Genomic DNA, 112,442 nt, shown 5'->3' on the forward strand with positions numbered 1-112,442 from the left:
ATACCTGCACCCAAGAAACTGATCGCGGTGCGGAAAACAGGCAAATATACGTATGACGACAACTGACTTCACCATCCGACCCTGGTGCGACGACGACTCGGTGGAACGGCTGACCGATCTGCTCCACTCAGCCTACGCGGAATGGGGCCAGGCTGACATCTACTTCACCGCCGTGGGCCAAGACGCTTCCGTGACGCGGGAGCGCCTTGAGGGCGGGACAACCTGGCTTGCCGTGGACGGCGAGGCTTGGATCGGTACGGTGACGGTCTACCCCGGAGCAGGGAACAGCATTGCCTACTACAACGACCGCCCCGGACTCTGGTACTTTGGGCAGTTCGGTGTGGACCCGGCCTGGAAAGGGCGCGGCGTCGGCCGGGCCCTCTTCGAGACCGCCATGGCCCATGCCGTCTCCCAAGGGGCCCGGGAGTTCGCCTGCGACACGAACCGGGAAGCCGCCCGGCTCATCGCCCTGTACGAGCGGTGGGGCTTGACCCAGGTTGGTCAGCACACCTGGCCCGGCGGAGGGCTCAGTGTCGTCTTGGCGATGCCCCTGCCATGCGGAAAATCGGGCGGGCGACAAACAGAAAGAGGACCCGGCTGACGCCGGGCCTCTTCGCTCCCTCACTCCCCTTCTTGAGGGAAAACGTCACGCCATTCTTGCCCGACCATCGTCTCAGGTTCGGCGGCGACGTGTGACCGGATGAGCTTGGCCTGGCCCATCACGCTCAGGCCGGTCAGTTGCGTCACGACCTCCAGTCCCGCGGCGTCGAACGTCCTGAGGACACCGCCGTCCTGCACCATGGCCTTGCCGTCACCGGTCAGTTCGATCGACTCGATACCGTGGGCCGCGTAGGGCGACATGCGCGGGCCGTGGGTGGCGCTTCGCGACACCGCGAAGAACTGGTGGGCCCCGCGCCGGGCATAGACGATCTCGTTCCGGGCCGGGTCGATGCGGAACACCACTTCACCGTCACCCGGAGGCGGGGTCACCGCTGTCGAACCTTGGGGGACAAGGCCTTCGTTGTACATCCACACCTTGTCCAGGCCCTTGGACATGAGGGCGACACCGCGGGAAGACGTGTCGACGTCCATCGCGGCGGCGTCGCCGGGCAGGCTGACGGACTGACGCCGGATCACGTTCCTCGTCAGCCGGCCCTCTTCCAGGGTCATGTCGTCCCGCTCCAACCGGACCAGTCGGTCGCCGTTGTTCGTCGTGGTCAGTACGAAGACGTCCAGCGAGGGTCCGGCGACGACGACTTTGCGCCCTCCGGGCACGTAGGTGACCAGATAGTGTTCGCCGGTCACCAGGTTGCAATAGAACAGTTTGCCGGTGTCGGTCAAATAGAACACGCCCAGCGAGCCGATGTCGTAGCACCAGTCGACAACCGGTTCGGCGGGGTCGAAGGTCAGCGTCCGGGGCGTCGGGTCACCAAAGTTCCACGGCGAGACACTGGTGAACGAAGGCAATCGGGACTGCCCCTTACCGGGTACCGGCTTGGGGCTGATGGAGTCGTTGTACGCCGTCGTGTTGAACCAGCCCGCGAAGACGGGCAGGATGCAGTGCATGTTGTCGTAGACGTGCCGCTTGTCGTTGTTCTCACCGGTGAACAGTGTGCACAGGGCCAGCGTCCTCTTCCCGTGGCCGGCCGTCGTCAGGGTGATGTTCCGTGTCTCGTAGGTCTCGACGTGAAAATCTGACTGGTCATAGAGATCACCGTCGTCTGTCGCCGGGTCGCGGAGGAAAAAGGCGTCGACACTTCCTCTAAAGTCATATCCCGCAAGAGCCAAGCTGTGCCCACCGTCACGATGCCATGATCCACCATAAAGTTTGTAGCGTCCGTATCCGATCCGGCACAATGACCCATCAAGCAGGCGGTTGCGGATCGTGTTCTTGCCCCAATTGAAACTCGGCCCATAGAGGGTGTGGATAACAAGCAGCGAGGTGTGGTTGCTTGTCCACGTGAAGAACGCATTGTACGCCGGGTGCGAGTAGGTGCCGTCTGTCGCGCTGGTAGCCATCAGGTACCCGAAGAGAAAGATCAGGCCGTCGTTGCCGACATAATCGTCCCAATACCCTCCGGACATGGAGGACATGCCGTTGTCGCTCATGTACCGCGCCAGATCGACATATGACGTCGGCACGCAATACATGTTGCCGTCGTTGGGCAGAACACCCCTCCTTTGGTCGTAGTCGGGGATTCCCTGCCGGTAGAAGTACCCGGGAGCCGCCAAGCAACTCAATGCCATAGCGGACAGACCGACCACCAACATTCCCCTCTTGCCCTGGCGAACACACCGCATGCCTGGATACTATCGCGACTTCGTCTTCTTCGCGGTGCCCCGTACAGGCTTTGGTCAATCAAGTGTTTGAATTGATCACTCTTGAGCCAGATTACAGTATGGTAGAGTAGCTAGATCGGCCAATCACCGACGTATCATTCCTAGAAGTGATCAAAAATATGATCCACAGCTTGTCATGCCGGCACGATTCTCCCTGACGTCCCTGGCCGAACCCCTGGATATCCCGACCTGTGGGGCGTTCGCCGACGATGCAGACACCCAGGCGTGGGCCCAGCCCCGCGGCCTGTTCCAAGCCTTACTCCTGGAGGACAAGGGGACTTTCACGATGAACGCCGATGTCTTCCCTGTCGAAGGCAATGACCTGGTGATCGTCCCGCCGGGGAGCCACAACGAAGTCTCGTGGTCGGCCGGCAGCACCACCCGCACCATCGTGTACTTCACCTTTCGGGCATCGGACAGCCCCCAAGACGAAGTCGCCCTGCCGTTGCACACGAGACTGGGGGAGGAGGGCCGGGTGTGGAACGTCAACTTGAGGCGTGCCCTGAGCCGGATCCAGACCAGCCGGACCAGCGCACAGGTTGTCGCCAAGGCGCTGTTGTGGGCGGTGGCGGTGCCGCCGCCGGTCGGGGAGCGCAACGTCTACGTCACCGCGGCCGAGCGCCTCGTCGCCGAGAACCTGGCCGAGCCGATCCGAATCGGTGACCTCGCGAAGAGCGTCGGCATCTGCCAGGGCCAGCTGAACCGGTTGTTCGTCACCGTCCATGGCAAGACGCCGCTCCAATATGTCCGTGACGTCCGCGCCGAGCATGCCCACCACCTGCTGACCACGACGACCCTGTCGCTCAAGCAGGTCGGCGCGGCGTGCGGGTATCCCAACCCCCACCATTTCAACCGGTTCGTCCGCGACCGGCTGGGCGCCTCGCCCCGGGCGATCCGCAACCACCAGGTCCAGGTCGACATGTTCCGGGTCAAGACCTACTCGTCAACCCTGGACAAACGCTGACCGTCCGGCCCGGGGGCGGCCGACCCAGTGCCATACTGAAACGCAACCCCTATGCCGGAATTCAAAGAAGGCCTCAGCTTCGACGACGTCTTGCTCGTTCCTAAGCGCACAGACATCCTGCCGAACGAGGTCGACACCGGCACCGACCTGCTGCCCGGGGTGCGTCTGACCGTGCCGATCGTCAGCGCCCCGATGGACACGGTCACCGAGTCACGGCTCGCCATCGCCATCGCCCGCGAAGGCGGCGTCGGCGTCATCCACCGCAACATGGACATCGCCACCCAGGCCGACCATGTTGACCGCGTGAAACGGAGCGAGCACGGGGTCATCACCAACCCGATCAAGCTGACCGCCGACAAAAAGCTGAGCGAAGCCACCGCGCTCATGGAGCGGTTCCACATCAGCGGCGTCCCCATCACCGACGAGGCGGGGCACCTGGTCGGCATCCTCACCAACCGGGACATCCGGTTTGAGACCAACTTTGAACTGCCTATTGCCGACCGGATGACGTCCAAAGACCTCGTCACCGCGTCGCCGGGGACCGACCTCGACAAAGCCCAAGCCCTCCTCGCCGAGCACCGGATTGAAAAGCTCCCGATCGTGGACGCCGACGGCAAGCTCCAGGGCCTGATCACGATCAAAGACATCGAAAAGGTGAAGCGGCATCCCAACGCCACGAAGGACTCCAAAGGGCGGCTGGTCGTCGGGGCGGCGATCGGACCGCTCCGCGAACCGTACGAGCGTGCCAAGGCCCTGTTCGAGGCGGGCGTCGACTTCGTCGTCATCGACGCCGCCCACGGGCAGAGCGTCGGTGTACGCGAGTGCGTGAAGATGCTGAAGAAGAAGTTGCCCGACCTCAAGGTCATCGCGGGCAACGTCGCCACGAAGGAAGGGGTGCGTGACTTGGTCGCCCTCGGCGCCGACGGCCTGCGCCTCGGTATCGGCGCGGGCTCTATCTGCACGACCCGGATCGTCGCCGGCGTCGGCGTGCCTCAGTTCACCGCCGTCCTCGACTGCTGCGAGGAAGCGGCCAAACACGGCATACCCACCATCGCCGACGGCGGCGTCCGGTCGTCGGGCGACGTGGTGAAGTCCCTTGCGGCCGGAGCCAGCGCGGTGATGATGGGCAACATGTTCGCGGGGTGCGAAGAGAGCCCGGGCGAAATCGAGATCTATCGCAACCGCGCTTACAAGGTGTACCGAGGCATGGGTTCGATCGGGGCGATGCGGCAGGGGTCAAGCGACCGCTACTTCGCCGTCAAGGAGAAAGGGGCCACCCTGGTCCCCGAAGGCGTCGAGGGCCGGGTGCCGTTCAAGGGGCCGCTGGCCGACACGATGGCCCAAATGATCGGCGGCCTGCGGTCCGGCATGGGCTATGTCGGGGCGTCGAGCCTGAAGGCCCTGCAGGAAGGGGCTGAGTTCCTGAAAATCACCAACGCCGGGCTCAGGGAGTCGCACCCGCACGACGTGTGGATCACCAAGGAGCCACCGAACTACTCGTCGCCCTATGGCGGCGGTGAGGGCGACTAGCCCCCATCCGCCCTCGTCCACGGGGTCGCTCCGGTACCATCCCAGGGCAACCACCCCATGGAACCCATCCAGAAAACCGTCCTCGCCAACGGTGTCCGCGTCCTCACTGAGCGGATCGACCACGTCGGCTCGGCCAGCATCGGCGTCTGGTGCCGCACGGGAAGCACCCACGAGAACGCCGACGAAGCAGGGATCACCCACCTGATCGAGCACATGCTGTTCAAGGGCACGCCCCAGCGGACAGCCAAAGAGATCGCCGAGTCGATCGAGGGCCGTGGCGGCATGCTCAACGCCTTCACGGACAAGGAGCAGACCTGCTACTACTGCCGCACCTTGGCCGAGGACGCGGGCAACGGACTGGACGTGCTGACCGACATGGTCCGGCATTCCCTCATCGACCCTAAGGAACTGGCGACCGAGAAAGGGGTCGTCATCGAGGAGATCAAGCGGAGCGAAGACGAACCCGGTGACCATGTCCACGACCTCCATCTGGAAGGGCTTTGGCCCGACCACGAACTCGGGCTGCCCGTCATCGGCACACGCGAGTCGGTCGGCGGATTTGAGCAGAAGAACCTCAAGGACTACATCGCGCGCCGCTACGTGGGGGCCAACCTGGTCGTCGCCGCGGCCGGCAAGGTGGACCACGACGAGTTTGTCCGCCTGACCGGACAGGCTCTGGGCGACCTACCGGCCGGTGAGGCCGACGCGCCGCTCGCCCGACCGACCCCGTCGGCGGGCGACAACCTCGTGGCCAAGGACGTGGAGCAAGTCCACTTCTGCATCGGCACCCGGGGCACGTCCCAATATGACGACGACCTCTACGCCGGCGTGATCCTCGACGGAGTCCTCGGCAGCGGGATGAGCAGCCGGCTCTTCCAGGAGGTCCGCGAGAAGCGCGGGCTGGTGTACAGCATCGGCAGCTACCACATGGCCTACTCGTCGGGAGGCGCGTTCACCGTCTACGGCGGCACCGGCCTGGAGACCTGGCAGCAGGTGCGCGAGGTCGTGCGGGCCGAGTTTGACAAGATGATGGCTGACGGCCCGACGGAAGGCGAGCTCACCCGAGCCAAGAAACTCATTGGCGGCAACATGGTCCTCGGCTTGGAAAGCACGAGCAACCGGATGATGCGGCTGGCCAGAAACGAACTGGTGCACAGGCGCCATATCCCCATGGAGGAGACCAAGGCCAAGATCGACGCGGTCACGGCCGCCGAGGTGGTCGGGCTGGCCCGGCGGATCCTTGGTGAGGAGCAAGTCCGGACCACGGCGATCGGCCCGTTTTGACCCATGGACCGTCCTGACCCCCGCGCGTCGTTGTGTTCGGCGTCCTCCGAGGACGGCCTGCTGGCCGAGTGCGCCGGGCTGATGGCGGAGACCCTCACCGCCGACTCGTGCGACCTCCTTCTGGTCGGGCCAAGCGGGAGCCTTGTGTTGCGGGCGAGCACGACCATGCGCGACCTGATCCACCGCGTCCGCATCGGGCGAGGCGTCGGGCTCGTCGGTCAGGTCGTCAAATCGGGGGGCCCGGTCGTGGTGGCCGAGAGCCTCCAAAGCGACAAGCATTACCGCCCGATGCCGGGCACCCGCGACGAAGAGTTCCAGTCGGCCCTCGGTGTCCTCGTCGGGTCGGTGGAGAGCCCCCTCGGAGTGGCGTTGTGGCGACGGTTGGAGGCCTGGGCCCCTACCCCGGAAGAGCTCCAAGCCGCGACCGACCTGGCCCACGACATCGCCCTGGCCGTGAGTGTGTTTCGCAGCGCCTATGAGGCAGGCCTGCAAAGTAACCGGCTCGGTGCCCTCAGCGAGGTCACGCGCACCCTCAGCGACTCGCCTTACCTGGAAGAGATCCTCCAACTCCTCGTCAACGTCGTCGCCCGTCGGTTCAACTACCGGGTCGTGACGGTCCGGCTGCTCGACGAGAAGCGTAACGAACTCATCCTGCGCGCCACCCAGGCGACGAACAAGGCCTACCAGCGCAAACCTGCGATCCGGCTCGGCGAAAGCATCGCCGGGCGCGTCATCGAGAAAGCCCAGACGATGATTGTCGAGGACGTGCAGGCCGACCCTGACTACATTGGCCACGACCTCGCCGAGGAGCAGGGGCTCCGCTCCATGGTGTGCGTCCCGCTGACGATCCAGGGCCGCGCCGTCGGTGTGCTCACCTGCTACACCGGCGAAGTCCGCGAGTTTGCCGAAGACGAGGTCGAAATGTTGGAGACCCTCGCCAAGCAGGCCGCCGTCAGCATCGAACATGCCAAGTTGCAGGTCCGCAACACCCTTATGCAGGAAATGCACCACCGGGTGAAGAACAACCTCCAGCAGGTCGCCTCTCTGCTCCGCCTGCAAATCCGGCAGTCGCACTACAAGTCCCTCGAAGAGGCCCTGGGCGACAGCTTGTCCCGTATCCTCGCCATCGCCGCCGTCCACGAACTGCTCAGCCGGGACGACCTGGACCACGTCAGCATCAAGAGCATCGCGAGCAGTCTGGGCCAACACATGCAGCAGTCGTTCTTGCTGCCCGGCAAGTCCATTGCCTTCAGCGTCCGCGGCGACGAGGTCTATTTGAACACGACCCAGGCGACCCAGATCGCCCTGATCCTGAACGAGATGATCTCCAACGCGGTCGAGCACGGCTTTGGCGTCACCGACAAGGGCGAGGTACACATCAACATCGAGGAAACCGACGGCAAGATCGGGGTCTGGGTGAGCAACGACGGCGACCCGCTCCCTGCTGACTTCGACCCCAAAGGGGGCCAGCTGGGCCTGCAGATCATCCGGTCGCTGGTCGGCGCCTTGGGCGGGCAGTTCGAAATGGAAGACCGGTTGGGGTGGACGGTGTGCCAGGTCACCTTTGAACGCCAGGCGGCCGAATAGGCCGTTTCCGGCGACTCAAATCTCGACGACCATGCGGTACAGCTTGGTCCAGAGGCCCAGGTTTGTCTTCCGCGAAATGGTCGCGAGGATGCGCTCGGTCTGCTTGACATAGCGCTTCTTCTTTCCGCCCTTGCGGGTGCGCAAGGTATGGGTGAGGTTGCTGATCCGGTCGGCCAGCTTGATCGTCTGGGCCGGTTTGGACATCCTTCCGATGTCTTCCAGCAAGAGCCTGGAGCGCAGGTCGTAGACTTCCCTGTCCGACAGGCCCTCGATCTGCTCGGGGGTCGGCTCGGTCCGCGTCAGTTCGGCGACAAGGCCACCCACTTCGGTGCCGAACCGCTTGGCCACCTGCGCTGCCGTCACCCCGCCTTGTTCGACGATGTCGTGCAGGGCCGCGGCCACGAGCATGTTCTCGTCAGTCACCCCGCCCACATAGCGCAACTCGCTGACGACCTCGAGCACGTGGGTGACGTACGGCAACGAGTCCTCTCCGCTCCGGTCAAACCCCAGATGCACCTCGGACGCCCACTTGACGGCCTCATGGAGCTTGGACGTGGACTTGTCCATGGTCATGTCAAAGTTAACCCCGTCCGGCACGCTTTCATGAAGTCGTCGCCCAATCCTGGTGCATTTGTCACGGCCGGCCGGCGTAACCGTGCGGATGGGCCTGCATCCAGTCCCATGCGTGGCGCACCGCGTCCCGGACGTCGGGATACCGCGGCGACCACCCCCAGGCCTGACGCACCGCGGAACTGTCGGCCACGAGCCGGGCCGGGTCGCCGGGCCGTCGGTCCCCGTAGGCGACCGGCACCGGACGTCCCGTCACCTCCTCTGCCGCCGCCAGCACCTCCCTCACACTGGCCCCTGTCCCGTTACCCAGGTTGAAGGTCTTTGACTCGCCCCCGGCGCCCAGGTGGTCGACGGCCCGCACGTGCGCCGAAGCCAGGTCGGTGACATGGACGAAGTCGCGGACGCACGTGCCGTCCGGCGTCGGATAGTCGGTGCCAAACACGGTGATCTGCGGCGCCCGCCCAGCCACGGCAAGCAGGACACGCGGGATCAGGTGGGTCTCGGGCGAGTGGTCTTCGCCGAGTTCGCCTTCCGGGTCGGCCCCACAGGCGTTGAAGTAGCGGAAGACGACGCTCCGCAGGCCGTAAGCCCGGCCGTAGGCCGCCACCATCCGCTCGACGGCGAGTTTGGTGTCACCGTACGGGTTTGTCGGGTCTTTGGGATGGTCTTCGGGGATCGGCACGTGCTGGGGCTCGCCGTAGACGGCGGCCGTCGAACTGAAGACGAACTGGCCGACCCCGGCGGCACGCATCGCTCCCAATAAGTTGTGGACGGCCACGACGTTGTTGCGCCAATACGGGCCGGGGTCCTGGACGCTTTCGCCGACTTCGATGCTGGCGGCAAAGTGAAGGACCGTGCCGACGTCGTGCTTTGCGAAGACATCGGCGAGGGCGGCGGGGTCGTTCAGGTCGGCCTCGACGACCGGGCTCCCCGCCACCGCCTCGCGGTGCCCCTTGCTGAAGTTGTCGAGCACCAGGTGCTCTCGTCCCTCCTCGCGCAGGGCCTTCACCAGGTGCGAACCGATGTAGCCGGCCCCGCCGCACACCAAAACCGTCTGTCCCATACCGTGCCCTCCTTGTACCTGGCGACGGTATCCTTCCGCTGGCCGGGGCGAGTGGCGGAATTGGTAGACGCGCTGGATTTAGGTTCCAGTACCGCAAGGTGTGAGGGTTCGAGTCCCTCCTTGCCCACCACTTTCTTGATGGTCGGGGGCCGGTCCGCTTCCGGTAACGTCATCAACGAGAGCGATGCACGACAAATCTGACGCCCTGGTCCTCTTCGGTGCGACAGGGGACTTGGCGCACAAGCTGGTCTTCCCCTCCCTCTTCTCCCTCGTCAAGCGGGGGATCCTCGACGTCCCCGTCATCGGGGTGGCACGGCCGACATGGAAGCAGGAGGAACTCTGCGCCCGAATCGACGACAGCATCGCGCACTACGGCGACCCGACCGACACGGTGACTCTCGGAAAACTCAAGTCGCTGGTCCGGTATGTCAGCGGCGACTACAACGACGCTTCCACGTTCACGAGGATCAAGGACGCCTTGGGCGGGGCGTCCCGGCCCGCCCACTATCTGGCCATCCCGCCGTCGCTTTTCCCCCAGGTCATCGAATGCCTGGGCAGCTCGGGACTGGCCGAAAACGCCAAGGTCATCGTGGAGAAACCGTTTGGACGAGACCTCGCCTCGGCCGAAGAACTCAATAAAGTCGCCACGACCGTCTTCCCCGAGGAGGCGATCTACCGGATCGACCACTATCTGGGCAAGGAGGCGATCATGAACATCCTCTACTTCCGGTTCGCCAACACCTTCCTGGAACCGATCTGGAACCGTAATTTCATCTCCAGTGTGCAGATCACCATGGCCGAGGACTTCGGGGTGAAGGGCCGGGGGGCGTTCTACGAGAGCGCCGGGTGCCTCCGGGACGTCGTCCAAAACCACCTGTTCCAGATTGTCGCCCTGCTGGCCATGGAGCCCCCCTCGGGCCGCCACTACTGGGCCGTCCACCGGGAGAAGGCCAAGGTCTTCGAGGCGATGGTGCCCCTCGCGCCCGACGACGTGGTGCGCGGCCAGTACGTCGGCTACCGGGACGAACCGGGCGTCGACCCCCAGTCCGACGTCGAGACCTATTGCGCGGCCCGGCTCCACATCGACTCATGGCGGTGGCAGGGCGTGCCTTGGTACCTGCGCTCCGGCAAGAACCTGCCCGTCAAAGCGACGGAGGTGCTTGTGCAGCTCAAGCCGCCGCCCCAGCCGCTCTTCGCCGACTCGAACCCGTCGGCGGGACGCCCGAACTACATCCGCTTCCAACTCGCCCCCCAGAGCGCCATCGCCGTCGCGGCCCGGGTCAAGAGCGCCGGCAAAGAGTTTGTCGGCCATCAGGACGAGTTGTTCCTCTTGGAGGAGGAACCGGGCGAGGCCTCGGCCTACGAGCGCCTGATCGGCGACGCGCTCATCGGCGACGACGCCTTGTTCACCCGCTGGGAGACCGTCCGGGCGGCGTGGGAGGTTGTCGAGCCCGTCCTAAGCGACCACCGCACCGTCCACCCGTACTGGGTCGGCAGTTGGGGCCCGGCGGAGGCCGACGCCCTCACCGCGGGCGACGGGGGCTGGCACAACCCGGGCTGAGCCTAAGGCACAAAGGACGTCAGCAGGAAGACGGCGAACAGCATCAGGTGGGCCGCGCCGAGCAGGATGTTGCTCCGGCCCAGGCCAAGCGTCAACCCGTTGACGATGAACGTGAGGGTGAGCAGGATCGTCGCCTTGGCGTCCAAACCGAGGACAAGGGGGACGCCCATGATCAGGCTGGCGACGGCGACCACGGGGATGGTCAGTCCGATGCTGGCCAAGGCCGAACCCATCGCCAGGTTCATGCTGGTCTGAAACCGGTTTGAGACGGCGGCACGCAGTGACGCCGCCGTCTCGGGCATCAGGACAAGGAACGAGATGAGGACGCCGACCACGGCCTGGGGCGCCCCGATCTGGGTGACAAACCGTTCCAGCGGGGCCGACAGGCTTTTGGCCAGCATCACGACGGCGACCAGGCTGACCAGCATGGCGACAAGACTCGACCAAGCCGCCTTCTTCGACGGTATCTCGGCATGCTCGTCGCCGTCGGCCTCCGGCTGGGTCGGGAGGAAGTAGTCGCGGTGCCGCCCGGTCTGGATCATCACGAACACGCCCCACAAGACGAAAGACATGAGGGCGACCGCGGCGAGTTGGGGCGGCGAATAGGTCGCCACCGGGCTACTGGTCGTGTGGTTGGGCAAGACCAGGGTGAGACCGACCAGGGTCACCAGCGCGGCCAGGGCCGACGTCGCCCCGTCCACGCGGAAGGTCTGCTCTTTGTGCCTGACGCCTCCCACGAAGAGGCAGACACCCAAGACACCGGAGCAGATCGTCATGACCGCCGCGTACACCGTGTCGCGAGGCAACGTTGTCCCACCCTCGCCCTTCGCCAACATGAGCGAGAGCACAAGGGCGGCCTCGATCGTCGTCATGGCGACGGCCAGGACCAGCGTGCCGTACGGTTCGCCGACCCGGTGGGCGATCACCTCGGCGTGGTGGACGGACGCGACCACAGCAAGGACCAAGCCCAACCCAGCGACGACCATGCTCAGTGGGCCAGGCACGGCGGCGACCAAGGCCCATGCCGCGAGGGCGATGGCGGGTGCCGCGGTCGTCAGCAGTCGCATCCCTTATCGTAGCCCGTCCACGGCCGGACGCTTTGGGAAGGCTCCAATGGCGTAAGATGCCGTCTATGCGCCATCGGGGAGTCGCCACCCTCTGCACTGGCTTGGTCGCCACCGCCGCCCTCGCCCAAGTCGCCAGCAAGTCCGGGGGGCCCCTGCCCTTCGAAGAAGCCGTCTACGACGTCAAATCCTACGACGTCGGCCTCAAAGTCGACCCTGCGGACAAGTCAATCCAAGGCACGACCAAGATGGTGGCGAAGGCGGTCATCCCTTCCAACGCCATCCTTCTCGACCTTGACAGCCGGTTCTCCGTACAGATGGTCACCGACGGCCGGTACCCGCTCAAGTTCGACCGTCAGGACAACACCGTCCGGATCTTCTTCCCCCAATCCAAGCAGCCCGGCGAGACGATCACCACCGTGGTCACCTACAGCGGCAAACCCAAAGTGGCGAAAAACGCACCCTGGGACGGCGCGTTCGTGTGGGCCAAGACGAAGGGCGGACAACCGTGGGTCAGCGTCGCGTTGGAAGACGACGGGGCCGACATGCTTTTCCCCTGCAAGGACCACCCGTCGGACCGGCCGGACGAGGTGTGGATGCGCATCACCGTGCCGGACCCCCTCGTGGCGGTCGGCCCGGGGGTGGAATCGGCCCCTCCGGCCAAGCATGCCGACAAGACGACGACCTACTCGTGGCACATGCCGCTTCCCATCGCCAACTACAGCGTCGTCTTCAACGCGGCTCCGTACGACCTCGTCGAGGACAGTGTCAAGTCGGTCGGCGGGCAGACCGTCAAGATCCCGTTCTACGTATTGCCCGAGGACAAGGACAAGGCCCCCAAGCTGATCGCCGAGCTCAAGAAGTACTTCGCCTTCATGGAGAAGTACTGCGGCCCATACCCGTTCCGCACGGTGAAACTGGGGGTTGTCGAGACACCCCACTTGGGCATGGAGCATTCGACCGCCATCGCCTACGGGAACAAGTTCCGCTTCCGGGACGACGGGTTCGACTGGCTGATGCTCCACGAGTTCGGCCATGAGTGGTGGGCCAACCTCGTCACCGCGTCTGACTGGCGCGACATGTGGGTCCACGAGGGGTTCCAGTCCTACATGGACAGCCTTTACCAGGAGGAGACCCATGGACGCGCCGCCTATCTCGCCTCCATGAAGGGTCGCAAACAGGCCGTCCAAAACAAGATCGCCGTCGCTCCTCGGCAGTCGATGTCGTCCAGCGACATCTACACCGGGGACATCTACGACAAGGGCGCTCTCGTCCTCCACTCCCTCCGGTTCCTCGTCGGCGACAAGCGGTTCTTCGACTGCTTGCGGCGCATGGCCTACCCGACGGCCGAGATGGAGACGTGGACCGACGGTCGGGCCCAGAGGCTGGTGACCACCGACGACTTTCTCTCCATCGCCGAACGAGAGAGCGGTATGAGGCTCGATTGGTTCTTCGAGGTCTACCTGAGACAGCCCGCGCTACCGAAGCTGCAGTCCGAGGTCAAGGACGGCGTCCTCCACCTGGCCTGGCAGACCCCGGACGGTCTCCGCTTCCCCATGCCTGTCGAAGTCGAGGTCGACGGCAAGCGGACCCGTGTCCCGATGAAGGACGGCAAGGGCAGCCTGAAGGTCGACGGGTCGAGCTTCAAAATCGACCCGGACGGATGGGTCCTGATGGCCCGCTAGGCAGGCACGCCCGGGGGCGTCCCGCTTTGCACGGTGTGGGTGACAACCCCGTGGCGTCGAAGCCCAAGAAACAGTATCCCAGCCTTGGCCCTAGGCGTCAAGAAACGTAGGATGCTCGCTGCAATGGCCTTTGTGCTCGCCAACCAGGAGATGGACTTGGCCGACGCCTTCTCCCGCTTTGGCGACGAGACCGTCGGCATGATCGACGTGCTCTACCGCATGGGTCGCGAACCGACCTTTGCGGCCGCGGTGAAGGACCACCACGCGGTGAAAGAGCAAGCGACGATGTGGGACATGGCGGTGATGCTCTCCGCCGCCGCCGCCGCGATGCGTTTCAACCCACCCGGCTACCGGCCCATGTGGGAACAACTGACCGACGAAGTCGACACCTACTGGGACACGCGGGGCCCGTTCGCCGGCTACTGCGTCCTTCCCGGGCTCACCGAGCCCGACCGCTACTATGACGACAACGCCTGGGTCGCCTTGGCCCAGATCGAGGGGTTCGAGAACGGCCACCGGGCCAGTGACATGGCCCGAGCCCGCAAGACCCTCGCGTTCGTCTTGAGCGGGAAGGACGACAAGGCGGGCGGCGGCGTCTATTGGCACGAGCAAGACCGCAAGACCAAGAACACGTGCGGCACCGCCAACACCGGGTTGGTCGCCGCCAAGCTGTTCAACGCGGCGGGAAAGGAGGACGACCTGAAGGTCGCCAAGGAACTTGACGCCTGGTGCGACGGGATGCGCGACACCGACGACCTCTACTTTGACAACCGGGCCCTCGACGGCAAGGTCGACAAGACCAAGTGGTCGTACAACACCGCCCTTCCCGTCCGCCTCAAACTCGAACTCTTCAAAGCCACGAAGGACGAGAAGTACAAGGCCGACGCCCTGCGGATCGCGACCGCGGCCCAACGGCGCTGGTACCGGGCCGGTGGAGGACTGGGCGACGAGACCGCCTTCGCCCACCACTTGGTCGACGCTTTCCTCGACTGTGACCGGGTCGACCCCAAGGGGCCGTGGCGCGACGTCGCCGTCCGGTCGACCCTGATCCTGCGGGACAAGGGCCGCAGTGACTACGGCATGTACGGGCTCAAGTGGGGCGAGACCGGCGTCCGTGAGGAAGAAGGCCACCGCCTGCTCTTCCAGGCCAGCGCGGCAAGGGCCTTCTACAGTGTCGCCGCGGCGTTGCGCGAGCGCCCTTAGACGCCCGGGGCGACTTCTCCACCGGGGAGCGGTGCAGACCCCGCAGGATCACGGGTAAACATGAACCATGCTGGCTGCGTTGACCTTGGCGGCGGTGTTGACAACCGGCGCCGCCGACCACGACCCGTTCGGTGTGCCGTACCGCCCCCGAGACATCTGGGTGTTCCGGTCAGTCCTCGACCAACACCCGCGCATGATCACGGTCGCCCTCCACAAGGACGTCTGGGTCGCCTACGACACCACCAAGTGCAACCTCTACCAGGCGTGGACGGGAGGGGTGAAGTTCGACGGTTCGGTCTACACCACCGTCCACGGGCCGCAACCCACCAGCGAGGGCGCCCCCTATGTGCGCAACGACGTGGAGGGCGAGACATGGCAGCTCACCCAGGGGGGCAAGGCCGTCGCGACCAAGCCGGTCTACCGGGGATACAAGTTTGTCGAGGGTCAGGTCAACATCCAGTTCGACTTGCAGTCTTCGGCCGGGGTCGTGCACGTCACCGAGATCCCCGAGTTCTTCTCCGCCGGGGCCGGCAAGGTCGGATTGGAGCGCAAGTTCGTCACGTCCGGCGTCCCTGCCGGGGCGACCCTCGCCGTCACCGGCACCCACCTTGTCGACACCGAGGTCAACGTGCTGGGCGGAAGCCGCACGACGGTGCTCAAAGGGTCGGCGTCAAACATCGACGTCAAGGCCAACGGCCGCACCACCGTCCGCTACTCCTTTGTGCTTCCCAAGGCCGCGCCCCTGCCTACCCCCAAGCCTCTCCAAGACAAGAGCGACCAGCGGGAGCCTGGGCTCGGCCTGCGCGTCTACTTTGTCGACGACGACATGAGCCACGTGCCCACCCTGGTCGCGGGGCAGACCGGCAACGTCAACAAGATCATCCCCAACGTCGACCTCACGACCAAGGAAGCGTTCGGTGGCCTGGAGACCCGGTTCCTGACCCACGTCACCGGTTACCTGAATGTCAGCCAGGCCGGCCGTTACACGTTCCGCCTCGACAGCAACGACGGCTCTCGGCTCTCCCTAGACGGCAAGATCGTCCTGGAGCACGACGGGTTCATGGAAATGGGCAAGCCGGGCGACGCCGCCGTTGACCTCGGGGCCGGTGAACACAGCCTCTTCATCGAGCACTTCCAGGAGTTCGGCCCGTTCGGCCTGCGGCTCCTATGGAAGAAGCCGGGCGACAAGGATTTCACCGTCGTCCCCCCGAGCGTGTTCACGACCGGCAAGGGCGAGGTCCGGGTCGTCGCCCCCGGCAAGAAAAGGGTCATGATGGCGGGCTCCCGCCGCGTGCCCGGCGACATGCGGCCCCTCGACAAAGTCCACCCGTCCTTCGACTTGTCGCAGGCCCGGCCCGAAAGTTTCAAGCCCAAGGTCGGCGGCATCGACTTCATGCCGAACGGCGACATGGTGGTCTGCTGTTGGGAGCCGGACGGCGGCGTGTACCGGGTGTCCAATTACACGAGCAAAGACCCGTCGCAGATCAAGGTCAAGCGGATCGGCGGCGGCATGGCCGAGCCGCTCGGCATCAAGGTCGTGGACGGCAAGGTCTATGTCCTCCAGAAGCAGGAACTGACCGAACTTGTCGACAACGACGGCGACGGGGTGACCGACGAGTACCGGTGCGTCGCCAACGGTTGGCAGGTGTCGAACAACTTCCATGAGTTCTCCTTCGGCCTCCCCTACGACGACAAGGAGAAGGTGTTTTACGCCTCGTTGGCCATCGCCATCGACCCGGGCGGAAAGTCGGCGATGCAACAGCTCCCGAACCGTGGGTCGGTGATGAAAATCCACCTCGACGGCACATACGAGTACATCGCCAACGGGCTCCGGACGCCGAACGGCCTGTGGCTGACCCCTGACGGCAAGCTCTTCATCGCCGACAACCAGGGTGACTGGGTGCCCGCCAACAAGATCGTCCAGATCGAACCCGGCGCCTGGTACGGCAACCGGTCCGTCGACCCCCAAGGCACCGAGGGGCGCGTCGCCCACCCGCCTGTCGCGTGGTTGCCCGAGAACGAGATCGCCAACTCGCCAAGCAACGTCGTGCCGCTCGACTACGGCCCTTACAAGGGCCAGTGGGCGTTCGGCGACGTCACCTACGGCGGGCTGACCCGCCTCTTCATGGAGTCGGTGGGCGGCCAACTCCAAGGCGGCGTGGTCAGGTTTGTCGCCGGGCTTGAGGCCGGGGTCAACCGGACGGCGGTCGGGCCCGACGGCGCCCTTTACGTCGGCGGCGTCGGGAGCAGCGGCAACTGGGGTGAGGAGAACAAGCTGTGGTATGGGCTCCAACGCCTTGTCTACAACGGCAAGCCCACCTACGAGATCCTGCGTGCCTCGGCCATGACAAACGGCTTTGAGCTGGAGTTCACCGAGCCGGTGGCCCGCGGCGTCGGCGACACCCCCGGCTACTTCCCCACCCGGCAATGGACGTACGTCGCCACCAGCGAGTACGGCGGGCCGAACATCGACGAGACCTCGTTCCTGCCCCGGTCGGTGACATGGAGCGGCGACCGAAAGAGCGTGTTCCTGGAATACGACGGGCTCAAGGAGGGGTACGTGGTCGACATCCGCGTCCACCCGTCCGTCCTCTCGGCCTCGGGACAAAGCCTGTGGTCGACTGAGATGTTCTACACCCTCAACAAGATCCCGGCGGGCAAGGTCGGCAAGGTCGTCTACGGGCGGCCCCAACCGGCCAACGTGCTCTCTCGCGACGAACAGCGCGAAGGGTTCCAGCTCCTCTTTGACGGGCGGTCTCTGGAACAGTGGCGCGGGTACCGCCGGGCCGACGTGCCTCGGGCCTGGTTCATCGAGGACGGCGGCATCACCGTCGACTCGAGCAAGGGCGACGGCGGCGACCTCGTCACCAAGGAGACCTATGGTGACTTTGAGCTCCGCTTCGAATGGAAGGTCCCCGCACCTGGCACCAACAGCGGGGTCATCTACCGGTGCACGGAAGACCAAGACTACTCGTTCAAGACCGGCCTGGAATACCAGGTGCTCGACAACGAGAAGCACCTTGACGGCCGGAACCCGCTGACCTCGGCCGGGGCCTGCTACGGCCTCTATGCCCCCAGCGGCGACTACACCCGCCCGGTCGGCGAGTGGAACGAGGCGAAGATCGTCTGTAAGGGCGGCAAGGTCGAGCACTGGTTGAACGGCCGTATGGTGCTCAGCTACGACCTTGACTCGCCCGACTTTGCCGAGAAGCTGGCGGCGAGTAAGTTCAAGGGCCTGCCGGGGTTCGCCCGGGCCGGATTCGGCCACATCGCCCTGCAAGACCACGGCGACAAGGCGATGTTCCGCAACCTGAGGATCAAGAAGCTGGCCGACAAGTGAGCCGTCCTTGGTCCGCTGGGCGGGTCACCCCGCCTGGCGGACGTCGAGGGTCTGGCCGACGGCGAGTCGTCCCGAACCTTCAGGGACGAAGTAGTTGCCGAAGTAGACGGCCCGCCCCTCGTGGCGATACCCCGCGAGAGTCCGGAGCGGCTCGACCCCGACCTCGGCGGTGTCTTGGTCGGTCGTGGTGACCGCGCACCGTCCGCACCGCTTGGCCGCCCTGAACCGGACGCCGCCCAGTTCAAAGCCGGGCCAGGTGTCCTCTTCGAACGGCGCGACCCCGGCGACGACGATGTTCGGGCGGAAGCGGTTCATCGGCAGGGGCTGGTCGAGACGGGAGTTCAAGTCGTCCAGTGAACTCGTCGACGCGACGAGCACGGGGAACGCGTCGGCAAAGCCGACATGGTCGCCTGGCTGTGTGTATTGCCGCGAGCAGGGCCTGACCGTCTCGTCGGGCATGTAGACAAGGCGGACCGGCAGGCCCAGGTGCCCCGTCAGCCAGGCGTCGACCTCTCTTGAGACATGGGTGGCCCGGCACGTGTCCTCCCAGACGGTGACGTCAAGCGGTCCCCCCTCCGGCGTGGGCACCTCCATGCCGGCTCCGTCCGGGGCCCGTAGGGAGAGCCTGCCGTCGCGCAGCTCCGTACGGAAAAGGCACAACCGCGGGTGGGAGCGCTGGCTGATGAACCGCCCGTCCTCACCGACAAGCATCCACCGGCGGTCCCCCTCCAACCCTCGTGGCCCGACGACCGACTCGGCGAGGTCGATGCCCCGCATACCCTTGACCGGATAGAGGTGGACCGAGGCGACTGTCGGCATCACCGGAGTCTACCGGCTCACCAAATGAAGGACCGCCCCGGCCGAACACGGCCGGGGCGGTCTGTGGATCAGGGTCTGACCCGGGTCAGCGGGCGTAGAACTCGACGACCTGCTGCTCTTTGAAGAAGCTGGGGAAGTCCTCGCGCTCGGGCAAGGCGATGACCTTGCCGCTCATGTCCGCCACGTTCGGCTCCAGATAGACGGGGACCGGAGCACCTTCGTATTGGTTGCGCTTGGCCAGATCCTTGCTCTGTTGCCGGTCGCGGACGCTGACGACGTCGCCGACCTTCAGGGTGTAGGACGGGATGTCGACCAGCTTGCCGTTGACGCAGATGTGCTGGTGGCTCACCATTTGGCGGGCCTGGAAGATGGTGCGGGCGTAGCCCAGCCGATAGACGACGGTCTGCAGACGCAGGTCCAGGAGCCGCAAAAAGTTGAGGCCCGTGTTGCCATGCATCCGGCTCGCCTTCTCAAAGGTGTTGCGGAACTGCTTTTCCAGCATCCCGTAGTAGCGGCGGATGACCTGCTTGGCCAACAACTGCTCGCCATACTCGGACATGCGGTTGTCGCGGACGTTCGGGCCGTGCTGACCCGGCTTGTAGGGGCGTTTTGTGCTGGGGCACTTGGTCTTGCCCCAGATGTTGAAGCCGACTTTACGGCAGATGTCTGATCTTCTTCCTCGGTATGTCGCCATGCTTATTGGTCCAAAGCCTTTTCCAGTTGGTTTCACACCCGGGCAAAGCCGGGGTGGGCGTAACCCAGGATTATGGCACCAACCGGCTTCCGAGGCAGGCCGCGGCCGCCGAGAGTCCCGACTTCTAGCCTGATGAGCGGGGCTTCGGCGGCTGACAATCCAGGTAACTATGTCGAACACGGTCAAGTCTCAGCCCTTCGACCTCCGCTTGGGGGACGATGTCAAGATCATCACCCCGGGGGACGAGAGCACCGTCCCCGGCCGTGTCGCCATGGCAGCAGCCCCGGTCTACGAGATCAAGATGGACGACGACGTCGAGTTGACGGTCGGCACACCGGTGCGTTGCGAACCCGTCAACTGCCCGCGCCACTCGCGCATCATGGCCAGTGTCGTCGGCCACAAGAAGGGCGAGACCAAGCTCTGGATCACCGCGATGGAGATCAAGGTCGGCACCGAACGGGCCAAGCGGTTCCCCGTCAAGGGCGTCAAGGCCCTTGTCAGCCCCGAAGTCGGCACCGTCGACCTGCACGACGTGTCCACGTCTGGGTTGTCGTTCACTTGTGGGGTGCGCGTCTTCCCCGGCGACCAGCTGACCCTGGACATCGACAGCGGCGTCAGCCCGCTCAAGGTCGCCGTCGAGGTCGCCCACACCACCCAGGCGGTCGGCTCGGCCGAGGTCGTGGTCGGCTGCCGCCTGACCTCCAAGACCGACGACTGGGCCGACTTCGTCCGGCGCATCCAAACAACCCAGTTCGCCAAGGCGGGCTGACCCTTGGCCTTGGCCACGGCGTGGTCCCCGCTTACACCAACCGGCCGGTGGCGAAGGCGTCTTGGCTCGACCGGTCGAACTCGAACCGGGGCACGGGGCCAGGGCCGAAGTTAAGCTCGACCAGCGGGCGGACCACCTGCTCGGTCATGACACGGTCGGCCAGTTCCTTGCGCAACGCCTCGGTCTGGAGCAGCAGCACCTGCAGGTGGACCTTGCCCAAGGCGAGCGACCCGACCCGTCGGCCCTCGTCTGTCGTGAGGGTCTGGCCGAGGATCGCCCGGGCGATCTCCCGGTTGTGGAACTCCACCGCCTCCTGGAACCCCGTCGACGCCGACGGGTCGCCTCCCAGGGTGCTGATGTCGATCTCGCTGGGGAACACGACACTGACGTTGTCCTGTAGGTTCCGCAGGGCTTCGGCGACGGCCTCCTGCTCTTCCCGCGGCAGGCCACGCTGGTACTTGCCGAGCACGGTCGGCATGGCGAACCGGCTCAAGTGCAGCTTCCACGCTGACAGCAGGTCTTGCTTGGCCCGCCAGTGCCGGTACGCCGCCCCCAAGTCGCTGGTGCCCCGAGGGTCGGCGTAAGTCGGCCGGTTGGTGAAGACGACGAACTTTTCTGTGTCCAGGTGGCGCACCGGCTCGCCGGGAGTCCGGAGGACCAGGCCGGTCACCGCACCGAAGGCGTCGACCTCCAGCCCGAAGTTCTCGGGGTCCTTGCTCCGTACCGCCTTCAGGACGATGTGCCGCCCGTCCAGGGCGTAGACAAGTTCCTGGACCGACCAACCGTTGACAAAAGCCTGCATGGCGTTGTCCAGGATGGAAAGGGGCGACCCGTCCATCTGCTCAAACATCGTCCTGACGAAGTCCGCGCGGCGACGCCCTTCCGCCGTCCCGTCGTCCGTGACCCGGTGTTCGGCGGCCAAGACGGCCTTGCGCTTGATCGTCATCGCCGTCTGCACCATCGCGTCGCCCAGCATCGCCTGATAAGTCGACAACGGCAGCCCGCCTGGCGGCGGGCCGGGGTACTCCATTTGTCTGCGTTGGGCTATCGTCAGGCCGGGGGCCGTCTCAGCCAGTGTTCGAGTCTTCTTTCGTGAAAAGATGTTCCGCATGGTTTTGTGAGTCTTGGGAGAATCGTCGAGGTGGCCCGAGGGTGATCGCGGGCCGATACTCTTTGGGGAGCAGGCGGCAGGCGAGGGCCAAGGCGACGACCAAGTCGTCGTGGTCGTTTCCCGCCGCTTCGAGCCGGAGGTTCCCTGCCGGCGTGGACTTGGCCTCGAAGCGGTCCAGTTGGCGCAGGAGGGCCGGGTCGGGCTCCATCTGCAGGGCGGCGCGGTCCACCAACATGGCCAAGCCGTCGACCAGTTCCCGCTTGACCGCAGGGCTGAAGACCAGTCCGGTGACGCCGGCCGACGGTGCGGCGCCCCGGAGCATTTCCAGCACGGGGTCGCCGACACCGGTGGCGTCGCACAGGACCCGGCATCCCGGAAAGGAGTCGATGATGCGGGCCACCTCGGCGACCGAACCGACCCAGTCCATGCCCCGCCACTGCCTCAGACCGACGAGCTTCGCCGCGTCCCGGTGCCCCGCAAGGACGGCGACGGCGGTGTAGTCGCGGTAACGCGCCCAGTCGACCCCGACGACGAAGGGGCCGGAAACCGGCCCCAACCGGGGTGTCAGGCAGGCCTGCACTTTGTCGCTGGGAAAGACCTTCCCCGCCGCCTCGTCAAACTGGGCCTCGTATTCGACCGCATAAGCACGCTCACTCACCAACTCCTTTTGCACCGCCAAGAACGCTGGCTGCACCAAGGGGTTTTCGCTGGAAGGGGCTTGGCGCGACCAGAACCCGTTCTCGCCGCGCTGTCCCATCTGGAACGCACGCCAAAAGTGGTTTCGACCAAACGGGGTGCTGATCAGGGTCAGTCGCCCTTCGCAAGTCGCCATCATCGGCAAGGCGACCTCGGTCACCAGACTTTCGGGCAGAAAGGCGGCCTCGTCCACGACAATGTCCGTCGCCCCGTGCCCGCGCAGCGCACGCGGGACGAAGCCCGATCGGGCCAACACCTTGTGCGCACCGTAGGCGAGCTCGGGATGCCGGCCCCGCCGCACGTGCGGTCGAGCGTCACCGCCGTCCCGCGCGACCAACTGGTCCAGCAGGTCGACGACGCGGTCGAAGAGCAGGTTCGACTGCTCAAGGGTCGGGGCCAAGAGAAGGTGGCGGGTCGGCGACGGGCGATGAAGGGCGGCCAAGACGGCCGCGGCGCAGGCGTCGGTCTTCCCCCACCGCCGGCCACAGGCCAAGACTTTGTTCGGGGCCTCGGCGAGCAGGAACTCGCGCTGGCCCGGATGGGGTGACCACACCGGCGCCAACCGGTTCAGAAATCTGGTCAAAGGAGCGTGGTATCAAACGAAGACAGGGCACGGGCCGGTGTCGGCTCCATGCCCTGTCAGCAAAGGAGTGGCAGGGGCGACAAGATTCGAACTCGCGACCTGCGGTTTTGGAGACCGCTGCTCTACCAGCTGAGCTACACCCCTGCGAGGACGGCCAGAATACCTCAGCGGCTCGCGACCAGGGCCTTGGCCACGGACTGTCCGTAGGCCTCCCGGGGGATGACGCCACGGACCGTGTAGGTGACGCCGTCCCGGACGGCGGCCTGGCCCGTGGTGGTCGTGTCGTCCGACGGGACCGTCACGAGAAACCAGGGCGGCGCGCCCGAGACGGCGGCGGCGTTGTCCAAAAGGACGGCGGCGTAGTTGGCGCTGATCGCCGCCCAGACACCGGTGTGGCCCGTGCCGCCCACCGTGAACGTAGTGCCGTGCCTCCGCACTGCCCCCGCCGCTCTGGCCTGGGCCCGGGTCAAGGACAGACCTCCGGCTTGGCGCCCGCGACCACCCCAGGCAGTCCGGTCACCTCCGACACCACGTCCGTCCTCAGGAACGGCGCGAGCCGGGCCGACGCCGAGGCCTTGAGGCCCGACGGGTCGGCGACGTCGCCAGACCACCGCGCCTTGAGGGTGATGTCACCGACGGTCAGGTCGTCGAGGGCCCCCGGTTCGCGCCCGATCTGGGCGAGTAGGTCGCCTGCGACATATTCGGTCGCGGCCAGGTCCAGCAAGGTGGCGAGCCGGGTGTCGGAGGTCGCCAACGCGGCGGGTTCGATCCAAAACTCCAGCACCGGGACGAGCACGTCGATCAGGTCGTCGGCGGCGGTGTCATAGGTCGTGTCCGCCAGGGCCGCCTTTGCCTTCACTCCGGCCAAGGTGACGGTCAGAGACAACCGCCACCCTCGCGGAAGGAGACACCGAGCCTCTCCGAGATCCTCCGCACCACCTGGGTGTTCTCCCGGACGCCGTCGTCCAGGTGGGTGACGGCGTCTCGGAACCCAGCCATAGACATCTCGTGGCGGGCCAGGCTTGTCTCGACAAACGTGACAAAGCGGTCGGTCATGACCCGGTGTTGCCGCAAGGCCAACTGGGCGACGGCGAAGGCGGACGCCGCCACCCCCGCCACCAGGCTGACAAGGCTCGACCACAAAGCGTCGGTCACTTGCCGACCACCTTGCGCGCGACGCCGACGAGCGTCCGGCCCTCCTGCTCCAGCGCCTTGGCCTCGGCGACCAGGGCCGTCCAGTCCGCCGACAAGGGTTGCCGGGCCGCCTCCTCCATCTTCTTGATGAACGCGGCGAGATGGTCGCTGAACCGGCTGAAGCCAAAAAACAGGCCCAGCAGCAAGCCCAGGGACCCTCCGAACAGGCTAGGAAAGAGATCCGCCATATGCCGCCTGCCACAGTCCGTAGCCCACGTTGTATCGGGCGCGTACCCCGTAGAAGTACCTGTCCCGCATCCATGCCGCTTCCCCGCCACCAGACGCTTCAAGGGCGGTGAACTCGACCGGCACGTCCGACCGTTGCTGGAGGATGACCCCCTTGATCGGCCGCTTGGTGTCGAGCAGGAACCAGTTCGCCGCCGAGGCCCCCGTGATGTAGGGCGAGACGATGAGCCGCAACCGGCCCTTGAACGCGTTCACGTAGTCGGTCGGCGAAGTCCCCGTGGACGTCGTCGCCTTGGCGACCACCACCGGGCTCTCGACCAGTTCGATCGCGTCCCACATGTTGGCGGGGCCGACGACGAGGGTGTCGGGCACGACGCCCAGGGGCACCCCCGAGTCGTCGGGGTACTGCATCATCGCGCTGATACCCGCCGCCAGGGTCGTCGCCGACAGGGCCGACGACGTGCGGTTGCTCGCCGTGCCCCCCGGGACGGGGTGGGCCGTGTTGAAGAAGGAGAGGCCGTCGTAGGACAGCCCGGTGGCACCTCCGGTGAGGGCACCGACGACGATTTGGTGGCGGTGCTGGCTGACCCTGGCTGCCAGGTCACGGACGCGAAGGCGGACCAAGCCGAGTTGGTCGTCCTCGATGGCCCGGCGCTCCACCGCGATGCTCGACTCGAAGACCTTGTCCTCGATCGTCACGCTGTAGGGCGACATGCCGGCGGGGCGGCGCTCGTCCACCATCTCGCGCATCGGGGGCGTCGCCCCCAGCCACGCGTACTTCTGGATCGGCAAGGTCGTGCTGACGACCGTGGCGATCTGCTCGGCTATCGAATCTTCGACCTCCGAGCGGTAAGCGGCCTCAAACTCAGTCTTCAGGCCAGGGGCGATAAGGTCGGGGATGTCAGAACGTTGTAAGGGCAAGGGTCAGTCTCCTGGTCGGGTGTGGGGCGGTGACACGAGGTGTCGCGTGGGGGGACGGCGCGGAGTCCGGCCGGTGACTACACGGTGTGGTTGTCAACTCTCACCCGGACCCCGGTTTCACCGGTCGAAGTCGTCTCCAGCGCCACGATGGTGCCGGCCTTGTACGAGTTGGTCAGGCCCACCGTCGAGACCTGGACTTCCCAGTCGGTGTTGGCATAAACCTCCGCACCAAGGTTTGTCACGCCAGGCGTGAAACCGCTCGCCGCCTTCAGGACGAAGCTTCCGGACTTGGTGACGTTCAGGGACTTGTCGCCCGCCGCACCGGCGCTGTTGTCGACGGTGTCGTTGGCGACGCCGACAAACTTCAGGTTCGCCGTGGCGTGTGCCATCGGGACGACATAGCCCGAGGCGTTCACCCCGACGAGGGCCCCTTTGTAGATCTTCACGTTGCTCGTCTTGTAGGAGACGACCAGGCCGGGCCGCTCATAGGATTCGAATGGTTTGGTCAGTGCTGCCATTTAGTTCAGGTCGGCCCGCCGGTTCCGCGCGATCGCGCCAAGGTCAAGGCCAGGGAAATGGCGTTCGTAGAACGCCTGTTCGTCGGGGGGTAGCGCGGCGGTCTCACCGGCCGGCACCCTCGGGGTCTCGGAGAAAAGCTGATGCGGCCGCGCGGACTCGATCAGCCGCTCGACCAACCGGGCCACCGGCACCGTGACACCGTCAAACTGGATGTCGGACTCCACGGCCAGCAATGCCTCGGCAAACGCTGATTGGGCGGGCACAAGCCGGCCGGCCCGTAGGTGGCCGGTGACCGCCAACCGGGCCCGCTCGCGCGACCTCTCGCGGGCAAGTTCGGCAAACCGGGCCTTCCAATCGTCCTCTTCGTGCCAGGGCGCGGTGAACGCCACGTCGTGCCCGAAAAGCCGGGCCGATGCCACCCGTGGGTTCCGCACCAGGCTGACCTCTCGGATCTCCATGAGGTCGGGGGACAGGCCGAGGGAGAGGGACTGGGCTCCGCTTTGCCGGATCAGGGCGTCGGCCTCGGCCGTCAGGGCGACCGTGCCGACCAGGTCGTCACCGTCAGCCGCCACCTTGGTCAGATAACCGAGTTCCAGCGGCGACTTGGCATGTTCGATGAGGATCGGGACGGGCAGGTCGAAACGCTCGGCCAGTCCGGCAAGATGCTCCCGGGTGACCGTGACGCCCTTGTCGGGATAGTCGCCCGCCTCGAAGAGTTTGGCGCGGCGGTCGGTCCATGCCTTCTCATGGCCCAAGTAAGGCGGTGGGCCGAGCCCCTCCGCTGAAAGGGCCTCGGCGACGGCACGGGCCTCGTCTGGCCCCAGGCGTTCGCGTCTGCCCAAGTGGCCCGGGCCTGCTGCCGCCGCCGCGCGCAGCAGGCTCCGTTGGTGGGGTGACAGTTCTTTCGGTTTCTTCTTCAACCATGTCTCCAGAGCCCTTGCGGCTCCGGGAGACTAGGAGTCGGCGGAAGTTTCGGTCAACCTGAGGACGGTCTATCGCCTGCGGCGGCGGGCCACGACCAGGCCACCGAGCCCCAGGACGAGCAGGCTCGCCGGTTCGGGGACGGCGTCCGGCGTCCCCGTCTGGAACCGGGCGACGTTGAATCCCGACTGCGGCAGGAACGACACGTCCAGCCCCGTGACGTCTTCGTCGGAAACAAAGCCGAAGAAAGCCTGGGCCCCGAAACCGAGGCTATTGAAGTCCGTCCCTGCCCCGTTGGCCAGGCTGATATGACCGCCGAAGCCGTCGAAGTTGTTGTAGACCATGCCGAAGGCGTGAACCGGCGCGTCAAAGGCCACCGTCAGCTTTGTCGCCAGACCTTGCGCGGACGCACAGGCGCTCATATTGTTGAAATAGCCCGTCCCGGACCCCCCAAAGTCTTTTCCGATCCAAAACAGGGTGGAGAAGTTGGTGGAGAATGTGGCCGGTCCGACTGTCAGTGGCCCCTCCCCAAACGAGATCGCCTCGTCGGGCGCCCCGATCCCCTCAAAGTCAAAGGAGGCGACGTTTGTCACGTGGCTGCTCCACACCGCCTCGTCCGTGAAGAACGTCGTCGCGGCCAGACCGGCCGATGTCAACGCAGCCATCGAGAGCACAAGCAAGTACCTCATGGGATCCATTCTTATCCGGCCCTGAGCCCAGAACAAGCGGTTTGGGACTAAAAACTACAAAAAGTAGTTTATATCCCGTCTGTTGGCCTATGGCGAGAGACGGGCAGGCTCAGAACATCCCCATGGCTTCGCGGACTTCGGCCATGGTGGCGGCGGCGCGTTCCGTCGCCCGGGCTGCGCCGTCGCGCAGGATGTCCTCGATGGTCGCGTCGTCCAGTTGGGCGCGGCGCTCGCGGATGGGGCGGAGATATTCGTTCAGGGCTTCGGTGAGCTCCTTCTTGTTCTGCATGCAACCGCGCAGTCCCTGACGGTCTTCTTCCCACTGGGTCTCCCAATCGGGCGAGTAGAGCTTCAAGTACTGGCACACCGCGCAACCCTCGGGGACACCCGGGTCGTCCTTCTTGATCTTGGTGGGGGTCGTGAAGGCGCTCTTGATCCGTGCCGCCGTCTGGTCTTCGGTGTCCGACAAGTAGATGCAGTTGTCGTAGGACTTGCTCATCTTGCGCATGTCAAGGCCCGGCACCTTGGCCCGACTCTCGTCCTGGGGGATCATGTACTTGTACGGCGTGAACACCTCCTTGCCGTACAGCCGGTTGAACCGCAAGGCGATGTCATTGCCGATTTCCAGGTGCGGCGCTTGGTCACGGCCGACGGGCACGCCATACGGCTTGTAGAGAAGGATGTCGACAGTCTGGAGGACGGGATAGCCCAAGAGTCCGTACGGTTCACGCTCGGCCGAACCCAAGTCCTCCTGCTTCTCCTTGTACGTCGGCACCCGCTCCAACCAGCCGAGCGGCGTCATCATGCTGAACAACAGGTGAAGCTCGCTGTGCTCCCGCACATGGGACTGGACGAACACCACCGACTTGGCGGGGTCGATGCCCGCGGCGATGTAGTCCTTCGCCACTTCCCTCGCGTTCCGACTGACCTGGCCCGGGTCCTCATAGTCCGTGGTCAGGGCATGCAGGTCGGCGACCATGCAGTACATGTCGTACCCCTGCCCTTGCAACTCCACCCAGTTGCGCAGCGCCCCCTCGTAGTTGCCGATGTGCAGGCGCGGGTTGGTACTGCGCATGCCGCTCAAGATGCGTTTGTTCGCGGGGAGTGCCATAGTCGTGGGTTTATGCGTGGGAGCCCGACCCCAACAGAAGGCGTTGGAGGAAGTCGGAGAACGGGGACATGATGACGAAGAGGAGCGAGTCCCCCGTCGTGTTGACGGGGATCAGCACGAGAACCAGGAACAGCAGGGAGCCGATCGACAGGTTGAACCGCGTCCAGCTGATGCGCGCCTTGTCGCTCAGGAAGGTTCCCAGCAACCACATGCCGTCAAGCGGCCCGATCGGCAGAAGGTTAAAGACAAACAGGGTGACGTTGAGGATGACGCCGTAGAGGAGGAACGCGGTGAGAAACCCGCCCTGGAGCATGCCGGTCGGCATCAGTAGGCGGAGGAGCACCGCGTAAACCGCCGCCTGGACCAGGTTGCTCATCGGCCCGGCCAACACGGCGATGAAGTGGTCCCACTTGGGGTTTTTCATGTGCCGGGGGTCCATGATGACCGGCTTGCCCCACCCGATGCCGAACCCGGAGAACGTCGTCACCAGGATCATGATCGTGCCGAGCAGGTCGAAGTGTTTGAAGAGGTTCAGGGTCACGCGCCCCATCGCCCGGGGCGTCGGGTCGCCGGCCAGGTCGGCGAACTTGGCGTGGCAATACTCGTGCAGCCCGATGGCCAGAAAGATGACGAGCAGGATGGCGGCGATCACCGGCGGTGGCGGCACGTGGGCGCCAAGCTGGGCGACGAGGGGCAGGCTCACAGGTCCTCCGGCACCGACTCGCGGGCAAACATCTCGTCCCACGTCTCGGGCCGCTGCACCATCACCGCCGACCCGTCTTCCCGCAGCAGGGCGGTGCCGGGCCGCTGGTAGCGGTTGTAGTTGCTCGCCATCGCACTGTTATACGCTCCCGTGACCAGGACCTGGATGTGGTCCCCCGCCCGGATGTCCGACGGCAACATCACGTCTTCGAACAGCATGTCGGTCTCGCAGTGCTTACCGCTCACCGTGGCCGGCCGGCCGGCGGCAAAGCCCCTGCCGTCCCCGCTCACCGCGACCACGTCGTACTTCGATCCGTACATCACCGGACGCGGGTTGTCGCTGAGGCCGCCGTCGACCGCCACGTAGACCCGCCGCCCCTTGCTCGCACTCGGCACCTCTTTGACCGCACCGACGGTGTAGAGGGTGACGCCGCTTTCGCCGATGATCGAGCGGCCCGGCTCCTGCACGAGCTTGGGCCGGAGCCCGCTCGGGGCAAGGGCTCGGCTGATCTGGGCCACGATCTGGGCGCAATACTCCTCGACCGGCAAGGGCCGGGCGTCACCGACGTAGTGCACCCCCAGGCCGCCCCCCACGTTGATGACCTGCGCCTCGTAGCCATGCTTCGCTCTCATGTCGGCGGCGAACTGGGCCAAGAGCTCTCCGCCGCTGATCTGGGCTTCGGGGTCCAAGAGTTGCGACCCCACATGGCAGTGGAAGCCCTTGACGTCCAGGCCCGCCTCAAGGGCCGCCACCAGGGCCCGTTCTCCCGAACCGTCGGCGATGTTAAAGCCGAACTTGGTGTCGGCCTGGCCCGTGCTGATCTTCGCGTGGGTCTTGGGGTCGACGCCCGGGGCCAATCTGACGATGATGTCTGGCTTCGCCCCCGACAACCCGCCGATGAACGCGATCTCTTCGAAGTTGTCGACGACGATCTGGTTGATCCCCGCCTCAATGGCAAAGCGAATCTCGCCGGGCTTCTTGTTGTTGCCATGCATGTGGCAACGGTCGGCCGGCACCCCGGCCCGGAGCGCGGCCCTCAACTCACCTTCGCTGGCCACGTCGATGAGGAGACCTTCTTGCCAGGCGATCCTGAGCACCGCAAGGGTCGAATTGGCCTTGCTGGCAAAGGTGAGTTCGCTGTCTTCCCAAGCCGCCCGGAACGCCGCGAGGTACCGACGGACGCGCCGCCTCAGGTGCCCCTCGTCGATGACATAGAGCGGCGTCCCCAGACCGGCGAGGCTCCGCACTTGGTCGTCGGAGAGGACAAGTCGTCCTTCGGTGGTCGTCTGGGTCGGCATTGGCCCAGATTTTAGCCCCCGCTTCACTTGAACCGAGGGCCCGGCCCGCACTCAGCTCCGCTGGTCAAGTTCGTCGCGGGCGCGGTCGGTCTCCTGCAGGTCCAGCCGGGTCGACCGCAGGTGCGCCAGCGGATCGTTGTCGGCCAGCTCCCGGTCGATCTTCTGGTTGCGGTCATGAAACGCGAGGGCATGGTCTGCGGCGACCATCTCGTCCAGCAAAGGTAACGCCCATCCGCGCCCCAGTTCGATCAACTGTTCCGCCGGTGCGGCGGGTTGCCCCAGTTCCAGCAGCTTGGCCATGGCCGCCTCCAAGGCTTCGCAGGTCTTGCGCGACAGTTCGTCGCCCGCGGGCCGTCCAGAGTGCTTCAGGTAGATCCGGGCCCCCGCGTCCAGGATGGCGGCGACTTCCGGGGCCAAGGCCGGCTGCACGCCGACAAGGTTCATGAACTCCTCTTGGCGGCTGTGCAACTTCCCTGCCAACTCCCTGATCCGCACCCGGTGGACCGGCACCGACTTGTGGAGCCGCATGAACAAACCGTACGTCCAGAGCGCCAGACCGCCCGCCGCCAAAACACTGGCCACCGCGGTGAGGGCACCGGGCAACGCGAAGACCGCCTTGTTGGCCACCGCCCCCGCCAGACTCAGGAGACCGAAAAACGCGATGGCCGACGGCACCGCGTAGGCCAGGACGCGGTAGTTCGTCCCCCCGTGGGCGACCTCTCGTTCTAACAGAAGCTCAAGGTTCTCATAAGCCTCGGTGCCGCCCATGTTGAAGGCCTTTCGCACCGCACGGAAAAACTTCTGCGTGCTCATCGCGCTCTGACAAGCCTACGCCAATCCGTGACGCGGGGTTTTGGCAGGCCCACTCCGGCTACACCGGAAGAGCCGTCGACACCGAAGCCGCCAGCACCTCGTCCACCGTGACCTCGCGGCCCAGCTTCTGCGACAAGTAGATGCCGTCCGAGACCAGCATCGTCTGGAGCGCCACTTCCGCCGTCTCCATCAAGGGGCACCGCCCCAGCAGGGCGGCGATCCAGTGGGCCTGCGGCTCGCCGTACATCGCCCCGTCGCCCACCACGTTGTCCCAGATATAGCGCGCCGTGCCCAGTTCGGCGGTGCAGTTGACGGGGACGTCGCCGATGTTCGTGAAGTAGCCGAACGGCGACACCCGCACGCCGCCCTTGTCACCCAAGACGTACGACCCTTCGAAGGAGTCCAGGTGCGCCGCCCACGCCTCGACGAGGTCCATGGACATGTCGCCGGCGAACCGTACCAGGCCGACGGCGAACTCCTCCACGTCCATCCCCGACGTCTCCTTCCGCTTCGGGTCCATGGCGATGCGTTGGTACGTCTTCCCACTGATCCGCTCCACCGGCGGGTTACCCATCAGCCACAGGACCTGAGAGATGTGATAGACCCCCATGTCATAGAGGGCGCCGCCGCTCGCCTTCGCCTTCTGGACAAAGCTTGGCGTGCCGTAGCCGTCCACATACGGCCGGCCCCGGCGTCGAAAGCCGGTCGACCGGGCGTGGTAGACCTTGCCCAAATGGCCGTCCGTGACGAGTTGCTTGGCCGCGCGCGCCTCGTTGCTGTGCAGAGTCACGAACTGGATGTGGAGTTTCTTGCCCGTGGACTTGCTCGCTTCCATCATCGCCACGGCGTCGACATAAGAGCCCGCCATCGGCTTCTCGCAATAGACGTGCTTGCCAGCGTTCAGCGCCGCCACCGTGACCGGGGAGTGAAGGTTGTTGTGGAGGCACACGTCCACCGCGTCGATGTCTTCCCGCGCCAGCAACTCGCGGAAGTCTGTGGTCACAAAACCGGGGCCGAACTCCTCGTTGGCTTTCTTGACCGCCTCCGTGTCGACGTCGCAGAAGGCGACCATCTCCGCCTCCGGGATACCCTTGTAGGTGCGCATGTGGTGCTGCGCGATCTGCCCGCAGCCGATGATGCCGATCTTGATCCTGTCGCTCATGGTCGATGAAATCCTCGGCGACGATACCCCTCCCCGACCGGCCTCGACACGTTGGTCGCCGCGGTTGTCGGGGAGGATTTTGTCTCGGTCGGTCTAGAGCTTTCTCGTCTTGCCGTCCGGGCCGGTGACTTCGAGCGACAAGGAATGCGCCCCGCCGGCCTCAAAGTAGCGCACCTGGAGCGGGTAGACGCCACGCTGGAGGCGCACCCGGCCCCGCTGGACCGCCGCTCCGTGGGGGCCGTCGTTGTCGACGACCTGGGCGCCCGCCAGCCATAACATCGAGCCGTCGTCACTGGTCAGGGAGAACGTGTAGTCTCCGTCCCGGTCGGCGAGGAACCACCCTTTGAAGTCAAGGGCGTACGGTTTGTCTTCGGGCGCCCCCTGCAGACCGATGGAGTTGGCGACCGACGTGGCCGCGTTGGCAAACGCCGACTCCTTCGGGCAGGCGTCAAACTTGCCCGAGATCATCCGGCGCTGGAACGTCGTCTGGGTCAGGCTGGTCGCCCTCGGCCCCTCCAGCTTCACCGCGTCCAACACCGTCTCGTCGCTCTTCGTGCCGTCGGGCAAGAAGTACGCCAACCGCAACCGCTGCGTCTTGTCGATCACCAGTGACTCCGGCGCCACCGCCGAGTCCGTCGTCGGAGCCGTGCCGTCGCTGGTGTAGCGGAGCAGTGCCCCCTCGATCGGGGGCTTGCCGAAGGGCAGGGTCTGCTTGTCGTAGAAGACCGCGGCGGTGTAGGCGAGGCCCGGCCTCGGCACCATGTACTTCACCTTGAGCTTGCTCAGCACGGCATATTGCGCCTCCAACCGCTTCTCAAACTCGGGCCATGAACGACCCTCCAGCGGACTCCACAATGCCTCTGCCATCGCCAGACCCCGCGGGTAGACCATCGACATCAGACGGTCGTAGTTGGTGATCCATTCCGTCCACAGGTTGGCCTGACCGCCCAAGACCAGCTTGCCTTGTTCGGGCGTCAGGGCCTTGGGGACCGGGTCGAACTCATACGCCTTCTCGGTGGAGATCGACGAGTAAGGGTAGTCAAAGTAGCAATGCGACGTCGGCGACATGACGACCTTATGGTTCGACTTGGCCGCCGCGACACCGCCGTCGATGCCGCGCCAACTCATCACCGCCGCCCCCGGTGCCAGCCCACCCTCCAAGATCTCGTCCCAACCGATCAGGTGCTTGCCGTGGTCGTCCAACCACTTGTCAAAGTGGCGGATGATGTAGCTCTGGAGCTCGTGGCTGTCCTTGAGCCCTTCCTTCTTCTTGAGGGCGTCGCAGTCCTTGCAGTTGTCCCACCAGGTCTTCTCCACTTCGTCGCCGCCGATGTGGACGTACTGCGACGGGAACAGGGCGATGACCTCGGTCAGGACGTCTTCGAGGAACTTGTACGTGGCCGCCTTGCCCGGACACAACGTGTTCTGCTTCCCGCGCTTGTCGAACACCGCTTGGGCCGCCGCGTCCCGCGGCGTGCAACGGACCTGGGGGTTGGTGTCCAGGACGGCTTGCTCATGTCCGGGTAGTTCGATCTCCGGCACGACGGTGATGTGCCGCTCCTTGGCATAGGCGATGACGTCCTTGATCTGCTCCTGGGTGTAGAAGCCGCCGTACACCTGTTGCTTGCCGTCCGGCTTGACAAAGTCAAGCGGACCGCCCCACTTGCCGTCGCCCTTCCGCCAAGCCCCGACTTCGGTCAGCTCCGGATGGCTCTTGATCTGGATGCGCCAGCCGCCGTCGTCGACAAGGTGCCAGTGGAACACGTTGAACTTGTAAAACGCCATCGTGTCCAGCATGTGCTTGACCTCGTCCACGGTGAAAAAGTGCCGCGACACGTCGAGCATCTGACCCCGCCAAGCGAACCGTGGTTTGTCTTCCAACGTCCCGCACGGGACCGGCTTGCCGAGCAACGCCAGTTGCTTGATCGTCTGGGCCGCGTAGAACAGGCCCGTCTCCGTCTTCGCCGCCGCCACCAGGCTGTCGGGGGTCACGACCATCGCATACCCCTCCTCGCCCAGGTCTTCGTTGCCGGGGTCTAGCGCCAGGGTGATCCCTGCCCCGTCGCTCGCCCCGAGGTCGGCCAGCTTGACCTGGTGCCCCAAGATGGTGGTCAGTTGCGATCCGAGCTTGATTCCCGAGACACCAGCGGGCCCCGGCGCGGTGATCGAAGCGACACTCTTGATGTCGAACGTGCCGGCGATCGCATTGAACTCCGGGGGTCGGGGGATGACGGGCCAGACGGCCGCCTGGGCCGTCGCGACACTGGCAAGAAGGCTAGTCAGCACCCGCCAAGCTTACACCTTGGCCGGCTCTCCCGACGCCATGTCGACCGCCACCCGTCCGGCCAAGCACCGGGCCTTGAGGTTCTCGGGCTCCACTCCAGGGTCCAGCCGGACCACCGGGTCGACGCCGGTCACCGGGTTCCATCCTGGGCTCGGGGCCCCCTCGGTCTGGTACGGGCACCACGGTTCGTCCCACACGACGAGGTCGGCGACAAAGCCTTTGACCCGCACCTCGACCACGTCGCCGGTCACCACCTCGACCTTTGGCGTCGCGAGCTGCATGTCTTTGGGTTCGGCGAGCAGGCACCACCTCTCCCTCGGCGCACCCGGCTCAAGAGTCGCCGAGACCGCCGTGCGCGACGCGGACAGGGACGAGACGTCCAGGGTCGCCACCACGCGCCGTTCGCCCGCCGCCAGGGTCACCGACTCGACAAGCTCCGTCTTGGTCTCGCCGGTCAGGGTGTCGACCGCGCGCACCGTCAAGGTCCCTGCCGCCGCCGACTGACCGTCGTTTACGGCCCAGACGCGCACCGCCTGGCCCGTGTTCTCAAGGCACAGCACAACGTCAGCGTAGAGCCTCTCAAGCTCGAACCCAGCCGGTTTGAGGTTCCGGAGGTAGTCCTGCACCGCCCAGCTTTCCACTGGCCAGCAGTCGTTGAACTGCCAAATCAGGCTGCCTTTGCAAAAGTCGGACCGACGGTAGTACTCGATGCCGAACCGCAGGGCGTCCCGCTGGTTGAGTTGGCTGGTGTACACCCAGTCCTCCAGGTCCTTGGCACGCGGGTAGTGGATTTCAACGTAGCTCTGGAACTTCACCCGCGTCTTGCCGGTCTTGTCGTGCCAGTCGGCTTGAGGGAACGGGAACGGCAGGCTGCCGACGTCGTCGGTCAGAAGGGTCGAGTCCCAAAGGTCAAGCGAGCACGAGGACGCAAACCCGAACTCCGAACTGAATCGGGTGGTCGAGTCTTGGTAATGGACCCAGTCCCCCCGGCCGTGCCACACGTCCCAGTAGTGCTGGTCCCCGTACCGCCCCATGTTCACCCCGGTGGCGTGCTCGTTCGTCACCTTGCCGTCGGGGGCGGAGCCGATGGGGCTGCTCGGGATGTAACTGTGACCGGGGTCAAGTTGGGCCAGCACCTCGGGCAATGTCCCTTCGTAAATCGGCAGGCCGTAGTAGCGTGGCGGACTTTTCTCCAGCCCACCCCACTTCCCTTCCCACATCGTGTGGTTCTCGTTGTTGCCGCACCACAGGGCCAGGCAAGCACGGTCGCGCAGCCGCTTGATGTGGTAGGCCGCCTCGGCGGCCACGACCGCCCGGGCCGCCTCGTCGTCGGGGTAATAGCTGCACCCGAACGGAAAGTCTTGCCACACCATGATCCCAAGGGCGTCGCAGGCGTCGTAGAAGTCCTCGGACTCATACATACCGCCGCCCCACACGCGCAGCATGTTCATGTTCAGGTCGCGGCAGACCGCCACCTGGTCCCAGTAGTCGTCACGGGTGACCCGCGACGGGAAGGAGTCGTTCGGTATCCAGTTGGCCCCACGGGCGAAGACCGGGACACCGTTCACCTCGAAGGTGAACGACTCGCCGACTTCGTCGGCCTCGCGGCGCAAGACGATCGAACGCAACCCGACGTTCTTCGTCAGGGTATGGTCCCCGAGCGTCGCTTCGAGCGGGTAAAGCGTCTGTTCGCCCATCCCGTTGGGCCACCAGAGGTCTCCGGCGACCTCGAAACTGGCGTCCTTCCCTGCTTTGGTCTGCCCCATGAAGGTGACGCTCAACTCGCCCTCGCCTTCAACTTCGGCTTCGACCCATACCCGGTGACGCCCGTCACCCAATCCCTCTTGGTGGACCGACAACTGGGTGATCCGGCTGGAAAACTCCAGAAGCCGGACCGGCCGCCAGACACCCGCCGACACGAGCCTGGGGCCCCAGTCCCAGCCCGACATGCACTGGACCTTGCGGACAAACGCCCTCTCGTCAAACTGCGCCGTGTCCCACGCCAACCCTTCCTTCTCGAAATAGGCCCGGCGTCGCTCAGCCCCGACCTTGATCGGCGACTCGAACACCACCGAGACCTCGTTGGCCCCTTCGGTCAGCAAGTCGGTCACGTCGACCTCCAGGGGGACGAACATGTTGTCGTGGGTGGCGACCACCGCACCGTTCAGCGACACGGAGCAGACCGTGTCCAGACCTTCGAACCGCAAGACCCGGCGCGGCAGGTCGGTGTCTGCCTTCCAGTCAAAGCTCGTCCGGTACTCCCAGCGCTCAAAGTCCACCCACCGCGCCCCAAACTCGAGCATGCGGCAAAACGGGTCGGCGATGACCCCGGCCCGCTCCAGGTCTAGGTGGACGTGGCCGGGGACGACCGCGTCCAGCCACCCGGGGGTGCCGTTGTGGTTTTGCGGATAACCTGGACCTTCAAGCAAAAGACGAAACTGCCAACCAGAGTCAAGCGTGCGTGTTCGCATCAGAGTTCTTCGGGATCGTACTCGGGCTTGGGTCGAGGCACAGAGTCACGGTAGGCGTCGCGCCAAGCCCGGCCGCGACGTGGTCTGGGTTGTCGGGGGCGCCCAGGCTGGGCACCCCCGGTTTGGCGGTCAACCGCCGTTCTTGATGTTGTCAGGCACGTTGATCGGGCCTGACCCGGCGGGCGGTCCCGACGGGGCCCCGTTCGCCGGCCCCCCTGGCTGGCCAGGCCCGCGCCAGTTGGCCGGCGGGGCAGAGCGTTGGAAGTCTTCCTTCTTCGGCTCGGGCTGCGAACCTTCCGAACCGCACCCGGTCAGGGCCAATGCCCCGACAGCGAGCGCGGCGATGAGCAGTGTCGTCCTCATGCTCACTCGTACCGCGTGGCGTCCCACATCTTCCAGTAGCCGCTCTCCTTGCAGCCACCGGCTTGACCAGCCGCCGTGCCCTTGGCGATGTCGACGGTGGCCGTCGGCTTCATGGACTTGGAGTGGCCGTCAGTGAACGCGACGGGAGACTGTCCGCCATAGCCGTCATAAATGACGCCGTTGTAGCTTCCGTCCGGAGGCGACCACGGGCCGTTCTTCTGGCCGGGGAGCGACACGCCGTTGTCGATGCCGTCCGACATGAGCAATGTCGCGGCCCACGGGCTGTAGACGCCCTGGATACCGCCCTGCATCCACGAGGTCGGGTGCATCTTGAACCGGGTGGCGAAGATGATCGTCTCCGAAGGCAGCGGGATGGCGGTGGCGCTACGCGGCGAGTTGTAATCGTTCGTCCAGCTCCGGTTGGACTGGATGACGCCGATCATGTCCCAGCCGCCCCAGCTCGGGGAGCACCGGCCGGCAAAGATGCCGTTGCCCGGATAGCTGAAGTTCGGGCCGCTGTCAAACCCGTCGGTCGGCGGGTTCTTATGGCTGTCGCTCGGGTCAAGGAAGATACCGAAGTTCTTCATGTACGGCTGCGTCGCCATCTGCCACGTCATCTGCCAGCCCCAGCCGTTACCCGGCCCAGGCTCGCCCTCCGCGCAGAAGTTGTCGTCGTAGTCGTTGGTGTACATCAACGACGCGAGGATCAACTGCTTTGTGTTGCTGAGTGACGCGGCCTTCTTCGCGGCGGCCTTCGCCTGCGCGAAGACCGGGAAGAGGATCGCCGCCAAGATGGCGATGATCGCGATGACAACGAGTAGCTCGATGAGTGTGAATGCTGAGTTACGTTTCAAGATACGGGACCTCTTCGTCGAATGGTCTGGGGACGCAGCGTCGCCGCCGCACCCGAAGTCGTGGGACGCCCCCGGTGGGAGAACACGACCATCGTGTCGTGCTCCCCGTCCAGGGTCGCGGCCGAATTGACAGATGTCCCCCGCACGACGATCTCGTGTCGGGCGACTCGGCGCAGGGGAGGCCCCTGCCGGTCCCGCATCCTGGCCATCATCCGGTCGATGGCCAAGCGGGCAAAATCGTCCCAGTCGCAATGGGCGGCGGTCAGGTCGCGACCGCCGATCCGCACCCCGATGTCGTCGCCGATCGTGGCGATCGCCATGTCCTCGGGGACGCGAAGGCCGGCGCGCAGGACCGACTCGGCGACTTCGGGCGCAAACTGGTCTTGCAGGACCAGCAGCGCGTCAGGCCGGTCGGCCTCGCCCAGGCGCGCGTCCAGCGCCCTGAGGTCGACATTGGGCATACCGCTGGTCAGGGTGAACAGGAAATCCTTGGTGTAGGGTTGCAGTCCGTTGGCGAAGCAACCGTGCATGTAGCCGTTGAAGCGTTCTTGGGTGACGTCCAGCATGTCGAACATCCCCGTGACGCCGATGCGCTTCCTCCCCGTCTTGGCCAAGTGGGTCACCAGTTCGAACGCCATCTGGTGGTTGTCCAGGGTGATGAGGTCGGTCGGGCACCGCCAGATCGTGTGGTCCAGGGCGACGACGGGGATCCGCTGGGCGACGTCCACCGTCTTGACCGGGTCGGGAAAACCCTCGTACGACCACACGAACGCCGCGCACGCGCCCTTGTCAATGGCGTACTCCATGCCTTCCGCGACACCGAACGTCGTGCTGTCAATGTGGAGCAGGCTGTAGCCCATCTCAAGCAACTGGGCGCTCATCTGGGAAAACAGCCGTCCGAGGACCACGGTCGAGCTATCAATGAACGCGATCGTGCGCGACTGGCTCTGCCGACCACGACGGGCGACGACACCGCGGTTGGGCACGGACTCCGCGTGCCCTCCCTCGACCAACAACCCTAACGCGCGGCGAACCGTCGTCCGGCTGACCCCAAACGCCTCCGTCAGTTCACGCTCGGTCGGGAAGAACGAACCACTGGGCACGACCCCGGTGTCGATCCAACCGACAAGGTCGTCGGCAATGGACCGCGAGGAGCGCCCTTCGCTCTTGGGCTTGGCACCGTCGCCTTGCACGACAAAAAGTATACAACATGACCTTCATAACAAGACAATCTGAAGACATGGTTTTTCCCAAAGCATCCCAGTGGTACATTAGTTTTCAAGGCCGACGATGATGACCGCCCCGCTTTTCCTCCTCTTGGCGACCACCTCCGCGGGAGCCCAAGTCTGGTACGGGCCAGGTGAAGCGACTCTGGACGTCGTCACGTCGGGAAACCCCTACGACACCCAGGTCAACGACGTGAGGGTCAAGTTCACCGGCCCGGCCGGTGAGTCAGAGCGGTTCGCGTACTTCGACGGCAAAGCTTGGAAAGTCCGCCTCGCCGCCCCACTGGCCGGGAGTTACACCGGCACCGTGACCGTCAACGGCCACGAGTCGGGCCGCCCGGTCTCGCTCACCTTGACCAAGGCCGAACCCGGCGGGTACGTCCGTGTCAACGCGGCCAAGGACGGGTTTGTCACTTCGTCCGGCCAGGCGTTCTGGCCCGTCGGGATCAACATCGGCTGGGATTCGGGCCCCCAGATGACCGTCTTGGAACGGCTTGCCAAGCTAGGTGAGGCGGGAGGCAACTGGTCGCGGATTTGGCAGTGCCCGTGGGACGCCAAGAACCCGTTCTGGGCCGAGGGCATCGCCAAGCCCAAGCTGGGCGAGATCGTCCCCCAAGTCTACGCCAAGTGGGACAAGATCGTCCGTGCCGCCGAAGCCCGGGGCATCAAGTTCCAATGGGTGCTCCACCACCACGGCCTCTTCAGCAGCACGGTCAACCCCAACTGGCCCGACCACCCGTGGAACGTCAAGAACGGCGGTTTCTTGGCAAAGGCCGACGCCTTTTTCACCGACCCGAGAGCCCGGAAGTACACGAAGGACATGCTCCGGTACGTCGTGGCCCGCTACGGCGACTCGCCGTCCGTCATGGCTTGGGAGTTGTTCAACGAAGTCCAGTTCACCGACGCGGCCCGCAACGGCCACTGGGACACCGTCGCCGCCTGGCACGACGAGATGGCCCAGTATCTGAAGTCCATCGACCCCTACCACCACCTCGTCACGACCAGTAGCGAACTCGACAAGCCGATTTGGCGGAGCGTCGACTACTACCAACCGCACGGTTACCCGGCGGACGTGACCGGCATGGTCGTCAACGCGGCGGTCCCCAAAGACAAGCCGTTCTTCTACGGCGAAGTCGGGTTCGGCGGCAATGCTCCGGACACCAAGGAGTACCGGGCCGTCACGGGCGGCGTCATGGCCGCGGCCCTTCGCGGCCATGCCGGCGCGGCACAGTATTGGTATTGGGACAGGCTCGGCTCCTCCGTCCCCTGGGAGACCTTCAAGACCGTCGCGGCGGTGGCCAAGCGGTTACCGCACCCCCTCGGCCTGACCATGGCCCATGTCGTGGCCGACCGGGGTGGGGACCTCGTCATCGCCCCGGGGCGGGGTTGGGAGAAGAGTGAGGCGTCCGCGTTCGACCTCCCGGCAGACGCGGAAGGCGCCCTACCCGGCAAGCTCTCCAGCTTCCTCCAGGGCAAGGCCCACCCCGAGATGGGCTCACCCACCCTTGAGTTCCGGCTCGACGAAAACAAGCCATACCGGCTCAGCGTCCACTTTGCCGGGTCTGCCCAGGGCGGGACGACGGTCGACGCCTACCTCGACGGCAAGTCGGTCGGCTCACTGACCTGGCCTGCCGACGGACGGGGCGCGAAGACTCTGGACGTCACCGTCCCCAGCGGACGGCACGTCGTGAAGATCGTGAACGCGGGGGCTGACTGGGCGCAGATCGCCCAGGTCCGCGTGGAAGGACTTGGACGCAAGGCCTCTGGCTATGTCGCCTCGTCCAAGGGCGAGACCATCGTCGCCTATGTCGTGCGCAACGCCCCCGGGCCGGTGTCGTACTCCATCGCCGGGAAGTTGCCCTCCGGACTGTACGACGTGGAGCTCGTCGACCTGAGGACCGGGGCGTCGCGCCACACCAAAGCCGCCGTCAAACCGGCCGACAACAGACTCGGGCCCCTTCCGGCCCTGACCACCGACGACCTGGTGCTGATCGCGCACCGGACCAGCAAGTGAACCGACTCAAGCCATGACCACTTCAAGTCTCAACGCCCAAGCCGAAGCCCAACAGCTTCGGCCCTTTGCCTCCTGGGCCGACGGCGGACGCCCGTCCGGTTGGTTCAACCTCCCCATGGACGACCCGAAGGCGTCCTTCTATCGAGAGAACGGCTACCTCGTGGTCGAGGACGCCCTGAGCCCTGCCGAGGTGCAGGCGTTGCGCGACGAGACGGCCGCCATCTGTCGCGCCGAGCGGGGCATGGTCCCTGGTTTCGTCGAGGGTGTCCCCGGTGAAAGCGACGACGACGTCATGCGGCGGTACTTGTGCATCCATTTCCCCCACAAGATCTCGTCTCTGATGATGGAGACCCTCAGCCACCCCGCCCTTGTCGACGTGCTCACCCGTGTGATCGGCCCCAACGTGAAGTGCATGCAGTCCATGCTGTTCATCAAGTCGGCCAAGAAGCCTGGGCAGGCGTGGCATCAGGACGAGTACTACATCCCCACCCGCGACCGGAGCCTCACCGGCGGCTGGATCGCCTTGGACGACGCCACTGTCGAGAACGGCTGTCTCTGGGTCATCCCCGGCTCCCATCGCCGCGGCGTTCTCTACGAGATGTTCTCCCACGACGACCGACGGTTTGATTGCTCGGGTGAGGCCCGCGGCTATCCGTGGACCGACGACGACGCCGTGCCGGTCGAGGTCAAGGCGGGCAGTGCCGTCTTCTTCAACGGCTACCTGCTTCACCGGTCTCTCCCCAACTACGCGTCGGGGGGCTACCGCCGCGCCCTCGTCAACCACTACATGTCGGCAGAGAGCTTCCTGCCCTGGTACTGGGACAAGCTTCCTGAGGGGAAGGGCGCCAGCAACGCCGACTGCCGCGACATCGTCATGGTCGCCGGAGAGGACCCCTATCCTTACAAAGGCGTGGACACCCGTCACGGCCCTCACGTACGACCTTCGGGCGAAGGCGGATGTGGGAACGCGAACCGCAACACCGAGGCCTTGGAAAACAAGTGACCTCGATAACGAAAGGCCGGCGCCGACTACTGCGTCGGACGCCAGCCCGGTGAAGGACAGACCCGCAGACGGGGTCAAGCCGCTAAGCTGAAGGCCACGTACTCTTCACGGCCCTCAAGCACTTCTTGAAGTCGCTTGTTGGTGTAGGCCTGCGCCTCCCGCTCGTCGCGGGTCACAAACGTCACCTTGGCCGCGCCGCCGAAGATACAACGCTCCCGACTTTCGTCGAGCAACTCTTTGACCGCGTCGTCCATTCGACTGGCCGTGGCATAGTCGACCAAGACACTAAAGGTCTGGCCTTGCATGGACTTCACCATCTCAGTGAGTTCTTCGTCGAACACCGTGGCCTCGCCTTTGGTGATACAACCGCCGAAGCTCGCCTCGATCCGGCTCTCGTTAGGGTTCCAAGTCAGCAAATACATGATATTCGTGCCTCCGATTCGGGTCCGACCCTGGGTCTGCCCACAATGGTTATTCAACGATCTCCTAACGGATCCTCACGAAAAGTTGACAGGTCGCCGTTCTTCCGGTCCAATGGCGGGTAGTGCCTTTGCGGGCCGAGAAATTGCCGGGCTTGCGGCGGGGACTGCCCTTGATCGAGGTCAGCCGGACACGAAAACGCCTCCCTGCGCCAAGACGGCCCAGGGAGGCGCCGACGACTACCTCAGCTCGCTTCCCGGACTTGGTCGTCGTCGGTCAGCAAGATCGGCTTCGCCTGCTCGGCGATCACACCTGCCGGGATGACGACCTTCTTGATGTCGGTGCTGCTCGGCACCTCATACATGACCTCGAGCATCACCTGCTCGATGATGGCGCGCAGAGCACGGGCGCCGGTCTTTCGCTTGAGCGCCTCGCCAGCGATCTCGTGCAGGGCTGGCGTTTCCACCTTGAGCTGGACACCGTCAAGCTCGAACAGCTTGGTGTACTGCTTCATGATCGCGTTCTTCGGCTCGGTCAAGATGGAGATGAGGGCGGCCTCGTCGAGCTCGTCCAGGGTCGTGATGACGGGCAGACGGCCGATGAACTCGGGGATCAAGCCGTACTTCAGCAGGTCCTCGGGGGTCACCGAGCGGAGCAGCTCGCGGTGGCGGTCTTCCTTGCTCTGCTTCTCGCCGCGGAAGCCCACGACGTTCTCCTTCTGGCGGCGGAGGATGATCTCGTCAAGTCCTTCGAACGCCCCGCCGCACACGAACAGGATGTTCCGCGTGTCGATCTGGATGTATTCCTGCTGCGGGTGCTTCCGGCCCCCCTGTGGCGGCACGTTGGCGGTGGTCCCTTCCAAGATTTTCAGCAGGGCCTGCTGGACACCCTCGCCGCTGACGTCGCGGGTGATCGAAGGGTTGTCGCTCTTCCGGCTGATCTTGTCGATCTCGTCGACGTAGATGATGCCGCGCTCGCAGAGTTCCTTGGCGCGCCGGGGGTCCATACCCTCGGCAGTCTGGTACAGCTTCAGCAGGATGTTCTCGACGTCTTCGCCGACGTAACCGGCCTCGGTGAGGGCGGTGGCGTCCGCGATCGCGAACGGCACCTCCAAGAGCCGTGCCAACGTCTGGGCGAGCAACGTCTTGCCCGAACCGGTCGGCCCGACCATGAGGATGTTCGACTTCTGGAGTTCGACGCCCTCTTCGGCCGGATTGTCCTTGATCCGTTTGTAGTGGTTGTAGACCGCCACCGACAAGGCTTTCTTGGCGGCGTCCTGCCCCACGACGTAGTTGTCAAGGAACCCGACGATCTCCTTCGGCTTGGGCAACTTGCCTTTCGACGACGTCACCGTCGCCGCCACGTTGGATGCGGGCCGCGGTTCGGCGACAGACGCCTGGCCGACCCCCACCGGCACGTTGGCCCCCGAACGCGCACTGTCGTTCTGGAGGATGTCGTTGCACAGGTCGACGCAGTCCGAGCAGACCGCTCCATGCAGCCCGACGATCAGCTTAGGGACCTGTTCCTTCCCTTTTCCGCACAGGCAGCATCGGTCGCGCCGCTCATCTGGTTTCGCCATAGGTCAAACCTTCCTTTAGATTATCGTTCGCCCGGTCGAAGAACTTTATCAACCAAGCCGTAATCAAACGCGTCTTGGGCCGACATCCAGTGGTCTCGGTCGCAATCCTTCGTCACCTGGTCGATGTCTTTGTCCGTCGCCTCGGCGAGGATCTCCATGAGAGTCCGCATGGATTTCTCGGCCTCGGCCACGGCGATTTTCATGTCGGACAGTTGACCGCGCGCCCCGCCGCTGACCTGGTGGATCATGATCCGGCTGTTGGCCAGGGCAAACCGCTTGCCCTTCGTCCCGCCCGCCAGCAGGACGGCGCCCATGCTGGCCGCCATGCCGACGCACATCGTCGCGATGTCGGGCTTGATCATGCGCATCGTGTCGTAGATCGCCAACCCTGCGCTCACCGAACCACCGGGGCTGTTGATGTAGAACTCGATGTCCTTGTCCGGGTCTTCCTTTTCCAGGAACAACAATTGGGCGATGAGCAGGTTGGCGACATAGTCGTCGACCTCCGTGCCCAAAAACACAATCCGGTCCTTCAAAAGGCGTGACCAAATGTCGTAGCTGCGCTCGCCGCGCGAGGTCTGCTCGATAACGTAGGGAACGCCCATGTCCTTGGTACTCATTCGTGTTCGTCCTGGTTACTCATGGAGTGTCGGCCTGACGGCGACGCCTGGTCAGGCCCGACCCTCAACTTCCATTACTTCTTCGATTTGGCTTTCGTCGCCTTGGTCCCGGCCGGCTTGGCCGGGGTGTCTCCCTCGGCGACTTCTGTGATCTTCGCGTGCTCGGCGAGGAAGCCCATGACCTTGCCGTACATCGACCGGAAGACGATCTCGTCACGGATCTGGGCGCCGTACTCGCTGGCAAACTTAGCCAGTGCCTCGTTCGGGATGTTGTTCTCGCGGGCGACCTCCAAGAAGTGGGCGTCCAAGTCTTCGTTGGTGATCTTCATGCCTTCCTTGGTGAAGACCCGCTCGATGATAACGGCGCGTTCGACATGGAGTTTGGCCTCCTGCTTCTGCGCCTCGACCAACTGCTCCAGCGTCATGCCGTTCGCCTTGGCGTGCTCCTCCAAGTTGGAACCCTTGTTGACCAACTCCTGGTGCATCTCGTTCAGGCGGCGGTTCGCCACGTCTTCCCACGTGTTGTCGGCGACAAAGACCTTGCTCTGGTGCAACAGGTGGTCCAGCAACTGCTCGTTGACCATCTCCTGGGAGACTTCGTCCTTCGCGCGCCGGATCGCTTCTTTGACCTTGGTCTTCAGGTCGCCGAGGTCCGTCGCGTTGAGCGACTGGGCGAAGGTGTCGTCCAATTCGGGCATCGCCACCGCGCTGACGCTGCGGATGGTCAAGGTCGTCTCCAACTCCTTGCCCGCCCAGTCCTTTTCCTGGAAGCTGGCCGGGAACTCGAGCTTGGCCGACTTGATCTCCTCGGCCCTCATCCCGCTGATCGCCTTGTCGAGCGAGGCAAACGTCTGGCCGGCGATGACCATAAAGTTACGCCCGTCGCCCTCCGTGCCCTCGGCCCGGATGTTGACGACAGCGACGTCGCCTTCTTCAATGCCGCGGTCCTTGACCTCCTGCTTCTTGCCACCGCGCTTGCGGAGTTCGTCGATCTGGCGGTCGACCTCCTCGTCGCTCACCGTGGCGACACTCTTGGTCACCGGGACGCCCTTGTAATCGACGAGTTCGACCTGCGGGGCGAGCGGCACCTTGACGCGGTACTCGCACGCGGGAGGCTCTTTCTCAAACTTGGTGATCGAGACACTCGGGCGGCCGTCGGCCTTCAGCGACTCTTGTTCGATGGCCTTGCTGAAGGTGTCGCGCACGATTTCGTCGGCGGCCTGCTCCAGAAGGGCCTGCGGGTCGATCATCTTCTCGACCATCTTTGCCGGGGCGTGCCCAGGGCGGAAGCCCGGGACACGGACCTTCTTGGCGATCACCTTCAGGGCTTTCGTGAAGCCCGACTCGACCTGGGCCGCCGTGCACACGACGTCCAATTGGATCGTGCACGGGTTGAGATCGGTGCGGGTGACGTTGATCTTGGTCGGGGCTTCAGTGCTCATGGGAGTCAGTGCCCCATTGTACTTGGCCCGGCCAATTCATGTCAGGCCAGCAAGTCCGCGAAGGCAGACTCTAATGTCGGGAACTTGAACCGGAATCCTCGCGCCTCGGCCAACACCGGCAGGACTCGTTGCCCCGTCAGGGCCAGGCTGGCTTCCGAACCCGTCGCCGCCGCCGCCGCCAAGAACATGAGTTCCGGCATCGGGGGCACCGGCGGGAGTCCCCGCGCGGCGAGGAGCGAACTGAAAAACCGGGCGTTGGTCACCGGCTCAGGCGCACAGCAGTTCACCGTGCCCTCCACCGGCTCCTTGAGCGCCCAGAGGGCCATGGCGCAAACGTCGGCGAGGTGGACCCAACTGATCCACTGCTTGCCCGAACCGATGCCGCCGAAGGGCACCTTCTTGAACTCAGGGAACGCACCGCCGTCCTTTGCCAGCACCACCCCTAGGCGAGGGACGAACTTCCGGGTGCGGGGCGTGTCGGCGTCCAGACAGGTCGCTTCCCACTCCGCGCTCACCTCGGCGAGAAAGTCGTCCCCGACCGGGGCCGTCTCGCTGAGTTGGGTGTCGCCCCGGTCGCCATAGAAGCCGCTGCCGCTGATGTTGACCCACACCTTCGGCGGTGTGCCGCACCGCCCCACCGCCTCGCCCAGGGCTTTGGTCGGCACGATGCGGGAGTCGCGGATCTCTCGACGATACGCATCGGTCCACTTCTTCGAGACGGGCGCACCGCACAGGTTGACCAAGGCCTCGGCCCCGTCGAGTTGGCTGGTCCACGCCCCGTCAGGGTCAAGGTCCCAACGGACCGTGCTCGCACCCTCGACCACGCCGCCACCCCGGCTCAGGACGACGCACTCATGCCCGGCTTGGTTGAACGCCTTCACGAGGGCCCGGCCGATGAAGCCGCTCCCTCCCGCAAGGACGACGCGGCTCATCCGGCGCTGTCGACCTTCTTGGTCGCCTCAACCAAGGCGTCGAGGCTGCCCTTCTCCTCGCCCACATTGGTGAGGACCTTGGTGACCTTCATGTGCTTGTAGATCATCGCCGTGGTGCGTGTCTTGCCGGACAAGTCGACTTTGTAGTCCTTGACGACGGGGTCGTCCGCGGGCAAGTGGGTCACCGCCAAGTGCTTGTACTTGTCGCCGTACATGGCGCGCACCGCCTCGACGTCTTTCGCGTCGTCGGTCAGCACCACGACGAAGGCATGGAGGTCGTACTTACTCGCCCCGACCAGCTTGTCCAACTTGTCCGCGACCTGGACCAAGACGTCGTCGTCCGCCTTGTGGGCAAAGACCATGACGCCCGGCAACGTCCCGTACTTGCAGATCGGGCAGGTGTCAGTCCCCTTGTCGGGCCCGGTGACGTGCTTGGTCTCAAACGCCAGCATCCGCTGGCCGACCGCCAAACCTGACGGGCCTGGCTCGGGCCTCGAGGCCGTTGCGGCCGCCGGCGCCTTAGGTGTCTTTCCTGCCATCGTCGCCGCCCCGACCCCACCCGCCATGGCCAAAGCCACCACCGCGACGGTGAGGGACACGCTTTTGAGACTCATCTGATCATCAGAATACACGGACCATGATTTGGTTCCCGACCACCATCAACCGAGGCGCGACGCCTGGGCCCGGAGGACGTTGACGACCACTTCGGCAACTTTCCGCCCACGCCCGCGCACCGGCGGCTTTTCGTCCGTCAATAGCCGGGTCGGCGTCCAGGGCTCTCCCACCAGTCGCGGCACTTCGGCCTCAGGGTCCCCCCCTGCCAACAGGACGACCGCCGCCGCCCACATCCGCGGGACGTTGGCCATGTCGTAACCGCCGCCGCCCAAGGCCAGGGTCGGCAACCCCAGGCCCATGACCAACCTCACCGCCTCCAGCCATTCACGGTCGGTCACGTCCAAGTCGCCCAACGGGTCGGTCATGTGGGCGTCGCACCCCATCTGGAGCACCACCGCCTCGGGACGGAAGGCCTCGACGGCGGGCAGGAGTGACTCGCGGACGGTAGCCAGCCAGATGTCGCCGGTCGTGTGCGGGTCCATCGGGGCGTTGAACTTGTTGCCCCACCGGCCCACCTCGTCCACCCCCCCGGTACCGGGGAACAAGTACTTCCCGGACTCGTGGACCGAGTAGGTCATCACGTCCTCCTCGTCCCAGGTGACCGATTGCACGCCGTCACCGTGGTGTAGGTCGATGTCAATGTAGGCGACGCGTCCATACCGTCCACGGAGCCGGTCCAGCGCGACGACGCAGTCGTTCAGCACGCAGAATCCACTGGCGCGGTCCCTGTGCGCATGGTGCAGGCCTCCCCCCAGGCTCACCGCCACCGGCGCACCGGCGACCACCTGGCGGGCGGCCCAGTCCGCCCCGGCGCAGACCAGCGAGGCCGCCTCGTACATCGAGTCGAACCGCGGTGTGTCGCCGTCGCCGAGGCCGTAAGCCGCCAACGCCGCCATGTCGACGTCGGGCTGCGAGGCAAGGCGGACGATCTCCAGGTAGGCCCGGTCGTGGACCGTCTCCAACCGCGACTCGTCCCACCCGTCGGGAGCCGCCGCCTCAAGTCCGGGGACCATCGCCTCGCAAAGGGCGACGGCGCGACGTAGCCGCTCGGGTTGCCACGGGTGGTCGGGGCCGAAGCCGTAGGCGAGCATGCCCGGGCAGTAGGCGAAGGGCGGTGGCTTCATGCCGCCCCTAGTCTTCCGCCATCCACTGGCCGACCAGACCCTGCTCCACGCCTAGGCACTGCAGGATCCTCGCGACGACGGTGTCGGCCAGGTCTTCCAGGGTCTTGGGGCGGTGGTACCACGCCGGCGAGGCGGGCAGGACAGTCGCCCCGGCCTCCGCCAATTGCGTGAAGTTACGCAAGTGGACGAGGTTCCACGGCATCTCGCGCGGCACCAGCACGAGAGGGCGTCGCTCTTTCAGGCACACGTCAGCAGAACGCGTCAAAAGGTCGTTGCTGATCCCGTTCGCAATGCGCCCCGCCGTCCCCATGCTGCACGGGACAATGACCATGCCGTCGTGTCGGAACGAACCGCTGGCCGGAGGGGTGAAGAAGTCGCGGTCGTCGAGCAGGTGGATGTTGGCAAGTTCTTCTCCCAGCCACTCCTTGGTCTTGAAATCGCTCTTGGAGACCGTCACCCCCAGTTCGGTCGCCGCCACGTCGAGGGCCTGGGTGCTCATCACCAGGTACACGTGGTCAAACGCCCGTGCGGCCTGGACCAGTAGGCGTTGGGCGTAGACTGCCCCGCTCGCCCCCGTCACCCCGACGACCAACTTGCCCGTCTTCATTCACCGCGAATTATCCTCCAGGCCCGCCCGCCCACCAAATCAGACGCCCCACCTGGTGCCTGTCCAAGTGGGGCGTGATGGCCGGAAGGGCCCGGGCTCAGCGGAACTTCGCGATGTTCGTGTCGAACATCTCTTTGAGCTTCGTCGCCTGCTTGTCATAGGCGTCCTTGTCGCTCCACGTCTGGCGCGGTTCGAGCACCTCGCTCGGCACGCCGTCACACGAAACGGGGACGCTCAGACCGAAGACCGGGTCGGTGCGGAACTCGACTTTGTGTAATGAGCCGCCCAACGCCGCGCGGAGCAGGGCCCGGGTGTGCTTCAGCGACATGCGACGGCCCACCCCATACGGGCCTCCCGTCCAACCGGTGTTGACCAGCCAGACCGTCGCCCCGTGCTTGTTCACCTTCTCACGGAGAAGTTCGGCGTAGACCTTGGGCGGCAGAGGCAGGAACGGTTGGGCGAAGCAGGCGCTGAACGTCGCCTGTGGCTCGGTCACCCCGGCTTCGGTGCCCGCCACCTTGGCGGTGTAACCGTTCAGGAAGTGGTCCATCGTCTGCTCGCCGTCCAGGCGGCTGATCGGCGGCAAGACGCCGAACGCGTCGCAGGTGAGAAAGAAGATGTTGGTCGGGTGGCCGCCCATGCTGGGGATGACCGCCCCGGCGATGTGCTCCACCGGGTAGGCGCACCGGGTGTTCTCCGTCCTGCTGGTGTCGTCGTAGTCGGGCACCCGCCCGGCGACGAGACCCACGTTTTCCAACACCGACCCAAACCGGATCGAGTTCCATATCTCGGGCTCTCCTTCTTGGCTCAGGTGGATGCACTTGGCGTAGCACCCGCCCTCGATGTTGAAGACACCGTCGTCCGTCCAACCGTGTTCGTCGTCGCCGATCAACGACCGGTCGTGGTCGGCGGAAAGGGTGGTCTTGCCGGTGCCGCTCAGGCCAAAGAAGAGGGCGGTGTCGCCCGCCGCACCGATGTTGGCCGAGCAGTGCATGCTCATCACGCCCTTAAGCGGCAAGAGGAAGTTCATGATCGTGAACACGCTCTTCTTCATCTCGCCGGCGTATTCGGTGCCCATGACGACGACTTCGCGGTCGGTCATGTTCAACGCGACCACCGCTTCCCCGCGCGTCTTGTCGACAGCGGGGTCGCACAGTTCCGTGCTCATGTCCAAGACCGTCCAGTCCGGCTCGTAGCCCTTCAGCTCTTCGGCGGTCGGTCGGATGAGAAGCGACCGGATGAACAAGGCGTGCCACGCCTTTTCGACAATGAACCGCGCCTTGATACGGTGCTTGGGGTCGGCCCCGCCATAGGTGTCGACGACATAAAGCTCCTTACCGGCCGTGCTCTTGACCGCCTTGTCCTTCAAGTGGGCGAACTGCTCTGGGGTGATGGCGTTGTTGTTGTCCCACCAGACTTTGTCCTCGGTCAGCGTGTCGCGGACGGTGCACTTGTCCTTGGGGGTACGCCCCGTATATTTGCCGGTGTTCGCGACAAGGGCGCCGTTGGAGGCGAGCACCCCTTCGCCGTTGAGGATGGCGAGCTCCACCAGTTCGGGAGCCGAAAGATTCATGTGGACTTTGGCCGCTCCGGCCAAGTTGATTTGAGCTGAAGACGTAGACGGTGTGCTCATGTGTTCGAGGATCCCCGGGCCGTCGCCATTGGCGGGTGCCGCTTCTCTCTGAGGTGGTCAGTCTACCGTCGGCCCTGCCCCCGCCTTCCGGTAAGCTGGGCCTGTTCCCCTATCGGAGGTACCGTGCCCGGACGCCAGTTGCTCAGCCCTCACGAACTCGCCGAAGCCCTCGCCGTACTGCCCGGTTGGGTCGCGGGCGACGGCAAGATCGCCAAGTCGTTCCCGTCCAAGAGCTACGCCCACGGGGTCCTCTTCACCGTCGCGGTCAGCCACGTCGCCGAACAGATGGACCACCACCCCGACATCACCCTGACCTACCCCGCCGTCGTTGTCCAGACGAGCACCCACGACGCCGGCGGGGTCACCGCCACCGACATCGAACTCGCCCGGCGCGTCGAGGCGTTGCGCTAAGATGGCCAGCGTCACGGGGCAGTTGTTCCGCGTCAGCACCTTCGGTGAGTCCCACGGCCCCGCCGTCGGCGTGGTCGTCGACGGTTGCCCGCCCCGCCTCCGCCTCACCGAGGAGATGGTCCAGAGGGAGCTCGACCGGCGGCGGCCGGGGCAAAGCAAGCTCGTCACCCAACGCAAGGAGGCCGACTCCGTCGAAATCTTGAGCGGGGTCCTCGACGGGCTGACCCTCGGCACACCGGTGGCCATGCTCGTGCGCAACCAAGACCAGCGCGGACGCGACTACGACGAGATGCGGGAAAAATACCGCCCCAGCCACGCCGACTTTGCCTACGACCAGAAGTTTGGTATCCGGGCGTGGAGCGGGGGTGGCCGCGCCTCTGCCCGCGAGACGGTCGGCCGGGTCGCCGCCGGGGCCGTGGCCAAGGCCCTGCTCGCCGACCGGTTCGGGGTCGAGGTCGTCGCCTGGGTCGACAGCGTCCAAGGTGTCCAAGCCGACGTCGACCCCCTCACCGTCACCTTGAACCAGGTCGAGGCGCATATCGTCAGGTGCCCAGACCTTCAGAAAGCCGAAGAGATGACCGCGCTCATCGAAGCGGTCCGCAAAGACGGGGACTCGGTCGGCGGTTGCGTCCGCTGCGTCGCCCGGGGTGTCCCGGCCGGTTGGGGCGAACCAGTCTTCGACAAACTTGAGGCCGACTTGGCCAAAGCCCTCATGAGCCTTCCCGCCAGTAAGGGTTTCGAGGTCGGCAGCGGCTTCGCCGGGACGATGTTGCGGGGCACCCAGCACAACGACCCCTTCCGGGCCGACGGATCCAAGCACGTGACGACGACCTCGAACAACAGCGGCGGCATCCAGGGCGGTATCAGTAACGGGATGCCGGTCACCCTACGCGTCGCGTTCAAACCGGTCGCCACGGTCATGCACGAGCAAGACACCGTGGACGTCCGCCACGAGAACACGACGATCAGCGGCAAGGGGCGGCACGACGCGTGCGTCCTTCCCCGCGCCGTGCCGATGGTCGAGGCGATGGTGGCCCTCGTCCTTGCCGACCACGCCCTGCGCCAGCACGCCGTCACCTTCACCTGACCGCCCTCTGCCCAAGGTGGAGCCGGGCCAGACTGTCACAATATGAGCCGATGACGGTGGCAGAGGTTCGACCGGACGAAAGCGCCCTCGGTCGGGTGCAGGCGACCGACGTCGATTTCTTTTATGGTGCCAAGCAGGCGCTCCACGGCGTCTCCCTGTGCGCCGAGCCCCGACAAGTCACCGCCCTCATCGGCCCCTCCGGATGCGGCAAGTCCACGTTCCTCCGGTGCATCAACCGGATGAACGACCTCATCGACGGCACCAGGATACGGGGCAAGATCGCCATTGACGGGCACGACATCTACGGTCCGGACGTGGACGTCGTCGAACTCCGCAAGTCGGTGGGCATGGTCTTCCAAAAGCCCAACCCGTTCCCTATGTCGATCTATGACAATGTCGCCTTCGGCCCCAAGGTGCACGGCGTCCGGAACCGGGCCGACCTCGACGAGATCGTCGAGCGCACCCTGACCAAGGCCGCCCTCTGGTCCGAGGTCAAGGACAAGCTCCACGAGAGCGGGCTCGGACTTTCCGGGGGCCAACAGCAACGCCTCTGCATCGCGCGCACGATCGCCGTGGACCCCGAGATCATCCTGATGGACGAGCCGTGCTCCGCCCTCGACCCTGTCGCCACCGCCCGCATCGAAGACTTGATCCTGGAGCTTAAGGACAACTACACGATCATCATCGTCACCCACAACATGCAGCAGGCCCAACGGGCCAGCGACGTGACCGCATTTTTCATGGAGGGCAAAGTGGAAGAGCTTGCCCCGACCCAGGACATCTTCTTAAGGCCTAAGAGCCAGCGTACTCAGGACTATATTTCTGGTCGTTTCGGTTGATTTCTGCCTGGTTCTTGATATTTCAAGTATCGTGACGGGCCACGCCACGTCGAATCCTGTGTCACAACGTTTGGTGGCTGGACCGGCGCAATGAAACCGGTGGTCCGGGCTCTGGTTCGAGTGGGGGATTCCGAACCACCTTGGGGTTGAAGGAGATGGGAATTCGACGCGCGAGGTCCGCAAGGACATCTCTAGAAGGAAACAAATGGCCGGCGGCGCATTCGACAAAAAAAAGCTTCGCAAGGCGTGGGCGCATGTGGCGGCTGAATCGGGCCAAAGGGCGACGGCGTTTGCCGTGGTCGAACGGGGACGGTTCGTCGCCGCGAACGCGGCGCTGACCGAACTCTTGGGTCTCGACCCGGTCGGACTGGCTTGGGACGAAGCGTTCCAATCACCGTTCCCCCGCGACGGTGCCGGCGTCGCCGTGCCGACCGCCCGGCCGAGCCTGGACGTCTGGGCCGCCACCACCGAAGGGAGCACGGCCCTGGCTTTCGCCGAAGGGGCGACCACACCTGCACCCGCCGAGCGGACTGACACCGGGGCGGAGTGGGGGCGGCTCGCCCTGGACCTCGCCCGGTGCGACAGTGCGACCGAGATCGACGCGGTCTGCCGCGCCTGGGCCGGAAACTTGGTCGGCCCGCGGGGGTTCGTCGCTGTGCCGAGCACCGTGGAGGGAGAGGTCGTCGTGCGGTGCGTTTGGCCAGTGGGCGAACCCGCGCCGACGACCTTGGCCTTCGACCACGGCACATGCGACGCCATCCGCACCGGCGAGGTCTCGGCGACGTGCCGTCACAGCCAGGGGCTGGTCTGCACCCCCGTCTTTGTCCAGGGCAGGCTCGCGTGTGTCCTCGGCGCCCCCGTCGCCGGTGAGGCCAGCGAACTCTTCGCTAAGCTCGTCGGCGAGGCACTGGCCCGGCTCTGTTAAAGCCCGGCCTTCGCAATCGACTCGCGCATCAAGGTGATCAGCCCGGGGTTCGGCACCGCGTCGGTCACGCCGCCATACCCGCCGCTGTCGACGTTGTCGCGTGCGGCAAAGTGGACTTGGTCGACCCCAGAGGTCTGCACGAGACCGACGACGTTGTGCGGCTCGATGCCGCCGCCGGGCAATATCTCGATCGCCCCTTGGGCCCGCCGCACCAAGTCTCCAAGGACCTGGGCTCCCATCGCGGCATGACCGGTCTGGCCGCTCGTCAGCATCCGGGTCACGCCCAGTCGGGCCAAAGTCTCCATGGTGGCGACCAAATCCGGCGTCGCGTCACAGGCGCGGTGGAACATCGTGGGTGCTCCGTCGGCGAGCTCGACCAAGCGTGCCGTCCGGTCTTCATCCACCGTCCCGTCTTCCTTCAGGAACCCGAAGACGATCCCGTCGGCGCCGCTCCTCAACAAGTGCCGGGCGTCCCGGACCATCACGTCAAACTCCGTGGCCGTGTAGAGAAAACCGCCTTCCCGCGACCGGCACATCGCCATGACTGGGTAGTCGGCCCACGCCTTGACCTCGTCGAGCATGCCGGGCGAGGGAGTCAACCCCCCGACGGCCAACGCGCAGCACAACTCGATCCGGTCGGCCCCACGCTCATGGGCCGCTTTTGCCTCGTCGACCGAACCACAACAGACCTCCAACAGCACCGGCATAGCCAGGAATGCTAGCACAAGCCCCGACGGCGTCAATCGATCCGGCCGTACTGCGAGTAACCGTTGGCAAACCGCTCGACCGGGACATAGACGCCGACCGACCGCGGCCGCATGGTGACCTTGACGAGGCCCGCCACCGCCCGGACCGTCGGCCCGCCTTCGACGTCGCGTAGCTCGCCCCAGCTCATGACCTTGCCGTGGCGGAACGGCAGCGTCTCCGTGACCGGTTGGTCGAGCGGGTTCACGACCACCATGACAGTCTCGCGTACCTTGTCAGTGACCCGCAAGTAGGCCAGAAGCTTCTCCGAATCCAAGGCAGCGAAGTCGCCATACCGGAGGGCGGGCAGCTTCCGGCGGAGCCGGGCCAAGTGCCCGACCCAGGCAAGCGTCGGGTTCGTCGCCGGGTCGGCCAGGTCCCAGCGCATCGGGGCCCGGCATCCGGGGTCGCCCTGCCCCGTCATCCCCAGTTCACTGCCGTAGTAGACGACTGGCGCCCCCGGCATGGTGAACTGGACGGCGAAGGCCAGGTTGCGGGTAGTCTGGTCGGGCACCTCCGACGCCGCCCGCGACGTGTCGTGGTTGTCAAAGTGCACCCACGACCTCAGGGCATGCTCGATCCCCGCGTCCTTGACCGCCCGCTCCAAGAGCTTCCCGGCCCGTCCGCCTGACATCGCCCCGGCGAGCATCTCGCGCGCCACCCCGACGTCGTAGAAGTTGAACACCCCGTCAAGAGCGTCTGACCATCCCGCCGGGTAACCGCTGACCTCGCCGACCACTAACGAACCCGCCTTGCCCTCATGGGCCGCTTCGCGGACTTGGGCGCAGACACGCGGGCCAAGGTCGAAGGCGACGTCCAGACGCCAACCGTCGGCACCCGCCGCCAACCAGTGCTTCACCACACTGTCCCGGCCCGACCAAAGGTAGGCGGCCAGCCCGGGGTCAGACGTGTCCAACGCCGGCAAGCTGGCGAGACCGGTCCAACCTTGGTAACCGCCGGCGTACTGGCCGCCAAACCGGAACCAGCCACGGTGCCGGTCGCGGGGGTCGGCCAGGGCCGACCGAAAGAGGGGGGACGTCGACCCCATGTGGTTGAAGACACCGTCCAGCACGAGTTTCATCTGCCTCCGGTGGAGGTCGCCGGCCAGTTTGCGGAAGTCTTCCTCCGTCCCCAGAAGCGGGTCGACCCGGCGGTAGTCCTCGGTGTCGTACCGGTGGTTGGTCGAAGCCTGGAAGACCGGCGTGGTGTAGAGGACGTCCGCCCCCAACCCCTTCACATAGCCCAACTTGGCGCGGAGGCTGGCGATGTCCCCGCCCCAAAAGTCCATCTCGTGGGTCCAGTGCTTGGCCGTGCGGTCATATGTGCCCGTCAGCGGAACCTGGGCCCAGTCCATCAATCGGGCGTGGGGGGCCAGGAGCTTCTTCTTGGCGGCGGGGTCGGACGGCGGGGCGAACCGGTCGATAAAGACTTGGTAGACCACCGGCCCGACGCGCCAGTCGGCGCGGCGCGCCGCCATGGTGTCTGAATTGACGAGGACGGCCATCAGGGTGGGTACCAGCACACCGGCAGGTTACCAAGGCTGACATCCGCTCCTACCCGGCTACAATACGGCCATGAAGACTTCCGCGCTGACTCTCGCCTGTTTGGTGCTGGCCGTGCCTGCCATCGCCCAAGCTGCCGACGGCAAGGCCGCGACGAAGGCCCTTGCCGAGTATGGCCAGACCGTCCTCAATGACATGCGGAAGGGCGGGGGCAAGCTCGACTTCCAGACCTTCCAAGCCAAATTGAAGGCGAAGGCCGAAGAGTTGACCAAGGACGTCGACGTCGAAAAGGTCGACGCCAAGGAGGCCCTTGACTGGACTTCTCCTTTCCGGCAGGCCGGCAAGACCAAGGAGGTCGCCCGTCTTGTCGAGCGCTACCTGGGCACCAACCCAGACTCCGCCCATCGGTTCAGTGCGGAAATGACGCTTGCCGAGACCTACAACAGCATGGGCGAGGCAGACAAGCTCGCCGGCCTGATCGACAGGATGCGGCCGTCCAACGCGCAACAATCGCGAGAACTCTCCTCCTCGCTGAAGTACGGACTCCTCGACACCATCAAGGCCAATCTGGGTGCCGGTGCCGCCCTGCGCACCCTTGATTCGGTTGAGAAGAGGGCGATTTACGAGGACCCCCAGGAGTACGCCAAGCGCGTGCTGGCCGAGTCGAAGAACCCGCCGAAACCGGTGGCCGGCGACGGGTCGATCCCTGCCACGCCGATCGCTGTCCCCGGCCGGGCCCGTGGCACTGACGCCGAGGAGCTAGACCGGCTTGAGAAGGAGGGCGAGGCGACCAACGCGAACACCCGGTTCTCGTTCGCGTCGATGCGCGCGGACCTGCTCGTCGCCGACAACCAACGGCAGAAGGCCGTCGACGTGCTCAAGCGGGCCGTCGCCCAGATACCCACTGGTTCACCCGTCTACCGGTCGGCGAAGAGCCAGCTGACCATGACCTCGCTCATCGGCGCCCCCGCTCCGGCCATCGACCTTGAGCGGGCGATCGGCGACTTCACCAGCCTCGACGCGTGGAAGGGCAAGGTCGTCATCATCGACTTCTTCGCCCATTGGTGCGGCCCCTGCATCGCCTCGTTCCCCGAGATGGAAAAGCTGTACGCCGACCTCCATCCCCGCGGACTCGAAGTCGTCGGCCTGACCACCTACTACGGCTACTACAAACGCGAGAACTTCAAGGACCGTGACATGCCCAAGGACGTCGAGTTCGGCCACATGAAGGAGTTCATCGCCGAACACAAGCTCCCTTGGCCGGTGGCCTACGGGAGCCGGGCGAACTTTGACGCATACGGGATCACCGGGATCCCCACCGTGTACGTCGTCGACAAGGCCGGCAATGTCCACCAATACAAGGTCGGCTATGACGCTGCCCACTTCGGTGACTTCCGCAAGCAGGTAGAGTCGCTGCTGAACCAACCGGCCCCTTGACCCCGTCCGCCAAGCGACCCTGGCTCCTCGCCGTCTACGGCCCGACGGGCTCGGGCAAGTCTTGGTTGGCCGAGGCCGTGGCCGACCGGACCGGCGCCCGCCTCGCCAACGCCGACGCGTTCCAGGTGTACCGGGGCCTCGACATCGGCACGGCCAAGCCGGTCGACAAGTCACGGTACGCCCTCCTCGACCTGGTCGGCCCCGAGGAGGAGTTTTCCGTCGTCCAATGGGTCACCGCCGCCCAAGACGTCCTTGCCCAGGCGTGGGCCGACCAGGCCGACGTCGTCCTTGTCGGTGGCACCGGCTTCTACCTGAGGGCCCTGACCGAGCAGTACACCGACCTCGGGGCGGCTCCTGACCCCGCCTTGCGCCAAGAGCTCGCCGCGACCGCCCTTCCCGAGTTGGTCGCCCGACTCCGGGAGCTTGACCCCGACGCCGCCGCCCAAACCGACCTTGCCAACCCGGTCCGGGTCCGGCGTGCTATCGAGCGGGCCCTGTCGCCCGCGCCGCCTCTCCGGGTCACGCTCCCCCCCTTCCACGTCCTCAAGGTCGCCACATGGCCGGAGGGCGATTGGCACGGCCAAAAGCTGCGCGAGCGGGTCGACGCGATGTGGTCGGCTGGTTGGCCCGACGAGGTCAAGGGGCTCCTGGAGCAGGGCGTTGGGCCTACGGCCCCGGGTCTGCGGGCCATCGGGTATCACACAGTGATCGAGCACCTGCGGGGCTTGGTTCCAGAACAGGACGCAAAAGAAAGCATCGCCATGGCGACGCGGCAGTACGCCAAACGCCAAAAGACGTGGTTACGAAGCGAACCCCGCCTCGCGTATTTGAATCTGCATTCTGGCGACCCGAGCGAACTGTCCGGGACCCTCGCAAGTGTTTGCTTGAGACTGGAAAGTCTGGAGTCAAAGAAAACAAATGGCTAAATCAATCAACCTCCAAGACATGTTCCTGAACCAGGTCAGGAAAGAAGGCATCGGTGTCACGATCTATTTGATGGGTGGTGTGCAGCTGCGCGGTCAGGTCCGCGGATTCGACGCGTTCACGGTTTTGCTCGACACCCCGGGCAAGCCGACCCAATTGGTTTACAAGCACGCGGTCACGAGCATCGTGCCGACCAAGCAGATTGGTGGCCGTGACGACCACCACCGCGAAGAGCAACCGCGCGAAGACGCCCCGGCCGACGAGTGATCACCTTCACCAAGATGCACGGGATCGGCAACGATTTCGTGATGGTCGACGGCTTTGCCCAAGACCTGTCGACCATGGACTTGGGTTCCCTGGCCCGTGAAGTCTGCGACCGGCACAAGGGCGTGGGCGGCGACGGCCTGATCGTCGCCGTCCCCGGTGCCGACGGGCCGTTCGCCATGCGGATGTGGAACCCCGACGGCTCCGAGAGCGAAATGTGCGGCAACGGCATCCGCTGCTTCGCCCAGTTCGTCCGGGCCCAGGGCCTCACCCAGGACACCAGCCTCCCCGTCGAGACGGGGGCGGGCCGCCTCGTCCTTGATGTCTTGTCCGACGGACGGGTCCGGGTCAACATGGGTCCGGCCCGGTTGACCAACGAGGAGATCGGGCTTGCCCCCGGCACGCCTTCCCCGTTCTTGGACGTCGACCTTGAGTTCCAAGGGCTGCGCGGCACCGCCGTCAGCATGGGCAACCCGCACGTCGTCGTCTTTGTCGACGACGTCGCGGCCGTGCCGCTCACGGAGTGGGGCCCGGTCCTCGAGCACCATGCCGCTTTCCCTCGTCGGGTCAACGTGCACTTCGTGCAAGTCCTCAGCCCGACCCACTTGCGTCAACGCACATGGGAGCGCGGCGCCGGGGTCACTCTGGCGTGTGGCACCGGGGCTTGTTCGGTCGGCGTGGCCGCCCACCTGAACGGGCACACCGGACGTGAGTGCCTTGTCAGCCTCCCCGGTGGCGACCTGGAAATCGACTACCGGACGGACGGCACTGTCTTCATGACCGGCCCGGCGACCACCGTCTTCGAAGGGACTTGGGGTTGAGCCAAAGCGCCGGTTGGCGCAGTGCCTTTGCCCCCGGCCTTCGCGCGGTGAAGCACAACTGGCCACCCATCGTGCTGGTCCAGGCTGTCGCCGTCGCGATGGTCGTGCTCTATTATCGCGACCCCCACACCCGTGCCTTTGCCGAAGGTATCGCCCAGTTCAAGGCGTCCTCGGGAGTCCCCGGCGTCCTCCTCGCCGGGGCCGTGGCGGGAGGGGTTATACCGGAAGTCGCGAAGGCTCTCACCGGGCGGCTCACCCGGCTCGACTCGGCGTGGCTGGGCAAGACGCTGTTCACCGCCCTCGTCTACGCCTGCGTGGCGCTCTTTGTCGATGTCTTCTATCGGGGACTCGCGACGGTCGTGGGCGACAGCAACACCCCCGGCACCGTGGTGGCCAAGACCCTGGTCGACCAACTTGCCTTCTCACCTCTCGTCAGCATCCCGTTCGCGACGGCGATGTTCGACTGGCGCTCGGTCGACTTCTCGTTTCTGGGTCTCCTCTCGATCTGGCGGGAGAGGTGGTACCGCACCCGGGTGATGCCAGGCCTCGTACTCTGTTGGGTGTTCTGGCCGCCGGTCTTGCTCTGCACCTACGCGATGCCGTTGAGCCTACAGTTCAGCTTCAGTATGGTCCTCGAAGCCGCCTGGAGCATCATCTTTGTCTTTATCGCAAGCCACGACTAGGCGAGCCAGCCCATTTGCGTCAGCACGGAGCGCACATAGGCGGGCGGGTCACCGTCGGGGTCCACCCGATGCGCGGCCCAACCGACGGCCCGGGCGCCATTGACGTTAGACTCGCCGTCATCAAAGAACACGATGTCGGCCGCCTGGACACCGAGACGGCCTTCGAACCAACGGTAGACCTCCGCCTCGGGCTTGTTCGCCTGGGCGTCGTACGACGTGCCGAAGAGGTCGAAGGAGTGGCACACGGGAAAGGCATGGAAACAGTGCTCGATATGGGGCCGGTTCGTGTTGCTCAGGACTCCGACCGTGATCCCAGCCGCCCGGCAGTCGTCGACCAACGCCTCGGCCCCGTCATAGGGCCCGACCAGGATGCCCTCATGGACACGCCGCGCCTCGTCGGTCGAAACGCCAAGGTGGCGGGCCAGGCCGTCCAGATACTCGCCGTAGCTGACCGCCTCCTTCTGAAAGGCGTGGATCATGGCGAAGTCGTTCAGCCCACCGCCGTTTTCCGGCAAGCCCAAGGTCACCTGGGCCGTCGCCGCCGCGTCGGCCCAGGTGTGGTTGATCCGCAGGACGACCCCGCCCAGATCCAAGGCTAGGCAGCGGGCCAAGTCAGTCCGCCAGCCCAAGGCCGGTCAAATGCTTGTGCGAGGCGGCGATGCTCTTGAACGCGTCACCCGGGTTGTCGTGCTCGACTATGGCGTACTCGACCTTCGCGTCCTTGGCAGTCTGGATCACCGGGGCCCAGTCGATGCGGCCCGCCCCGACGTCGGCCAGGTTCCCATCCGCGTCCAGGTCCTTGAAGTGGCACAAGACGACTTGCCCGTTGAGCCGGTTGATCCAGTCCACCGCGCTGTGGCCGGGCTTGGTCACCCAGGCCAAGTCGAGCTCGGCGTGCACCAACCGGGGGTCCGTGTGCTGCCAGAGGAGCTCGAAACCGTAGGTGTCTCCGATGGGGGCGAACTCGAAGTCGTGGTTGTGATAGCCAAAGGTGATGCCATGTTCCGCAAAGCGGGCCCCGATGTCGTTCAGCTTTGCGGCGAACTCAGGCCAGCCACCGGCATAGGCCTTGATGTCGATCCAAGGCACGATGACGTACTTGTAGCCGAAGACCTTAGCGTCGGCCAAGGTCTTGTCAAAGTCCCTTTCGCACGCGTCGATGCCGACGTGGGTGCTGACCGCCTTCAGTCCCCGGGCGTCGAAGTCCTTCTTCAGCTCTTCGGCGGTCTTGCCGTAGAGCCCGGCCAACTCCACGTTCTTGAAACCGATCGAGGCGATCTTGTCGAGCCCTCCCGGGAGGTCCGCGCCCAAAGCGTCACGGACGGTGTACAGCTGCAAACCGATTTTCATGGCGTTTCCAGAACCGTTTGTACCCGTCCGAACCGCAGAGTCACGGGCACGGAGACGCCAGACCTCCGGGGCGACCTAGGGTCGCCCCGGAGGCAAGGACGGTCAGTGGCCCTTGGCCTTTAGGGCCTTTTCAAGCAGCGGGCCAAGCTTGGCTCCGCGCATCTCGTTGCCGCTCGCGAGAATCTCGCCGGTGTCTCCGTCCACAAGCAGAGTGAAGGGGATGGCGGAGACGTCGTACATCCGGCCGATGGACGTGTCCCAGAACTTGCCTTCGTACACCTGCTGCCACGGCATGTGGTTCTTCGCCGTCACGTCTTTGATCTTGGCCTCGGCGTTCGGCTGGTCAAAGCTGATGCCCAAGATCTCCAGGCCCCGCGACTTGAACTGCTCGTAGTTCTTGACCACATTGGGCACCTCGGCCATGCACGGGCCGCACCAAGTCGCCCAGAAGTCGATGATCACGATCTTGCCCTTGTAGCTGTCCGGGAACGACACCTTCGTACCGTCCATCGTCGTCGCCTCGAAGGGGATGACCTTCTGACCGACGGCCAGGTTCGGGGCGTTCGGTTCGAGCGGCACCTCGGTCGCCGACTTCTCCAGCGAGAGCTTGCCTCCCGCCGACTTGAGCACGTAGCTCGTGCCCGTGAAGTTGAACGGCTCGTTGAACTTCACCATCTCGTGGAAGTGGCTCCGGCGGCCGTCGCCGTTCCGATCCACCCAGACCGACCCCTGCGGCTTGATGTCACCGCCGATGAACGCCGAACTGGTCTTGCCGCCAAGGGTCAGCTTGACCTCGTACCCATAGTCGCCGTAGTACAACAAGGTCGTCTTAAGCTGGGCGCGCCGCGCGTCGTTCGGGTCGAAGCGGTAGAAGTTCACCGCCACCTTTTGGCCAAATCCGGCGTCCACCGTCGCCGAACCGGTGCGGACACCACCTTGGGATTCCTTCCACTCTGGCTTGGGGTCGTTGGTCAGGTCACCGTCGCGGTCGGCGTCCACGTAGATGGCGTCGGACGTGACCATATAGCCGATGTTCTGCCCGTTGAGGGGCATGACGCCATAGAGGGCGCCAGTCGCCGAAGGGGCCTTCTTCACCCAGGAGGGTTTGGTCTCCGACATTTGCGACCGGACCGGGCTGTACCCGCCCGCCTTGGCGGTGGCACCCGAAGGGATGAAGTGGGTCTCGACACCGTCAGCAAGGGCGACGCCGATCACGAGGCTTGCGATAAACATTTCTTTGACTCCTACGACCTGAATAATACACCCCCGACCGGCCTACCTCGGGCGTCACCAAGGGCACAGGCTCCCCGTAGTCGCCCTGATGGTCTGTACAATCTGACCGTGCCTCAGCAAACCGTCCACGGCGGAGCGTTCTTTGAGCGGATCGGTGTCCGTCTCGACCACCTAGAACGGAGGGACGACGTCGTCAGCGCCGACGTCCTGGACGCTTGGTACGACCCTTCCCCCCGGGTGTTGGCGGCGGTGCGGCAGCACCTGGAGTTCCTCGTCAAGACCAGCCCGCCCACCCATGCCGAAGGACTCCGGGAGGTGGTGGCCGAGCGCCGCGGGCTCGACCCTGCCTCGGTGCTTCTCGGCGCGGGGACGTCGTCCCTGATGTTCCTCGCCCTCCCCCGCTTGGTCGGACGTCGCGACCGTGTCGTCGTGCTGGACCCCATGTACGGCGAGTACGCCGACATCGTCCAGAACCTTGCCGGTGCCGACGTGGACCGGTTCGACCTCCCGGTCGACGGCTTCCGTGTGGACATTGACCGTCTGGCCGCCCGTTGTCGAGGGGCGAAGCTGCTCGTCATGGTCAACCCCAACTCGCCGACCGGGGTCGCCCTCCGCCGCCACGAGATGCGCGAGCTCCTGGGGCGCCTTCCGGCCGAGACCAAGCTGTGGGTGGACGAGACCTACATCGACTTCTTGCCTGGGTCAGAGTCGGTCGAGTACCTCGTCGCGGGCGATTCCCGCCTCATCGTCTGCAAGTCCATGTCCAAGTTTTATGGGCTGAGCGGCCTGCGGGTGGGCTACCTCGCCGCCGAGCCCGGCCTGGTCGCCCGCCTCGGGGCGCTCACGCCCCCATGGCAGGTCGGGTTGATCGGCCAATTGGCGGCTGTCGAGGCCCTGGGCGACGTGGACTACTACCGCGACCGTGCCGACGAGACCCGCGCGCTGGCTTCCGGACTCCACGACGCCCTGCTCGCGACCGGCCGCTTGGCGCCGACACCCACCGACGCCAATTTCGTCATGGCCCGGTGCCTTGGCGTCTCCGCCACGGCCCTCGTGGAAAGGTGCGCCGAAGAAGGGGTCTTTGTCCGCCAGTGCGACTCCCTGTCCCCCCGGTTCCGCGACGACCACGTGCGTGTGGCCGTCAAGGGGCCTGGCGTCGCCGACCGGGTGGTCGGGGCCGTCAACCGGGCCCTCGCGACGCTCTCGGGCTAAATGGTGACGACCCGCGCCCTCGTTGCAGAGGGGCACGGGTCGTCGGTGTGTGTGGAGACGTGCTTACTTGTCGCGGAGCGGCAGGCCCATCAGCTTGAGGAAGGCCCGTCCTTCGTCATCGTTCCGGGCGGTGGTCACGATCGTGATGTCCATACCGCGGATCTTGTCGAATGTGTCGTAGTTGATCTCCGGGAACACCAACTGCTCCTTCAGGCCGAGGGAATAGTTGCCACGACCGTCGAAGCTCTTCGGAGAAAGCCCCTGGAAGTCGCGGATCCGCGGCAGGGCCACGGTGCACAGCTTGTCCAAGAAGTGGTAGGCGCGGTCGCCACGCAGCGTGACCATGCACCCGATCTTCATGTTCTCGCGGAGCTTGAACTGGGAGATGGACTTGCGGCTGACCGTGGTGACCGGCTTTTGCCCGGTGACGGCCTGCATGTCGCGCACGCTGTTTTCCAGCTCCTTCTCTTCGATACCGGTGCCCATGTTGACCACGACCTTGACCAGGCGCGGCACTTCCATGGACGACTTGTACTGGAACTGCTCCTTCAGCTTGGGGACGACGGTTTCGCGGTACACCTTCTTCAGGCGCGGGGTCGGGAGCGCGCCTTGCGGTCCAGACGGTTGGGATTCTGCGGATTTGCGGGCCACGGTCAACTCTCCTTGGTGATGTTCGGGGTGTCGACGATGGTCTTGCCGCTCTTCTTGGCGTAGCGGACGACCTTACCGTCCTCCAAGCGCCGGCCGAGGCGGCTGGGCTTGTCGGTGGCGGGGTCGATGACCATCAGGTTGCTGATGTCGATGGGCACAGGGATCCGGAGCCGGGCCGACTTCTCCCCCTGGAACCGGGCCTTGCGGTGCTTCACGGCCGCGTTCAGCGGCACCGGCACTTCCGGGTTCTCCGGGTTCTCGGCCAGCACGATCGCCTTGTTCTCTTTCGGAGCAACCGCGGCGACGGTGCCGATCTGGCCCTTGTCCTTTCCGGCGATGATGACGACCTTGTCGCCAGTGCGGACTTTGAGCTTGATCTTGTGGCTCAGTTTCTTGATTTCTGCTTTGGTCGGCATGTCAAACCACCTCCGGCGCGAGGGAAACGATCTTCATGAAGTTGGCGTCGCGCAATTCGCGGGCGACGGGCCCAAAGATGCGTGTGCCGCGCGGTTCCATGTTCTGCGGGTTGATGACCACGGCGGCGTTGTCGTCAAAGCGCAGGGTGCTGCCGTCGCGGCGGCGGACGGCCTTCTTCGTGCGGACGATGACGGCCTTGATGACGTCGCCCTTCTTGACGGGCATGTTGGGCGTGGCGGCCTTCACCGAGGCGACGATGACGTCACCGACGGTGCCATAGCGCGGTTGCGACCCCTTCAGGACGCGGATGCACATGATTTCGCGCGCGCCCGAATTGTCGGCCACTTTCAACCTTGTGAACTGTTGGATCATTTCCTAGCTCCTATTCCTTTGCGCAGAGGGCTCCCGGGCGCGCCGATTGCCGTGCGTCTTGCGTTGTTCAGCCCCGGTTGCCCGGGGCCGTAATCACTTCACTTTCTCGATGATCTTGGTGACGCGCCAGCGCTTGTCGCGGCTGAGCGGCCTCGTCTCCATGATCTCGACGGTGTCTCCGATGTCGCACCCGATTTCGTCATGGGCTTTCACCTTGGCGGAGGTGCGGACAGTCTTGCCGTACAGGGGGTGCTGGTAAGCACGGTCCAGGCGGACGGTGACCGTCTTGGTCATCTTGTTGCTCGCGACGACGCCGCGGCGGACTTTCCGGCGGCCCCTGGCCTCGGTGGTGTTCTCGGTTCCGGCCATGGTCAGGCGTCAGCTCCCTTCTTCTTCTCGCCGATCAGGGTCAGCAGGCGGGCGATGTTGTGGCGTCGCACCTTCAGGCTGGCCGTGTCGGTCATCTGCCGGAAAACCAGGTCGCGCCGGGCCTTGTAGAGGGCGGCGCGCTCTTGGCGCACCAGCTCTTCGAGCTCGGGGACCGATTTCTCGCGCAGGTTAGTGGCTTTCAGGGCTTTCATTTCTTCTTCTGGCGGTTCTGACATTCAGAGTCCGGCCGCCTCCTGATACTCTTCCTTCGTCACGAACTTGGTGTCGATCGGCAGCTTGTGCTGGGCCAGGCGCATGGCTTCGCGGGCCGTGGCCACGTCGACGCCGTTCATCTCGAACATCACCTTGCCCGGTTTCACAACCGCCACCCAGCCTTCGACACCCGCCTTACCCTTACCCATGCGTTGTTCCAACGGCTTCTTGGTGTAGGGCTTGTCGGGGAAGACCCGGATCCAGACCTTGCCGCCGCGCTTGATGTGGCGGGTCATGGCGATACGGGCCGCTTCGATCTGGCGGCTGGTGATCCAGGCCGGCTGCAGGGCGATCAGGCCGTAGTCGCCAAAGCTGACCGTGCCGCCACGTTCGGCGTTGCCGCGCATGCGGCCACGGAACTGCTTGCGGAACTTGGTCCTCTTAGGCATCAACATGGGTGGTTTCCTCCTTGGGTTGTTCTTCGCGAGGGCCGCGGTCCTCGCGGGGGCCACGGTCTTCGCGCTGTCGGCGGGGCCGGGCGTTGAAGTTCTCGTGCATCTGGGCCAGTTGCTTTTCGGGCAACACTTCGCCGCGGTACACCCACACCTTCACGCCGACGGTGCCGTAGATCGTGTAAGCGATGGCGTAGCCATAGTCGATGTCAGCACGCAGGGTGTGCAGGGGCACCTTGCCGAACTTGTCGAGCTCTTGGCGGGCGATTTCCGCACCGTTGAGCCGGCCGCTGACCATGATCTTCATGCCACGGCCGTTCAGGCGTTGCGCACGGGTCATGGACTGGCGCATGGCCCGCCGGTGGCTGATCCGCTTTTCGAGTTGGACGGCGATGTTCTCGGCGACCAGTTGGGCGTCAAGCTCGGGCTGGCGCACCTCGCTGACGTTGACCTGCACCTGGGCGGTCGGGTCTTCCTTCCGGGCCATCGCGTTCAGGTCTTGGCTCAGTTGGTCGATGCCCTTGCCGCCGCGGCCGATGACGGCACCGGGCCGCGAGGTGAAGATGGTCACCTTGACGCGGTTGGCGGCGCGCTCGATCTCGACGCGGCTGACCAAGCCCTTGCCGATCTTCTCCAGCAAGAACTTGCGCACTTTGTCGTCGGAGACGATGGCGTGGCGGTACTGCTTCTTCGGATAGAACCAGTGGCTGTCGTGGCCACGGATCACGCCGAGCCGGAAGCCGTTGGGGTGGATTTTCTGACCCATGTTAGTCTTCCTTTTTCTCCTCGGCCGCTGCGTCGGCCACTACTTCCTCGACCGGGCTCTCTACCACGGTCTCTTCGACGACGGTCTCTTCCACCGGAGTCTCCACCACGGTCTCCTCGACCACGGCTTCTTCCTTCTTCGCCTTCGCGGCGGCCTTGGACCGGCCCTTCGGCGCGGCTAGGGTCGGACGCTTCTTCGGCTGGGTGCCGTGCGGCTTGACCTTGCCTTCGACCGGCGCGTCTTCGACGACGACGGTGATGTGCGCGGTGCGCTTGAGGATCCGGTTGGCCCGGCCCATGGCGCGGGCTTGGATGCGCTTCGCCTTCGGGCCCTCGTCGATGCGGATCTCGCTGATCTTGAGGGTGTCGGCGTCAAGCTCGTGGTTGGCCTCGGCGTTGGCGATCGCGCTCATCAGCACCTTGTGCAGGTGAAACGCGCCCTTGCCGGGCTTGAACCGCAGTTGGTTGGCAGCTTCGACCGCCCGGGCGCCGCGGATCTCGCGGGCCACCTGGCGGACCATCAAGGGCTTGCACTTGACGAATTTTGCGACTGCTCGGACTTCCATGGTGCTGTCTCCTTCCGGAGGCTTGGCGGGGGCCGGTTCCGCTTCAGCGGAGGCCGGCGCAAGGGACGGGATTGTACCGCGCCCCTTGCCCCACCCTGGGCCCTACCGGATCTTGACCCCCCTTTCCGGAAGGCTGCCGTCGTGCCCGCGGTAGGTGCGCGTCGGGGAGAACTCGCCGAGCTTGTGCCCGATCATGTTCTCGGTGACAAACACCGGGATGTGCTTGCGGCCGTCGTGCACGCCGATCGTGTGCCCGATCATGTCGGGGACGATCGTGCTGCGGCGGGACCAGGTCTTGATGATCCTCTTTTCACCGGACTTGTTCATCGCCTCCACCTTCTCGATGAGGTGGGAGTCGATAAAGTAACCCTTCTTAAGACTTCGTGCCATTGCTTATGTGCTCCGGGCTCAGCCCTTGTTCTCCGGCCTCCGGCGGACGATGAACCGGTCGGTGCGCTTGTTCGAGCGCGTGCGGCGCCCTTGCGCCTTGTTGCCCCAGCGGTCGACCGGGCCTTTCTTACGGCCGACGGGCGACTTCGCCTCACCACCACCGTGGGGGTGGTCGCGCGGGCTCATGACGACACCGCGGACGTGCGGCTTGCGGCCCTTGCCCCGGTTCTTGCCGGCCTTACCGAGCTGCTCGTTCTCGTGCTCGGCGTTGCCGACCTCGCCGACGGTGGCGCGGCAGTCCAGATGGACCATCCGCATCTCGCCGCTCGGCAGGCGCAGGGTGCAGTAGTTGCCCTCCTTGGCCATCACCTGGGCGGCGGCGCCGGCGCTGCGCACCATCTGGCCGCCGCGGGCGGGTTGGAGCTCGATGTTGTGCACGAGCGTTCCCAAGGGGACGTTGCGCAGGGGAAGGCAGTTCCCCGGCAAGATGTCGCTTTCCGGCCCGCTCTCGACGTCCGACCCCACCACCAGGCCCTTGGGGGCCAGGATGTAGCGGCGCTCGTTGTCGGCGTACTCCAGCAGGGCGATGCGGCAGGTGCGGTTCGGATCGTATTCGATCGCGACGACCTTCGCCGCCACGCCGTCCTTGTTGCGCTTGAAGTCGATGATGCGGTAGCGGCGCTTGTTGCCGCCACCACGGTTCTTCATCGTGATGCGTCCGGTGGCGTTGCGGCCGCCAGACTTCTTGATCGGGGCGAGCAGGCTCTTTTCCGGCTTGCTCTTGGTGATCTCCGAGTACGTGCTGACGATCTGGTGCCGTCGGCCGGGGGAGGTTGGTTTGACGCGTTTGGTCGGCATAGTGTTAAACCGTGTAGTCCTCGAGCATTTGGCCTGCGGCCAGGGTGATCAGGGCCTTCTTGGCGTCGGGCTTCTTGCCCTTGGCGCGTTGGCCGACACGGCGCATCTTGCCGTGCTTCTTGACGGTACGCACGTCCGCGACGGTCACGAACTCGTCCTTCTTCCGGCCCGCGTTGTAGATCGCCTCAAAGGCTTCCTTGATCTCGATCTTGTTGGCCGTCTCGGCGACGATGTAGGTGTACGTGCGCTGAGCCTTTTCGGCGTCGACGTTCACCGGGCCGAGGCTCAGGGACATCGTCTTCTCAGTGATGTGCGGTCGGATGATGATGTCGTGCGGGTCTTTCACGCTTTTGCCTCCTGGCCGGTCCACGTGGCCTCCGCCCGTTTCAGGGCGTCCTGGCTGATGACGATCTTGCGCGCCAAGAGCAGGTCCCGGGTGCTGAACGGTTCGCCTTTGCCGTCCCGGTTGGGGGCGGTGCGAACTTCGACACCGGGGATGTTGCGGAAACTCTTGTAAGTCGCCTCGTCGTGCTCGGTCAGGACCACCAGGACGCGCTTGACGTCGCTGACGCCGACCGCGGCAAGGAACGCCGTGGCGTCCTTCGTCTTGGGAGCCGCGAAAGCGATGGTGTCGACGACGACCACGTTCCCTGCCTCCACCTGGCTGGCGAACGCCGCGATCGTGGCGAGGCGCCGCTCCTTGACGTTGACCTTCTTGCTGTAGCTGCGCGGCTTCACCGCCAACGCCATGCCACCGTGCGCCCAGTGCGGCGCGCGGGTGGTGCCTTGGCGGGCGTTGCCGGTCTTCTTCTGCTTATAGGGCTTGCGACCGCCGCCCCGGACTTCGCTGCGCGTCTTGGCGCTCTGCGTGCCTTGGCGGGCGTTGGCCTCTTCGGTCACCACGACGCGGTGGACCGTGCCCTTGTTGACCTGGGTGCTGGCGACGGCGTCGGCGACGTTGTGCTTGCCGACGACCTTGCCCTTCTTGTCTTTAATCTCGAGTGTGGCCATGGTCAGTTCGCCCTCTTCGTCTTCTGCACGGTGACCAGGCTGCCGTTGGCGCCCGGGACGCTGCCGCTGACCAAGATCAGGTTGCGCTCGGCGTCGACCTTGACGACCTTCAGCCCTTGCTGGGTCACGGTCGCGTCACCCATGTGGCCCGGCTTGCGGGTGCCCTTGAAGACGCGCTGCGGCCCCGTGGCGCCCGAGCTGAGCGGACGGCGGTGGGTCATGTAGCCGTGGGTCATGTGCTGCCCCTTGAAGTGGTAGCGCTTGACGCCGCCGGCGAAGCCGCGGCCCTTGCTGGTGCCGACCACGTCGATGTCGTCGCCCTCGCTGAAGATGTCGGTCTTGATCTCTTGGCCGAGTTCGTAGCCGTCCAGCTTCTCCACGCGGAACTCACGCAGGTGGCGCAGGTTGCTCTTCACCCCGGCCTTCTTGAGGTGGCCGTGTTTGGGGAAGGTGAGGTTCTTGTCGCTGATCTCTTGGAAACCGACCTGCACGGCACTGTAGCCGTCCTTGTCGGGCGTCTTGATCTGGGTGACGTAGACCGGCCCCGCCTCGATGACGGTGACCGGGATCATGCGACCGTCTTCACCGAAGACGTTCGTCATGCCGATTTTCGTGCCTAAGATTCCCGGAAGCATAGTCCTCCTATCGTGAGAGCCTCGTTTTCGGTCTGATCCGGGCGGTTTCCGGTCGCGTCGCCCCCTTTTTTTGGGTGAGGGTCGCGCCGCCCGGGCCTGCGAGGCCGTCTTGATTATCGGGTCGCGCTATGCCGGAGCCAGAGTCCCGGCAGGCGCGGAGTGGAAAGATACCCGGACCAGGCTCGCCCTTGGGACTTTCTAGGCTGACATGGAGTGCGCTCGCCGCGGCGACGCCCGATCTCGCGAGGTTTGGCCTCCCCAGAGCAGACCGTAGACTTCAGCATGTCGAAGCCCACACCACCAGGCCTGAATCAATCCCGGTCTTCGTACTTCTCCCGACTCGGCCGCGGGACCAGCCGCACCGGCGTCCCTTCGAGCGGGAACGCCTTGCGGATCTGGTTCTCCAGGTACCGCAAGTACGAGAAGTGCATCAACTCGGGGTCGTTGCAGAAGAGGATGAACGTCGGCGGCTTCGTCTCGGGTTGCGTCACATACCGCACCTTCATCGGCCGCCCCTTGCGGGTCAGCGGCTTGTCGAACGTCGCGTCCTGCACCAGCCGGTTCAAGACCCCCGTCGACACCCGGAAGCACGACGCGGCCACGGCCTGGTCGGCCGCCTTGATGACGCCGTCCAACCCCGACGACTCCTTGGCCGAAGTGAACCGCACCAGAGCGTAATTGATCTCGGGCATCTCGCGGAAGATGTTGTTCTTAAAGTCTTTCTTGATCGGCGTGTTGCGCCCCAGGTTTCCGTCGGGGGGCTCGCGCATGTCCCATTTGTTGACCGCGATCACCAGCGGCTTGCCCATCTCGTGGGCCGTCTTGGCGACACGCTTGTCGCCGTCGGTCAGACCCTCGACGCCGTCCACCACGAGGAGCGCCACCTCGGCCCGCTCCATCGCCTTCTGGGCGCGCAGGACCATGTAGTACTCGACCGAGCCCTGCACCTTGCCGCGCCGCCGGATGCCCGCCGTGTCGATCAGCCGCACGTGCCGGCCCTTCCACTCGATGACGGTGTCGATCGCGTCGCGCGTCGTGCCGGGGATGTCGCTGACGATGGCCCGCATCTCGCCCGAATAGGCGTTCAGCAGGGACGACTTCCCCACGTTCGGCCGGCCGACGATGGCGACCCGGAGTTCCTCCTCCGGGGCCGTGTCACCCTTCCCAAGGTCGGGGATGAGTTGGAAGACGTGGACCAACAAGTCCTCGAACCCGCTGCCATGGATGCTGCTGATCGGGAAGACGTCGCCGAGTCCCAGGGCGTGGAACTCCTGGGCCACGTGCTCCAGGTTCTGGTTGTCCGTCTTGTTGGCGACGAGCAGGACCGGCTTGCTGAACCCGCGCATCCGCTTGGCCAGGTCCCAGTCGGCCGGGTTCAGGCCCTCCATGGAGTCGACGACGAACAGCACCGCGTCGGCTTCGGCCAGGGCCACCTCCGCCTGCACCCGGATCTGCTCGACCAGCGGGTCGTCGTCGCCGAAGAGGATGCCGCCTGTGTCGACGATCCGGTACCGGCGGCCCTGAAACTCCGCTTCGGCGTACAGCCGGTCCCGTGTCACCCCGGGTTGGTCCTCGACCACCGCGACCCGCCGTCCGGCGAGGCGGTTGAAGAGTGTGGATTTGCCCACGTTGGGGCGTCCCACAATGACAAGAGTCGGCAGTCGGCGCATGGTCAGAGGCTTCGGGGGGAGGGCGGATCGGAGAGGGCCGGAGGGCAGCTTCGGGGGTCCGGGTCGGCCAGGGTACCCGGGCTGGCTTTGGGTAGCCTGCGACCCCGTATGTCTTGGCGTCAGGCGGCCCTAGCCTCGTCGGTGTTGTTGGTCTCGGCCGCTTCGGCCCAGGGCCGCGACCCGAGCAAGGAGCACTACTGGTTCTTCAGTGCCGGTGCCGGCTTCGGCCAGCCAGTGCTGGGTAGCGAGGACATCCGGCGAGGCGGCATCTACACGGTCGGCCTCGCGATGCCCTGGAACGGGCTCAAACTCTTCGGCCATCCGGGTCAGTTTGTGGCCCAGGGCTACTACATGTTCACCAAGGGCGGCGGCTTCGAGGACATCCCCGTCAACGGGTTGCACACCTACGGGGTCCTCGCCAGCGCGCGCTATCACAACCATTGGTTCAAGGGCGTCGACACGTTTTTCGAAGTCGGTTGGGGGTTCTGCTACAGCGACCGGTCGACCCGCGACCTTGACTCGTTGTTCAATTCGACGCCGACCATCGGCATCGGGGCCAGCTGGGCCAGCGGCGACGACCTCGTTTTCGCCCAAATCCGCTGGTGGCACATGTCGAACGGCGGCACCGACGGCAACAACCAGGGTCTGAACCAGATCCAGTACATTGTCGGCGTCAAGTTCTGATGGCGGTCTCATTTGAGTTGCTGGGGGTGTGCCCCGTCACCGGGGCGCGCCGCGGCCGGTTGACGACGCCCCACGGCACCGTCGAGACCCCCGCCTTCATGCCCGTCGGCACCCAAGGCAGCGTCAAGGGAGTCAGTTGCGAGGAGTTGGAGGCGATGGGGTACCAGCAGGTCCTGGCCAACACCTACCATCTGGAACTCCGGCCCGGCTCCGACCTGGTCGAGCGTGTCGGCGGCCTGCACCGGCTGATGGGTTGGCGGGGGTCGGTGCTCACCGACTCGGGCGGCTACCAAGTGATGTCCCTCTCCTCGATGCGCAAGATATCGGACAAGGGCGTCCGGTTCAAGTCGCACCTCGACGGGACCGAGATGTTCCTCACGCCCGAGCGCTCGATCGAGATTCAGGGCCGGCTCGGGGTCGACATTGCCATGGCCCTGGACGAGTGCCCTCCTTACCCCTGCACCCGCGACGAGGCCGCCCAAGCGATGGCGCGGACCCACCGGTGGGCACCCCGCAACCTCGCCGCCCGCCGCGAGGGCCAGGCCGTCTTCGGCATCGTCCAGGGTGGCGTCCACGAAGACCTGCGCCGCGAGTCGGCCGACTTCATTTCCTCGCAGGATTTCGACGGCTTCGCCGTCGGAGGGGTCAGCGTCGGCGAACCGACCGAGATGCAGTACCCCGTCGTCGCCCTGACCACGCCCCTCCTCCCCGCCGACAAGCCGCGCTATTTGATGGGCGTCGGCCACCCCGCCGACATCATCCACGCCGTTTCTTGTGGGATCGACCTCTTTGACTGTGTCCTCCCCACCCGGATGGCGCGACATCATGCCCTCTACACCTTGCCAGGCCGCGTGAACACCCTCAACAAGAAGTGGGAGGACCATATGGGGCCGTTCGACGAGGGCTCGGTCTTCCCTCCCCTGGAACGCTACTCGGCGGCCTACATCCGGCACCTCTTCAAGGCTGGGGAGGCCCTTGGCCCGCGGCTGGCGTCGCTGCACAACCTCTGGTTCTATGCCCGGCTGATGCAAGAAATCCGTGACGCGATCAGCGCCGGGACGTGGGGCCAGTTGGTCGAACGTTATGCCCGCGCCTGACGCCGCACCGCGTCAAGTGAGGTCGCCGGGCCAGACGAAGTGGCCACGTCCAACCAGTCCTTCCTGGTCAAAGACGACTCCCTCGGCCTCCAGCCGTTTGCGCTGCTCTACCCCGAACTCGGGCCCGCGCTTGAAGACCGGGAGGTTCCCCTTCGCCCCCACCACCCGCCACCAAGGCACGTCGGGCGGACATGAGGCCATCCAATGTCCCACCACCAATCCGGACACCGGGGGCACCACCGCCGCGCCGAGGGCGCCGTAACCGACGACCCGTCCGGCAGGCACGGCCCGGACCATCACCCAGAGGTCTTCGAGCCGCTCGCGGTTTGCCACAACACCGATTCTGGCCCGCCGCGCCCGACCATTTCGTCAGTGGTCAGGCAACCGGCGAGGTCAAGGGCGACTAAAGGCACCTTTGCGCCGGGTTTGATCTCCCAATCGTCCTGGCCAAGCGACCGGGCCCCCATCGTCGTCGCCATGTCCCAGACCTCCTCCGCCGTCACCAGTCGAGACCGCCGTAATGAGACTTCCAGGGCCGCACGCATCTCGGCGAACATGTCCACCGGCCCCGAAGACGCCGCCGAGTCCAATCCGAGTCCGACCAAGATCCCCGCGTCCAACATCTCCCGAACCGGCGCCCGTGGGCACTGGAGCCGCTCGTTTGAGCGGGGGCAATGGGCCACGACGACCCCCGCCTCGGCGGCCTGGCCCAAGTCTTGGGCGTCGGCGTCGCAAAAGTGCACCAGTTGGACACCAGGCCGCATCACGCCCTGCGCCGCCAAATAGTCCAACAAGCGCCCCCGCCACGGCCGTGGTACCGCATGCGCCCGGTACACCTCGGCCAGAGGCCCGTCGTCAGACTCCCAAAACGACCTCTCATGCACCGTCTCGGCGACGTGGACGCTGAGCGGAGTGCCCAGCCCCGCCAACAGGCCAAGGGTCGCACCGTCGACAGTGTGAGGGGCATGGGGGTTCAAGTACGCCTTGTCGACACTGTGGGAGGCGGCGACACGCCGCTCTTCGGCCCTCGCCAGACGGGCTTCCGGCCCGTTCTGCTCCAGAAAGGTGATGACCTCCTGGAACACCACGCCGTCTAGCCCACAAGACCGCATCGCCGCCGCCGCACCGGGTCGGTCGCTGTGTTCCGCGACGTAAGCGACACCGCTGGCGACGTTTTCCTCGGCGGCCAAGAGGCAGTCGGCCTCGACTTCTTCGGGCGACTGTTCCGTCTTCATCCGCGTGACCGTGCGGATCCATCCCACGTACTCGGGGTCGTCGATCCGCCCCAGCATCCCCCGATACTCCAGGTGGGAATGGGCGTTGACGAAAGCGGGGCTCAGGACATACGGGTCGGGCATGCCGGTCTGGGGCCCCAGGGAGACGATGGTCCCGTCGATGACTTCGAGTTCGAGGCCGAGTTCCAGCCTCCCGCGCTGGACGACTCCGTAGGGACGAAGGGTCACAGCTCGGTCAGCCAGGCCTTCTGCAACTGGTCAAAGGAGAGTGATTTGGCGTGCATGTCCCCGTACAACGTGTTGTAACGGTACCCGCGGAGCTTAAGGCCGAAAAAGAACTCGCTCTCGTTCGCGGTCATCGCGCCGCCGTCGCCGTGCCAGTGTCCGCCGGCGTCCATCAGGACGTTCACGTCGGCAGGGTACTGGAAGCGGTCTTGGCTGAACGCCTTGAAGGCGATCTCAGTCCGGAAGAAGTACGACGTGCCGTAGGTCTGGTACATCGAGGGCGAGGTCTGGAAGGGGATGAACGGCCGGTCGTCAAGCACGTTGGTGCCCGAGTCGGCCGGGCAGTGGAAGACCTCCTTGCTCTTGATGTAAGGCTGGACAGCCTCGTGCAAGTACGGCATATAAGGGATCTGGGACTGGAAGTCGGGGTACTCCGACCAAATCTCCGAGCGGACCTTGTCGATCGGGTCGACGGCCCAAGGAAACCGGTCGTCGGAGTCGCCCATATAGAGCAGGAGCGCGCTGCCGATCTGCTTCAGGTTGCTCAGGCACTGGGTTTTCTTGGCTGCCGCCTTGGCCCGGGCGAAGACCGGGAACAGCAGGGCGGCAAGCAAGGCGATGATCGCGACCACCACCAGGAGTTCGATCATGGTGAACGCCTTTTGTCCGCGTGACAGTGCCACGTCACAAGAATACGCCGTGGGAGGGCCGTCGGTGCCGGAAACCATTTCCCTGCCCCGTCCGTTATGAGGTTCCGAGGCACCGCCCATGGCCCAAGTGGGTCCGGCTGGTACTCTGGACAGCTTCAATGCAGCGCGCTTCCAAGCCCGTCAAATGGAAAAAGGTCGTCGGGACGACGTTCTACGTGCTTGGCCTCGTGCTCGTGCTCGCGGTCTTCTCCGTCTTCGCCTGGCTGAAGTCCGGAAGCGTCACCAGCAAGATCGTCAGTAAGGTCTTCACCTTCAACCCGAAGCCGCCTGCCGAGGCCTTCCGGGGTGAGAACGGGCCCCTCGACCACTTGACGGTCCTCGTCCTGGGCTGCGACGAAGACCTGACCACGGGCGGGGCCAAGGTCACCAACGCCAACGCGCGCAGCGACATGATGCTTGTCGCCCGCCTCGATTTCGCCAACAACGAGATCACCGCATTGTCGGTGCCCCGTGACCTGGAGTTCAACCTCTCGACCTACGACAACAAGGTCCACAAGATGAACGCGTTCCACGCCTACGGCGGCGACGCCCTCACCACCGAGGCCGTGGAGGCCCTGCTCGGCATCAAGGTGGACCGGACGACCACGATCAACTTTGAGGCGTTCCAGAACATCGTCGACATGCTGGGTGGAGTCACGGTCGACGTCGACAAGGACATGAAGTACACCGACCGGGCCGGCAACTTGTTCATCAACCTCAAGAAGGGCGAGCAAAAGCTGAACGGCTACAAGGCGATGGGCTTCGTCCGTTTCCGTCACAACGACAGCGACTACGCCCGCCAAGAGAGGCAGAAGCAGTTCCTCGTCGCGATGAAGAACCAGGCCTTGGCCAACTTCTGGGTCATGCCCGGCGCCCTTGACAAGGCGATGGCCCTGGCCGGCGGCGAGTTCAATGCGGACGAGTTTTCTTCCTTGATCCTCTTCGCCAAGGGGGTCAAGCCCGCCGACATCCGGATGGGGATGGTGCCCGTCACCGAGAAAGACCGCAGGGTCCGGCTTGACAAATCCAAGCTGAAGGACGCCCTTGTCGCCTTCGACTTTATCGAGGGCCCCGAGCCGAAGGTCGCCGAAAAGAAGCCGGCCAAGGGGACGCCCCGAGCGTGATCCTGGCCACCGAAGCCTACGACCCGGACGCGCCAGAGGGCTCCAAGCCGCGCGGCTCCGACTACATCAGCGGCAAGGACCTCCGCTGGATCGCCCTGATCCTTGTCGTCCTCGCCGCCCTCGGCTATCCCATCTACAACCACATGCGCGAGGACAGCCAGCGCACGATCTGCAAACGGAACCTGAGCGCGATCAGCAAGGCCGTCATCGGCTACGCCGAGGTGTATGACGGCCGCTACCCCCCTCTCTACGTCGAGGGGGACAACCAGACCCCGTACCTTGACAAGGGCAAGCCGATCGTCTGGGCGAGCACCGTCTCCGCATACATGTCCAGCTACGGCACGTTCACGTGCCCGGCGGCCAGCAAGGAAGAGGCCACCCACATCCACACCCAGACCAAGGACGGCCCCGGCGAGGCCGATCTGACCTATGGGATGTACGGCCCCCTTGCCACCCGCCCTGAACAAGAGGTCGCCCGCCCCGAAAGCACGGTCTTGGTCACCGAGACCGCGAACATGGGGGCGCGCAAGACCTTCGCGCCGGTCGACTTCCAGAACAGCAAGTCCGAGGTCGTCCCGTTCAACGGCTTTCTCGTCGGGTGGGACAACAGCAACTTCACGTGGGACGAGAAGACCAAGTACGTGACCCACTTGGCCTTCTATGACACCGCCGACGGCGTCTTCGAAGACGACAAGACCCCCGCCCGGCACGGTCGGACGATCATGTGCCTGTACGCGGACGGCAGCCTGGGCCGCCTCGTCCCCAGCAACGCGATGGTCACCAACGACGGCGGCGGCGGCCTGTCGGGGCTCTGGGCCTCTCGGTGACACCATGAATCCCGGCGACGCCCCCGCACGTTAAAGAGGACAGATGGCGCGGGTCAAGGCGTTCGTCCTCGGTTCTGCCGTGTTGCTTGTCTTCGGGGCGGTCGTCTTTGCCACCAAGTTCGCCCCCAAGCCGACGGCGCCCAAGGCGCCGGCCGGCCCCCAGGCGGTCAGCCTGCCCAAGGGCACCAAGGTCGAACTGCTCCTTCTTACCGCCCTGGACTCCGGCGGGTCGGCGGAGGGCACCGACGTCGAACTGGTCCTCGCCCGCCCGCTCAAGGTGAAGGGAGAGGTCCTTGTCCCGGCCGGCACCAAGGCGACGGGGAAGGTGACCCGGTCGCGGGGAGCCAGCGTCTTCTCGGCGTTCAGCAACCAGCCGGCACGGCTCGCGATCGAGGTGACTGGACTCAAGGCCCCGGACGGCACCGCCGTCAAGCTCTCCGCCTCTGACGACGGCACCTACGAGTTGACCCAAGCGAACACCGCGGGGCGGCGTGACGCCGCCAAAGTCGACCGGCTGTGGCAGACGCCCGAGGGCCAACAGGTCCTCAAGGACCTCGTCGCCCAGTCCACCGGAACCGCGCCGTCGGGACCGGTGGACTTGAAGCGGCTTTCCGACGTCCTCGGCCTGCACGACACCCGCGAGGTGGCCGACCGGCTGGAGGCCAAGGGTGACAAGCCCCAGGCCCAGGACACCGTCGCCGGCCTCCTCCATGGCGACCTCTCCAAACTGACCGGCGTCGACTTGGTCCTCGCCACCAAGGCACTGGGCGAGATCCAGAGCGTCGTCGGCAGTGTCGACGACAAATTGCGCGGCGTGTTCAAGGGTTCGAACATCCACGCCACCGCCGGAACACCGGTGCCGGCCCGGGTGAAAGAATCAGTCCGCCTCTTCCCGGTCCCCGCCTCCCCAAGCGCCCCCTAGGGCCCTTCCCAATACCCTTACTAGGTTTTGCCCGGCAACCATGTTGGCCGGTGTCTGTGCTGGCCGAAGATCATGCCAGGGCTGGAGGATGCCCTTGGGGATCAACGAAACCGTGGGACGGTCAGGGCGGCCGTTCCCCGGTGGGGTTCCTCCAGAGACGTAGGGCCAAGGAGGGTTCAAATGGACTCAGGCATTGAAACGACACAGATCACGGAACTCAAGAATCTGAAGAAGCAACTTCAGTGGTGGCGCTGGAGCCTGCTCGGCGCGACCGTCTTCGTCATCGCCGCCACCATCGCCACGGTCGATGGTGCCGTCAAGGGCCTCACCCAACAGGGCCCGCGCCAAGAACAGTACATCGCTGAGGTCACGGAAGGACTCAAGAACGACGTCGCTCCCGTGGTGCAAGACCTTGTCAATCAGACCGTCGAGGAAGTCAAACCGGAAATCCAGCAGGCCATGAACCATGTTCAGAGCCGCCTGCCGGAAGTCGCCGAAAAGGCGATGGCCGAGTTTGAGACTCTGCAGTCCAACTTGCCGAAGCGAGGTGAGCACGTCCTCAACGAGACGTTCGTCTCGATGCTGCGCTCCAAGGAAGCGAAGCTGAAGGAAATGTTCCCTGAGGCGACCGACGAACAGATCGAGCGGTTGTTGAACAACCTGGCCGAGTCGTGCAAGCGCGAAGCCAGCTTTGCCAACACCGAGCTCTTCGCCAAGCACCAGGAGGCCCTCCAGAGCATCCACCGCAACCTCATGACCATCCATGAGGAGGAGCGGGAGAACCTGGCCGGGGTGGAGCCGGGCTGGGAGATGGCCGTGCTCGTCTTGGACCTCTTCAAGGAAGACATCCAGAACATGCGCCCCGACCAGCAGAACGTCGGCACCGGCTTTGAGGCGACGCAGTTCCACAGCGCAAAGAAAGTGAAGGTGAGCAAGTGAGCGACGACATGAACTTCAACGGTGACAACCACGAGAACCACGAGGACCGCATGGAAGAGAACCAGTACGAAGAAAGCGCTTACACCGCCCAGGACTACCTGAGCGACGAGCTCGGTGCGACCAAGCGGACCCTGGCCGGGACCCAGGTCTGGGGCAGCGCGTTTGTGCTTGCCGTCGCCTGCGTCCTCGGCGGCATCGCCAACGGGTTTGCCAGCAACCTGGCCCCGAAGGAAGCGGCCAAGATCACCAAGGGCATGATCATGCAGCGGCTCGACGGCCTGCAGGAACAAGCGTCCAACTACCTGAAGGAGCAGATCCCCGGCTACATCGAACAGGCGCCGGAGTGGGCGATGGCCCAGCTCCCCGAGTATCGGACAAACCTTGAGGACAAGCTGGAGGAGCAGTTCCACAGCTTCGCCACCGAGACTAGTTCGAAGCTCGACACCACGTTCGACTCGTTCATCGAGGAAAACGCGGAGGAGTTCAAGACGATCATCTTGGCGGGTCAAGACCCGGCGACGACCGACGAAGTCGCCGCCCACCTGCGTGACTCGTTCATGGCCTACCTGAGCGAGCCGGGCGAGGACGGTGAGTCGGTCCAGGACAAGTTCGACGAGTCGCTGAAGATGCTTGACGAGATCGAGCAGAAGACGCACTACCTCGCCTTTGGCAAGGACCTTAACCCGACCGACCAGAAGACCCGCCGCGCGCTGGCCGTCCTGTTCGGCACGATCACCGAGAACGCCGACCTGATGCCGATTCCCAGCAAGGAAGACATCCAGGGCGCGATTTCTTCCTACCTGCCTGAGTCGGCTGAGAACACCGCTGAGGGTGGTTCGTCGGAGGGCGACGACACCCCGGCGGCCTCGGCCCCGGCGTCGGTCCCGGCCCACCGCACGGCGAAGCCGGCCGCCAAGGCTGACGCGCCTCGGTTTCGGTCAACCGACCGGCCCGCGGCACCCGCCCGGCCCGCAAAGCCGGCCAAGACCAAACTGACCGCCCCGGTTGTGGTCAATGGTGACCACCGGCCCGCCTCCAGCCAGGTCTGGAAGGGTACCGCCGCGAAGTCGGCCGTCAAGCCCGAACGGGCCAAGCTGACCCCGCAGAACCGCAACGACTAGGTCGCCGCGCGGACAAAGCGAATGACTCCCCTGCCCCCTCACGGGGCCGGGGAGTCTTCTTGTCTCGGTGCCGGTAAGATCCCCGCAGGATGCTGGGGAGAGAACCGCGCGGGCCCGAGGGGCACACCGGTCGGTCGTGGGCCCGGTCCAAGTTCGGCCTGGAGACCCCCTTGGTCGGTCGGTTCTGGGGCGAGAACAAGCGGTTGGTTTTCGCGCCCCCGCTCTGGTACGACTGGCTTGTCCTGGCTTGCGTCGTCGGTGGGTTCGGCGCCTTTCTCGGCGGGTTCTTGGGGTTCAGCGACGGCTACTGGGGCAACGTCGGCGCGTTCGTGGGCTTCGCTGGCGTGTGGGGCGCCCTGAGCAGCGAGCGGATGACGATCGACCTGCGCCAACGCACCTACTGGCGGCGCGAAGGCCAGGGCCCCTTCAAGCGGATGACGAGGGGGTCACTAGACCAGATCGACGCGGTCGTCTCGCAGGCCCACGAGTTTCCCGTTCCGACCCTGGGCGGCCGCCTTGTCATCTACCGCACCGTCCTCTTCTGGAAAGGGGCCCGGGAGCCCCTCTTTGTCGCCGAAAGGAAGGAAGCGACCATCCCCTACGGGGCCCCGATCAACGCGGGCGCCCACCATGTCCTTGCCAAAGGGGCGCGGTACGCCCAAGAGATGAAGCTCCCCTTTTATGACAACACCCACTTCCACACCGCCGACCCGATCCTGCCTTTCTAGACCCTGCCCGGCCCGCCCTCGACGGCATCGGTCAAAATGAGTCCACGATGGGTCGCGGGATAGGATTCTTGATCGTCGGATTGACCGCAGGGTTTGTGCTCGGCACACTGGTCAGCCGCGTCGAGGCCGAGCAGAAAGAGCACGAGGCCGAAGACCTTGCCGACGACCTCGCCGCCCGTCTCGCCCAACTGGAAGAGACCGCCGCGAAGTGATGTAGACTCGCGGCATGCTCACTTGGGCGGCCGCCGCTTTGACCATCGCCGTCGCCAACCCGCGCGTCGAGTTCCTCGTCCAAGACCGCGGCCGTTTCACCATGGAGCTCTTTGCCGACCAAGCTCCCAAGACCGCGGCCCACGTCCTGGAAATCACGGAGAAAGGCTTCTTCAACGGCATCCTTTTGCACCGTCGCGTCGAAGGCTTCGTCCTCCAGTCGGGCGACAGCAAGTCGCGGGGCTGGTTCCCCGAAGACGCCGCCGCCCGTCCCGGCCTGATGTCGGCCACTCAGGGGCTGGGTGACGGCGGGAGCGGCCAGACCGTGCCCTTCGAAAAGGGGGCCGGACACCACGCCCGGGGCACGGTGGGCATGGCCCTCGAGTCACCCGGCGACAACTCGGGCGACAGCCAATGGTTCATCAACCTGGCCGAGAACACGCGCCTTGACGGCAAGTACTGCGTCTTCGGCAAGGTCGTCAAAGGGATGGACGTGGTCGACAAGGCCAAGCGAGGCGACCTCATCGTCTGGGCCCGCGTCGTCAAGTGACGGTGACGCCCCGACCCGGTGGCACCAATCCGTTTCACGCGTTGCAAACTAGTAGACATTTGTGCCAGACTCTCCATGCCGCACCGCCTCGGTGAAGGCACCAGTTACCCCCATCCGGGAGTAGAACAAGTGGAAAAAGAAAATCGCGGGCAACCGCATCATCTTGTGTATTCTCGTCGTCTCGAACACAAGATGGCGCGGCTCCTGGGACAGCGGCCGCGTCACACGCCTGACCATTGACGGTCAAGGTGGCGAGGGCGGTGCCGACCTGGCGCCCGGCTTTTCCCCATAGGGCGAGGCGGGCCACGGCGTCTCCGGGCCACCCGTGACAAGAGGGCCAAGGAAGGAATTGCAGATGAGCAACACGCAGCATGATCTGGAGCTGAAGCGCGCCGCGCTTTTGACCGCCGGCGAGCGCCCGACCCCGCGCTGGGGCGACGAGATCGCCCGCCAACTGACCATGGACCGGGCCGTCCGTGTCGTCGGGCCCGAGACCGAGCGCGACTTCCAGGTCGCCGAAGTCGGCGACATCGTCGCCGACGCCATGGCCGCTGTCAGCCTGGTCCGTGGTGACAAGGAGGTCGACACCCCTACAAACCGCGCCTTCGCCCAGAGCATCGCCGAACAAGTCGTCGCCAAACTCGCCGGGCTCAGCGGCGACACCGTCAAGATCAGCGAGTACGACCTCAGCGTCCTGATCGAGGCCGTGCTGGTCGAAGCGGGTGCGTTCGACGTCGCCAAATCGCTGGTCACCCAGCGCGCCAACATCCCCAGCAGTAAGGAGGCTGCCGCCGAGGTCAAGCTCATCCGGCGCAACGGCATGGTCGTGCCCTGGAGCACCGACAAAGTCGAGATCGCCGTGCGCAAGGCGTTCCTTGCCCAAGGCATCAACAGCGAGCCTGCCGTCCACGTCGCCCGGTCGGTCGGCGAGCGTGTGCTGACGATCGGTCAGAGCTACGTCAACATCGAGACCGTCCAGGACCTCGTCCAAGAGGAGTTGATGCGCGGAGGCCACTTCAAGGTCGCCGAGGCCTACATCGTCTACCGCGCCCAACGCGCCATCATGCGCGCCCAGGAACTGGCCAAACCCAGCCGGGGCGACGACCAGTTCGCCTTGATCAGCGTCGTCGACGAGGACGGCTCCACCGCGTTCTGGGACGGCGAGGACCTGCGTCACCGCATCCAATACGCGATGATCGGCCTCGACCTGTCCCTCAGCGCCGAAAAGATCGAGGTCGAGCTCCGGCGGTCGGTCAGCCAGGACATCCCGCTCCAAGACCTGCGCAAGCTCATCGTCCTCAACGCGAAGAGTCTGATGGAGCGCGACGCCGACTTCGCCTTCTTTGCCGGAAGGATCCTCCTCACCTATATCTATGAGGAGAGTCTTGACTGGAACATTGTCCGCGACGGCGTCGACAAGCTGAAGGACGCCCACCGGCGCGCCTTCCCCGCTTACCTCAAGCGCGGCGTCCAGATCGGCCGACTCAGCGAAGACGTCCTCGACTACGACCTCGAAAAGCTGGCCAACGCGCTTGACCCCACCGCCGACCTCGACTTTGACTTCCTCGGCGTCCAGACCCTCTACGACCGCTATCTGATCACCGACAAGACCGACTCGAAAAACCCCAAACGGCTTGAGACACCCCAGATGTTCTGGCTGCGCGTCGCCATGGGGCTATTCAAGAACGACGCCGACAAGGGTGACCGGGCCGTCGAGCTGTACCACATGTACAAATCACGCCGGTTCTGCTCGTCCACCCCGACCCTGTTCAACTCCGGCACCCGGCGCTCCCAACTCTCCAGCTGCTACCTCTACAAGGTCGACGACAGTATCGAGAGCATCATGTTGCGCGGTATCGCCGAGAACGCCTTTCTGAGCAAGTGGGCGGGTGGCCTGGGCGGGTCGTGGACCAGCGTCCGGGGCACCGGCGGCTATATCCAGGGCACCAATGGCGAGAGCCAAGGCGTCATTCCGTTTCTCAAGATGCACAACGACCAGCTCGTCGCCGTCAACCAGGGCGGCAAGCGGGCCGGTTCGGGCTGCGCCTACCTGGAGAGCTGGCACAACGACATCTTCGACTTCCTTGAGCTCCGGCGCAACACCGGCGACGAACGGCGGCGCACCCACGACATGAACACGGCCAACTGGGTCCCCGACCTCTTCATGAAGCGTATGGAGGCCAGGGAGCATTGGACGCTGTTCCGCTCTAACGAGACACCAGACCTGCACGAGCTCTACGGGGCCGCGTTTGAAAAGCGCTACCTGGAATACGAGGAGCAGGCCGCCCGAGGCGAGATCTACGGTAACCGGATCGAAGCCCTCGATCTCTGGAAGGCCATGCTCAAGATGCTCTTCGAGACCGGCCACCCCTGGATCACCTTCAAGGACCCCTGCAACCTGCGGTCACCACAAGACCACGTGGGCGTCGTCCACAGCAGCAACCTCTGCACCGAGATCACCCTTAACACCAGTGCAGAGGAGACCGCCGTCTGCAACCTTGGCAGCATCGTCATCGACAGCCACCTGCGGGCCGACGGCAGCCTGGACCTCGCCAAGCTTCGCGAGACCGTGCGTGTCGCGGTGCGCGCCCTCGACAACGTCATCGACATCAACTACTACCCCACCGAAGCGGCCAAGACCAGCAACGTGCGGCACCGACCCGTCGGTCTGGGCGTCATGGGCCTGCAATACGCCCTCTACAAGAAGGACGTCGCCTTCGCCTCGCCCGAGGCGGTGGAGTTCAACGACGAGATGATGGAGGCCGTCGCCTACTTTGCCTACGAAGCGTCCTCAGACCTCGCCGCCGAACGGGGTGTGTACTCCTCGTACAAGGGGTCCAAGTGGGACAGGGGCCTGCTCCCCCAAGACACCCTCGAGATCCTGGAGCGCGAACGAGGGGTGCCGGTCGAAGTGCCGCGCGGCGGCAAGTTGGATTGGGAACCGTTGCGAGCCAAGATCAAGGCCCAAGGCATGAGGAACAGCAACGTCCTCGCCATCGCCCCCACCGCGACGATCGCCAACATCATGGGCACCAGCCCCTGCATCGAGCCGGTCTACAAGAACATGTTCGTGAAGTCGAACCTCAGCGGTGACTTCGTGGTCGTCAACCCGTACATGGTCAAGGAACTCAAGACCCGTGGGCTCTGGACCAAAGAGATCGTCGACCAGATCAAGTACTTCGACGGCGAACTCGAACATGTCCAGGGAATCCCCGATGAACTCAAGCAGAAGTACCTCACCGCCTTCCAGATCCCCTACAACTTCATCGTCGAGGCGGCGGCCCGCCGCCAAAAGTGGATCGACCAAGCCCAATCGGTGAACTTGTTCATCGGGCGGCCCGACATGAAGACCATCTCGCACACGTACCGCCTGGCTTGGCGCACCGGTCTGAAGACGACGTACTACCTCCGTTCTCTCGGAGCCTCGAACATCGAAAAGGCCACCGTGGCCGTGCAGAAGCAGAAGACATCGACGGTGGCCGACGCGGCCGAGGCCGACCAGTCGGCGCGAGACGGCTTCACTCTCGACGGTGAGACGGTGAAGAAGACGTACACCGAGGCCGAGCGTCTCGCCTGCTCGATCGAGGCGATGCGCAACGGTGAGGAATGCGAGGCTTGCCAGTAGCCTGACCTCAGGTCAGGCCCGCCCGGCCGCCAACCAAACCTGCATGGATCCCTGCCCTCGGTTGCCCCACGTCGCGTAGGGCACGAGGGCGGCGGTGACCGGCATCATCTGCCGTGCCTTGGCCTGGTAGAGCGGGCCATGCCAGTCCGCCGCGTCGATGGCGCCGTGGACATGGAGGCGGTGACCCACGCGGGGGTCTGCGTCGGACGATTCCGTCAACCCGGCCGACTCATCGACGACAAACCGCTGGACGCGGGCGCCGAGGTCTTTTTCCTCCAGGCAGTACACGAGCGGGCCGCGCTGGACGGCGACGCGGCCGATGTTCGCATTGACGCGCGGGTCGCACCGGAGGAACTCCGGCCGAAGCTCCAAATCGAGGACCACCTCGTCGCCGTCCTTCCACTCCTTTGTCCACGAAAGGTAGCCGTGGGCGGGATGGGTGTGCCCGGGGCACGACCACGTGGTCGCTGTCCCGGGCACTCGCACCCGGAGCGTGCCGTAGACCGGTGACTGCGGGTGCACCCGGACCACGACACTTCCCTTGTGGGGATATTCAGACTCGACGACGACTTTGACGGGGACCCCGCTCATCTCGGCCTGGGCCTCCATGGCGAGGGGCACGTCCACCGAGACGGTCCCTCCTCCCCACGACACCAAGTATCGACCGAGGGAGAGGATAAACCGGGCGATGTTCGGCGGGCAACACGCGCAATCGAACCATGGCTGGCGGATGTGGTCCCCCTCGGACTCCAGCGGGTTTTCGTAATGGTAAGCCGTGCCGGCAAAGTCCATCCCCGAGAGGACGCCGTTGAACAGGGAACGCTCAAAGATGTCGAAGAACCTGCCGTCACCGAAGGCGGCCCCCATGCGGGCGGCCCACATGCACAGGCCGATCCCCGCGCAGGTCTCGGCATATGCGGTGCGGTTCGGCAGGTCGAAGTCGGTGGTGAAGCCTTCGTTGGCAAAGCTCGAGCCGATGCCGCCGGTGACATACATCCGCCGCTCGGTCAAGGACGACCAGATGCGGAGGAGCGCCTCGCTCAGCCCCGTGTCGTCGCCGCCGTAGACGTCCATCGCGCCACAGTACTGGTACATGGCGCGGACGGCATGGCCGACCGCGGTCGTCTGGTCCCGTAGCGGCTTGTCGTCTTGGGCGTACGAGCCGTCGTACTTCCCTGCGTCGCACCAGATGGTGGGCAGCGTCGGGGCAAAGGCGAGAGAAACCGGGTCGTTGATCTCGTCCTCAAAGGGGCTCGGGCGTGTCCCCCGCTGGTCGGTCATCCACCGGGACAGTTCCAGGTCGCCCGGCCTCCCGAACTGCCTGGCCGTGCGGGCCAGGCCGATCTCGACTTCCTCGTGCCCCCCGTACCCCCGCCGTCGGCCCGGCCCGAAGGTGGACACCAAGTGGTCGGCCACACTCTCGCCCAATGCCTGCCACCGCCCGCCGCCGAGGACTTCTTCCGCGGCGCAACAGGCCTCCAAGAGGTGCCCCATGCAATACATCTCGTGCTTCGCCGCCAGACAGAGATAGCGCTTGTCGGGGTGGGCCAGAGAAATGAACGTGCCGACGTAACCGTCGGCATGCTGGGCCCCTTCGACCAAGCCGAGTGCCTCGTCGAGGATGGCCTTGAGGTGTGGCTCCGGCGTCAGGGCGTGCGCGTAAGCGGCCGCCTCGGCGAGCTTGTAGACGTCGCTGTCGTTGTAGTACCGGCCGGCGAAACCGCCCTTCTCTCCCCGGGCGACGCGGCGAAAGTTTTCCGTCCGGCCCGTCTCCTCGCACATGCGCCACTGGTGCGACAACCCCTGATGGATAAGGGCGTCCTGCCAGGCGACGACAAGGGGCGCGGTGACACGGACGCGCGTGTGGGGAGCGAGCACGGTTCATTGTGCCTGTTTAGAAGCGTCGTTTGGGCAGGACTGGGAACCAGAACGGGTTAGAATCCATTGTGGATGCCAGTGGCGATTACAATCGCTTTGCCGACAATGGTGGGCGTCCGTGACCAGCGGCAACCAATGAGTCTGTTTGCCCGGCCCCGGGACTTCGAGTCCAGTGTGCGCGACGAGCTACCCGTGCTCTATCGCGTGGCGCGGCGCATGGGGTGCACGTCCGAAGAGGCGGAGGACTTGGTCCAGACCGCTCTGGTCAAGGCGTACCAAGCCTGGAGCCGCTTCGACGGCCGTCACCTCCGGAGTTGGCTGGTGCGCATCCTGCGCAATGAAAGGCTCATGGCCCTCCGTGGCGCCAAGCCGACGACGAGCCTGGACGAACCCGAGGCCGGTGAGGTTGCTGAAGCCCCGTTCTGGGACAAGCTCGCCTGGAAACTCGAGGCCGACCAACTCTTGGCCGAGCTTGACCGGCTGCCCGACATCTACCGCGACACCGTCCACCTATGCGACGTCGAGCAACTCTCCTACGAGGAGGCCGCCGACGTGATGGACGTGCCCGTCGGCACGGTGCGCTCGCGGCTGTTCCGCGCCCGTGCCCTGTTGCGCGACCGCCTCAACTCGACCTTTGGCGACCCCCAGGAGGCCCGGTCATGACGCGGTTTGACTGGCAGGCCTATGACGACGGCTCGATGGACGTGGCCACCCGCGCCCAGGCAGAGCAAGCCCTCGCCACGTCCGACCAGGCACGCCGCGAACTGGAGCAGTTCCGGGCATTTCGCGTCCAGCTGCGCGATGCGGCCATGGCCGAGCCCGTGCCCGTCGAACGATTGCAGGCGCGGCTCCAAGTGGTGGTCCGTCCGGGGCGTCCCGCCCGCACGTACCGCGTCGCCACATGGACGGCCGGCCTCGCCGCCGCCGCATGCCTGGCGGTCGTCTTCGTCCTGGCCCGGGCGCCCCGCATCGACGAGGTCAGCACGCCGGCCGTCGCGATCGAGACAACCGTCCATGAGCCGCGGGCCGTGCGCGACTGGCTGGCCAGCGGCACCGGCCTCCCTGTCCCCGAGATCCGCCTTGCCGGGCTCGACGCCTCCATCGCCGGAGCGAGCCACGGGAAGGACTGGATCGCCTGGAAGGTGACGATGTGCGGCGACGAGTACGTCATCTACGGCCGCGAGAGCAACAACTGGTTTGACCATGCCACCGAAATCCAGACCGGCCTGAAGCCCATGTACGTCGACGGCAAACACGTCGGCTGGTACTGCGGCATGGGCATGGCCTACATCGTCAAGGGCGGCACCGAAGAGGGACGCCTGCAACTGGCGAAAAGGGCCTGCATGGAGACCCCCTCCGCGGTCAAGATGAGTCAGTCGCCGGCCGAACGGACCTGACACAGCCGCACTGTCTCGAGTACCTCGACGTGGCTCCATGGGAGCGGGCTCACGCTGAGCGGCTCACCTGTCTCCGGGTGATATTGCTCGGCCAGGACGTAGGTCGTCTCGGCCCTCGCAACCGCCCAGTCCAACCAATTCCTCGCCTGGACTAGGTCTCCCAGCCGGGCCCGGGCCTGAGCCACCCACATCGCGGAGATGACCCACGGGTTACCCGGATAGTCGTCCGACTGCCGAAAATAGTAGTCCCCGGCATACCTCGCCACGCCCCCGACGGGCGACTTCACACCGAGGTCGGCTTCCACCCACGCGACGGTGTCGCGCAGCAGCTCCAGGTCTTGGGAAAAGGAGGGTCTGAGGAGCCCGGCGAGGACGCTGGAGTCGGGGGTGTCGTCCACGGTCGCCCTGGCGCCGTCGCGACGGACAAACATCCGGGCCAGACGCCCGGTCACTGGGCTCGTGAAGAGCGCGGACGCCTGGCTGCGCATCCGGTCGGCGGCGGCGCGCAACTCCTCCGGGTCGAACCCGCGGTCGTGGGCGGCGAGGTAGCCGGCCGCGTCCCGTAAGGCGTCGACCACCGTGGCGGTGGTCCAGAAATGGACGCCCCGACGCTCCTCCCACAAGTCCCAGCTGGGCAGCGGTAAGCCGTCGTCGGCCCGGTGGTCGAGCATGAACTGGGCCAACGCCTTGACGAGCGGCACGTAGGCAGGGTCGTCCTTGGCCCCCTTGGCCAACATCGAGACGTAGAGCGCGGTCTCGTCTTGTTGGAACGGCACCTCGGGGCCTTCCTCGGTGGTCCAGGGATGCCAACTCGCTGCGACGCTCCCGCTGGGCAGATACTTCTGCAGAAAGTACGGCTTGTAGCGGTCGGCCTGGTCCCCCAAGATGTCGCGGCCAAAGGCGATCAAGTTTTGGACGCACGTGGTGTGGCCGTTCTCCAGACACTGCATCGCCGCGACGCTGGCGTCGCGGAACCATACCGACCCGTAGGTCGCCCGGTTGGTCTGCATGATGTCGCTGTCGAGGCTGGCCACCAGCCCACCCTCCTTGGCGTAGTGGGCCTCGATGATCTCCAGGCTCTGGGCGCACAGGCGGTCGACGGGTCCGCCCAACCCAGTCGCGGGGACGGTCACCGGTCGGCAGGCAAACCAGTCGTCGTCCAACGACCCGACGAGGGCGCGGTGCTCACGCTCGATGTGGGGCGCCTCGGTGGCCGCGGCGGTGACAACCCATAAGGGTACCGAATCACCAGGGCCGATCGGAAGGCTGATCCCCATTGTCGAGTCAACGCTGCCCTGTTCGACCGGCTTGCCGCTCAGATGACCGTCCTCGGCGTCTTTGTAGGTTCCCAGGAACCCGTTGAACGCCTTCATGCCGCAGGCCCACTGGTCCATCGCCCGGCCGTCGTCCATTTGGAATCCAAATGATATGTAGACCTGGTCTTTGTAGTGGACGACCGCGCCAAGGCCAGGGTGATAAAAGGCGGTGTCCCCGATGTCGGTCTCGTTGATCCGCAGGTCGTGAGTCTGAAACAGCCGGACCTCGCGGTGCCACCGGGCGAGGTTGCGGACGGTCAGACGGCGGGCCCACCAGTCGTGGTGCGGGTGCACCGTCTCGACGATGGTCACCTCCAACTCCAAGGCGGAGTTGTGGAGCCGGGCCTCGGCGACCAGCGAGCCGACCCGGTAGGCCTGGTGGCACTCCCACGCCCCCTCGTCACACCATTCGAACCGCCCGTCCACCCACACGCCTAGCCGGACCTTGTGAGCCGACAGGTGGTTGGGACAACCGACTTCGGGATAGAAGAGGTCGCGGACGGAGTGGCGGCGGTCCATCGCCACCGTGAGCCGGTTGTTGCCGAGAACGACAGGTCGCGGCATCGGTCAGAGTGCGAAGGACTGTCCCTGCGCCGGGATCTCCGTCTCCCAGCCCAGTTGGTCTTTGATCCTCTGCTGGAGCGCCAGTTGGGCCGACGGTTCCCCGTGGACGATGAACGTCCGTCGGGGAGCCGTTTTGAAGTTCGACAGCCACCTCATTATCTCTTGATAGTCGGCATGGGCGGACAGCATGTCCAGCTTTTCCACCGACGCCCTGACATCGACGTCGTGTCCAAAGAGCCGGACGGTCGGCGCACCTTCCAACAGGTCGCGCCCCAACGTGCCTTCGGCCTGATAGCCGGTGAAGAGCACGATCGTGGACGGGTCGCCGACATGGGCGAGAAGGTGGTGGGTGATGCGCCCGCCGGTCAGCATGCCGCTGCCGCTGATCACAATGAACGGCCCCGGGGCGTTGTTGAGCGACTTGCTCATGTTGCGGTCCCGGACGAACTGCACGATGTCGCGGCGGAACGGGCTGTTGCCCTCGGTCAGGTCGACGTGCAGGTCGTCGTCGACGTCGTCCCCAGGTTCCATGTAGAGGAGCGTCGTGGCCGTCGCCATCGGACTGTCCACATAGACCGGCATGTCGGGGAACCGGCCCTCCTTGTGAAGCTCGTTGAAATACCACAGCATCTCTTGGGTCCGACCGATCGCAAACGACGGCACGAGGACGACGCTCTGGTCACGCCAGGCCCGGTCCAGTATCTCGGCGATCTTCTCCTTTGCGTCACCCTGCCCGTGAAGCCGGTCGCCGTAAGTGCTTTCGACGACCAGGTACTCGGCGTGCTCGACTGGCGTGGGGTCTTTCAGGATCGGACGGTCGTAGCGCCCCAGGTCGCCGCCCATCAAGATGCGTTCGCCATTGTCAAAGTAGATCTCAGCGAAGGCCGAACCTAGGATGTGTCCGGCGGGGATGTACCGGAAGGTCGCACCGCCGGGCAGGTCTTTGAAGTCGTAGAAGTGGACCGGGACGATGTGCTTCAGCGCCTCGTAGGCGTCGGCCTCGGTGTAGAGCGGCAAGGCGTGACCATGGCGGCTGGTCTGGTGCCGGTTATGGTAGTTGGCCTCTTCTTCTTGCAGCCTGCCGCTGTCAGGAAGGCTGACCTTGCACAGGCCGAGCGTCGACTTTGTGGCGTAGACCGGGCCGCGGAACCCCTCGCGGACCAGCTTGGGCAGGAGCCCGATATGGTCGGTGTGGGCGTGGGTCAGGACGACGGCGTCAAGGTCACGGGGCTCGAAGGCGAAAGGTTGCCAGTTCCGTTGGCGGAGTTCGCGGCTGCCCTGGAACAGCCCACAGTCGACAAGGATCTTCTTCCCGTTCGCGGTGATCAAGTGCTTGGAACCGGTGACGGTCTGTGCCGCGCCGTGGAAGGCGATGCTCTGGGGCATGCCGGATTATGGCGCGGTAAGCTCCGGGGGTGCTTCGCGCTGACGTCGGATTGATCGGGGGGACTGGCGTCGGTTCTCGTCTGGCCGGGCTGGGAGGCACCCCGTTCTTGTTGCCGACTCCCTTCGGGTCCGCCCGCGGCCGGTTGGTCCAGTGGGAGGGATTGACCCTGGCCTTGGTCAGCCGCCACTCGGCCGGGCACAAGCTGCCACCCCACGCCGTGAACTACCGGGCTATGGCGCACGCTCTCCGCCGGCTGGGGGTGAAGGGATGCCTGGCCACCGCCGCGGTCGGGTCGCTGAAGAAGGAGGTGGGCGTCGGCAGCATGCTCGCGTGCACGGACCTCGTCGACCTCTCCGGACGGAACCTCACCCTCTTTGACCTCGAGGTCAACCACGTGGACATGGGCTCATGCTTCCCCCTGGCCTCGGCACTCGCCCAAGACGATGTCAAAGTCGGCGGGGTCTACGTGAACGTCAACGGCCCCCGGTACGAGACGCCGGCCGAGATCGTCGCGATGGCCCGGCTGGGCGACGTCGTCGGCATGACCGCCGGATCGGAAGCGGTCGCCTTCCGCGAGGCCGGGGTGCCCTACGGCTGCCTCACCATTGTGAGCAACTTGGCCGCCGGGCTGGGCGGCGAAACCCTGGAGCACGGCCACGTCACCGACGTCCTGGAGTCGCTCGGCCCCCGCGTCGTCGAGAATCTGCTGTCTGCGGCGCGGCGAGTCGGCACATGAAGCCCGTCCCCCGCCGCACCCTCACCCTTGCCCTCGCCCTGACCCCTGGTGTCGGGGGGAAGACAGTCACCCGGACATTGACCCGCAACGACCTCTTGGGCCGGACGACCGCCGAGTTCCTGAAGGTCGGCGAGGCCGCCCTCCGCGAGGAATACCGGTTCACCGCCAAGGCCGCCGCCGCCTGGTGCGCCTCGCCCCGGGGCTGGATCGAAGAAGCCGAGTCGCTCTTGGCCAAGCTGGACCCGTTCGGGATCACTTTGGTCACCGCCGCCGACGCCCACTATCCCCGCAGTATCGAGGCGATCGACCCCGACCCTCCCGGCGTCCTCTACCTCTACGGCAACACCGCCTTGCTGGAGTCACGGACGTTCAGCGTGTTGCTTTCCCGCGGCGCGCCAAGCGACGCCCTCGCGAAAGCCGAGGCCATCGCCGAAGAAGGTGTCCTGCAGGGACGGACGCTGGTCAGCAGCCATGACACGCCGGAGTACCAGCGCACCGCCGTCGTACCCCTGCGTTGGGGGGCGCCCCGGACGATGGTCTTTGACGCCGGGTTCTTCTCGGTGCTGGGCGACAGTCTGAAGGAGGAGCCGTTCCGAGCCGCGCGACTGTGGCGGTTCGAGTTCGACGCCCGCACCGACCTTGCCGTCAGCGCCGTCCATCCGTTCAAGCCCTTCCACCCGAACGCCAACCGGGTGCGCGACCGGCTTGTGGCAGGCCTGTCACAGGAGATCAGCCTGGCGTGGGTGAAAGCGGGCGGCAACATGGAAAGGCTCGCCCGACTTGCGGTGAGGTCGGGCCGGCCGGTGCATGTCTCGCCCGACTCGCCGGCGTTCGAAGTCGTCCGCGCCTTCGGCGGCCGTCCGATCGAGCCGACCCGTCGGAACTCGCCATGACCAGTCGCCGACCAGGCCGGTAAGATTGCGCCATGTCCGACCTGGCCGGTCTAGCCCCTTATCTGGCGATGTTCGACGAGTACTACTTTGAGGTAGGCGAAGCTTTCAGAGGGCTGGCCGACGACAAAGTGTGGAGACGCCCTGACCCGTCTATCCTCTCCGTCGGCGAGTTGGCCGGGCACATCGCCTATTGGGAAGCGGTGCGCTACGCCGGTGGCTCAGAGGGGCAGACGTGGGAATCGCAGGCCGCGACCAGCCGGATCGAAAGCCCCCTCGTCCGTCCCCACTTCCGCTACTACACGACCACCGTCGCCGGTCCCCTTCCGGCAGGCTTGGAGACGATGACCGCGGCACAAGTCCACGCCGAGTTGGTCCGCGTCCATAAGGAGTCGATGGAATCCCTGGCCGCCTCGGGCGTCGGCCTTGACGACCCGGTCCCCGGATGGCCCGCCGACACGACCGTCCGCGGGTTCCTGTCCTATTCCCTGTTCCACATCTCCTACCACACGGGCCAGATGTACACCGTGCGCCACCTCCTGGGCGACGAGACCCCTGACAACTAACTGGCCCCACAAAAAGCAAGAAGCGCCGCTTTCATGCGACGCCTCTGCCTGTCGGTTTGCCTAGAGTCTGACGGTCAGTATTTCGCGGGTAGAAAACTCGGGAAAAACACCATCAAGACCGGCCCCTCGTCGGACTGCCATTCGGGATGTTCGCGTTCGTCGAGGGGTGTCCGCTCGAACTTCTCTTCCTCCGGGGCGGCTTCCTCCTCCCCCTTCTTCTTTTTCTTCTTGGACTTTTCCTCGGGTACTGCCTCGCCCTTGGCGATCTTCTCCGCCTTCTCCTGCAGTTCAATCTCGTGGTTCAGCTTCCACGCGATCTTCTCCTTGAGGGTCGCGATGCCGTCGGCGGTGGCGATGTCTTCCGGCTTCGTCTCGGCCAAGACCATCTGGACGGCGTTCCGCATGACCGGGTCGCCCCCCTTCCCGCCGCCGTGTCCCTCGCCCTCACCCTCGACCTTGAAGTCCTTCTTCAGTTGGACGACGACCTGCACCTTGAGGTACGTGTGTCCGTCGGTCAGTTGCGCGGTGAACTCACCGAGGTCCATCTTGGTCTCCCCGAGCATCACCGCCGGGGGGGCCGTCGGCTTCTTCTTGCCGCCCATCATAAAGTAGCCGCCGCCCGCCAGGACGACCACCGCTACCAAGATCACCGGCAATTTGCCTTTCTTCTTCGGCTGGTCCGCTGCTTCTTCCGACATCCTTAGTGTCCCTTGAGACAGGTGTTCCACATCTCCCCGCAAAAATCACATGGCCCCAGGAAGCCCCGTCGGAGTGCCTTCGGCCCGATGGGGTGGTGCATCGGACGGCGATAGGTCAAAATGACCTTATGGCAGCGTCAACGGGCGTTTCGTTGTGGCAAGCGATCAAGGAGCGCGGCGTCCACGCTGCCGTCGCGGCCCTGACCGCCGAGGAATCGGTCGCCCTCACCAACCAAAACGGCACCCACAACTACAAACCCCTCCCCGTCAACATCGCCCGTGGTGACGGCGCCATCCTCTGGGACAGCGACGGCAAGGAGTACATCGACTGCCTGGGCGCGTATTCGGCCGTCAGCCACGGCCACCTCTCCCCCACCGTGGTCCGGGCCATCCGCGAGCAGCTTGAACTCGTGACGATGACCTCCCGCGCCTACTACACCAGTGAGGTCGCCCTGTTCCTTCACGCCGTCGCTGAGTTCTGCGAACTCGACATGGTCTGCCCGATGAACAGCGGCGCCGAGGCGATCGAGACGTGCATCAAGCTGATCCGTAAGTGGGCCTACACCGTCAAGGGTGTCCCCGACGACCAGGCCGAGATCATCGTGTTTCAGGACAACTTCCACGGCCGCACGACGACCATCGTCGGGTTCAGCACCGAGGAGGGCTACAAGCGCCACTTCGGGCCGTTCACCCCAGGGTTCAAGGTCGTCCCCTTTGGAGACATCGACGCCCTGAAGGCGGCGATCACCCCGAACACCGCCGCCGTCCTGGGAGAGCCGATCCAGGCCGAGGGAGGCATCCTCATCCCACCCGACGGCTACCTGGCCGAAGTCCGTCGCCTCTGCACCGCCAATAACGTCCTCCTTTGTTGGGACGAGATCCAGTGCGGCCTCTACCGAACCGGCAAGAAGTTCAGTTGGATGTACGAGGACGCCAAGCCAGACATCATGGCGGTGGGCAAGGCCCTGGGGGGCGGCGTCCTACCCGTCTCCGCCGCAGTCGGCACCAAGGAGGTCATGGAGGTCTTCAAACCGGGTGACCACGGCAGCACCTTCGGGGGCAACCCGTTGGGCTCGGTCGTCGCCCTGGCCGCACTGGCCGAGATGGAGACCTCGGGGTTTGGTGAGCGGGTGACCCGGCTCGGCAAGACCGCCCACGACTTCCTCACCGCGATGCCGTTCAAGCAGGTCAAGGAGGTCCGCGCCCGGGGCCTGCTGATCGGCGTCGAAGTCGACGAGACGGTGGACATCGCCGCCCTGACCGACCAGTTGCTGGCCAACGGCCTGCTGACCAAGCAGACCCGCCAGCGAACTTACCGGCTCACCCCGCCCCTCGTCATCACCGACGACCAACTGATGGAGGCCCTGCGCCGGTTCGAGCGGAGCCTGGCCGCGGTCCTGGACTGATGGGCGGCATGGCGAACACGTCGTACCAGGAGCTGTCGGAGACCCTGACCAGGCTGGAAGGTGAGGTGGCGGTAGGAATCGCCAGGTCGACGACGACGGCCGAACTGGGCGCGGCTTTCCTTCCCTACATGGGCAAGAGCGGTTCGCTGACCGGCCTGATGAAGGGTATCGGGGCGCTCTCGCCCGAGGAGAGACCCCGGTTCGGAGCCCAGGTCAACGAGGCCAAGGCGAGGATCCAGGCCCTCCACGATCAAAAGGCGCTCACCCTCAAGGCGGCGGAACGGGCCGTCCAATTCCAAGACGAGGCGATCGACATCACCCTCCCCGGTCGGCCGCCAAGAATGGGTCAAGAGCACATCCTCAACCAGACCGTCCGCAAGATCAAACGCGTCCTGGGTTCGATGGGGTTTGTCTACGCCGAAGGGCCGGAGTTGGAGCAGTTCAAGTACAACTTCGACGAACTGAACTACCCGCCCGACCACCCGGCGATGGACGCCCAAGACACGTTCTACATCACCGACGACCTGATCCTCCGGACACAGGGCACCGCCCTCCAGGGCCGCGTCTACGAAACGGTGAAGCCCCCCCTGCGATACTTCACCGTCGCCCGCACCTTCCGTAACGAGGCGGTCGACCGCACCCACGGCCACACCTTCCATCAAGTGGACTGCTTCATGGTCGACGAAGGGGTCTCGATGGCGCACCTCAAGGGCACTCTGGGTGCGTTCGCGTCGGCGATGTTCGGTGACGAGGCCAAGGTCCGGTTCCGGCCTGACTTCTTCCCCTTCGTCGAACCAGGCGTCGACTACGCCGTCTCGACCCCCAAACTCTTCGGTGGCCGGTGGGTGGAACTGGGTGGCGCAGGGATGGTCCACCCCAACATCCTCGAACGACACGGTATCGATCCGGAGCGGTACTCCGGGTTCGCCTTCGGGCTCGGGGTGGAGCGGATCCCCATGATGGCCCACGGCGTCGACGACCTCCGCAACTTTATGGACAACGACATCCGCTTCCTGGAGCAGTTCCCATGAGTCTGATCGCCGGTCTCCACCACTTGGCCATGCCGATGCCCGTCGGACAAGAGTCCGCCGCCGAGGCGTTTTACGTCGAGCTCCTCGGCTTCACCCGGGTCGAGAAGCCGCTCCACCTTCGGTCTATGGGCGGGGCCTGGTTCCAAATGCCCGACGGCCGCCAACTGCACCTGCAGTCCGAGCCCGACTTTCACCGGTGGACCAAGCCCCACCCGGCCTTCGCCGTCCGTGACTTGGACGGGCTGGCCGCCACGTTCGAGTCGCGCGGCATGACCCCGCACTGGGACGACCGGTGGACAGGGGTGCGGAGGTTCTACTGCGCCGACCCGTTCGGCAACCGGTTGGAGTTTGTCGACGCGGGAGACGTCGGCCTGTGAAGTTCACCGAGTCGATGATCCGGGACTGGGTCGAGACCTCGCTCAGTGCCGAGGAACTTGGCGACCTTCTGACCATGACCGGCTTTGAGCTGGAAGAAATCACTGTCGAAGAGGGTGAGCCGGTGCTGGACGTGAACATCATGTCCAACCGCGGCGACGGGGCCAGCGTGCTTGGCATGGCCCGCGAAGTCCTCGCCAAAGACCCCGGCGCACGCCCGACGGAGCTCTATGACCGGGCCGTCGCGAGGTTCCCCGCCACCGACACGGCCGCCCGCGACGTCTACGGCCTGGCCGACGTGCGGATTGAGACGCCCGCCTGCACCCGGTTCGCCTGCCGGGTCTTCGAAGGCGTCACCAACGGGCCCTCACCCGCATGGGTCCAAGACCGTCTCCGCAAGATCGGGCAACGCCCCGTGTCGTTACTCGTCGACCTGACGAACTACGTCATGTTCGAGACCGGTCAGCCCCTCCACGCCTACGACCTGGACAAACTCGGCTCCCAGATCGTCGTGCGGGAGGCCCGCGCCGGCGAGAAGCTGGTCACCCTGGATGAAAAGGAGCACGAACTTCAGCCCGGGCAGATGATGATCTGCGACGCGGACCGGCCCGTCGGCGTCGCCGGGGTCATGGGGGGCCTCGACACCGAGTGCGGGCCCGGCACCACCCGGTGCCTGCTGGAGTCGGCCAACTTCAACAACCAGTCGGTGAGGAAGACGCGCAAACAACTGGGCTTCTTCACCGAGGCGAGCTTCCGCTTCGAGCGCCATGTCGATCCCCAGGGCGTCGTCGCCGCTCTCAACCGCTTTGCCGAGCTCTTGGAGGCGGCGGGGGGGCCACGGCCCGTCCCCGGCGTCATCGACGTCTACCCTCGGCCGCTCGCCAACAGCCCGGTCCGTCTCCGCGTCGACCGGGTCGACATGATCCTGGGCCTGAAGGTCGAGCCCGAGGCGGTGAGGGGGTACCTCGACCGACTGGGCTTCGAAGTGACGCCGGTGTCTGACCGAGAGTTTGACGTGACCGCCCCGACGTGGCGCGTCGACATCGCCCGCGAAGACGACTTGGTCGAAGAGGTCGGTCGTGTCCATGGATACGAAAAGATCCCCGAGGCCATGCCCGCAGGCACGACCTCGGTGGGTGGGACCCACGGCGCCGACTTCTTCATCGACAAGTTGGCCCTGAGCATGGTCCGATGTGGCTTCACCGAGGTCGTGAACCACACCCTTCGCGACCTGCATCCCCTCGACAAGGGCGGGCGGCGCGTGCTGGTCCGCAACCCTCACTCGCCGGAGATCGCCCACCTGCGCGACAGCCTGCTTCCCGGGCTGGCAGAGAGTTCGGCCCGAAACGGCAACGCCGACCTCATGCTGTTCGAGACTGGCCGGGTTTTCAACGGTGACGTCGAGTCGGTGGCCCTCGGCATGCTGGCGGTCGGCCGACCCGACCGGCCCCATTGGCAAGGCGACGACTCGCCGGTGGCCGACTTCTACACGCTCAAAGGGGTGGTCGAAGCGGCCTTTCGCGCGATCGGCTCCCCCGTCACCCTACAGAAGGGCGAAGACCCCCGGCTTCACCCGACCCGGTCCGCGGCCGTCACGGTGGAGGGTCGCCAGGTGGGCATGGTCGGCCAAGTGCATCCCGACGTGGCGGAAAGGGCCGGCCTACCGACGGAGACCGTCCTCGGCGAGTTCGACCTCACGTTCTTGCACGACCTGAGGCCCGTCGACCTTCCCCTGAAGTCCTTGAGCAGGAACCCCGCCGTGCGCAGGGACATCAGCATGCTGTTCGCCAAGTCCGTCCCCTACGCGGACATGGCCCGGGCCATCGTGGACGCGGGAGGTCCCCTCCTAGAGAAGCACTGGCTCTTCGACGTCTACGCCGGCAAAGGTATCGAACCCGGCCAGCACAGCCTCAGCTTTGCCCTGCAACTCCGCAAGGCCGGCGCTAACCTGACAGACGCGGAAGCGAACCAGGTGCGGGACTCGGTCGTGGCGGCGCTTGGACAGCTGGGTGGGAGAGCGCGCTGACGACGATCTGCCCGCCCAGCACGGTCAACCCGGTGACCAGCAAGGCCCAGTACACCGACGGCCAGTAGTAATAGTGGGCGAACTCCTTGAGCCACGCCATCGGGAGGAACGTGAGCAGGGCGCACAGCCAAGCGAACGCCAACGTCCACTTCTCCCGTGACATCGCCGACCGGACGACCAGCCCGACGTTGCCGTGTGTTTGGAACAGATAGACGAAGGGTGTCCCGGTGAGGAAAATGAGCCAGTCGTCCTGAAGTTGGGAAAGGAACAGCGACGTGGCCCCGTGGGCCGGAAACGCGAAGTCGAGGATCGAAATGGCGACCCCTGGGCCGTTGCGGAACTGTTGGGCCTGGTAGCCGCTGACGTCGCTCGGCACCAGCTTCTTGCGCAGGACGACGTAGCCCAACAAGACAGCCCAGAACACGGCATGGGCCCACCAATGCGGACGCCGGCCCTGTGACCGGACCAACACGGCGACACCGAAGATCGCGGCAGGCAGCATGACGGCTTGCTCATAGCTGGCCAAGGCCAAGGCCGTCGCCAAGACGGCGACCGCAAGCCACAGTCCGTCGGTGGCCCGGGCCTTGGCCACGAAGGTGGTCCGGCTTGCGACCGGCTCGTCTTCGGCAGTCGCCTCTGGCAACGGCAGTCGAGCGGCGCGGAGCCGCTCGAACCGGGCATAGGCGGCCGTCGCGACAAGGCAAAAGACTGTCATGACGGTGGCAGTCCGGCCCGGAAGCCACGCCACGGTCCGGCTGGCGAAGGAGACGGGCGGCCAAGTGTGACCGGCAAGGAAGAACAGGGCCGCCGAGCCCATGAGTGTCGGCCCGACGCGCCTCCAGCCGTGGCGGAACGGCGCGACCCAGACCACCACCGCGCCCACCAATGCCGCCAGGCTCAGCCAGTCGGAGACCGGCCAGTTCAGATGCCATGCCCCAAAGAGAAGCGAACTGACACCCGCCGCCCAGGGCTTGTCGGTGAGCTCGCGGACAAGCCAAAAGACCAAGAGGACGCAGGCGGCCCCGATCAACGACTGGGTGAGGCCATAGCCGCCCGCGTCGTCGCCATGGGCCCAGTTGTCAAACTCAAACGCCAGGGTGCTGACCGGCCGATAGAAATGGTTGGCGAGGGGCCAGTCTCCCCCAAACCAACTCAGGGGGTCGTGGCGGGCCCGGAGGTTGGCGAGGAGCACCGCAGTGTCCGAGTCGCGCAGCATCGCCGCCGAGGTCGGATGGGTCACCACCAACTGGACCACGCACACCAACGGGAGGACCAGCCACGGCAACCAGCGCTTCACGGCGGAGATTATGCCCATTTTGAAGCTAAAATTGGAGTGAGGCGGAATCCCGCGGGCGGGAATACGTTGAATGGATAGGACAACCATGACGAAATACGCATTTATCGGCTCCGTCGTCTTCTGCGCCATGGCGGCGGGCGTCTATGCCGTGCAACACGCCAAGGTCGCTTCGTGGAAGGGCAAGAAGCTCCCCGCCTTCACCATGAAGACCGTGGACGGTAAGACCGTCACCAACTCGACCTACAAGGGCAAGGTCTTGGTGCTTGACTTTTGGGCGACTTGGTGCGCGCCGTGTCGGAAGGCTTCGCCGACGTTCCAAGCCCTCCATAAGAAGTACGCATCGAAGGGTGTGGTGGTGCTGGGCGCCGACGTGATGGAAGAAAAGCCCGGCCCTAGCCACGGCAAGAAGTATGCGGCCGACCACAACTACACTTATACGTTCACGACAGGCGGTGAAGCCCTCCACAAATCGCTAGGCGCGACCGGCGTCCCCGTGTTTGTGTTCGTCGATAAGAAAGGGGTCGTGCGCGAAATCGCCGACTCGTTCGACGCCGCCAAGGACCCTGCCCGCTTCGACGCTATCGTCAAGAAGCTTGCCGCCGAGTAATCCTTAGTCGGCTTTCTCCACGTGCAAGGTCTTTTCCTGCACGTACGTCGCAAACCCCGCGGCCGAGCCGCGGGGTTTGCGCACATACTTCTTTAGGGTGTAGTCGACCGCCACATAGTGGGAGTGCTTGCTGACGCTGTTCCGCACCGCCACCTGGGCGGCGAACATCAGGTCGGCCCGCTGCACCCGGTCCGGCTTGTTCTCCGTCTGGAGGACGACGTGGGCCGACGTCACCCCCCGCACATGGAACCACAGGTCGTTGGGCCGGGCGACCTTCGTGGTCAGGTAGTCGTTGCTCGTCGCGTTGGTGCCGTAGAGGACGCGCCACCCCGCGGGGGAGACCAACTCACGGACCGGGTGGCCGGCATACGGTCGCTCCTCCTTTGGCCCGGCATGCTGCTCGACGCGAAGCCAGTGTCGGGAGTCGGCGAACTGCCTGAGCTCGTCGACTCTTTCCAAGTCTTGACACTCCTCGACATCCACTAATAAGGCCTGGATGGCGTCGCGGTCGGCCACGATCCGACCGTGTTGGCTGTCGACCTCCTCCGCCCGGGCCTTGGCTTTCTTGGCCCGTGAGAAGTAGCTCTGGGCGTTCTCGACCGGGGACTTAGTGGGGTCAAGAGGGACGCTGACCGGTGTGCCGTCATAGTCCCATGCTTCCAACTTTGTGTCGCCAGACTTGACCGCACCTTGGTACGCCAAGACCAGTTCGCCCAGACGTTGGGTCTGGTCGGCCTGGGCCGCCGCCTCCCTCGCCCGGGACAGCTCTTCCACCGCTCGGGCCCGGTGGGCGAGGACACGGCGCAGTTGGGAGGACAGGGCCGCCTTGGCCCGGTCGAGTTTGTCCTGCCCCACTCGCTCGCCGTACGCCTGGTCGAGGGCTTGGTTGATGCCGACTTTGGACAGAGTATCCCACCCCAACCGTGATACATCGAAGGGGTATGCGCCATGCCCGGGTGCCACAAACGCACCAAACTGACCGGTCGCCAAGGCCCGCTGGACATCCGCCAAGGGCAGCCCCGCGTCGAGCAACCTGCCAAGAAAGGGCGACCATCCCTCGTACTGCTTCAGGTCGTCGCCGGCCGTCGCCTGGGTCAGCGGGGGCTTGGGGTCAAAGGGCGGCGGCTCGTAGGGCTGTCCGGGCAGGACAGGCCGTCTGCTCTGAGACCGCCCGACCCACTTGGCCGCACCGACCACTCGCCGCGACGAATCGACAAGCATGATGTTGCTGTGCTTGCCCATCAGTTCGGCGACCAGTTGATAGTCCCCTTGGGCTGAGGAGACCCCGACCTCCAGGATCCTGTCCAGCCCTCTCTGGCGGACGAAAACGACACGCCCGTCAGTGAGAGACTTGCGCAGAGTCGCGCCAAAGGCAGGGATGTCGCCCGCCGGAGACGGTCGACGTGAGACCAGGTGCGCCCGGGCTGTCTCCGCTTCCGCCGAGACGAGCAGCCAACGCTCGACGCCGTAGTAGAGCGACAGCACGATGACGAGCGGGTCGGGCTGCCAGACCTTTTGGATCCGGGCTCCAACCCACTCTTGACCCTCGGCCACGACGGCGGCGAGGACAAGACTGTCATACGGGATGTGTCGGCTGGACATTGGCGTTCGTCCTGAAGATGATGGCTCAGTCCAGCCGTGTGCGCCGAGTATGGGCCGTCTACGTCCTTTACTGCGTCCTGTCGTCAGCCCTGAACCTCGGCGTCTTCCTCTTTGCCCTGTGGATGAGAGTGCACCGCGCGGAAGTCTGGCCCGTGTGGATCGGCCCGGACATATACAGCCAACTGCCCGGCTACGTCTTCACGGTGATTGAGGCCGGCGGCATGGCGGTGGGGGCCTTCTTTTGCGCGGGCGACATCGCCGTGCTGGCCCTGCCCAAGAACGACAAGGGTTGGGTGGTCGGCATGGTGAACATCGCTCTGGGCCTCGGCTCGGTGGTCCTCACCCCTCTCTGCCTTTGGCTGGTCTTCCAGTGGTTGGCCAAAGGATTTCGCGAAGAGTTTCGTGGAGAACCAGTCGCTTAAGGCTCGAGAATCTCGCGCAAGTCCGTGACGGTCATGTCGGGCGGGACAGCGCCCTCCGGCAGTTCCTCGGGCCGACCCGTTTTGTTGCTGGGAGCGACGTCACTCGGTCGCCGGACCCACACCGTCTTCCATCCCGCCGTCTGGGCCGGCACAACGTCATGTTTGTAGCTGTTGCCGACAAAGACGATCTCACTATGCTTTGCCCCGGTGCGGTCTGTCGCCATGGCAAAGATGCGCGGGTCTGGTTTGCCGTATCCCATGTCACCCTCGATAAAGATGTGACTGAAGTACGGGCCAATGTTGAGGGTTTGGATCTCTTGCCTTTGGATGTCGGACGGCCCGTTGGTGATCAGTCCCAGTTGATAGTGGCCGTACAAAGCGTGGAGGACTTCCAAAGACTCAGGAAAGAGTTCGAGTGCCGCGTGCCGTTCGACGTAGTAGGTGTCCGACAGGGCCTGGGCCAAGCCCTCGTCATATACGCCGACACGTTCAAGGGTCCGCCGCATCAGTTCCGTGCGGGTCAGGTCGCCGCTTTCCAGGTACTTCTGGTACCAGTGGGTCTTCCCGATCGTCTGCACGAACTCGGTGAAGGCGTCGGCCCAGGCGTCGAGGAGCTGGTCCAGGCTTGCGCCGTGCTCGGGATGCTCGCAAAATGCCAATCGGAGCCCCTTCTTGGCCGCGTCCCAATAGGCACATAAAGTGTCGTCGAGGTCAAAGTAGACGACCTTGACTTTTCCGAGACTGCCGACCAGTGGCACAGGTGAGATTATTGTCGGGCCGGCGGTTGGTCATCAGGGACCAAGCGATGGGCCAAAGCCTTCAACTCGTCGACAGACCGGTCACCCATGAGCATCAGGGTGTAGCCGTTTTGTCGCCAGCTTGCGCACATCGTGCCGTTGACCAGGCCGACGGAATACTTGTCACCAGAGGTTGCGGGCTCCAGCCCTTCGACCCGGTCCATGCCCTTGACCATGCTGAGGGCGAGAAATCCGTCGCGGTCGCGGAAGAGGACCGACTCGGCCTCCTTCCCGTTGATCGCGCCGACACGTCCTTCGACGTAGGACATGTTGGCCGGCATCGTGACAACCGGGGAGTCTTGAAGGATCTGGAACCGAAGCCGGTCGGGTGTGCCGGCCGCGGGCTGGGTCACAGGCCGCAAGGTGTCGAACAGGCTGGCGGCCTGCGTCCGGTTGAGGACACGGCTGCCCACGGTGCGGTTGGTGATCCCCGCCGCGACGATCGCGACCAAGAACACACCGCAGAAGGCCCAGCCGAACTTGGCGACGACCCCTTCGGCACGCCTCGCCTTGTCGATGGCGTCCAAGCGGGCGACCGCCTTCTTCCAGGTCTCCATGCACGGTTCGGTGTGGCACCGTCGTGCGACAAGGTCGGGCAGGGCCTGCGCCCACAGCAGTTCGTTCGCAGCGGCCGGTTCGGCCGCCACCCGCTGCTCTACCTGCGCCTTCTCGGCGGAGTCACATTCGCCGTCCGCATAGGCGTGGATCTGCTCTTGCCAGTCGTTCATTCCGTCACACCAGGTTTGAGATACCCTTGCTCCCGGGCGAAAGCTTCGAGCCTCTGCCGCAACGCCGCGCGCCCGCGGGCGATCCGCGAACGGACAGTCCCCACCGGAACTTGGGTCACCTCGGCGATCTCGTCGTAGCTCATGTCTTCAATGTCGCTCAGGATCACCGCCAGCCGGAAGACCTCGGGCACTTCCGCCAGCGCACTTTCCACTTCTGCTCCCAACATGTGGTCGAACATCTGCCGGTCTGGCGCTTGGTCCGCGGGGGCCGTCGGTTCGAGGATGTTTTCCTCGTCGTCCAGCGAACTGGTCGGCCCTTCCCTTCTCTTGCGCCTGTAGCGGTTGATGTACAGGTTGGTCAGGATCCGCAACATCCATGCCTTGAAGTTCTTGCCGTCGAACCGGTCGAAGGCTTCGTAGGCGCGGACAAGCGTCTCCTGTGAAAGGTCGCTCGCGTCGTCCCGGTCGCGGGTCAGCCGTAAGGCCGTGCCGTACAGCGACGGGTAGACGCTCTCGGCCAGTTTCTGGAACTTCTCCCGCTGAGGGTCGCCCCGTCGAAAGAGCATGGACTGGTCGAGTGTACCTCTCGGCCAGGTTCAACACCCCTTCGCCCAGGCGGGTTCCCGCCTAGGTCATGTCAGGCAAAAATACCGTTCAGTCGATGAACCCCCACCGGCCTTTGAAACTGGCGGAGACGACAAGGAGCATCATCTCGTCGTTCGTCGCCTCGCCCCAACGGACGTTACGCGGTGGGTCGCTGGGTTGGTGGGGGTTGTCGCTTGAGTTGTCGTAAGTCGCCTCGATCACGACCTTTGAACCTTTCGGCAGGTGCAACGGCTCCCGGAACGTGTAGACCAGTTGCCAGTTAAAGTCCCAGTCGTCGACATCGACCAGCACCTTCTTGCTGCCGTCCGGAAAGACGGCGGTCGCCTTCATCGCCTTGCCCAGCTTGTGCATGTGCGGCATCACGCTGTAGACCGTCGCGTCGACGGGCACCGGCACGGTCTGGCGGAAGTGGACCGCGTTGTCTCCGGCGGGGATGTTGATGAAGGGGTTGGCGAGCCAGGCGATCCGTGCGGGCGTGGTCGCCGGCTGCTTCAGGAAGTACAGGCCGAGTTTGGTCTGGTCGATTTCGGGCTTGCCCGACTTGTTGTAATGGACCTGCAGGACGATCTTGGTGCCCGGGTCGAGTCGATAGCCCGCCCCTTCCGGAAGGCGCCCTCCCGAGACCCCCGGTGCCCATCCCCCCAGGGAACCGCTCGGCATGACGCCGATGCCGCCGCCTGTCGTCAGGTAGCCGCCGTCACGGGCCTTGGGCCCGTGTGCCAAGCGCTCGCTCCTCCCGGACTTGTCCAGGAACGCGATCACATGGTGGACGACCCGCTTGTTCCCCGGTTTGACGTCGATGCCGTTGACATAGACCGTCTCCTTGAGCTGGGGGTCGATCACGAAGTTCCAGTACTCGTCGACCCCTTCGGCGCCGAGCTTGAACGGTTTGGACATGCCGACCACCAGGTCGGGCGTGCCCATCGCCCAGTCCTTGGCGGGCGGTGGGGGAGTCGGGGCCTTCTTGGCGTCGCCAAGCGGTGCCCCCGCGTCGGCCCAATTCTTGATGAGGGCGACTTCTTGCTCGCTCAAGTGGTTGTCGTTTTGGTAGCTGACATCAGTCGGCCGGGTCTTCCACGGCGGCATCTGGCGCGAGCCGGTGACCAAGGCGACCATGTCTGCACGCTTCCGGACGTCCTCATAGGAGGTCAGGGAAAATGGAGCGACCTCTCCGGCCCGGTGGCAGGTCGCGCACTTCTTGTAGATGATCGGGGCGACGTGCTCGGCGAACGTCACCTTGGCAGGAAGCGGGGTGGGCACGGGCTCCGGGACCGGCTCGGCCTGCTTGGGCCTCGACACCGCCAAATATCCGGCGCCGACCGCCGCGCCGGCGACAACCCACATCCTATAATCAACCAGCATCACGTCACCTTTGGTCTATCTTAACGTAGTAGAGGCTAGCAGGTTTTGAGCATGTCTGAAAAACGAGTCCTGGTGACCGGTTCCAGCCGTGGGATCGGGCGGGCGGTGGCCCAACGTCTGGCCCGCGACGGGTGGCAGGTCGCCGTCCACTTCGGCCACAACCGGCGCGACGCCGAATCGTTGGTCAAGGAGCTGGGCGACCATTCGGCCGGGGCCTATCAAGCCGACCTGGGCGACCTCGACCAAGTCCGCGCCCTGTGGGACCGCGTCGTCGCCAACGGCCCGGTCCACGCCCTCGTGAACAACGCCGGTGTCTATGTCACCCTCGACTTCTGCCATGCCAGCGAAGAGGTGTTCGCCGCCACCCTGTCGCGATGCATGAAGGTGAACTTTGAGGCCCCGGCCTGGCTCGCCCGCGAGGCGTGCCGGTCGTTCTTGGCCCAAGGCGGCGGAAAGGTCGTCAACGTGGCCAGCCGGGTGGGGCACCGGGGCGAGGCCGGGGCCGCGCCCTACTCCGCCTCCAAAGCCGCCCTCATCAACCTGACCCGGGCGCTCGCCGTCGAGCATGCCCAACACAACATCCAACACTTCGCCATTGCCCCCGGGTGGGTCGACACCGCCATGGCCCGCGACGGGATGAAAGAACGCCTCCCAGAGATCCTCAAGGGCATCCCCTTGGGCCGCATGGCGACCCCGGCCGACTGTGCGGGTGTCGTCGCCTTCCTGCTGACCGACGAGGCCAGCTACCTGAGCGGGGACGTCATCGACATCAACGGCGCGAGCTACCTGCGCTGACGCGGCGTCGACAGGATCACATCAGGCCGGCTGCACGCGGCTCACGACGACGTAGTTGTTCGTCCCCAGGGCCTTGGACTTGCGCACATAAAAGGCGGCGTGGGCCTGGTTGCGGAGCGCGTAGTGGATGTCCGCGTCGTCAAGGGTGACGACCCCGAGCCCGGGCACCTTGACGTCCCCGTTCACCGTCGGCTTGCCGAGGTCTTCCCACGTCAGCAGGTAGCGGTCGCCCACCGCAGGCGTCAATGGCATGCCGTCAGGATACCTGGGCGCCGGGCTTGGCCACGGTCAATCCGAGAACGCCAAGTATCCCAAGACCAGCCAGTTCACCACGGGAACGTAGAGCAAGCAACCCAGGAGCCCGGACTTGCCCCGCTCTTCGGCCAGGGAGGCGAGTGTCATCGGGAAGAGGACAAAAAGCCACACAAGGTTGACGCAGGGCACGATGGCCAGGACCGGCCACCACCAAGGGCGCTTGGCCACGTGGGTCATGTAGAACACGTTGACCAGCGGGACCCAGGCGAGCCAGGCGTTCTCCGCCTTCAACTTTGACGCGATCACCGACATGCAGACCGCGATGAAGAGGTAGGCGAAGATGCTGTTCCCGAAGTAAATGGGGCCGAACTGGCCCATCCAGTTCGTGTCTGCCGCGGCCAAGAGTTGCAGTAGCGTCATGGGTCTCCTCGTTGTCCACTAGCGTGACGACTGGAGGGCGGGTTGCTTGTCTGAGACCTTCGACTCTGGCGTGTCAGCCCCGGGAAACTCGACCTCAAACGTCGATCCTTCCCCGAGTTTGCTCCGGATCGCCAGCTTGGCCCCGTGGGCGGCGACCAGCTCCAGCACGACCTTCATGCCGAGGCCGCTCCCGCTGCTGCTGTCCCAGTTCGACCGGGCGTTGCCCGCCAAGATCGACCGGACGACCGCAGGCGACATGCCAGGCCCGTCGTCAATGACCTCGAAGACGTGGCTGCCCGAGGCATGGCGGTAGCGGACGGTGACTTGGCCAAAGTACGGGTCCTCTTCGCCCTGGTGCTCGGCGATCCACTCGGGGGGCACCGTCTCCCTGACCGCCTTGACCGCGTTGCCGACCAGGTTCTCGACGATCCGGATGACGAAGAGGTCGTCGAACTCGAACTCTGGGGCGTCACGCTGGAGGTCGTAGACGAGACGGACATAGTTGCGACGCGCCTGCGCTTCCATGAACTCGGCGGCCTCCTGGGCGACGACGGCGAAGTTCTGCTTGCGCATCTTGGCCTGCAACGGCTTGCCGGCGGCCAGGTCGTTGATGAGCTTGGCGTATCGGAACACGCGCTCGCTGTAGGGGGCGAAGACGTCTCGGTACGCCATCTCCAACAAGTCGAGGTAGAGGGTGGCCTCGCCGGTAAGCTCCTGCTCCTCGAACACGCGGCGCAGGCCGTCGATGTTGCGCTCGAAGTCGGGCAGGTACGTGACGAGGACCCCTGCCTTGTTCGCCAAGTCATGGGCCGCGCGGCCCATACCTTCCAGGCTCGCGACCCGGCGTTGCTGCTCCATCATCCGCGAGTTCAAGATCGCGAGGGTGCAGACGTCGCTGATCGTGTCGAGCACCGCGGCGTCCACGTCGTCGAAGACGCCTCCCTTCTTGTTGACCAGCTGGACCACACCGATCGGTTTCTGTCCTTGGATCGCCAAGGGCACCGTGATCATGGTGTGGACGGTCACCCCCGTCTTGCGGACGATCGCCTTGTTGCCCGGGTCGCCCGACTGGCCGTATTCGTTCGTGACCGGTTCCCCGCTCTGGAAGACCTGGCCGGCCACCCCGTGGTCGTCGGGGATGTCGAGCCGCTCCAGCTTGCGCTCGACCTCTTCGGGCAGGACATGGAGGAAGCGCAGGGTCTTGTTGGCGGCGTCATGGATGTACATGGTGCCGCCGCTCGCGCCGACGGCGTCGACGCAGAGGTGCAGGACCTCCCTGAGAATGGCTTTGGTGTCGCCAGAGGAGGCCAGCTTGTTGGTCGCCGTGTGGACGGCGTCCAGAAGTCGCCCGAGTTCTGCCATGTGTTTGGGGGAAAAACTGCTCCTACGGTAGGGCGTTGGTCCCTGATCGAATAACGCCTATTGTAGATGAATAGTTTCCGATCTCTCTACGGTCGCCGGCTCACAATCATCACTCCTTTGCGAAGATTGCGCCCGCTTCATGTTGAAAACCAGCATGCCGACCCCGACCAGCGCGGTCAGGGCACTGGCGATCTGACCCGCGGAGAACGGCCCGACGTAGTACGGCTGGTCTCGATAGACCTCGGTGACGATGCGGAAAAGGCCGTACCCGATGACGAAGGTCGCCGAAACAAACCCGCGGCGTGAACCCCATGTGGTCTTGCTCATCCTCCACAGGACCAACGCGAGCAAAAGGTGGGTGGCGCACTCGTAGAGCTCGCTCGGGTGGCGGGGCACCATGTCCTTGCGCGGATAGATGACGCCCCAGTCTCCCCCCGTCGGCTTGCCCCACAGCTCACCGTTGATAAAGTTGGCGATCCTGCCGATGCCCAGCGCCAATGCGGTCAGGGGCGCCAAGACGTCGCCCAGGGCATAGAAGTCGGTCTTGTTTTTCCGTCCAAACAACGCGATGGCGA

116 protein-coding genes and 2 tRNA genes (1 of these 118 running past the window's edge) are annotated in these 112,442 nt (G+C 65.2%); 46 read left to right on the forward strand and 72 right to left on the reverse strand.

Features of this window, described 5'->3' with window-relative positions; all coding sequences use genetic code 11:
- The first annotated feature begins 52 nt into the window (after window positions 1-52).
- Window positions 53-601, forward strand: coding sequence for a GNAT family N-acetyltransferase (locus KF857_00815; GenBank protein ID MBX3110523.1), 549 nt, complete (start codon window positions 53-55; stop codon window positions 599-601).
- Window positions 602-621: 20 nt separating this feature from the next.
- Here the strand turns inward: KF857_00815 and KF857_00820 are convergent, their stop codons facing one another.
- Entirely contained in the window at window positions 622-2,247 is a 1,626-nt protein-coding gene (locus KF857_00820) for a hypothetical protein (protein ID MBX3110524.1), read from the reverse strand.
- Between the two features lie 229 nt (window positions 2,248-2,476).
- Here KF857_00820 and KF857_00825 point away from each other — a divergent pair, with 229 nt between their 5' ends.
- Genes KF857_00825 through KF857_00840 form a run of 4 tightly spaced genes read left to right on the forward strand, consistent with a single transcriptional unit; the run spans window position 2,477 to window position 7,705 of the window.
- Window positions 2,477-3,304, forward strand: a complete 828-nt coding sequence (locus KF857_00825) for a helix-turn-helix transcriptional regulator (GenBank protein MBX3110525.1) — start codon at window positions 2,477-2,479, stop codon at window positions 3,302-3,304.
- A gap of 51 nt (window positions 3,305-3,355) precedes the next feature.
- On the forward strand, window positions 3,356-4,834 hold the full coding sequence (gene guaB / locus KF857_00830) for an IMP dehydrogenase (protein MBX3110526.1): 1,479 nt from the start codon (window positions 3,356-3,358) through the stop codon (window positions 4,832-4,834).
- A gap of 57 nt (window positions 4,835-4,891) precedes the next feature.
- A complete protein-coding gene (locus tag KF857_00835; protein ID MBX3110527.1) occupies window positions 4,892-6,118 on the forward strand; it encodes an insulinase family protein in 1,227 nt (408 codons plus the stop codon).
- A gap of 3 nt (window positions 6,119-6,121) precedes the next feature.
- Complete coding sequence (locus KF857_00840) at window positions 6,122-7,705, forward strand: GAF domain-containing protein (GenBank protein MBX3110528.1); 1,584 nt, start codon at window positions 6,122-6,124, stop codon at window positions 7,703-7,705.
- Between the two features lie 15 nt (window positions 7,706-7,720).
- On the opposite strand, the gene KF857_00845 is transcribed toward KF857_00840, so the two are convergent.
- Window positions 7,721-8,302 carry a bifunctional (p)ppGpp synthetase/guanosine-3',5'-bis(diphosphate) 3'-pyrophosphohydrolase gene (locus KF857_00845; protein MBX3110529.1) on the reverse strand — a complete coding sequence of 194 codons (582 nt, stop codon included), beginning with the start codon at window positions 8,300-8,302 and terminating at the stop codon, window positions 7,721-7,723.
- Between the two features lie 37 nt (window positions 8,303-8,339).
- Entirely contained in the window at window positions 8,340-9,338 is a 999-nt protein-coding gene (galE, locus tag KF857_00850) for a UDP-glucose 4-epimerase GalE (protein ID MBX3110530.1), read from the reverse strand.
- Between the two features lie 45 nt (window positions 9,339-9,383).
- On the opposite strand from galE, the gene KF857_00855 reads away from it, so the two are divergent.
- Together KF857_00855 and zwf are read left to right on the forward strand one after the other, a co-directional pair.
- Window positions 9,384-9,468, forward strand: a tRNA-Leu gene (locus KF857_00855).
- A gap of 54 nt (window positions 9,469-9,522) precedes the next feature.
- Window positions 9,523-10,899: a glucose-6-phosphate dehydrogenase gene (gene zwf / locus KF857_00860; protein ID MBX3110531.1), complete on the forward strand. Its 1,377-nt coding sequence runs from the start codon at window positions 9,523-9,525 to the stop codon at window positions 10,897-10,899.
- Window positions 10,900-10,901: 2 nt separating this feature from the next.
- On the opposite strand, the gene KF857_00865 is transcribed toward zwf, so the two are convergent.
- Entirely contained in the window at window positions 10,902-11,966 is a 1,065-nt protein-coding gene (locus KF857_00865; protein MBX3110532.1) for a hypothetical protein, read from the reverse strand.
- Window positions 11,967-12,031: 65 nt separating this feature from the next.
- Here KF857_00865 and KF857_00870 point away from each other — a divergent pair, with 65 nt between their 5' ends.
- The 3 genes from KF857_00870 to KF857_00880 all read left to right on the forward strand — a co-directional run bounded on the left by KF857_00870 (window position 12,032) and on the right by KF857_00880 (window position 18,191).
- The gene (locus KF857_00870) at window positions 12,032-13,648 is read left to right on the forward strand and encodes a M1 family metallopeptidase (GenBank protein ID MBX3110533.1); all 1,617 of its coding nucleotides are present in this window, start codon (window positions 12,032-12,034) and stop codon (window positions 13,646-13,648) included.
- Window positions 13,649-13,759: 111 nt separating this feature from the next.
- Complete coding sequence (locus tag KF857_00875) at window positions 13,760-14,851, forward strand: hypothetical protein (GenBank protein MBX3110534.1); 1,092 nt, start codon at window positions 13,760-13,762, stop codon at window positions 14,849-14,851.
- A gap of 67 nt (window positions 14,852-14,918) precedes the next feature.
- Entirely contained in the window at window positions 14,919-18,191 is a 3,273-nt protein-coding gene (locus tag KF857_00880) for a DUF1080 domain-containing protein (protein ID MBX3110535.1), read from the forward strand.
- A 24-nt stretch (window positions 18,192-18,215) separates the two neighbouring features.
- Here the strand turns inward: KF857_00880 and KF857_00885 are convergent, their stop codons facing one another.
- Complete coding sequence (locus tag KF857_00885) at window positions 18,216-19,010, reverse strand: MOSC domain-containing protein (GenBank protein MBX3110536.1); 795 nt, start codon at window positions 19,008-19,010, stop codon at window positions 18,216-18,218.
- Between the two features lie 85 nt (window positions 19,011-19,095).
- Window positions 19,096-19,704, reverse strand: a complete 609-nt coding sequence (rpsD, locus tag KF857_00890) for a 30S ribosomal protein S4 (GenBank protein ID MBX3110537.1) — start codon at window positions 19,702-19,704, stop codon at window positions 19,096-19,098.
- Window positions 19,705-19,873: 169 nt separating this feature from the next.
- Here rpsD and KF857_00895 point away from each other — a divergent pair, with 169 nt between their 5' ends.
- Entirely contained in the window at window positions 19,874-20,473 is a 600-nt protein-coding gene (locus tag KF857_00895) for a hypothetical protein (protein ID MBX3110538.1), read from the forward strand.
- A gap of 31 nt (window positions 20,474-20,504) precedes the next feature.
- On the opposite strand, the gene KF857_00900 is transcribed toward KF857_00895, so the two are convergent.
- The 21 genes from KF857_00900 to KF857_01000 all read right to left on the reverse strand — a co-directional run bounded on the left by KF857_00900 (window position 20,505) and on the right by KF857_01000 (window position 39,545).
- On the reverse strand, window positions 20,505-21,467 hold the full coding sequence (locus KF857_00900) for a DUF935 family protein (GenBank protein ID MBX3110539.1): 963 nt from the start codon (window positions 21,465-21,467) through the stop codon (window positions 20,505-20,507).
- 73 nt (window positions 21,468-21,540) lie between these two features.
- The gene (locus tag KF857_00905; GenBank protein ID MBX3110540.1) at window positions 21,541-22,863 is read right to left on the reverse strand and encodes a terminase family protein; all 1,323 of its coding nucleotides are present in this window, start codon (window positions 22,861-22,863) and stop codon (window positions 21,541-21,543) included.
- Window positions 22,864-22,931: 68 nt separating this feature from the next.
- Window positions 22,932-23,007 (reverse strand) — tRNA-Trp (locus tag KF857_00910).
- A 20-nt stretch (window positions 23,008-23,027) separates the two neighbouring features.
- The gene (locus KF857_00915) at window positions 23,028-23,333 is read right to left on the reverse strand and encodes a hypothetical protein (protein ID MBX3110541.1); all 306 of its coding nucleotides are present in this window, start codon (window positions 23,331-23,333) and stop codon (window positions 23,028-23,030) included.
- Complete coding sequence (locus KF857_00920; GenBank protein ID MBX3110542.1) at window positions 23,330-23,749, reverse strand: hypothetical protein; 420 nt, start codon at window positions 23,747-23,749, stop codon at window positions 23,330-23,332. Before KF857_00920 ends, KF857_00915 begins: the two co-directional genes overlap by 4 nt.
- Window positions 23,740-24,018, reverse strand: coding sequence for a hypothetical protein (locus tag KF857_00925; protein MBX3110543.1), 279 nt, complete (start codon window positions 24,016-24,018; stop codon window positions 23,740-23,742). The genes KF857_00920 and KF857_00925 overlap by 10 nt, the downstream gene beginning before the upstream one ends.
- Window positions 24,015-24,245, reverse strand: a complete 231-nt coding sequence (locus KF857_00930; GenBank protein ID MBX3110544.1) for a hypothetical protein — start codon at window positions 24,243-24,245, stop codon at window positions 24,015-24,017. Before KF857_00930 ends, KF857_00925 begins: the two co-directional genes overlap by 4 nt.
- Window positions 24,226-25,164 carry a Mu-like prophage major head subunit gpT family protein gene (locus KF857_00935; protein MBX3110545.1) on the reverse strand — a complete coding sequence of 313 codons (939 nt, stop codon included), beginning with the start codon at window positions 25,162-25,164 and terminating at the stop codon, window positions 24,226-24,228. Before KF857_00935 ends, KF857_00930 begins: the two co-directional genes overlap by 20 nt.
- A gap of 77 nt (window positions 25,165-25,241) precedes the next feature.
- Window positions 25,242-25,682 (reverse strand): hypothetical protein, encoded by a 441-nt coding sequence (locus KF857_00940; protein ID MBX3110546.1) that lies wholly within the window; start codon window positions 25,680-25,682, stop codon window positions 25,242-25,244.
- Window positions 25,683-26,603, reverse strand: coding sequence for a hypothetical protein (locus KF857_00945; GenBank protein ID MBX3110547.1), 921 nt, complete (start codon window positions 26,601-26,603; stop codon window positions 25,683-25,685).
- A gap of 72 nt (window positions 26,604-26,675) precedes the next feature.
- Window positions 26,676-27,293 (reverse strand): PEP-CTERM sorting domain-containing protein, encoded by a 618-nt coding sequence (locus KF857_00950; protein MBX3110548.1) that lies wholly within the window; start codon window positions 27,291-27,293, stop codon window positions 26,676-26,678.
- Between the two features lie 109 nt (window positions 27,294-27,402).
- Complete coding sequence (gene trpS, locus KF857_00955; protein MBX3110549.1) at window positions 27,403-28,404, reverse strand: tryptophan--tRNA ligase; 1,002 nt, start codon at window positions 28,402-28,404, stop codon at window positions 27,403-27,405.
- 10 nt (window positions 28,405-28,414) lie between these two features.
- The gene (locus tag KF857_00960) at window positions 28,415-29,107 is read right to left on the reverse strand and encodes a site-2 protease family protein (GenBank protein ID MBX3110550.1); all 693 of its coding nucleotides are present in this window, start codon (window positions 29,105-29,107) and stop codon (window positions 28,415-28,417) included.
- Window positions 29,104-30,405: a diaminopimelate decarboxylase gene (gene lysA, locus KF857_00965; protein MBX3110551.1), complete on the reverse strand. Its 1,302-nt coding sequence runs from the start codon at window positions 30,403-30,405 to the stop codon at window positions 29,104-29,106. The genes KF857_00960 and lysA overlap by 4 nt, the downstream gene beginning before the upstream one ends.
- 51 nt (window positions 30,406-30,456) lie before the next feature.
- Window positions 30,457-31,218 (reverse strand): hypothetical protein, encoded by a 762-nt coding sequence (locus KF857_00970; protein MBX3110552.1) that lies wholly within the window; start codon window positions 31,216-31,218, stop codon window positions 30,457-30,459.
- 58 nt (window positions 31,219-31,276) lie between these two features.
- Window positions 31,277-32,380 (reverse strand): Gfo/Idh/MocA family oxidoreductase, encoded by a 1,104-nt coding sequence (locus KF857_00975; protein MBX3110553.1) that lies wholly within the window; start codon window positions 32,378-32,380, stop codon window positions 31,277-31,279.
- Between the two features lie 93 nt (window positions 32,381-32,473).
- Window positions 32,474-34,666: a family 20 glycosylhydrolase gene (locus KF857_00980; protein ID MBX3110554.1), complete on the reverse strand. Its 2,193-nt coding sequence runs from the start codon at window positions 34,664-34,666 to the stop codon at window positions 32,474-32,476.
- A gap of 9 nt (window positions 34,667-34,675) precedes the next feature.
- Window positions 34,676-37,093: a hypothetical protein gene (locus KF857_00985; GenBank protein MBX3110555.1), complete on the reverse strand. Its 2,418-nt coding sequence runs from the start codon at window positions 37,091-37,093 to the stop codon at window positions 34,676-34,678.
- A 171-nt stretch (window positions 37,094-37,264) separates the two neighbouring features.
- On the reverse strand, window positions 37,265-37,498 hold the full coding sequence (locus KF857_00990) for a hypothetical protein (GenBank protein MBX3110556.1): 234 nt from the start codon (window positions 37,496-37,498) through the stop codon (window positions 37,265-37,267).
- Window positions 37,499-37,500: 2 nt separating this feature from the next.
- Complete coding sequence (locus tag KF857_00995) at window positions 37,501-38,352, reverse strand: prepilin-type N-terminal cleavage/methylation domain-containing protein (GenBank protein MBX3110557.1); 852 nt, start codon at window positions 38,350-38,352, stop codon at window positions 37,501-37,503.
- Window positions 38,349-39,545, reverse strand: a complete 1,197-nt coding sequence (locus KF857_01000; protein ID MBX3110558.1) for a GntR family transcriptional regulator — start codon at window positions 39,543-39,545, stop codon at window positions 38,349-38,351. Before KF857_01000 ends, KF857_00995 begins: the two co-directional genes overlap by 4 nt.
- Window positions 39,546-39,645: 100 nt before the next feature.
- Here KF857_01000 and KF857_01005 point away from each other — a divergent pair, with 100 nt between their 5' ends.
- Window positions 39,646-41,592, forward strand: a complete 1,947-nt coding sequence (locus KF857_01005) for a cellulase family glycosylhydrolase (GenBank protein ID MBX3110559.1) — start codon at window positions 39,646-39,648, stop codon at window positions 41,590-41,592.
- 13 nt (window positions 41,593-41,605) lie between these two features.
- Complete coding sequence (locus KF857_01010; GenBank protein ID MBX3110560.1) at window positions 41,606-42,595, forward strand: phytanoyl-CoA dioxygenase family protein; 990 nt, start codon at window positions 41,606-41,608, stop codon at window positions 42,593-42,595.
- 74 nt (window positions 42,596-42,669) lie between these two features.
- Here the strand turns inward: KF857_01010 and KF857_01015 are convergent, their stop codons facing one another.
- From KF857_01015 to pckA, 9 genes are all read right to left on the reverse strand, one after another.
- Window positions 42,670-43,017 carry a hypothetical protein gene (locus KF857_01015; GenBank protein ID MBX3110561.1) on the reverse strand — a complete coding sequence of 116 codons (348 nt, stop codon included), beginning with the start codon at window positions 43,015-43,017 and terminating at the stop codon, window positions 42,670-42,672.
- 242 nt (window positions 43,018-43,259) lie between these two features.
- Window positions 43,260-44,594: an ATP-dependent Clp protease ATP-binding subunit ClpX gene (gene clpX / locus KF857_01020; protein MBX3110562.1), complete on the reverse strand. Its 1,335-nt coding sequence runs from the start codon at window positions 44,592-44,594 to the stop codon at window positions 43,260-43,262.
- A 20-nt stretch (window positions 44,595-44,614) separates the two neighbouring features.
- Window positions 44,615-45,199, reverse strand: a complete 585-nt coding sequence (locus KF857_01025) for an ATP-dependent Clp protease proteolytic subunit (protein MBX3110563.1) — start codon at window positions 45,197-45,199, stop codon at window positions 44,615-44,617.
- An 89-nt stretch (window positions 45,200-45,288) separates the two neighbouring features.
- A complete protein-coding gene (gene tig / locus KF857_01030) occupies window positions 45,289-46,656 on the reverse strand; it encodes a trigger factor (protein ID MBX3110564.1) in 1,368 nt (455 codons plus the stop codon).
- A 41-nt stretch (window positions 46,657-46,697) separates the two neighbouring features.
- Window positions 46,698-47,588 carry a TIGR01777 family oxidoreductase gene (locus KF857_01035; protein ID MBX3110565.1) on the reverse strand — a complete coding sequence of 297 codons (891 nt, stop codon included), beginning with the start codon at window positions 47,586-47,588 and terminating at the stop codon, window positions 46,698-46,700.
- Complete coding sequence (locus KF857_01040; protein ID MBX3110566.1) at window positions 47,585-48,202, reverse strand: hypothetical protein; 618 nt, start codon at window positions 48,200-48,202, stop codon at window positions 47,585-47,587. Before KF857_01040 ends, KF857_01035 begins: the two co-directional genes overlap by 4 nt.
- Window positions 48,203-48,247: 45 nt before the next feature.
- Window positions 48,248-49,327 (reverse strand): hypothetical protein, encoded by a 1,080-nt coding sequence (locus KF857_01045; GenBank protein ID MBX3110567.1) that lies wholly within the window; start codon window positions 49,325-49,327, stop codon window positions 48,248-48,250.
- Between the two features lie 7 nt (window positions 49,328-49,334).
- Window positions 49,335-49,934, reverse strand: coding sequence for a UbiX family flavin prenyltransferase (locus KF857_01050; protein MBX3110568.1), 600 nt, complete (start codon window positions 49,932-49,934; stop codon window positions 49,335-49,337).
- A gap of 97 nt (window positions 49,935-50,031) precedes the next feature.
- On the reverse strand, window positions 50,032-51,567 hold the full coding sequence (gene pckA, locus KF857_01055) for a phosphoenolpyruvate carboxykinase (ATP) (protein ID MBX3110569.1): 1,536 nt from the start codon (window positions 51,565-51,567) through the stop codon (window positions 50,032-50,034).
- Between the two features lie 123 nt (window positions 51,568-51,690).
- Between pckA and KF857_01060 the strand changes: the two genes are divergently transcribed.
- The 4 genes from KF857_01060 to KF857_01075 all read left to right on the forward strand — a co-directional run bounded on the left by KF857_01060 (window position 51,691) and on the right by KF857_01075 (window position 54,829).
- Complete coding sequence (locus tag KF857_01060) at window positions 51,691-51,978, forward strand: 4a-hydroxytetrahydrobiopterin dehydratase (protein ID MBX3110570.1); 288 nt, start codon at window positions 51,691-51,693, stop codon at window positions 51,976-51,978.
- Between the two features lies 1 nt (window position 51,979).
- Window positions 51,980-53,065 (forward strand): chorismate synthase, encoded by a 1,086-nt coding sequence (gene aroC, locus KF857_01065; protein MBX3110571.1) that lies wholly within the window; start codon window positions 51,980-51,982, stop codon window positions 53,063-53,065.
- 50 nt (window positions 53,066-53,115) lie between these two features.
- Window positions 53,116-53,904 carry a phosphate ABC transporter ATP-binding protein gene (locus KF857_01070; protein MBX3110572.1) on the forward strand — a complete coding sequence of 263 codons (789 nt, stop codon included), beginning with the start codon at window positions 53,116-53,118 and terminating at the stop codon, window positions 53,902-53,904.
- 205 nt (window positions 53,905-54,109) lie between these two features.
- Window positions 54,110-54,829 (forward strand): hypothetical protein, encoded by a 720-nt coding sequence (locus KF857_01075; GenBank protein ID MBX3110573.1) that lies wholly within the window; start codon window positions 54,110-54,112, stop codon window positions 54,827-54,829.
- Here the strand turns inward: KF857_01075 and KF857_01080 are convergent.
- Window positions 54,826-55,536 (reverse strand): copper homeostasis protein CutC, encoded by a 711-nt coding sequence (locus tag KF857_01080; protein MBX3110574.1) that lies wholly within the window; start codon window positions 55,534-55,536, stop codon window positions 54,826-54,828. The genes KF857_01075 and KF857_01080 overlap by 4 nt on opposite strands.
- Window positions 55,537-55,568: 32 nt before the next feature.
- Window positions 55,569-57,095 (reverse strand): alpha-glucosidase C-terminal domain-containing protein, encoded by a 1,527-nt coding sequence (locus tag KF857_01085; protein MBX3110575.1) that lies wholly within the window; start codon window positions 57,093-57,095, stop codon window positions 55,569-55,571.
- Window positions 57,096-57,147: 52 nt separating this feature from the next.
- Here KF857_01085 and KF857_01090 point away from each other — a divergent pair, with 52 nt between their 5' ends.
- From KF857_01090 to KF857_01110, 5 genes are read left to right on the forward strand one after another with little or no spacing between them, the layout of a single operon-like run.
- Window positions 57,148-58,512: a TlpA family protein disulfide reductase gene (locus KF857_01090; protein MBX3110576.1), complete on the forward strand. Its 1,365-nt coding sequence runs from the start codon at window positions 57,148-57,150 to the stop codon at window positions 58,510-58,512.
- Window positions 58,509-59,438, forward strand: coding sequence for a tRNA (adenosine(37)-N6)-dimethylallyltransferase MiaA (gene miaA, locus KF857_01095; GenBank protein MBX3110577.1), 930 nt, complete (start codon window positions 58,509-58,511; stop codon window positions 59,436-59,438). Before KF857_01090 ends, miaA begins: the two co-directional genes overlap by 4 nt.
- Window positions 59,431-59,703 (forward strand): RNA chaperone Hfq, encoded by a 273-nt coding sequence (gene hfq, locus KF857_01100; protein ID MBX3110578.1) that lies wholly within the window; start codon window positions 59,431-59,433, stop codon window positions 59,701-59,703. Before miaA ends, hfq begins: the two co-directional genes overlap by 8 nt.
- Complete coding sequence (locus KF857_01105) at window positions 59,700-60,521, forward strand: diaminopimelate epimerase (protein ID MBX3110579.1); 822 nt, start codon at window positions 59,700-59,702, stop codon at window positions 60,519-60,521. Before hfq ends, KF857_01105 begins: the two co-directional genes overlap by 4 nt.
- Window positions 60,518-61,204 carry a hypothetical protein gene (locus KF857_01110; GenBank protein ID MBX3110580.1) on the forward strand — a complete coding sequence of 229 codons (687 nt, stop codon included), beginning with the start codon at window positions 60,518-60,520 and terminating at the stop codon, window positions 61,202-61,204. The genes KF857_01105 and KF857_01110 overlap by 4 nt, the downstream gene beginning before the upstream one ends.
- Here KF857_01110 and KF857_01115 read toward each other — a convergent pair.
- From KF857_01115 to KF857_01125, 3 genes are all read right to left on the reverse strand, one after another.
- The gene (locus KF857_01115; GenBank protein ID MBX3110581.1) at window positions 61,201-61,833 is read right to left on the reverse strand and encodes an HAD-IA family hydrolase; all 633 of its coding nucleotides are present in this window, start codon (window positions 61,831-61,833) and stop codon (window positions 61,201-61,203) included. The two genes, KF857_01110 and KF857_01115, sit on opposite strands and share 4 nt — an antisense overlap.
- The gene (locus KF857_01120; GenBank protein MBX3110582.1) at window positions 61,817-62,554 is read right to left on the reverse strand and encodes a sugar phosphate isomerase/epimerase; all 738 of its coding nucleotides are present in this window, start codon (window positions 62,552-62,554) and stop codon (window positions 61,817-61,819) included. The genes KF857_01115 and KF857_01120 overlap by 17 nt, the downstream gene beginning before the upstream one ends.
- A 102-nt stretch (window positions 62,555-62,656) precedes the next feature.
- Window positions 62,657-63,787: a TlpA family protein disulfide reductase gene (locus tag KF857_01125; GenBank protein ID MBX3110583.1), complete on the reverse strand. Its 1,131-nt coding sequence runs from the start codon at window positions 63,785-63,787 to the stop codon at window positions 62,657-62,659.
- A gap of 108 nt (window positions 63,788-63,895) precedes the next feature.
- On the opposite strand from KF857_01125, the gene KF857_01130 reads away from it, so the two are divergent.
- Complete coding sequence (locus KF857_01130) at window positions 63,896-64,999, forward strand: histidinol-phosphate aminotransferase family protein (GenBank protein ID MBX3110584.1); 1,104 nt, start codon at window positions 63,896-63,898, stop codon at window positions 64,997-64,999.
- A gap of 63 nt (window positions 65,000-65,062) precedes the next feature.
- Here the strand turns inward: KF857_01130 and rplE are convergent, their stop codons facing one another.
- The 14 genes from rplE to der all read right to left on the reverse strand — a co-directional run bounded on the left by rplE (window position 65,063) and on the right by der (window position 73,368).
- The gene (gene rplE / locus KF857_01135; protein MBX3110585.1) at window positions 65,063-65,587 is read right to left on the reverse strand and encodes a 50S ribosomal protein L5; all 525 of its coding nucleotides are present in this window, start codon (window positions 65,585-65,587) and stop codon (window positions 65,063-65,065) included.
- A gap of 65 nt (window positions 65,588-65,652) precedes the next feature.
- Window positions 65,653-66,066: a 50S ribosomal protein L24 gene (gene rplX / locus KF857_01140; GenBank protein MBX3110586.1), complete on the reverse strand. Its 414-nt coding sequence runs from the start codon at window positions 66,064-66,066 to the stop codon at window positions 65,653-65,655.
- Window position 66,067: 1 nt separating this feature from the next.
- Window positions 66,068-66,439: a 50S ribosomal protein L14 gene (gene rplN / locus KF857_01145; GenBank protein MBX3110587.1), complete on the reverse strand. Its 372-nt coding sequence runs from the start codon at window positions 66,437-66,439 to the stop codon at window positions 66,068-66,070.
- Window positions 66,440-66,532: 93 nt separating this feature from the next.
- On the reverse strand, window positions 66,533-66,808 hold the full coding sequence (gene rpsQ / locus KF857_01150) for a 30S ribosomal protein S17 (protein ID MBX3110588.1): 276 nt from the start codon (window positions 66,806-66,808) through the stop codon (window positions 66,533-66,535).
- Window positions 66,809-66,810: 2 nt separating this feature from the next.
- Window positions 66,811-67,020: a 50S ribosomal protein L29 gene (gene rpmC, locus KF857_01155; GenBank protein MBX3110589.1), complete on the reverse strand. Its 210-nt coding sequence runs from the start codon at window positions 67,018-67,020 to the stop codon at window positions 66,811-66,813.
- A 24-nt stretch (window positions 67,021-67,044) separates the two neighbouring features.
- Complete coding sequence (gene rplP / locus KF857_01160; protein MBX3110590.1) at window positions 67,045-67,476, reverse strand: 50S ribosomal protein L16; 432 nt, start codon at window positions 67,474-67,476, stop codon at window positions 67,045-67,047.
- A complete protein-coding gene (gene rpsC / locus KF857_01165; protein MBX3110591.1) occupies window positions 67,463-68,239 on the reverse strand; it encodes a 30S ribosomal protein S3 in 777 nt (258 codons plus the stop codon). Before rpsC ends, rplP begins: the two co-directional genes overlap by 14 nt.
- A 1-nt stretch (window position 68,240) precedes the next feature.
- The gene (rplV, locus tag KF857_01170; GenBank protein MBX3110592.1) at window positions 68,241-68,804 is read right to left on the reverse strand and encodes a 50S ribosomal protein L22; all 564 of its coding nucleotides are present in this window, start codon (window positions 68,802-68,804) and stop codon (window positions 68,241-68,243) included.
- Window positions 68,805-68,906: 102 nt separating this feature from the next.
- The gene (rpsS, locus tag KF857_01175; GenBank protein MBX3110593.1) at window positions 68,907-69,194 is read right to left on the reverse strand and encodes a 30S ribosomal protein S19; all 288 of its coding nucleotides are present in this window, start codon (window positions 69,192-69,194) and stop codon (window positions 68,907-68,909) included.
- Window positions 69,195-69,212: 18 nt separating this feature from the next.
- Window positions 69,213-70,052, reverse strand: a complete 840-nt coding sequence (rplB, locus tag KF857_01180) for a 50S ribosomal protein L2 (protein ID MBX3110594.1) — start codon at window positions 70,050-70,052, stop codon at window positions 69,213-69,215.
- Between the two features lie 4 nt (window positions 70,053-70,056).
- Window positions 70,057-70,347, reverse strand: coding sequence for a 50S ribosomal protein L23 (locus tag KF857_01185; GenBank protein MBX3110595.1), 291 nt, complete (start codon window positions 70,345-70,347; stop codon window positions 70,057-70,059).
- 47 nt (window positions 70,348-70,394) lie between these two features.
- Entirely contained in the window at window positions 70,395-71,063 is a 669-nt protein-coding gene (gene rplD, locus KF857_01190; GenBank protein MBX3110596.1) for a 50S ribosomal protein L4, read from the reverse strand.
- Between the two features lie 2 nt (window positions 71,064-71,065).
- The gene (rplC, locus tag KF857_01195) at window positions 71,066-71,698 is read right to left on the reverse strand and encodes a 50S ribosomal protein L3 (protein ID MBX3110597.1); all 633 of its coding nucleotides are present in this window, start codon (window positions 71,696-71,698) and stop codon (window positions 71,066-71,068) included.
- 311 nt (window positions 71,699-72,009) lie between these two features.
- Window positions 72,010-73,368: a ribosome biogenesis GTPase Der gene (der, locus tag KF857_01200; protein ID MBX3110598.1), complete on the reverse strand. Its 1,359-nt coding sequence runs from the start codon at window positions 73,366-73,368 to the stop codon at window positions 72,010-72,012.
- Window positions 73,369-73,476: 108 nt separating this feature from the next.
- Between der and KF857_01205 the strand changes: the two genes are divergently transcribed.
- Both KF857_01205 and tgt read left to right on the forward strand, forming a co-directional pair.
- Window positions 73,477-74,052, forward strand: a complete 576-nt coding sequence (locus KF857_01205) for an acyloxyacyl hydrolase (protein ID MBX3110599.1) — start codon at window positions 73,477-73,479, stop codon at window positions 74,050-74,052.
- Complete coding sequence (gene tgt / locus KF857_01210; protein MBX3110600.1) at window positions 74,052-75,149, forward strand: tRNA guanosine(34) transglycosylase Tgt; 1,098 nt, start codon at window positions 74,052-74,054, stop codon at window positions 75,147-75,149. The genes KF857_01205 and tgt overlap by 1 nt, the downstream gene beginning before the upstream one ends.
- A gap of 12 nt (window positions 75,150-75,161) precedes the next feature.
- Here tgt and KF857_01215 read toward each other — a convergent pair whose 3' ends face one another.
- The 3 genes from KF857_01215 to KF857_01225 are packed head-to-tail and all read right to left on the reverse strand — an operon-like array spanning window position 75,162 to window position 77,292.
- Window positions 75,162-75,482 (reverse strand): MGMT family protein, encoded by a 321-nt coding sequence (locus KF857_01215; protein MBX3110601.1) that lies wholly within the window; start codon window positions 75,480-75,482, stop codon window positions 75,162-75,164.
- Entirely contained in the window at window positions 75,446-76,612 is a 1,167-nt protein-coding gene (locus KF857_01220) for an amidohydrolase family protein (protein MBX3110602.1), read from the reverse strand. Before KF857_01220 ends, KF857_01215 begins: the two co-directional genes overlap by 37 nt.
- Window positions 76,609-77,292 (reverse strand): prepilin-type N-terminal cleavage/methylation domain-containing protein, encoded by a 684-nt coding sequence (locus KF857_01225; protein MBX3110603.1) that lies wholly within the window; start codon window positions 77,290-77,292, stop codon window positions 76,609-76,611. The genes KF857_01220 and KF857_01225 overlap by 4 nt, the downstream gene beginning before the upstream one ends.
- A 125-nt stretch (window positions 77,293-77,417) precedes the next feature.
- Between KF857_01225 and KF857_01230 the strand changes: the two genes are divergently transcribed.
- From KF857_01230 to KF857_01270, 9 genes are all read left to right on the forward strand, one after another.
- The gene (locus tag KF857_01230) at window positions 77,418-78,422 is read left to right on the forward strand and encodes an LCP family protein (protein MBX3110604.1); all 1,005 of its coding nucleotides are present in this window, start codon (window positions 77,418-77,420) and stop codon (window positions 78,420-78,422) included.
- Window positions 78,419-79,249 (forward strand): hypothetical protein, encoded by an 831-nt coding sequence (locus KF857_01235; protein ID MBX3110605.1) that lies wholly within the window; start codon window positions 78,419-78,421, stop codon window positions 79,247-79,249. Before KF857_01230 ends, KF857_01235 begins: the two co-directional genes overlap by 4 nt.
- A 43-nt stretch (window positions 79,250-79,292) precedes the next feature.
- Complete coding sequence (locus KF857_01240; GenBank protein MBX3110606.1) at window positions 79,293-80,171, forward strand: hypothetical protein; 879 nt, start codon at window positions 79,293-79,295, stop codon at window positions 80,169-80,171.
- Window positions 80,172-80,351: 180 nt separating this feature from the next.
- Window positions 80,352-81,110: a hypothetical protein gene (locus KF857_01245; protein MBX3110607.1), complete on the forward strand. Its 759-nt coding sequence runs from the start codon at window positions 80,352-80,354 to the stop codon at window positions 81,108-81,110.
- Window positions 81,107-82,231, forward strand: coding sequence for a hypothetical protein (locus KF857_01250; GenBank protein ID MBX3110608.1), 1,125 nt, complete (start codon window positions 81,107-81,109; stop codon window positions 82,229-82,231). The genes KF857_01245 and KF857_01250 overlap by 4 nt, the downstream gene beginning before the upstream one ends.
- Window positions 82,232-82,320: 89 nt before the next feature.
- Window positions 82,321-82,959, forward strand: coding sequence for a hypothetical protein (locus tag KF857_01255; GenBank protein MBX3110609.1), 639 nt, complete (start codon window positions 82,321-82,323; stop codon window positions 82,957-82,959).
- A 47-nt stretch (window positions 82,960-83,006) separates the two neighbouring features.
- The gene (locus tag KF857_01260) at window positions 83,007-83,171 is read left to right on the forward strand and encodes a hypothetical protein (protein MBX3110610.1); all 165 of its coding nucleotides are present in this window, start codon (window positions 83,007-83,009) and stop codon (window positions 83,169-83,171) included.
- Window positions 83,172-83,185: 14 nt separating this feature from the next.
- Window positions 83,186-83,719, forward strand: coding sequence for a peptidylprolyl isomerase (locus KF857_01265; GenBank protein ID MBX3110611.1), 534 nt, complete (start codon window positions 83,186-83,188; stop codon window positions 83,717-83,719).
- A gap of 355 nt (window positions 83,720-84,074) precedes the next feature.
- Window positions 84,075-87,344 carry a ribonucleoside-diphosphate reductase subunit alpha gene (locus KF857_01270; protein ID MBX3110612.1) on the forward strand — a complete coding sequence of 1,090 codons (3,270 nt, stop codon included), beginning with the start codon at window positions 84,075-84,077 and terminating at the stop codon, window positions 87,342-87,344.
- 12 nt (window positions 87,345-87,356) lie between these two features.
- Here KF857_01270 and KF857_01275 read toward each other — a convergent pair whose 3' ends face one another.
- Window positions 87,357-89,222 (reverse strand): glycoside hydrolase family 127 protein, encoded by a 1,866-nt coding sequence (locus KF857_01275; protein MBX3110613.1) that lies wholly within the window; start codon window positions 89,220-89,222, stop codon window positions 87,357-87,359.
- 72 nt (window positions 89,223-89,294) lie between these two features.
- Here KF857_01275 and KF857_01280 point away from each other — a divergent pair, with 72 nt between their 5' ends.
- Both KF857_01280 and KF857_01285 read left to right on the forward strand, forming a co-directional pair.
- Window positions 89,295-89,885 (forward strand): sigma-70 family RNA polymerase sigma factor, encoded by a 591-nt coding sequence (locus tag KF857_01280; protein MBX3110614.1) that lies wholly within the window; start codon window positions 89,295-89,297, stop codon window positions 89,883-89,885.
- Window positions 89,882-90,619, forward strand: a complete 738-nt coding sequence (locus tag KF857_01285) for a hypothetical protein (protein ID MBX3110615.1) — start codon at window positions 89,882-89,884, stop codon at window positions 90,617-90,619. Before KF857_01280 ends, KF857_01285 begins: the two co-directional genes overlap by 4 nt.
- Here the strand turns inward: KF857_01285 and KF857_01290 are convergent.
- A complete protein-coding gene (locus tag KF857_01290) occupies window positions 90,595-92,499 on the reverse strand; it encodes a glycoside hydrolase family 15 protein (GenBank protein ID MBX3110616.1) in 1,905 nt (634 codons plus the stop codon). The two genes, KF857_01285 and KF857_01290, sit on opposite strands and share 25 nt — an antisense overlap.
- A gap of 3 nt (window positions 92,500-92,502) precedes the next feature.
- Window positions 92,503-93,885 carry an MBL fold metallo-hydrolase gene (locus KF857_01295; GenBank protein MBX3110617.1) on the reverse strand — a complete coding sequence of 461 codons (1,383 nt, stop codon included), beginning with the start codon at window positions 93,883-93,885 and terminating at the stop codon, window positions 92,503-92,505.
- 29 nt (window positions 93,886-93,914) lie between these two features.
- On the opposite strand from KF857_01295, the gene KF857_01300 reads away from it, so the two are divergent.
- From KF857_01300 to KF857_01310, 3 genes are read left to right on the forward strand one after another with little or no spacing between them, the layout of a single operon-like run.
- Entirely contained in the window at window positions 93,915-94,622 is a 708-nt protein-coding gene (locus tag KF857_01300; GenBank protein MBX3110618.1) for an MTAP family purine nucleoside phosphorylase, read from the forward strand.
- A complete protein-coding gene (locus tag KF857_01305; protein ID MBX3110619.1) occupies window positions 94,619-95,515 on the forward strand; it encodes a hypothetical protein in 897 nt (298 codons plus the stop codon). Before KF857_01300 ends, KF857_01305 begins: the two co-directional genes overlap by 4 nt.
- 32 nt (window positions 95,516-95,547) lie before the next feature.
- Complete coding sequence (locus KF857_01310; protein MBX3110620.1) at window positions 95,548-96,078, forward strand: DinB family protein; 531 nt, start codon at window positions 95,548-95,550, stop codon at window positions 96,076-96,078.
- Between the two features lie 74 nt (window positions 96,079-96,152).
- On the opposite strand, the gene KF857_01315 is transcribed toward KF857_01310, so the two are convergent.
- A complete protein-coding gene (locus KF857_01315; protein ID MBX3110621.1) occupies window positions 96,153-96,776 on the reverse strand; it encodes a flagellar basal body-associated FliL family protein in 624 nt (207 codons plus the stop codon).
- A 128-nt stretch (window positions 96,777-96,904) separates the two neighbouring features.
- Between KF857_01315 and rocD the strand changes: the two genes are divergently transcribed.
- From rocD to pheT, 4 genes are read left to right on the forward strand one after another with little or no spacing between them, the layout of a single operon-like run.
- Window positions 96,905-98,182, forward strand: a complete 1,278-nt coding sequence (gene rocD, locus KF857_01320; GenBank protein ID MBX3110622.1) for an ornithine--oxo-acid transaminase — start codon at window positions 96,905-96,907, stop codon at window positions 98,180-98,182.
- Between the two features lie 8 nt (window positions 98,183-98,190).
- Entirely contained in the window at window positions 98,191-99,213 is a 1,023-nt protein-coding gene (pheS, locus tag KF857_01325; GenBank protein MBX3110623.1) for a phenylalanine--tRNA ligase subunit alpha, read from the forward strand.
- Window positions 99,210-99,590 (forward strand): VOC family protein, encoded by a 381-nt coding sequence (locus KF857_01330; protein MBX3110624.1) that lies wholly within the window; start codon window positions 99,210-99,212, stop codon window positions 99,588-99,590. The genes pheS and KF857_01330 overlap by 4 nt, the downstream gene beginning before the upstream one ends.
- A complete protein-coding gene (gene pheT, locus KF857_01335; GenBank protein ID MBX3110625.1) occupies window positions 99,587-101,614 on the forward strand; it encodes a phenylalanine--tRNA ligase subunit beta in 2,028 nt (675 codons plus the stop codon). Before KF857_01330 ends, pheT begins: the two co-directional genes overlap by 4 nt.
- On the opposite strand, the gene KF857_01340 is transcribed toward pheT, so the two are convergent.
- Window positions 101,532-102,911 (reverse strand): hypothetical protein, encoded by a 1,380-nt coding sequence (locus KF857_01340; GenBank protein MBX3110626.1) that lies wholly within the window; start codon window positions 102,909-102,911, stop codon window positions 101,532-101,534. The genes pheT and KF857_01340 overlap by 83 nt on opposite strands.
- Before the next feature lie 85 nt (window positions 102,912-102,996).
- Between KF857_01340 and KF857_01345 the strand changes: the two genes are divergently transcribed.
- On the forward strand, window positions 102,997-103,518 hold the full coding sequence (locus tag KF857_01345; GenBank protein ID MBX3110627.1) for a TlpA family protein disulfide reductase: 522 nt from the start codon (window positions 102,997-102,999) through the stop codon (window positions 103,516-103,518).
- Window positions 103,519-103,521: 3 nt separating this feature from the next.
- On the opposite strand, the gene KF857_01350 is transcribed toward KF857_01345, so the two are convergent.
- On the reverse strand, window positions 103,522-105,120 hold the full coding sequence (locus KF857_01350) for an NFACT family protein (protein MBX3110628.1): 1,599 nt from the start codon (window positions 105,118-105,120) through the stop codon (window positions 103,522-103,524).
- Here KF857_01350 and KF857_01355 point away from each other — a divergent pair.
- Window positions 105,120-105,542, forward strand: coding sequence for a hypothetical protein (locus tag KF857_01355; GenBank protein MBX3110629.1), 423 nt, complete (start codon window positions 105,120-105,122; stop codon window positions 105,540-105,542). The two genes, KF857_01350 and KF857_01355, sit on opposite strands and share 1 nt — an antisense overlap.
- Here KF857_01355 and KF857_01360 read toward each other — a convergent pair.
- From KF857_01360 to KF857_01375, 4 genes are all read right to left on the reverse strand, one after another.
- A complete protein-coding gene (locus KF857_01360; protein MBX3110630.1) occupies window positions 105,539-106,300 on the reverse strand; it encodes an HAD family hydrolase in 762 nt (253 codons plus the stop codon). The two genes, KF857_01355 and KF857_01360, sit on opposite strands and share 4 nt — an antisense overlap.
- A gap of 8 nt (window positions 106,301-106,308) precedes the next feature.
- Window positions 106,309-107,067: a hypothetical protein gene (locus KF857_01365; GenBank protein MBX3110631.1), complete on the reverse strand. Its 759-nt coding sequence runs from the start codon at window positions 107,065-107,067 to the stop codon at window positions 106,309-106,311.
- On the reverse strand, window positions 107,064-107,633 hold the full coding sequence (locus KF857_01370) for a sigma-70 family RNA polymerase sigma factor (protein MBX3110632.1): 570 nt from the start codon (window positions 107,631-107,633) through the stop codon (window positions 107,064-107,066). Before KF857_01370 ends, KF857_01365 begins: the two co-directional genes overlap by 4 nt.
- Window positions 107,634-107,721: 88 nt before the next feature.
- Window positions 107,722-109,035 carry a hypothetical protein gene (locus tag KF857_01375; GenBank protein MBX3110633.1) on the reverse strand — a complete coding sequence of 438 codons (1,314 nt, stop codon included), beginning with the start codon at window positions 109,033-109,035 and terminating at the stop codon, window positions 107,722-107,724.
- A 51-nt stretch (window positions 109,036-109,086) separates the two neighbouring features.
- Between KF857_01375 and KF857_01380 the strand changes: the two genes are divergently transcribed.
- Complete coding sequence (locus KF857_01380; GenBank protein MBX3110634.1) at window positions 109,087-109,830, forward strand: SDR family oxidoreductase; 744 nt, start codon at window positions 109,087-109,089, stop codon at window positions 109,828-109,830.
- Window positions 109,831-109,851: 21 nt separating this feature from the next.
- On the opposite strand, the gene KF857_01385 is transcribed toward KF857_01380, so the two are convergent.
- The 4 genes in view from KF857_01385 to lgt are tightly spaced (at most 57 nt apart) and all read right to left on the reverse strand, a layout consistent with a single transcriptional unit that may run on beyond the window.
- Window positions 109,852-110,082, reverse strand: a complete 231-nt coding sequence (locus tag KF857_01385) for a hypothetical protein (GenBank protein MBX3110635.1) — start codon at window positions 110,080-110,082, stop codon at window positions 109,852-109,854.
- Between the two features lie 36 nt (window positions 110,083-110,118).
- Window positions 110,119-110,505 carry a hypothetical protein gene (locus KF857_01390; protein MBX3110636.1) on the reverse strand — a complete coding sequence of 129 codons (387 nt, stop codon included), beginning with the start codon at window positions 110,503-110,505 and terminating at the stop codon, window positions 110,119-110,121.
- An 18-nt stretch (window positions 110,506-110,523) separates the two neighbouring features.
- A complete protein-coding gene (locus tag KF857_01395; GenBank protein ID MBX3110637.1) occupies window positions 110,524-111,867 on the reverse strand; it encodes a GAF domain-containing sensor histidine kinase in 1,344 nt (447 codons plus the stop codon).
- A gap of 57 nt (window positions 111,868-111,924) precedes the next feature.
- Window positions 111,925-112,442: the 3' portion of a prolipoprotein diacylglyceryl transferase gene (gene lgt, locus KF857_01400; protein MBX3110638.1), read on the reverse strand. The gene runs 340 nt beyond the window's last position; only the last 518 of its 858 coding nucleotides appear in the window; the start codon falls outside the window, past its right edge; the stop codon is at window positions 111,925-111,927.

Source organism: Fimbriimonadaceae bacterium, assembly GCA_019638795.1.
Classification (GTDB): domain Bacteria; phylum Armatimonadota; class Fimbriimonadia; order Fimbriimonadales; family Fimbriimonadaceae; genus JAHBTB01.

Excerpts from the sequence above, each read along its gene's own strand:
- KF857_01385 (MBX3110635.1), bottom strand. The coding sequence starts at position 110,082 with ATGCCATTGACGCCTGCGGTGGGCGACCGCTACCTGCTGACGTGGGAA.
- KF857_01050 (MBX3110568.1), bottom strand. The coding sequence starts at position 49,934 with ATGAAGACGGGCAAGTTGGTCGTCGGGGTGACGGGGGCGAGCGGGGCA.
- KF857_01310 (MBX3110620.1), top strand. The coding sequence starts at position 95,548 with ATGTCCGACCTGGCCGGTCTAGCCCCTTATCTGGCGATGTTCGACGAG.
- rocD (MBX3110622.1), top strand. The coding sequence starts at position 96,905 with ATGGCAGCGTCAACGGGCGTTTCGTTGTGGCAAGCGATCAAGGAGCGC.
- KF857_01315 (MBX3110621.1), bottom strand. The coding sequence starts at position 96,776 with ATGTCGGAAGAAGCAGCGGACCAGCCGAAGAAGAAAGGCAAATTGCCG.
- KF857_00840 (MBX3110528.1), top strand. The coding sequence starts at position 6,122 with ATGGACCGTCCTGACCCCCGCGCGTCGTTGTGTTCGGCGTCCTCCGAG.
- KF857_01240 (MBX3110606.1), top strand. The coding sequence starts at position 79,293 with ATGGCGCGGGTCAAGGCGTTCGTCCTCGGTTCTGCCGTGTTGCTTGTC.
- rplD (MBX3110596.1), bottom strand. The coding sequence starts at position 71,063 with ATGGCCACACTCGAGATTAAAGACAAGAAGGGCAAGGTCGTCGGCAAG.
- KF857_01025 (MBX3110563.1), bottom strand. The coding sequence starts at position 45,199 with ATGGGCGTTCCCTACGTTATCGAGCAGACCTCGCGCGGCGAGCGCAGC.
- aroC (MBX3110571.1), top strand. The coding sequence starts at position 51,980 with ATGGCCAGCGTCACGGGGCAGTTGTTCCGCGTCAGCACCTTCGGTGAG.
- KF857_01375 (MBX3110633.1), bottom strand. The coding sequence starts at position 109,035 with ATGCTGGTTGATTATAGGATGTGGGTTGTCGCCGGCGCGGCGGTCGGC.
- KF857_01395 (MBX3110637.1), bottom strand. The coding sequence starts at position 111,867 with ATGGCAGAACTCGGGCGACTTCTGGACGCCGTCCACACGGCGACCAAC.
- galE (MBX3110530.1), bottom strand. The coding sequence starts at position 9,338 with ATGGGACAGACGGTTTTGGTGTGCGGCGGGGCCGGCTACATCGGTTCG.
- rplB (MBX3110594.1), bottom strand. The coding sequence starts at position 70,052 with ATGCCGACCAAACGCGTCAAACCAACCTCCCCCGGCCGACGGCACCAG.
- KF857_01015 (MBX3110561.1), bottom strand. The coding sequence starts at position 43,017 with ATGTATTTGCTGACTTGGAACCCTAACGAGAGCCGGATCGAGGCGAGC.
- KF857_01005 (MBX3110559.1), top strand. The coding sequence starts at position 39,646 with ATGACCGCCCCGCTTTTCCTCCTCTTGGCGACCACCTCCGCGGGAGCC.
- KF857_01390 (MBX3110636.1), bottom strand. The coding sequence starts at position 110,505 with ATGACGCTACTGCAACTCTTGGCCGCGGCAGACACGAACTGGATGGGC.
- KF857_01035 (MBX3110565.1), bottom strand. The coding sequence starts at position 47,588 with ATGAGCCGCGTCGTCCTTGCGGGAGGGAGCGGCTTCATCGGCCGGGCC.
- rpsQ (MBX3110588.1), bottom strand. The coding sequence starts at position 66,808 with ATGGCCGGAACCGAGAACACCACCGAGGCCAGGGGCCGCCGGAAAGTC.
- KF857_01245 (MBX3110607.1), top strand. The coding sequence starts at position 80,352 with ATGGACTCAGGCATTGAAACGACACAGATCACGGAACTCAAGAATCTG.
- KF857_01120 (MBX3110582.1), bottom strand. The coding sequence starts at position 62,554 with ATGAAAATCGGTTTGCAGCTGTACACCGTCCGTGACGCTTTGGGCGCG.
- pheS (MBX3110623.1), top strand. The coding sequence starts at position 98,191 with ATGGCGAACACGTCGTACCAGGAGCTGTCGGAGACCCTGACCAGGCTG.
- KF857_01265 (MBX3110611.1), top strand. The coding sequence starts at position 83,186 with ATGCTCACTTGGGCGGCCGCCGCTTTGACCATCGCCGTCGCCAACCCG.
- KF857_00880 (MBX3110535.1), top strand. The coding sequence starts at position 14,919 with ATGCTGGCTGCGTTGACCTTGGCGGCGGTGTTGACAACCGGCGCCGCC.
- KF857_00930 (MBX3110544.1), bottom strand. The coding sequence starts at position 24,245 with ATGGCGGATCTCTTTCCTAGCCTGTTCGGAGGGTCCCTGGGCTTGCTG.
- rpmC (MBX3110589.1), bottom strand. The coding sequence starts at position 67,020 with ATGAAAGCCCTGAAAGCCACTAACCTGCGCGAGAAATCGGTCCCCGAG.
- KF857_00885 (MBX3110536.1), bottom strand. The coding sequence starts at position 19,010 with ATGCCGACAGTCGCCTCGGTCCACCTCTATCCGGTCAAGGGTATGCGG.
- KF857_01365 (MBX3110631.1), bottom strand. The coding sequence starts at position 107,067 with ATGAACGACTGGCAAGAGCAGATCCACGCCTATGCGGACGGCGAATGT.
- KF857_01205 (MBX3110599.1), top strand. The coding sequence starts at position 73,477 with ATGTCTTGGCGTCAGGCGGCCCTAGCCTCGTCGGTGTTGTTGGTCTCG.
- KF857_00870 (MBX3110533.1), top strand. The coding sequence starts at position 12,032 with ATGCGCCATCGGGGAGTCGCCACCCTCTGCACTGGCTTGGTCGCCACC.
- KF857_01230 (MBX3110604.1), top strand. The coding sequence starts at position 77,418 with ATGCAGCGCGCTTCCAAGCCCGTCAAATGGAAAAAGGTCGTCGGGACG.
- hfq (MBX3110578.1), top strand. The coding sequence starts at position 59,431 with ATGGCTAAATCAATCAACCTCCAAGACATGTTCCTGAACCAGGTCAGG.
- tgt (MBX3110600.1), top strand. The coding sequence starts at position 74,052 with ATGGCGGTCTCATTTGAGTTGCTGGGGGTGTGCCCCGTCACCGGGGCG.
- KF857_00835 (MBX3110527.1), top strand. The coding sequence starts at position 4,892 with ATGGAACCCATCCAGAAAACCGTCCTCGCCAACGGTGTCCGCGTCCTC.
- KF857_01350 (MBX3110628.1), bottom strand. The coding sequence starts at position 105,120 with ATGTCCAGCCGACACATCCCGTATGACAGTCTTGTCCTCGCCGCCGTC.
- KF857_01370 (MBX3110632.1), bottom strand. The coding sequence starts at position 107,633 with ATGCTCTTTCGACGGGGCGACCCTCAGCGGGAGAAGTTCCAGAAACTG.
- trpS (MBX3110549.1), bottom strand. The coding sequence starts at position 28,404 with ATGGCACTCCCCGCGAACAAACGCATCTTGAGCGGCATGCGCAGTACC.
- pckA (MBX3110569.1), bottom strand. The coding sequence starts at position 51,567 with ATGAGCACACCGTCTACGTCTTCAGCTCAAATCAACTTGGCCGGAGCG.
- lysA (MBX3110551.1), bottom strand. The coding sequence starts at position 30,405 with ATGCCGACCCAGACGACCACCGAAGGACGACTTGTCCTCTCCGACGAC.
- rplP (MBX3110590.1), bottom strand. The coding sequence starts at position 67,476 with ATGTTGATGCCTAAGAGGACCAAGTTCCGCAAGCAGTTCCGTGGCCGC.
- KF857_01080 (MBX3110574.1), bottom strand. The coding sequence starts at position 55,536 with ATGCCGGTGCTGTTGGAGGTCTGTTGTGGTTCGGTCGACGAGGCAAAA.
- clpX (MBX3110562.1), bottom strand. The coding sequence starts at position 44,594 with ATGGCGAAACCAGATGAGCGGCGCGACCGATGCTGCCTGTGCGGAAAA.
- KF857_00815 (MBX3110523.1), top strand. The coding sequence starts at position 53 with ATGACGACAACTGACTTCACCATCCGACCCTGGTGCGACGACGACTCG.
- KF857_01295 (MBX3110617.1), bottom strand. The coding sequence starts at position 93,885 with ATGCCCCAGAGCATCGCCTTCCACGGCGCGGCACAGACCGTCACCGGT.
- KF857_01040 (MBX3110566.1), bottom strand. The coding sequence starts at position 48,202 with ATGAGTCTCAAAAGCGTGTCCCTCACCGTCGCGGTGGTGGCTTTGGCC.
- rplC (MBX3110597.1), bottom strand. The coding sequence starts at position 71,698 with ATGCTTCCGGGAATCTTAGGCACGAAAATCGGCATGACGAACGTCTTC.
- KF857_01270 (MBX3110612.1), top strand. The coding sequence starts at position 84,075 with ATGAGCAACACGCAGCATGATCTGGAGCTGAAGCGCGCCGCGCTTTTG.
- rpsS (MBX3110593.1), bottom strand. The coding sequence starts at position 69,194 with ATGGCACGAAGTCTTAAGAAGGGTTACTTTATCGACTCCCACCTCATC.
- guaB (MBX3110526.1), top strand. The coding sequence starts at position 3,356 with ATGCCGGAATTCAAAGAAGGCCTCAGCTTCGACGACGTCTTGCTCGTT.
- KF857_01075 (MBX3110573.1), top strand. The coding sequence starts at position 54,110 with ATGGCCGGCGGCGCATTCGACAAAAAAAAGCTTCGCAAGGCGTGGGCG.
- KF857_01285 (MBX3110615.1), top strand. The coding sequence starts at position 89,882 with ATGACGCGGTTTGACTGGCAGGCCTATGACGACGGCTCGATGGACGTG.
- KF857_01380 (MBX3110634.1), top strand. The coding sequence starts at position 109,087 with ATGTCTGAAAAACGAGTCCTGGTGACCGGTTCCAGCCGTGGGATCGGG.
- rplN (MBX3110587.1), bottom strand. The coding sequence starts at position 66,439 with ATGATCCAACAGTTCACAAGGTTGAAAGTGGCCGACAATTCGGGCGCG.
- KF857_01330 (MBX3110624.1), top strand. The coding sequence starts at position 99,210 with ATGAGTCTGATCGCCGGTCTCCACCACTTGGCCATGCCGATGCCCGTC.
- rplV (MBX3110592.1), bottom strand. The coding sequence starts at position 68,804 with ATGGAAGTCCGAGCAGTCGCAAAATTCGTCAAGTGCAAGCCCTTGATG.
- KF857_01185 (MBX3110595.1), bottom strand. The coding sequence starts at position 70,347 with ATGTCCCTGAGCCTCGGCCCGGTGAACGTCGACGCCGAAAAGGCTCAG.
- KF857_01010 (MBX3110560.1), top strand. The coding sequence starts at position 41,606 with ATGACCACTTCAAGTCTCAACGCCCAAGCCGAAGCCCAACAGCTTCGG.
- zwf (MBX3110531.1), top strand. The coding sequence starts at position 9,523 with ATGCACGACAAATCTGACGCCCTGGTCCTCTTCGGTGCGACAGGGGAC.
- tig (MBX3110564.1), bottom strand. The coding sequence starts at position 46,656 with ATGAGCACTGAAGCCCCGACCAAGATCAACGTCACCCGCACCGATCTC.
- KF857_01090 (MBX3110576.1), top strand. The coding sequence starts at position 57,148 with ATGAAGACTTCCGCGCTGACTCTCGCCTGTTTGGTGCTGGCCGTGCCT.
- KF857_00990 (MBX3110556.1), bottom strand. The coding sequence starts at position 37,498 with ATGAGGACGACACTGCTCATCGCCGCGCTCGCTGTCGGGGCATTGGCC.
- KF857_01260 (MBX3110610.1), top strand. The coding sequence starts at position 83,007 with ATGGGTCGCGGGATAGGATTCTTGATCGTCGGATTGACCGCAGGGTTT.
- KF857_01070 (MBX3110572.1), top strand. The coding sequence starts at position 53,116 with ATGACGGTGGCAGAGGTTCGACCGGACGAAAGCGCCCTCGGTCGGGTG.
- rplX (MBX3110586.1), bottom strand. The coding sequence starts at position 66,066 with ATGCCGACCAAAGCAGAAATCAAGAAACTGAGCCACAAGATCAAGCTC.
- KF857_01125 (MBX3110583.1), bottom strand. The coding sequence starts at position 63,787 with ATGTTTATCGCAAGCCTCGTGATCGGCGTCGCCCTTGCTGACGGTGTC.
- KF857_01305 (MBX3110619.1), top strand. The coding sequence starts at position 94,619 with ATGAAGCCCGTCCCCCGCCGCACCCTCACCCTTGCCCTCGCCCTGACC.
- KF857_00875 (MBX3110534.1), top strand. The coding sequence starts at position 13,760 with ATGCTCGCTGCAATGGCCTTTGTGCTCGCCAACCAGGAGATGGACTTG.
- KF857_00940 (MBX3110546.1), bottom strand. The coding sequence starts at position 25,682 with ATGGCAGCACTGACCAAACCATTCGAATCCTATGAGCGGCCCGGCCTG.
- KF857_00975 (MBX3110553.1), bottom strand. The coding sequence starts at position 32,380 with ATGAGCGACAGGATCAAGATCGGCATCATCGGCTGCGGGCAGATCGCG.
- KF857_01290 (MBX3110616.1), bottom strand. The coding sequence starts at position 92,499 with ATGCCGCGACCTGTCGTTCTCGGCAACAACCGGCTCACGGTGGCGATG.
- KF857_00950 (MBX3110548.1), bottom strand. The coding sequence starts at position 27,293 with ATGAGGTACTTGCTTGTGCTCTCGATGGCTGCGTTGACATCGGCCGGT.
- KF857_01045 (MBX3110567.1), bottom strand. The coding sequence starts at position 49,327 with ATGAAGCCACCGCCCTTCGCCTACTGCCCGGGCATGCTCGCCTACGGC.
- rpsC (MBX3110591.1), bottom strand. The coding sequence starts at position 68,239 with ATGGGTCAGAAAATCCACCCCAACGGCTTCCGGCTCGGCGTGATCCGT.
- KF857_01280 (MBX3110614.1), top strand. The coding sequence starts at position 89,295 with ATGCCAGTGGCGATTACAATCGCTTTGCCGACAATGGTGGGCGTCCGT.
- KF857_00825 (MBX3110525.1), top strand. The coding sequence starts at position 2,477 with ATGCCGGCACGATTCTCCCTGACGTCCCTGGCCGAACCCCTGGATATC.
- KF857_00865 (MBX3110532.1), bottom strand. The coding sequence starts at position 11,966 with ATGCGACTGCTGACGACCGCGGCACCCGCCATCGCCCTCGCGGCATGG.
- KF857_00820 (MBX3110524.1), bottom strand. The coding sequence starts at position 2,247 with ATGGCATTGAGTTGCTTGGCGGCTCCCGGGTACTTCTACCGGCAGGGA.
- rpsD (MBX3110537.1), bottom strand. The coding sequence starts at position 19,704 with ATGGCGACATACCGAGGAAGAAGATCAGACATCTGCCGTAAAGTCGGC.
- KF857_00895 (MBX3110538.1), top strand. The coding sequence starts at position 19,874 with ATGTCGAACACGGTCAAGTCTCAGCCCTTCGACCTCCGCTTGGGGGAC.
- KF857_01255 (MBX3110609.1), top strand. The coding sequence starts at position 82,321 with ATGCTGGGGAGAGAACCGCGCGGGCCCGAGGGGCACACCGGTCGGTCG.
- KF857_01345 (MBX3110627.1), top strand. The coding sequence starts at position 102,997 with ATGACGAAATACGCATTTATCGGCTCCGTCGTCTTCTGCGCCATGGCG.
- der (MBX3110598.1), bottom strand. The coding sequence starts at position 73,368 with ATGCGCCGACTGCCGACTCTTGTCATTGTGGGACGCCCCAACGTGGGC.
- KF857_00970 (MBX3110552.1), bottom strand. The coding sequence starts at position 31,218 with ATGAGCACGCAGAAGTTTTTCCGTGCGGTGCGAAAGGCCTTCAACATG.